Origin of the sequence: Pseudomonas yangonensis (assembly GCF_009932725.1) — a bacterium.
GTDB lineage: Bacteria > Pseudomonadota > Gammaproteobacteria > Pseudomonadales > Pseudomonadaceae > Aquipseudomonas > Aquipseudomonas yangonensis.
Genome location: NZ_BLJU01000009.1, coordinates 55,919 through 169,401, shown reverse-complemented (window position 1 = coordinate 169,401; position 113,483 = coordinate 55,919). Strand labels below are relative to the sequence as shown.

The following is a 113,483-nucleotide window of genomic DNA, read 5'->3' as shown; positions in this document are numbered from 1 at the left end:
CGCTATCTGATGGTCTGGCGTGAACGCCAGGGCGCCGGGCGGCCGGGAGCGCTGCCCAGCGAAAGCCCGCGCATGCCGGTGCCGGGCAATCCCTTCAGCGGGCTGACGCGCATGCTCGGCTCGCGTTATCTGCTGGGCATCGGCGCGTTCATTCTGCTGCTGACCTCGGTCAGCACCTTCCTCTACTTCGAACAGGCGCGCCTGGTGGCCGAGTTGTTCCCGGAGCGCGCTGCGCAGGTGCGGGTGTTCGGCATCATCGACTTTGTCGTGCAGGCCGGCGCCCTGACGACTCAATTGTTCATCACCGGCCGGGTGGCGCAGAAGCTCGGCGTGCGCGTGTTGCTGTCGCTGGTGCCGGCACTGGTCTGCCTGGGCTTTATCGGCCTGGCGCTGGCACCGACCTTCGCCATGCTGGCGGGGTTGATGATCGTGCGGCGCATCGGCGAGTACGCCTTCGTCCGGCCGGGGCGGGAGATGCTGTTCGCCCCGCTGGATGCCGAGAGCAAGTACAAGGCGAAGAACTTCATCGACACCGTCGTCTATCGCGGCGGCGATGCCCTCAGTGGCTGGGCCAAGGCCGGGCTGGACATGCTCGGTCACGGCGCCTGGCTGGTGGCGATGGCCGGCGCGCTGTGCGCCGCACTATGGGGCGTGCTCGGCTGGTACCTGGGCGGGCGCGTCGATCGCCAAGTCCAGAGTTAGGAGGTGCTGTGCGCACCGCCATTGCACCGGAAGAATGGCCGGTGCGCATGGCGCGGCGCTCCCTAGGGGTTGGCCACTGCGACGATCTCCTCGATCAGCCATTGCAGCGCGGCATCGCGCTGACGTTGCGCCAGGCTGACCACTTCCAAATGGAAGGGGCCGAGGGCGAAGGGCAGGTCGAACAATTGCAGCGGCAGCAGCGTGGCGAAATGCCGGGCCAGGGCAGTGGGCAGCACGGCCGCCAGTTCGCTGCCGGCGACGATGTGCGCCGCCTGCAGGTAGTTCGGCGTGGTGTAGAAGATCTGCCGCGACAGGCCCTGTTCGCCCAGCCACTGATCGACCATGCCGCGGGTCTGCCCGCCGTGCACCCAGAGGTGACGCAGGCGCAGGAAGGTCTCCAGATCCAGGCTGCCCCGACGCAGCAGCGGATGCTCGCGGCGTACCGCCAGCTTGAGCGTCTCGCTCATCCAGTGACGGCGGGCGAAACGCGCCGGCATCTCGTCGAAGCGGCCCAGCACCAGGTCCAGCTCGCCCTTGTCCAGCGCCTCCATCGGCAGGCTGGGACTGAGGTGGCGAATATCGATGCCGATGCCCGGCGCCTTGCGGCTGAGGCGGTCGAGCAGGCGCGGCATGCACACCAGCTCGACGTAATCGGTGACGGCGATGCGAAAGCGCTGGCGGCTTTCGCCCGGCTCGAAGGCCTCGCCCGCGCTCAGGCTCTGCTCCAGTTGGCGCAGCGCGCTGCGGATCGGCGCCTCCAGCGCCAGGGCCCGCGGGGTAGGCTGCATGCGTCTGCCCACGCGCACCAGCAGCGGATCGTCGAGCAGCTCGCGCAGACGGCCCAGGGCATTGCTGACCGCCGGCTGGCTCAGCGCCAGGTGCTCGGCGGCGCGCGAGACGTTCTGCTCGCGCAGCAGGGCATCGAGCACGCGCAGCAGATTGAGGTCGAAGTTGGTGAAATTCATCTACTGAATACGTCGTATCACAAGACTAAATTTCAAAAATAGTAGCGGCTTGCTTATCGTGACCCAAGCTTCTGGGTGCCTTTAAAAACGTAGGCGAGGCAGTCAGCGCAAGGCGAAAACAGGCGAAAAAGCGGAGTTTACGGGTTGTAAATGAGCATTTTGAGCCTGTTTTTAACGCAGCGATGACAACGCAGGTAGTTTTTAAGGGTGCCCAGCCTGTTTGTGCACGAGAGGAATAACAATGAACAAAGTCGTCTCGCCGCTTCGCTGTGCCGCCGTGATCGGCGCCGGCACCATGGGCCGCGGCATCGTCATCAGCCTGGCCAATGCCGGCCTGCAGGTGCTGTGGCTGGACAACAATCCGCAGATGGTCGAGCAGGGCCTGGCAATGGCCGAGGAAACCTGGGCGCACAACGTCGCCAAGGGCCGCATCGATGAGGCCGAAGCCGCGGCGCGACGCGCCCGAACCCATGCGGTGGAAAGCTATGCGGCCCTGGCCGACGCCGACTTGGTGATCGAGGCGGTGTACGAGAATCTTGAGCTCAAGCAACGCATTTTCCGCGAGCTGGACGCGGTGATGAAGCCCGGCGCCATCCTCGCCAGCAATACCTCGGCGCTGGATATCGACGCCATCGCCGCCGTCACCGCGCGGCCGGAAGCCGTGCTGGGCCTGCACTTCTTCAGCCCGGCGCACATCATGAAGCTGCTGGAGATAGTCCGCGGCGGCAAGACCGCGCCGGCCGTGTTGCAGGCCGCACAGGAGCTGGGCGAGCGCATGGGCAAGGTGGCGGTGGTGGCCGGCAACTGCCACGGCTTTATCGGCAACCGCATGCTGCACACCTACGTGCGCGAGGCGCGCATGCTACTGCTCGAAGGCGCCTGGCCGCACCAGGTGGACGCGGCGCTGCAGGGCTTCGGCTTCGCCATGGGGCCGTTTCGCATGTACGACGTGGTCGGCATCGACCTGGAATGGCGCGCCCGCGAACTGGCAGGGGAGGGGCAGGATGATCCGGCGGTACAGGTGGACAACCGCCTGTGCGAGCTGGGCCGCTTCGGCCAGAAGAGCGGCAAGGGCTACTACCTCTATGCGCCCGGCAGTCGCCAGGCCGAGCATGACCCGGTCGTCGACGGCTTGGTGCAGATGCAGTCGGAGCGCCTGGGTTTCACCCGCCGCGATATCGGCAACGAGGAGATTCTCGAGCGCTGCCTGCTGGCGCTGGTCAACGAGGGGGCGAAGATTCTCGAGGAGAACATCGCCGCCAACAGCCACGACATCGACCTGGTCTATCTCAACGGCTACGGCTTTCCTGCCGAGCGCGGCGGCCCGATGGCCTGGGCCGATGGCGAGGGTGTCGCGGCGATCCATCGGCGCCTGTTGCAACTGACCGAGCGTTTCGGCGCGCACTGGCAGCCGGCGGCGCTGATCGAGCGCCTGGCTGCCGAGAACAAGCAGTTCAGCGACGTACAGGAGGGTCAGGTATGAGTTATCAGGCGCCATTGCGCGATATGCGCTTCGTGCTGCACGAACTGTTCGACGCTGCCGGCCACTGCGAGCGCCTGGGCAACGGCCTGGATCGCGAGCTCATCGACGGTGTGCTGGAGGAGGCGGCAGCCTTCGCCGCGGGTGAGATCGCCCCGCTCAATCGCAACAGCGACGAGGAGGGCTGCCGCCTGGAGAATGGTCAGGTCAGCACGCCCAAGGGCTTTGCCGAGGCCTACCGGCAATACGTGGACAACGGCTGGGCGAGCATGACCGGGCCGGTGGAGTACGGCGGCCAGGGCTTTCCGCAGCTGGTGGCCTTCGCCTTTCACGAGATGCTGATGGGCGCCTCGCTGTCCTTCCGCGTCTACTCCGGGCTGACCGAAGGCGCCGTATTGGCGCTGCACAAGCACGGCAGCGAAACGCTGAAACAGCAGTACCTCAGCAAGCTGGTCAGCGGCCAGTGGACCGGCACCATGTGCCTGACCGAGCCGCAGGCCGGCACCGACCTGGCCCTGCTGCGCACCCGCGCCGAGCCGCAGGCCGACGGCAGCTACAAGGTCAGCGGCAGCAAGATCTTCATCAGCGGCGGCGAGCAGGATTTCTCCGAGAACATCATCCACCTGGTGCTGGCGCGCCTGCCCGATGCACCGGCTGGCGTGAAGGGCATTTCGCTGCTGCTGGTGCCAAAATTTATCGCCGCCGCCGATGGTACGCCTGGCGAACGCAACAGCCTGTCGTGCGGGGCCATCGAGCACAAGATGGGCATCAAGGGCGCCTCCACCTGCGTGATGAACTTCGACGGCGCCACCGGTTGGCTGGTGGGCGAGGCCAACCAGGGTCTGGCCTGCATGTTCACAATGATGAACGACGCGCGCTTTCAGGTCGGCCTGCAGGGCCTCGGCATTGGCGAGGCGGCCTTCCAGGGTGCGCTGCGTTATGCCCGCGAGCGCCTGCAGTCGCGTGGCCTGGCGGGTGTGCAGGCGCCTGACAAGGCGGCCGATCCGATCATCGTTCACCCCGACGTGCGGCGCATGCTGCTCACGCAAAAGACCCTGGTCGAGGGCAGTCGCATGCTCGCTGCCTACACTGCACGCCAACTGGATCTGGAGCACGGCGCCGAGTCGGCCGATGCGCGCAAGGCGGCCGGCAAGCGCGCGGCGCTGCTGATCCCCATCGTCAAGGCGTTCTTCACCGACATGGGCCAGGAGGTGGCCAGTCATGGCGTGCAGGTCTACGGTGGGCACGGTTTCATCCGCGAATGGGGCATGGAGCAGCTGATGCGCGACAGCCGCATCACCCAGCTGTACGAAGGCACCAACGGCATCCAGGCGCTGGACTACATTCGCCGTAAGCTGCTGGGTGACGGCGGCGCCGAATTGAGCGCGCTGCAGGCAGAGTTCAGCGCGCTGTGCGATGCCCAGACCACGCGCCCGGCGCTAAAGGAAATGGCGACCGTCGTGCAGGCGCGTATTGGCGAATGGCGCGAGCTGAGCACGCAAGTGCTCGCCGCATGCCAGCGCGATACGCAGGAGATCGGTGCCACTTCGGTGGATTTTCTCCAGTACTCGGCCTACGTGCTGCTCGCCGGTTTCTGGCTGCAGGCCGCGGCGCGGGCGCAGGATGGGCTGGAAGCGGGCAGCGGCGAGGCCGCGTTCTACCAGGCCAAGCTGCACGGCGCCGAGTTCTATCTGCGCCGCGTGCTGCCGCGCGCCAGCGCGCACCGCGAAGCCCTGCTGGGCGGCGCGGATTGTTTGATGGCCATGGATGAGGGCAGTTTCGCCTTTTAGCGGAGATGTCTGTAGGAGCGGTGTAGCCCGGATGCAATCCGGGGAAATTTGCCTGACCGACCCCGGATAGCATCCGGGCTACAACAAGAGGAGCACCCCATGCATCCCTTCAGCTTCGCCACTACCGCGCAGATGCTCTGCGAATCCGGTGCCAGCCTGCGTCTGGCCGACCTATGCCGCGAGCGCGGCGCGCAGCGCGTGCTGATCGTCACCGATCCCGGCATCACCCGCCTCGGCCTGCTGGAGCCCCTGCTGCCGGGCTTCGCCCGCGCCGGTATGGGCGTGCAGGTATTCGACCAGGTGCTGGCCGATCCGCCCGAGGCCGTGGTGCTGGCCGCCGTGGCCCAGGCCCGCGAACTGCAGGCGGAGCTGGTAGTCGGTTTCGGCGGCGGCAGCTCGATGGACGTGGCCAAGCTGGTGGCCTTGCTGGCGCATCCCGACTGCGGCCAGGCGCTGAGCGAGATCTACGGCGTGGGCAATGCCCGCGGGCGGCGCCTGCCGCTGATCCAGGTGCCGACCACCGCCGGCACTGGCTCCGAGGTGACGCCAATCGCCATCGTCACCACCGGCGAGACCACCAAGATGGGCGTGGTTTCGCCGCTGCTGTTGCCGGATCTGGCCCTGCTCGATGCCGACCTGACCCTCGGCCTGCCGCCTGCGGTCACCGCCGCCACCGGCATCGACGCCATGGTGCATGCCATCGAGGCCTATACCAGCGCGCTGAAGAAGAACCCGCTTTCCGATTTGCTGGCGCGCGAAGCGCTGCGCCTGCTGGCGGCCAACCTCGATGAGGTGGTGCGCAACGGCGGCAACCGCGAGGCGCGCCAGGCCATGCTGCTCGGCGCCTGCCTGGCCGGGCAGGCCTTCGCCAACGCGCCGGTGGCAGCGGTACATGCGCTGGCCTACCCCCTGGGCGGGCATTTCCATATTCCCCACGGGCTGTCCAATGCTCTGGTGCTGCCGCAGGTGCTGGCCTTCAACGCGCCGGTGGCCGCGCCGCTGTACGCCGAGCTGGCGCCGCTGGTATTGGGCGAGCAGTTGCGGGCCGGCAATGCCGCAGCGCAGACCGAGCAACTGATCGAGGCGCTGGCAGCGTTCAGTCAGCGCAGCGGCCTGCCGACGCGGCTGCGCGACGCCGGAGTGAGCGAGGCCATGTTGCCCACCCTGGCGGCGGACGCCATGCTGCAGCAGCGCCTGCTGGTGAACAATCCGCGCGAGATGAACGAGCAGCAGGCGCTGGCCATTTATCAGGCTGCCTATTGATTCAGGTCGCGGTTAAAGCCCCTCCCACAGATCCGCGAGATTTGTGGGAGGGGCTTTAGCCGCGATACCAACCCAAGGATCATCATGAGCCAACCCCAACATCTGCGTGGCGACTACCGCCACTTCCAGCCGATCACCACGCGCTGGCACGACAACGACATCTACGGCCACGTCAACAACGTGACCTACTACAGCTACTTCGACAGCGCGGTGAATGCCTACCTGATCGCCGAGGGCGGGCTGGATATTCATGGCGGCGAAGTGGTCGGCTTCGTGGTCAGCTCCAGCTGCGACTACTTCGCCTCCATCGCTTTCCCTGACGCTATCGAGGTCGGTCTGCGCGTCGGCAAGCTGGGCAACAGTTCGGTGCAGTACGAGCTGGCGATCTTCAGGGCCGGTGAGGAGCAGGCCTGCGCCGCCGGGCGTTTCGTTCATGTGTTCGTCGATCGGGCGAGCAATCGTCCGGTGAGCATCCCCGAGCCGCTGCGCTCGGCGCTGGAGCGTCTGCTGGCCGCCTGAGGCGTGCTAGGCTGTGGCGATTCATGCCGCCGGGGAGTGCCCATGTCCGATCTGCAACGCGAGCAGGCGCAACGCCGTGCCGAGCGCATCGCTGCGTTCCGCGCCGAGCTGGCCGAGCTGCACCGCGAGCAGGTGTTGCAGCTGAGCACCGAGCAGGAGCAGGGCCTGACTGCCTATCACGAGCAGTTGCTGGCGCACTACCGACAAACTCTGGACATCGACGCCGATGCCCGCGCGCGCCAGCTGTCGCTGGGCATGCGCCTGGCCTCACTGGTCGGTGCGCTGGCCCTGGCAGCCGGGTTGTTCTTTCTCTTCTACCAGTTCTGGGGCCTGTTCGATGCCGGTGTGCAGGTCGCTGTGCTGCTCGGCAGCTCACTGGGCAGTCTGCTGCTGTGCTTCTGGTTGCAGGCGCGCGACGCCTCCGGTTACTACGCCAAGCTGGCCGCGGTGCTGGCATTCGTCTGCTTCGTGCTCAATCTGTCGATGCTCGGGCAGATCTTCAATATCACGCCCTCGGACAAAGCCCTGTTGCCCTGGGGTGCGCTGGCGCTATTGCTGGCCTATCAATGCCGTCAGCGCCTGCTGCTGGTCACGGCGTTGCTGTGCTTCGGCCTGTTCCTCGCTGCGCGGTTGAACGACTGGACGGGCTTGTACTGGTGGTCGCTGGATGACCACCCGGAGAACTTCCTGCCTGCCGCGCTGCTGTTCGTGCTGCCACAGTTCATCGATCAGACGCGACGGATCGGTTTCGCCGCCTGCTATCGGGTGGTCGGCTTGCTGTACCTGTTCGGGCCGGTCCTGATCCTCAGCTACTGGGGCCAGGGCAGCTACCTCGATTGGCCAGCGCGCTGGGTGGAGGCCTTCTACCAGACGCTGGGCTTCGTCCTGGCGGGGCTGGTGATCTGGCTGGGCGTACGCCGCGGCTGGGCCGAGGTGGTCAATACCGGGTTGGGCTTCGCCCTGGTGCTGCTGTTCAGCAAGCTGTTCGACTGGTGGTGGGAGCTGCTGCCACGCTACCTGTTCTTCCTCCTGCTCGGGCTGATCGCACTGTTGTTGCTGGTCATGCTGCAGCGCTGGCGCCGTGGAGGTGCAGCATGAATCGCCCACTTTGGCTCGGTATCGGGCTGATCCTGGCGAGCAATGCCGTGGCCCTCGCGGGCGTCTGGTACAACCGCAGCGGTGAGCCGCAGGCGCAACTGCAATTGAGCGAGCGGGAAATCCAGCTGCCCTACGACAGCTGGCTGCGCGGCGAAGAGAACAGCGGCCTGCGTCTGCAACTGGCCTGGCGCCAGGCGGATGCCGACTGGTCCTGGCTGGACGAGGCCAAGCTGCGGGAACTGGGTTTTGCGCCGAACGACCTGGGCCGCAGCGCGGAGCGGCCGCTGTGGCTGGTGCTGGAACTGGACGGGCCGAGCTATCGAAAGCAGGTCGAGCGGGCCAAGGCCGCACTGGCCAGTGCCCAGGCGGTGCTGGCCTTACGACCGCAAGACGAGAGCTTGCGCCAACAGCGCGATCAGCGCCGGCTCGAACTGCGGCACGAGCAGCAGCAGGCCACGCGTCTGATGCTGGTGGATGCCGGCCTGGACGCCGAAGCTCTGCGCCAGGCCTGGCCGGATCGTCAGCGCCAGGTCATTCTGGCTGGTCGCCTGACCCCCTATCGCTACGGCGACATGCCCAACTACAGTGCCAGCGTAGTGCTGGAGAGTGATCGCATCAGCGTGCCCAGACGCTACCGGGAGGCCTTCGCTCAATGGCGGCTGCGCGCCCATGACGAAAAAAGGCCCAAGGTGCAGGTCGAAGTTGCCTTCGGCCAGCGCCATGAGCCCTGGTTGATCGGCGTCGGTCAGTGACGGCGCCAGTGTTTGTGGTGCTTCTTGTGCTTCTTGCCGTGGTAGTGGCGACGCTTGTCACGACGGTCATCGTCGTAGCTGGCATTGCCCATGTAGTTGCCCAGCGCGCCACCAGCGCCGCCACCTACTGCGGCGCCAACCACGCCGCCGGTATTGCCGCCGACCTGCTGACCCACGACGTTGCCGCCTGCCGCGCCTAGCGCGCCGCCGATGGCGGCTTCGGTGCGGCTGCGGCGATCAGCGCCGACCATGCTGCCTGCCGCGCCGCCGAGGCCTGCGCCGACTGCAGCCCCGGTGTTGCCACCGACCTGCTGGCCAACCATCGCGCCCACCGCGCCACCGAGGGCGCCACCCAAACCCGCTTCGGTGCTGCCGGCAAAGGCGAAACCGCCGCTGCTCAGGCCAAGGGAAAGGAAGAGGAACTGTAGAGACTTCATAGGCTTCTCGATCACGGAGCCGCAGTGCGGCGGGAGTTGCTCCATTGACCCAAGCGGCTCGCCCGTGGTTCCCCACTGCGCAGCCGCCTGTCGGATTATGTGGTGTGATGCTCAGAGCAGGGGCTCGCGTCCCCACTGTTCCAGCGCCTGGGCCAATGGCAACACCTCACCGGGGCGGCTCAGGGCATAGCCGGGCAACTGAGCGATACGCGCCTGGAACTCCGGGTTCTGCAGCACTCGCAGCAGCGCGGCCATCGCCGGCAGCTCGAGGCTGTCCTCGCGGCACAGCAGGCAATAGTGCTCGCGCGCCATGGGGATGAAGTCCAGGCCGAACTGGCGCGCCGCCGCTTCCACGCCGAAGCCGACATCGGCCATGCCGCTGGCCACAAAGGCTGCCACTGCGGCGTGGGTGAATTCCTCGTTGTGGAAACCCTTGATGGTCGTGCTGTCCAGACCACCCTGCTGTAGCAGGTCCTGCAGCAGCAGGCGCGTCCCCGAACCTGGTTCGCGATTGACGAAGCGCAGCTCGCCGCGCGCCAGGTCCGCCAGGCCTTGCACGCCGTGCGGGTTACCTGGGGCGAGCATCAGCCCCTGGGTGCGCACGACGAAGGTGATCACCCGCTGATCGGGGCGCAGCCAGGGCTGGATGCGGCTCATGCTCAGCGCGCCGAGCGGCCCGGCCGGCACGTGCATGCCGGCCACCTCGCAATCGTGGCGCTGCAGGGCGACCATCGCCTCGCTGCCGCTGCGAAATTGCACCTCCCACTGCCAGCTGGGGTCGCGTTCCAGCCATTCGCGCAGTGCCGCCACGGCGAAACCATGGCTGGCATGGATGCGCAGGCCCGGGTTGCTGGCCTGAAGCACCCGGTTCAGTTCCAGCTCCAGCTCGCCGGCCAGGTTGTCCAGCTGCGGCGACAGCCGTGCGCGGATGCGCTGGTCGGCCCACAGCAGCTTTTCTCCCAGCGGTGCCAGTCGTGCGCCCTTGCCGCGCTCCAGCTCGATCAGGGGCCTGCCGAAGAATGCCTGCCATTTGCCCAGCAGGTTCCAGGCGTGGCGGTAGGAATAGCCGACGCGGGCGGCAGCCTCGGTCAGCTTGCCGGTGTCGTGCACGGCCTGCAGCAACTCCAGCCCCTGCGGATCGAGGCTGCTGCCGTCGCGTTGGTGGAAACGCCAGCGAGGTTGAATGTCGATGCTGATCATATGCTCAAGGCTTCATATTTGTTCGGCCGATTTCCCATGCTAATTTGCAGCACATGGGCGCTTTGCGACCCAGTATAAGAACTTTACTTCATATGTGGCGAGCCTTGCGGCTCCGCCTGGGATAAGCCGACCGGCAGCCGTGACTGGCCGGATTATCTCCTGACAGTACCGGTATAGCCGCCGGCTGGAGCATCGAACATGGCCCTTCTTCCCCAGCGCTTCGCCCCCGAGCAGTGCGAGGCCGTCGCCCGTGAGGTGCTTGCCGCCCACCGCGGCCAGCCCGGCGCCCTGCTACCCATCCTCCACGACATCCAGGACCGCCTCGGCGCCGTACCGCCCGAGCTGTTGCCGCTGATCGCCGAGGACCTCTGCCTGTCGCGTGCCGAGGTGCACGGGGTGGTCACCTTCTATCACGATTTTCGCGCCACGCCGCCCGGTCGCCAGGTGCTCAAGCTGTGTCAGGCCGAGGCCTGCCAGTCGATGGGCGTCAAGGCGCTGACCGCTGAACTGGAAAGCAAGCTCGGCCTGCCGCTGGGCGAGACCCGTGAGGACGGCAGCCTCAGTTTCGAGCCGGTGTACTGCCTGGGCAACTGCGCCTGCGCACCGAGCGTGATGCTCAATGGCGAACTGCACGGTCGTGTCGACGCCGAGGAAGTGCTGGCGCTGCTGGCGGAACAGGAGGCCCAGGCATGAGCGAGTCCATTACCATTTTCGTCCCGCGCGACGCCACCGCGCTCAGCCTCGGCGCCGACAAGGTAGCCAAGGCCATAGTCGGCGAGGCCGCGGCGCGCGGTATCGAAGTGAAGCTGGTGCGCAACGGCTCTCGCGGGCTGTTCTGGCTCGAGCCGCTGGTCGAGGTCGCCACGCCGGCCGGTCGTGTCGCCTATGGCCCGGTCAAGGCACGCGACGTTGCCGGCCTGTTCGACGCCGGTTTCCACGAGGGCAAGGCACATGCGCTGGGCCACGGCCTGACCGAGGAAATCGAATATCTCAAGCGCCAGGAGCGCCTGACCTTCGCCCGCGTCGGCATCACCGACCCGCTGTCGCTGGAGGACTACATCGCCCACGACGGCTACCGTGGCCTCAAGCGCGCCCTCGGCATGACGCCCGAGGCGATCGTCGCCGAGGTCACCGAATCCGGCCTGCGTGGTCGTGGTGGTGCGGCATTCCCCACCGGCATCAAGTGGCGCACCGTGCTTGGCTGCCAGGCCGAGCAGAAGTACATCGTCTGCAATGCCGACGAAGGCGACTCGGGCACCTTCTCCGACCGTATGGTGATGGAGGATGACCCCTATGTACTGATCGAGGGCATGACCATCGCCGGTCTCGCCGTCGGCGCCACCAAGGGCTACATCTACCTGCGTTCGGAATACCCGCACGCCGAGGCGGTACTGCTCGAAACCATTGCCCGCGCCACGGCCGCCGGCTATCTGGGTGACGACGTGCTCGGCAGCGGCAAGGCCTTCCACCTGGAGCTGCGCCGCGGCGCTGGCGCCTATATCTGCGGTGAGGAAACCGCGCTGCTCGAGAGTGTCGAGGGCAAGCGCGGCACCGTGCGGCCGAAGCCGCCGCTGCCAGCCATCGAGGGCCTGTTCGGCAAGCCGACGGTGATCAACAACGTGATCTCTCTGGCGTCGGTGCCGATCATCCTCGACAAGGGCGGCGCCTACTACAAGGACTACGGCATGGGCCGCTCGCTCGGCACCCTGCCGATCCAGCTGACCGGCAACATCGCCCGCGGCGGCCTGATCGAGAAGGCCTTCGGCATCACCCTGCGCGAGCTGCTGTATGAATACGGCGGCGGTTCGGCCAGTGGCCGGCCGATCCGTGCGGTGCAGGTCGGCGGCCCGCTCGGCGCCTACCTGCCCGAGTCGCAGTTCGACACACCGCTGGATTACGAGGCCTTCGCCGCCCTTGGCGCGGTGCTCGGCCACGGCGGCATCGTGGTATTTGACGACACCGTCGACATGGCCGACATGGCGCGCTATGCCATGGAGTTCTGCGCGGTGGAATCCTGCGGCAAGTGCACGCCCTGCCGGATTGGCTCGACCCGCGGCGAGGAGCTGCTGTCGCAGATCATCGTGGCCCGTTCCGAAGGCCCGCAGCCGGGGCGCATCGAGCTGCTCAAGAGCCTCTGCGACACCATGCTTGGCGCCTCGCTCTGCGCCCTTGGCGGCATGACACCCTATCCGGTGCTGAGCGCCATCAACCACTTTCCCGAGGACTTCGGCGTGTCGCAAGACAGCGCCGAAGCCCGCTGATCCGGAGGCGTCACCATGGCCCTGTATCGTGAACTCGACTATGGCACCCCTGCTCGCAGCGGTGCTCCGGTAACCCTGGAAATCGACGGCAACGCCATCACCGTGCCGGCCGGCACCTCGCTGATGCGTGCGGCTCAGGAGGCCGGTATCGCCGTGCCCAAGCTGTGCGCCAGCGACAGCCTGGAACCGTTCGGCTCGTGCCGCCTGTGCATGGTGGAAATCGAAGGCCGCCGCGGCTTCCCGGCGTCCTGCACCACCCCGGTGGAGCCGGGCATGGTGGTGCGCACGCAGAGCCCGAAACTGGCCGAACTGCGTCGCGGCACCATGGAGCTGTACATCTCCGACCACCCGCTGGACTGCCTGACCTGCTCGGCCAACGGCAACTGCGAGCTGCAGGACATGGCCGGTGTGGTCGGCCTGCGCGAGGTGCGCTACGACCCGGTGAAGACGCACCTGGCCGAGACCAAGGACGAGTCCAACCCCTATTTCAGCTACGACCCGTCCAAGTGCATCGTCTGCAACCGCTGCGTGCGCGCCTGCGAGGAAGTGCAGGGCACCTTCGCCCTGACCATCGACGGCCGCGGCTTCGATTCTCGCGTGGCTGCCGGCCAGGCCGAGGATTTCCTCGACTCCGAGTGCGTGTCCTGCGGCGCCTGCGTCAACGCCTGCCCGACCGCCACGCTGATGGAAAAGTCGGTGATCGAGCTGGGCCAGGCCGAGCGCAGCGTCACCACCACCTGCGCCTACTGCGGCGTCGGCTGCTCGTTCAACGCGGAGGTCAAAGGCAACACCGTGGTGCGCATGGTGCCGAACAAGAACGGCCACGCCAATCACGGCCACGCCTGCGTCAAGGGCCGCTTCGCCTGGGGCTACGCGACCCACCCGGACCGCATCAAGACGCCGATGATCCGCGACAGCATCCATGAGCCGTGGCGCTCGGTGAGCTGGGACGAGGCCATCGGCTACGCCGCCCGGCGCTTCAAGGAGATCCAGGCGCAATACGGCCGCAATGCGGTCGGCGGTCTGACCTCCTCGCGCTGCACCAACGAGGAAACCTACCTGGTGCAGAAGCTGGTGCGCGCCGCCTTCGGCAACAACAACGTCGATACCTGCGCCCGCGTCTGCCATTCGCCGACCGGCTACGGTCTGAAGGTGACCCTCGGCGAGTCCGCCGGTACCCAGGATTTCGACTCGGTGCTGTCCGCCGACGTGGTACTGGTGATCGGTGCCAACCCCACCGACGGCCACCCGGTGTTCGGCTCGCAGCTCAAGCGCCGCCTGCGCCAGGGCGCCAAGCTGATCGTCGCCGACCCGCGCGGCATCGACCTGGTGCGCAGCCCGCACATCCGCGCCGAGCATCACCTGCAACTGCGTCCTGGCAGCAACGTCGCCCTGCTCAACAGCCTGGGCCACGTGATCGTCACCGAGGGCCTGGTCAACGAAGCCTTCGTCGCCGAGCGCTGCGAGGCAGAAGGCTTCGAGCAATGGCGCACCTTCGTCAGCGAACAACGCAACAGCCCCGAGGCCATGGAGGCCCTGACCGGCGTGCCGGCCGCCTCGGTGCGCGCTGCTGCGCGGCTGTACGCTACCGGTGGCAACGCGGCGATCTACTACGGCCTGGGCGTCACCGAGCACAGCCAGGGCTCGTCCACCGTGATGGCGATCGCCAACCTGGCCATGGCCACCGGCAATATCGGCCGTCCGGGCGTCGGCGTGAACCCGCTGCGCGGACAGAACAACGTGCAGGGCTCCTGCGACATGGGCTCCTTCCCCCATGAGCTGCCGGGCTACCGCCACGTTTCCGATCCGGTAGCGCGGCCGCAGTTCGAGGCCGCCTGGGGCGTCAAGCTGCTCGACGAGCCGGGCCTGCGCATCCCCAACATGTTGGCTGCTGCGCATGCCGGCACCTTCAAGGGCATGTACATCCAGGGCGAGGACCCGGCGCAGTCCGACCCCGACACCCAGCACGTCACCGATGCACTCAAGGCCATGGAGTGCGTGGTGATCCAGGACCTGTTCCTCAACGAAACCGCCAAGTACGCCCACGTGTTCCTGCCTGGCGCTTCCTTCCTGGAGAAGAACGGCACCTTCACCAACGCCGAGCGACGCATCTCGCCGGTGCGCAAGGTGATGCCGGCGCTGGCCGGCAAGGAAGACTGGGAAGTGACCGTGGCGTTGTCCAACGCCCTCGGCTACCCGATGAACTACAAGCATCCGTCCGAGATCATGGACGAGATCGCCGCGCTGACGCCGACTTTCACCGGTGTCAGCTACGCCAAGCTCGACCACATGGGCAGCATCCAGTGGCCGTGCAATGACGAGGCCCCGGAAGGCACGCCGATCATGCACGAGGACGCCTTCGTGCGTGGCAAGGGTCGCTTCGTGGTCACCGAGTTCATCCCGACCGAGGAGCGCACCTCGCGCAAGCGGCCGCTGGTGCTGACCACCGGGCGCATCCTTTCGCAGTACAACGTCGGTGCGCAGACCCGGCGTACCGCCAACAAGGCCTGGCACGCCGAGGATATCCTCGAGCTACACCCTGTGGACGCCGAGGATCGCGGCATCAAGGATGGCGACTGGGTCGGCATCAACAGCCGTGCCGGCGAGACGGTGATGCGCGCCAAGGTCACCGAGCGCATGCAGCCGGGCGTGGTGTACACCACCTTCCACCACCCGGAATCCGGCGCCAACGTGATCACCACGGACAACTCCGACTGGGCCACCAACTGCCCGGAGTACAAGGTCACCGCGGTGCAGGTGCGCAAGGTCGAGACGCCGTCCGACTGGCAGCAGGAGTTCGATAGCTTCACCCGCGAGCAGGTCAGCCTGCTGCCGGTGGTGCAGCTATGATGCTGCAATCAACGCAGATGGCAGGGGGGCGCGGTGCGCGCCCCTGCCGCGCCAACCTGTTCCTTGCGGCTTGCCGAACAACCAGCGGAGCACAGCCATGGGCATGAACGCCACGCAACTGATCAAGATGGCCAACCAGATCGGTGCCTTTTTCGCCTCCCAGCCCGACCAGGAGCAGGCGCGTAGCGAGTACGCCCAGCATCTGCGTCGTCAGTGGGATCCGCAGATGCGCACGGCGCTTTACGCTCACCTGGACGCCAGCGGTGGCGAGGGGCTGAGCGATTTCGTGCTGCAGGTGCTGCGCGATTTGCGCGGGCAGATCGCGCCGCAGGCTGCTACTGTCTGAGTGCTGCAATCCGGCCGTTTCGCAGGGCGCCGTCAGGTACCCTGCGATCATCGCGAGGAATCCGCATCACATGACTCACCGTGCACCACGACCACTTGCCGATGAAATTGCCGCCAGCCCGGCAGCGGGCGGCTACGCCTATGCCGAGCTGGACGAGGCCGCCAGCCAGGGGCATGCGGTGCTGGCCGAGGAATGTGCGCTGGCCATCGCCTACAACGGCATCAGCCATGCGGTGATGATGGTGTCGCCCAGTGCACTGGAGGATTTCGTCGTCGGCTTCAGCCTGACGTCTGCAGTCGTGGCGGCGGCCGAGGACATCTACGACATCCAGCTCAAGCGCGCGGGAGAGGCATTCAGCGCCGACGTGGAGATTGCCAGTCGTGCCTTCTGGGCGCTCAAGCAGCAGCGGCGCAATCTGGCCGGTACCAGTGGCTGCGGCCTGTGCGGCGTCGAGGCACTGGAGCAGGCGCTGCCGCAACTCGACACTCTGAGCGTCAACCCGCTGCCACCGGCCGCGCACCTGGCCGACCTGCGTACGCGCATCGGTGAAGTGCAGAAGCTGGCGCGCCAAAGCGGCGCGCTGCACGCGGCGCTGTTCGTCGACGAGTCTGGTGAGATCGTCCTGTGCCGCGAAGACATTGGACGGCACAACGCGCTGGACAAGCTGATCGGCGCGCTAAACCGTGAAAACCGCGACGCCCGCCGCGGCTTTGCCGTGGTCACCAGTCGCTGCAGCCTGGAACTGATCCACAAGGCGGTGCGCGCCGGTTTCGCCAGCCTGGTCAGCCTGTCGGCACCGACCGAACTGTGCGTGCGCTGGGCGCGTCGGCACCGTCTCAACCTCATCCACCTGCCGCATCACAGCGCGCCGCGCGTCTACAGCCCGGCGCCCTAGGCTCCCGCTTGGTAGCCCGGATGCAATCCGGGGACGCTTTGCGCCTCGAGGCTATGCCCGGATTGCATCCGGGCTACAGGCCCTGCAGCAACTCCTGGTAATCCTCCACCGCGTCGAATTCTTCGGTGTCCTTGGGCCCGGCCTGGCTGTCCGGCTGACGCACGGCAAGCAGGTGGGCGACACCGAACTGTCCGGCGCTACGAAGAATCGGCAGGCTGTCGTCGATGAACAGGCTGCGCGCCGGATCGAAGCCGACGTCCTGGCGCAGGGAGAACCAGAACTGCTGGTTCTCCTTGGGAAAGCCGTAGTCGTGAGAGCTGATCAGGCGCTCGAACCAGGGCGCCAGTTCGACCCGTTCCATCTTCAACGACAGCGAATCGCGATGCGCGTTGGTGATCAGCACCACACGCTTGCCGGCCTCGCGCAGGGCGCGAAGGAACAGCTCGGCGTCCGGGCGCAGGGCGATCAGGTCGGCGACCTCACGCTTGAGTTCGCGGATCGACAGTTTCAGCTCGCGGCTCCAGAAGTCCGTGCAGTACCAGTTCAGCGTGCCGGCGTGCTGGCGAAACAGCGGCAGCAGCTCGGCCTCGGCCAGCGCCAGACTGATGCCATGGTGCTCGGCATAACGCTGCGGCAGGTGCTTGAGCCAGAAGTGGTTGTCGAAATGCAGATCGAGCAGGGTGCCGTCCATGTCCAGCAGGACGGTGTCGATCTGGTGCCAGGGTAGTGAAGACATGGGCGCGCCTGGTGATGAAAGTCGTGAATCTGCCGGCGCGCGTCGCGAACGCGCAATCTGCGCCGGGGATAATCGCAAAAGCCGCGGTATGATAACGCGCCAGGTCAGGCCAAGGAGTTTACCCCATGCGTCAGAAGCCCACGGTTCTCGCTCGTGAGATCGTCGCCAGCAGCCGCCTGTTCCGTGTCGAGGAGGTGCAGTTGCGCTTTTCCAACGGGACCGAGCGCACCTATGAGCGACTGGTCGGCAAGGGGGCCGGCTATGGCGCGGTGATGGTGGTGGCAATGCTCGACGCCGAGCATGCCGTATTGGTCGAGGAATACTGCGGCGGCACCGATGACTATCAGCTGTCATTGCCCAAGGGGCTGATCGAGCCGGGTGAAGACGTGCTGGTGGCGGCCAATCGCGAGCTCAAGGAGGAGGCGGGGTTCGGCGCACATGAGCTGGAGTACATCACCGAGCTGAGCCTGTCGCCCGGTTACATGAGCCAGAAGATCCAGGTGGTGCTGGCGCGCGATCTGTACGAGGAGAGCCTGCCTGGTGACGAGCCCGAGCCGATGCGGGTCGACCGCATCAGCCTGCGCGAGCTGTCCAGCCTGGCCCAGCACGAGCAGTTCAGCGAGGGCCGCGCCCTGGCCGCGCTTTATCTGGTACGCGACCTGCTCACCCAGCGTGGGGAGTATCGTCCGTGAGCCATCCCTATGTTCCCCTGGTAATCGAACTGGTACGCGCTGCAGGCGCTGCGACCCTGCCGTACTGGCGCAGCGATGTGGCGGTGACGGAGAAGGCCGATGCCTCTCCGGTCACTGCCGCCGACCTGGCCGCGCACCACATCCTGCTCGATGGCCTGCAGGCGCTGGCGCCGGATATTCCGGTGCTGTCGGAGGAGGCCGCCGATATTCCGCTGGCCGAGCGCGCAGCCTGGACGCGCTGGTGGCTGGTCGATCCGCTCGATGGCACCAAGGAGTTTATCGCCGGCTCCGAGGAGTTCACCGTCAACGTCGCGCTGATCGAGCGCGGCCGCGTGGTCTTCGGTGTGGTCGGCGTCCCGGCCAGCGGCCGTTGCTATTACGGCGGCGCCGGTCTGGGCGCCTGGCGCAGCGAAGCGCCGGGTGAAGAGCAGTCGATCAGCGTGCGTGTGGCACCAGCGCAGGGTTTCACTCTGGTGGCCAGCAAGCGCCATTCGAGCCCGGCGCAGGAAACCCTGCTCGCCGGCCTGGCTGAACGTTTCGGCGAGCCGGCGCTGGCCAATATCGGTAGTTCGCTGAAGTTCTGTCTGCTGGCTGAAGGCAATGCCGATTGCTACCCGCGCCTGGCACCCACCTCGCAGTGGGACACTGCTGCAGCGCAGGGCGTGCTGGAAGGGGCGGGCGGCGAAGTGCTGAATCTGGCCGGCGAAGTGCTGACCTACGAGGCGCGCGAATCCTTCCTCAACCCCTCGTTTCTGGCCTTGCCGGCCGCCGCCGGTTGGCGTGGCGAGCTGATCGAGCTGGCGCGCAATCTACAGCGTTGACGCTTTACCTGTAGGAGCGAGCTCTGCTCGCGAATCTTGGCGATCCAGAAGCTTCGCGAGCAGAGCTCGCTCCTACGGATTGGTGCGTCTTTGGCGCTTTGCTCAATCGAGCATGTCGCTGTAGCGCTCGTCCTTCCTGAACACCAGCGGCTGATCGAAGCCCGGCACCTTCACTTCTTCGGTGGTGATGGAGATCGCCTGGTCGTCGATCATGTCGTTGCCGAAGTTGTAGATGATGTCCAGCTTGCCCTGCAGCGCCTGCTGGTCGTAGGCGGCTGCGGCGGCGCGGGTGCCCTCGCGGCGGGCAAGGTAGGCATCGAAGGCGGCCTGGCCATGGCGCTTGCGCAGCATGCGCTCGACCACATGCGGGGCCAGCACCAGGGCGCTGGCGTTGTTGCCGCCAAAACCCTTGGAGTTGATGAAGGCCACGTCCAGCGCGTGCTCACCCACCTTACGGTCTTCGGTGGACAGGCTCAGGTGATCCTGATGCACGTCGCCAGCGACCGCGTCGATGGTCTTGATCCCCGGCACGATGCCGTACTTGAAGGCGCCGAGGGCGCCGATCACCTGGTCTCCGCTGGCGGTGGCCAGGGAGTGGCCGACGAAGGCTTTCACTGCCGTGACCGGCCACTGTTCGATGCCGAAGGCCGCCGCGACGCGGTCGAGAATCTCCGACTCGGTGACGCGGTTGGCCGGGGTGCTGGAGCCGTGGGCATGCACGAAGCTTCGGTTGCGCACGGCATCCAGGCCGAGCAGTTGCACGGCGCTGGCCACGGCCTTGGCCACGGTCAGGTAGTTGCCCGGGCCGGGCGCGGAAATGGATTTCTTGAAACCGTCGGCGTTGATGAACACGTCCGGCACGGCACCGTGGATATCGGCACCCAGCTCGAGGGCAAGCTCGTCGTCCATCAGCACCACGAACTGGCAGGCTTCGGCCAGGGTGAAGCCGCAGTTGTCGCCGAACGGGCGGCTGGCGCGGCGGAAGTCCACGTCCTGCTTGCCCTCGATCTGACGCAGGCCTTCTTCGGTAGCCAGCGCGCCCATGGCACCATAGCCCTCGATGCATTCCTGGTTGATCGGCGCCTCGCTGCTGCCGACTATGACCACGCGCGCCTTGCCTGCGGCGATCTGCTCGATGCCCTTCTGCAGGTTGTAGAGGAAGGTGGCGCAGGCACCGGTGATGCTGCCGGTGGTGCCGACGCTGCCGAGCACGTAGGCGTTGATGAAGTCCGCCGGCATGGTGTTCAGACCCAGGGCCAGCTGCTTGGCGGTGACGCGGCCGCCTTTCAGGCGCGACTGCATCATGCCGCCGAAACCGTTCTCGTCGAGCTGGCTCATGATGCAGCTGGCGAATACGGCGATCTCGTCCGGGGCCACGTGCTGGACGATGCGCTGCCAGTCGATGCCCACCGAGCGCAGGGCATCGGTGACGCCGACCACGGTCATGGCCAGGCCGCGTGGGTGAAAACGTGCGTTGTACAGCTCGCTGGGCTCGAAACCGGTGGGCAGCTGGCCGGCTGACTTAACCGCCAGCGGGCGATAGCTGTCGACCTTGAATTCGCAGCTGTCGTGCAGGGTGACACGCACCTCATTGCCTTCGAGCTCTTCGACCGACCAGTTGGCCGGCAATGGCTCGGGCAGTTGTTTGCGCTGGGTGATGAAGCTCAGGCTGGCGCCATCGGCGGGGGCGACGCCGATGCTCTTTTGCCAGTGGGCGGCGTCCGGGTCCAGATGCTGCTTCTCGATGCGGCGCACCAGTGTGCCTGCGAATATCTGCTTGGCGTAGCGGCTTTCGATGTCGGCCAGGCTCAGCGCCTGGCCGTCCTGATCCTGATACTGGCCATCGACCACGCGTACCAGCTTCATCATCTGCGCAAGCCCGGCCAGGGTTTCCTGGCGTGCCTGAGGCTCCAGCGACTCCTGCACGGTACGACGAAAACCATGGTGGAAGGAGCTGCGCCCGGCTGCGTTGTAACCCCCAAAACCCACGATCACAGGTAAGCGCGACATAACTCAAAAGCTCCTGAACAAGGCCAGCGCGACGCCAGGCCGGCGCCAGTGGGCGCGAGCGGGGTCATAGGGCGGTGGCATTTGGAAAATTTCGGCTGCCTAACCTGACGTGGATCATGACTGTCGAGTCACTCATTCGTCCAATGTCGTGGCAAGTGCGGCGCGTGTCGCGCTTGGGATGGGGCGTCATCAGGGGCGTAGGGTGCGCTTGGCGCACCCACGGACAACAAGCCCGCCAAGTGGCGGGCTCGAAGGACTCAGCCCTGGTAGCTGATATGTCCGTCGACCAGGGTGTAGCGCACCGCGCCGGGCAGGCAATGGCCGATGAACGGGCAGTTGCTGCCCTTGGAATACCACTGCTCACCGGCGACGGTGGAAGCCTGCGCATCGAACAGGACGATATCGGCGGCGGCGCCGACGCAGAGCGTGCCGGCCGGCAGGCGCAGTGCGGCTGCCGGGCCGCTGGACAGACGCGCCAGCAGTGTCGGCAGATCGAGCAGGCCGTCCTGCACCAGGCTCATGGCCAGCGGGAGCAGCAACTGCACGCTGCTGATGCCCGGCTCGGTGGCGGCGAAGGGCGCCAGCTTGGCGTCGCGCTCGTGCGGCTGGTGATGGCTGGCGATGGCCGAGATCACTCCGGCCTTCACCGCCTCGCGCAGGCCGTCGCGGTCGGCGCGCGAGCGCAGCGGCGGCTGCACGTGGTAGAGGCTGGAGAAATCGATCAGCGCCTCGTCGGTGAGAATCAGCTGGTACAGCGCCACATCGGCGGTCACCGGCAGGCCGCGGGCCTGAGCATTGGCGATCAGTTCGGCGCCACGGGCGCTGGTGATCTGGCTGAAGTGCGCGCGCACGCCGCTTTGTTCCACCAGCAGCAGGTCGCGGGCCAGGGCCACGGTCTCGGCGGTTTCCGGGATGCCGGCCAGGCCGAGGAAGCTGGCGGTCGGGCCTTCGTGCGCCAGGCCGCCTTCGGCCAGGTCGGCATCCTGCGAGTGGAAGATCACCTGCAGGTCGAAGGTGGCGGCATATTCCAGCGCGCGGCGCAGGGTGCGGCTGCTGCGGAAGTTGTCCAGGCCGTTGCCGAAGGCCACGCAGCCGGCATCGCGCAGGGCGACCAGCTCGGCCAGCTGCTCGCCGGCCAGGCCCTTGCTCAGCGCGCCGATGGGGAAGACCTTGGTGTGCCCGGCCTCGCGGGCGCGGTCGAGGATCAGCTCGGCCACCGCCGAGGTGTCCAGTACCGGTTTGGTGATCGGCGGGCAGCACAGGCTGGTGATGCCGCCAGCGGCCGCAGCCAGGGTTTCCGTGGCAATGCTGCCCTTGCGGCTGTAGCCCGGCTCACGCAGGGCCACGGACAGGTCGACCAGGCCGGGGGCGGCGATCAGGCCCTGGGCCTCGAGCGTCTTGTCGGCAGTGAAACCGGCCGGCGCCTGGCCGATGGCGGCCAGCTTGCCGCCGTCGATATAGAGGTCGGCGACCCGGTCCAGACCGCTGGCCGGGTCGATCACACGGGCGCCGAGGATTGCGGTACGCATCAGTTGGCCTCCTCGGCGTTGAGTTGACGTTGGGCGTTCTGCCCGCTCATGGCCATCGACAGCACGGCCATGCGGATGGCGATGCCATAGGTGACCTGGTTGAGGATCACCGACTGCGGGCCGTCGGCCACCGCCGACTCGATCTCCACGCCGCGGTTTATCGGGCCCGGGTGCATCACCAGGGCATCGGGCTTGGCCAGTTTCAGGCGCTGCTCGGTAAGGCCGAACAGGCGGTAAAACTCGCCCTCACTGGGCAGCAGGCCGCCCTGCATGCGCTCGCGCTGCAGGCGCAGCATGATCACCACGTCGACGTCCTTGAGGCCTTCGTTGGCGTCGCTGAATACGCGCACGCCGTAGCTTTCCTCGAGACCGATGGGCAACAGGGTCTTCGGCGCGATCACGCGGATGTCCGGGCAGCCCAGAGTCTTCAGCGCGAGCATGTTCGAGCGCGCCACCCGCGAGTGCAGGATATCGCCGACGATGGCCACCGAAAGATTCTCGAAGTCGCCCTTGTGGCGGCGGATGGTGAGCATGTCGAGCATGCCCTGAGTCGGGTGCGCGTGGCGGCCGTCGCCACCGTTGATGATCGCCAGGTTCGGGCACACGTGCTCGGCGATGAAGTGCGCGGCGCCGGAGTCGGCATGGCGCACGACGAAGATGTCGGCGGCCATGGCCTCGAGGTTGCGCAGGGTGTCGAACAGCGTCTCGCCCTTGCTGGTGGAGCTGGTCGACACGTTCAGGCTGATGACGTCGGCCGACAGGCGCTGGGCGGCCAGCTCGAAGGTGGTGCGGGTGCGCGTGGAGTTCTCGAAGAACACATTGCACACGGTCTTGCCGCGCAGCAGCGGGACTTTCTTCACCGCCCGCGCGCCGACTTCGAGGAAGGAGTCGGCGGTGTCGAGGATTTCGGTCAATAGCTCGCGGGGCAGGCCGTCGAGTGAGAGGAAGTGACGCAGCTGACCTTGGTCGTTCAGCTGCAGCGGGCGCTTGGCGGCGAGTGGCGTCATCGCGGGGAGTCTCAGTTGGCGAGCGTCTGGAGTTCGAGGGTCAGCGGCGTGGGGCCGGACAATTTTACCCGCTCGTTGGTCGCCAGCGACAGGGTGGCGCCGACCACATCCGGGCGGATCGGCAAATCGCGGGCGTTGAGGTCGAGCAGACTGACCAGGGTCACGCTGGCCGGGCGGCCATAGTCGAACAATTCGTTCAGCGCGGCGCGGATGGTGCGCCCGCTCATCAGTACGTCGTCGATCAGCACCAGATGCTGGCCCTCGATCTCGAACGGCAACTCGGACGGTTGAACCTGTGGGTGCAGACCGTTCTGGGTGAAGTCGTCACGGTAGAAGGAGACGTCGAGGATGCCAAGGGCGTCATCACGTCCCAGTGCCTGCAGCAGGGCCTGGGCGACCCAGACGCCGCCGGTGCGGATGCCGATGAAACGCGGATCCAGAATCTGGCGTTGGTTCAGATGCCGGGTCAGCGCATTGGCCATGGCCGGCAGCAGGTCGTTGGGGTTCGGTAGCATGGCGAAACTCCTTGGTGCGGGCCGAGTCGCTCAGCCCGTGCAGTTTTCCTCTAGCCAGCCCTGCAGTAGCAGAGCGGCGGCAATGGCATCGACCGGGCGCTCACGATAACCCCCGCTCTGGCCTTCGCGCAGGCGCTGGCCCTTGGCCTCGAAGGTGGTCAGGCGCTCGTCGTGGGTGTAGGCGGGCAGGTTGAAGCGGCCATTGAGGCGGCGGGCGAATTTCTCGGCGCGGGCGCTCATCTCGCTGGGCGTGCCGTCCATGTTCAGCGGCAGGCCGACTACCACGGCGTCCGGCTGCCACTCCTTGATCAGCGCTTCGACGCGGCTCCAGTCCGGCACGCCGTTCTGCGCCTTGAGCACGCACAGCTCACGGGCCTGGCCGGTGATCACCTGGCCGACGGCGACGCCGATCTGCTTGGTGCCATAGTCGAAGCCCAGCAACAGGCGCAGTGGCTTGTCGCTCATCAGGCGTGCCCGACCTGCGAGGTCAGCAGGCTGAGGTTGACCCCCAGGCGTGCTGCCGCGGCATCGAGGCGCTGGTCAAAGGGCAGGTCGAAAAGAATGCTGCTGTCGGCGGGGCAGGTCAGCCAGGCGTTGTCGGCCAGCTCCGCTTCCAGTTGCCCGGCTTCCCAGCCGGCGTAGCCGAGGGTGATCAGGTACTTGTCCGGGCCAGTGCCATCGGCGATGGCGAACAGCACGTCCTGCGAAGTGGACAGGCCCAGTTCACCCAGCTCCAGGGTTGCCTGGAACTGCGGGCCGGCCGGGTGCAGGACGAAGCCACGGTCGGTCTGCACCGGGCCGCCGGCGAAGATCGGCAGGCTGTGGCACAGCGCTGCGGGCTCTTCATCGGGGCGCAATTGTTCGAGCACTTCGGCCAGATTGAGGCCGTTGGGCTTGTTGATCACCAAGCCCATCGCGCCCTGCTCGTTGTGTTCGACCAGGTAGGTGACGGTCTGGGCAAAGTTCGGATCGGCCATGTGCGGCATGGCGATCAGAAAATGGTGCTTGAGCGAGATGTGGGCTGATTTCTTCATGACGCCTAGTTTCAGCTTTAAGGCGCCGGGCTTCAAGCTGTAGGGCAGTTCAGCTGCAGGGCAGGGACGACGTGCAGGTAGCCCGGATGGAATCCGGGGTGGTGGTGAGGTTCCCGGATTTCATCCGGGCTACGGATAGCGGCGCCGGACAGGCCGCGTGTACCTCGGGACTAGTTGCTCGACAGCCGATCACCGCGCTCGAAGCGCCAGGTGCGGATGATTTCCAGGCGGTCGATATCGGCCAGGTCGCCGGTGAAGGGCGCATAGGGTGCGGCCAGGCGCACGATGCGTTGCGCGGCCTGGTCCAGTACGGCCTGGCCCGAGGACTCCAGCACCTGCACTTCATACAGTGAGCCATCGCGGTTGATCGACACCAGCAGGCGCAGGCTGCCGTAGATGCGCTGGCGACGGGCGTCGTCCGGATAATTGAGGTTGCCGATGCGTTCGACCTTCTTGCGCCACTCGTCCTTGTACCAGGCGCCCTTGTCGCGCATGGTCGAGGCGGCGTTGAGGCGGTGGATCTTCGGGCGCTTGGCGTAGGCCTGAACTTCCTGCGCCAGTTCGGCTTCCAGGCTGGCGATTTCTGCCGAGAGCTGGGCAGAGTCGAATACCGGTGCCGGGCGCGTTTCCGGAACCGGTTTGGCTTCCTCGCGTTTGACCGGCGTCTTCTGTTGTTGTGGTGCGCGCGTGGCGACGGCGGCCTTGGGCGCTTCCTGCTTGGTGGCGGGTTGCTGCGGCGTCGCCGGCGGTGTGACCTTGCGCACCTCGCTGTCCTGGAACGGGGCCTGCTCGGTGGTCTTGGGCGCAGCGGCGTGTTCCAGCGTACCGCTGCCTTGCTGGTTGTCCTGGGCGAGAAAGTCCGCCTCCTTGGGCTTCTCTTCGCTCTTGAAGGTCGACAGGGTGATTTCCAGCGTCTTGCTGATTTCCGGCGGCGACTCCAGGGTGAAGCCGATGCCAAGAATCAGTGCCACATGCAGGGCAGCGGCGAGAAACAGGGTGAACCCCAGGCGATCCGCCGGGCGGACGGTAGCGGAAGAGGTGGAGGGCGGGGTAGCGGCTGCGTTCATCGCGTATCGGGTCTGCGTTCGAATGGGGCGCAGTCTGCCGGGTAGCGGTGGGCGCCTGCAAGTTGCAGGCGCCAGGCTGCCACCTGCGTCAAGCTTTTAGCCCGCGCTTGCTGGCAATGCAGTCCATCAGGCGCTCACCGATACGAGTATCGAAAGCGGCATCGATCTCGCGGATGCAGGTCGGACTGGTGACGTTGATTTCCGTCAGGTGCTCGCCGATGACGTCGAGTCCGACGAATATCAGCCCTTTTTCGCGCAGGGTCGGGCCGACTGCAGTGGCGATCTCGCGGTCGCGTTCGGTCAGCGGCCTGGCTTCGCCACGCCCGCCTGCAGCCAGGTTGCCGCGGGTTTCTCCGGCGGCCGGGATGCGCGCCAGGCAGTAGGGTACCGGTTCCCCGTCTATCATCAGGATGCGCTTGTCGCCGTCCTTGATGGCCGGCAGATAGGCCTGCACCATGATCTGCTGCTGGCCGTGCAGGGTCAGGGTTTCCAGAATCACCGAGAGGTTGGGGTCGCCTGCGCGGTGGCGAAAGATCTGCGATCCGCCCATGCCATCAAGGGGTTTGAGAATGATGTCACGGTGCTCATCGGCAAACTGGCGCACAATATCGGCGCGCCGACTGACCAGGGTCGGCGGCGTGTATTGGGGAAACTGGGTGGCGAAGAACTTTTCATTGCAGTCGCGCAGGCTCTGCGGCCGATTGACCACCAGTACGCCGTCGCGCTCCGCCTGCTCGAGCAGGTAGGTGGAGTAGACGAATTCGTTATCGAAGGGCGGGTCCTTGCGCATGAGAATCACATCCAGCTCGGCGAGCGGGGTGTCCTGTTCCATGCCCAAGGTGAACCAGCGCTGCGGGTCATTGAACACTTCCAGTGAGCGCAGGCGGGCACGAGCCTGACCGCGAACCTGGTAGAGATCCTGCTGCTCCATGTAGAACAGCGACCAGCCGCGTGCTTGAGCGGCCAGCAACATGGCCAGCGAGCTGTCCTTCTTGAAGGAGATGCTGGCAATCGGATCCATGACGATCCCGAGACGAAGGCTCATGGGGGGTAACTCTCCGCGAGATAAAGGTAGAGGCCGGGTTGGCCATGCCGTAAGAGGCTGTCAGGGTGGCGTCGGCCGGGGCCTTGGTCAAGGCCTGGCACTGTCCCGGCAGGCTTTATAGATTGCATCTGGAGAGTGTGCTAAAAAGGCCCGACGATTGGGTCAAGCCCCATCGGCGACTGGGCCTCAGGCATACTGATAACGCGAATATAACGACTCACCGAGGCGATGGTAGGGCGAACATGGAACAGCATTCCGAGGGTTTGAAAGTGATGGTGATCGACGACTCGAAAACGATTCGTCGCACCGCCGAAACTCTGCTGAAAAAAGTGGGTTGTGATGTCATCACCGCGGTCGATGGCTTCGATGCCCTGGCCAAGATTGCCGACACTCACCCGAGCATCATCTTTGTCGACATCATGATGCCGCGTCTCGATGGGTATCAGACCTGTGCCCTGATCAAGAACAACAGTGCCTTCAAATCCACCCCGGTGATCATGCTGTCCTCCAAGGATGGCCTGTTCGACAAGGCCAAGGGCCGCATCGTCGGCTCCGATCAGTACCTGACCAAGCCCTTCAGCAAGGAAGAGCTGCTCGGTGCGATCAAAGCCCACGTACCGGACTTCACCCCGGTGGAACAAGCCTCCTGACGCACCGGCCCCACGGCCCCTGCGTCTCTTCTGCATTGGGAAACACCATGGCTCGAATTCTGATTGTTGATGACTCCCCGACCGAGATGTACAAACTGACCGCCATGCTGGAAAAGCACGGCCATCAGGTACTGAAGGCGGAAAACGGCGCCGACGGCGTTGCCCTGGCCCGCCAGGAAAAGCCGGACGCGGTGCTGATGGATATCGTCATGCCCGGTCTCAACGGTTTCCAGGCGACCCGTCAGCTGACCAAGGACGCTGAAACCAGCCACATCCCGGTGATCATCGTCACCACCAAGGATCAGGAAACCGACAAGGTCTGGGGCAAGCGCCAGGGCGCCAAGGATTACCTGACCAAGCCGGTCGACGAAGACACCTTGCTGAAAACTCTCAATGCGGTACTGGCCGGCTGACGCCGTGCTGTCCGCTCATTGAATAAAAAGAAGGCCACGGCTGGCATGTCGGACGCGCAGACTCCTTACCAGATCCTCCTCGAGATCGACCAGCGTTGCCGGGCCCTGGCGGCTGGCCTGCCGTCGCAACAGGCGGCGGTGCAGACCTGGAGCGGTATCGGCTTTCGCATGGGCGAGCGGTTCTTCGTCGCGCCGATGGGGGAGGTGGGCGAGGTCCTGCACGAACCGCGCTACACCCTGCTGCCGGGTGTGAAGAGCTGGGTCAAAGGGGTGGCCAACGTGCGTGGCCGCCTGTTACCGATCATGGACCTGTGCGGGTTCTTCGGTCATGAACTGTCGCCGCTGCGCAAGCTGCGGCGAGTCCTGGTGGTCGATCACCAGGAAATTTTCGCCGGCCTGACGGTCGACGAAGTTTTCGGTATGCAGCATTTCCCGGTGGATGCCTTCTCAGAACAACTGCCGCCTCTCGAGGCGAGCATTGCGCCGTTCATCCACGGTGTTTTTCAACGGGAACAGCCCTGGTTGGTGTTCAGCCCTCACGCGCTGACGGCCGATCCGGGCTTTCTCGATGTGTCCTATCAATAGATTTTCGGTTGGGTCGGTTCTTCCGGCTCTTTGGCGTTACATGGGAACCCTAGTGCGGTCGGTCCAGGCGGGGGCCAGATAATGAAAAAACTCAATGCAGGCAATTTATTGGCGGGGGCACGCAGCAGTACGCTGATCGCAGCGCTGTTCGTCGTGCTTATCGTTTCCATCGTGCTGTTGTTCGCGAACTTCGCCTACATCAACACCCAGTCCAACTACGATACCGAGTACATCAGTCACTCCGGTGAGCTGCGCGTGCTGTCCCAGCGTATCGCCAAGAACGCCACGGAAGCGGCGGCGGGTACTGCCGAAGCCTTCGGTCTGTTGCGCGATGCACGCAACGACTTCCAGCAGCGCTGGGGCTACCTGACCGATGGTGACGCCAGCAGCGGTTTGCCGCCGGCGCCGGAGTCGGTGCAGGCGCAGATGGCGGCGGTACAGCAGGACTGGGATAATCTGCGGCAGAACACCGACGCCATTCTCGCCAGCGAGCAGACCGTACTGTCGCTGCACCAGGTAGCCGCCACCCTGGCGGAAACCATTCCGCAGCTGCAGGTCGAGTACGAGGAAGTGGTCGACATCCTGCTGGAAAGCGGTGCGCCGGCCGCCCAGGTTTCCGTGGCCCAGCGTCAGTCGCTGCTGGCTGAACGTATCCTCGGTTCGGTGAACAAGGTACTGGCCGGTGACGAAGACTCGGTACAGGCCGCCGACATGTTCGGTCGTGATGCCAGCCTGTTCGGTCGTGTACTGGCGGCGATGCTCGAAGGCAACGCGGCAATGGAAATCAGCCAGGTCACCGACGAGGAAGCCCTCGAACGTCTGGCCGAGATTTCCGAACTGTTCGAATTCGTATCCGGTTCGGTGGACGAGATTCTCGAGACCTCGCCGGAACTGTTCCAGGTGCGTGAATCGGCGAACTCGATCTTCACCGTGTCGCAGACCCTGCTGGACAAGGCGTCCGATCTGGCTGGGGGCTTCGAGGATCTGGCCGACGGCCGTGCGCTCAACACCCTGTTCGGCTATGTGCTGGGTGCTCTGGCGCTGGGTTCGATCATTCTCATCGGTCTGGTGATGGTGCGTGAAACCAACCGTCGTCTGGCCGAAACCGCCGAGAAGAACGAACGTAACCAGGCAGCGATTCTGCGTCTGCTCGATGAAATCGCCGACCTCGCCGACGGTGACCTGACCGTGGCTGCGACGGTAACCGAAGACTTCACCGGTGCCATTGCCGACTCCATCAACTACTCCATCGACCAGCTGCGCGACCTGGTGGCGACCATCAACCTGACCGCCGTTCAGGTAGCCGGTGCGGCCCAGGAAACCCAGGCCACGGCGATGCACCTGGCCGAAGCGTCCGAGCACCAGGCGCAGGAAATCGCCGGTGCCTCCGCGGCGATCAACGAGATGGCCGTGTCGATTGACCAGGTATCGGCGAACGCCTCGGAATCCTCCGCGGTAGCGGAACGTTCCGTAGCCATCGCCAACAAGGGCAACGAGGTCGTACACAACACCATCACCGGCATGGATAACATCCGTGAGCAGATCCAGGATACCTCGAAGCGGATCAAGCGCCTCGGTGAATCGTCCCAGGAGATCGGTGACATCGTAAGCCTGATTAACGACATTGCCGACCAGACCAACATCCTCGCACTGAACGCCGCGATCCAGGCGTCCATGGCCGGTGATGCGGGCCGCGGCTTCGCCGTGGTAGCGGACGAGGTACAACGCCTCGCAGAACGTTCCTCGGCGGCGACCAAGCAGATCGAGGCGCTGGTAAAAACCATTCAGACCGACACCAACGAAGCCGTTATCTCCATGGAGCAGACGACTTCCGAAGTGGTGCGCGGTGCCCGCCTGGCGCAGGACGCCGGTGTGGCACTGGAAGAGATCGAGAAGGTATCGAAGACCCTCGCGGCCCTCATCCAGAACATTTCCAACGCCGCCCGTCAGCAGGCCTCTTCGGCCGGCCACATTTCCAACACCATGAACGTGATCCAGGAGATCACCTCGCAGACGTCCTCGGGTACCACCGCCACCGCCAAGAGCATTGGTAACCTGGCCAAGATGGCCAGCGAGATGCGCAAGTCGGTGTCCGGCTTCACCCTGCCAGACGCCTGATAAAGGAGCGCGGAGGCTGGCTGCAGCCTCCGCATCACAGCCATGACCCAGGGCGAAGGTATGCAGTCAGCGGGCGTTTGGGCATTGCGCCCGGTGACCGATATGTCGCAAGCCGATTTCCACGACTGGCAGACGCTGCTTGAGGCGCGTACCGGTGTGGTGATCAGCGAGCAGCGGCGCGCATTCCTGCAGACCAACCTGAGTGCGCGCATGCGCGAACTGGGCGTCGAGGATTACGCCAGCTACTACCGTCAGGTTACCGACGGTCCGCGTGGCGCGGTGGAGTGGTCGACCCTGCTGGATCGACTGACCGTGCAGGAAACCCGTTTCTTCCGTCATCCGCCTTCCTTCGAGGTGCTCTCGCAGTACCTGCAGGAACGTCTGGCGGCAGGTCTGAGCAAACCCTGGGAGTTCTGGAGCGTGGGCTGCTCCAGTGGTGAGGAGCCTTATTCGCTGGCGATTCTGGCCGCCGAGGCCCTGCAGGGCAGCGAATTGCCCGAGCATTTCGCAGTGACCGGTACGGATATCAGTCAGGGAGCACTGAGCAAGGCGCGCGAGGCGTGCTATTCGGTGCGGCGTCTGGAGCAGGTGAATGACGAACTGCGCGAGCGCTACTTTCTTGCGCAGGCCGATGGACGTTTCAAGGTGGTACCGAGCCTGGCGGCGCGCGTGTGCTGCGCCCGGCTCAATGTGCTGGAACTGGCCAAGGCGCCGATGTCCGGCATGGACGTGATTTTCTGCCAGAACTTGCTGATCTATTTCCGCCGCTGGCGTCGCCGCGACATCCTCAACCGCCTGGCCGAGAGCCTGGCGCCGGGTGGCCTGCTGGTCGTGGGCGTGGGCGAAGTAGCCGGTTGGCAGCACCCGCAACTGGTGCCGGTGCCTGACGAGCGAGTTCTGGCGTTTACCCGCAAGGGATAAGGCCAAGTTTATGAGTGGAGTGGCTATGGGTGATCGGCATGATTATGTCGCCCTGGAGTGGGTCAAAGGCGAGATCGGGGAAACCCTGAAGCAGGCGCGGCAGGCCCTGGAGGCGTTCGTCGAGAACCCGCAGGACCCGACGCGCATGCGCTTCTGCCTGACCTACGTGCACCAGGTGCACGGCACCTTGCAGATGGTCGAGTTCTACGGCGCAGCGTTGCTCGCCGAGGAGATGGAGCAGCTGGCCAAGGCGCTGATGGAAGGTCGCGTGGCCAACCAGGGCGAAGCCCTGGAAGTGCTGATGCAGGCCATCCTGCAACTGCCGGTGTACCTCGACCGCATCCAGACCGCCCGTCGCGACCTGCCGATGGTCGTGCTGCCGCTGCTCAACGATCTGCGTGCCGCCCGTGGCGAGAAGCTGCTGTCGGAAACCAGCCTGTTCTCGCCGGACATGTCCGCGCGCCTGCCGGCACTGCCGGAAGGCAGCATGGCGCGTCTGCGTACTGCCGAACTGCCGGTGCTGCTGCGCAAACTGCGGCAGATGCTGCAGATGGCGCTGGTCGGGGTGATCCGCAATCAGGATCTGGCCACCAACCTCGGCTACATGGCGCGTGTTTTCGCTCGCCTGGAAAGCCTGTGCAAGGACGCCCCGTTGGGCGGCCTGTGGCAGATCGCCTCCGGCCTGGTCGAAGGCCTGGCCAATGGCAGCGTGGTTAACGGTACTTCCGTGCGCACGCTGCTGCGCCAGGTCGACAAGGAGCTCAAGCGCCTGGTCGAGCAGGGCGCCGATGGCATAAACCAGTCCGCGCCGGACGAACTGACCAAGAACCTGCTGTTCTACGTGGCCAAGGCGCCGGCGCAGTCACCGCGTATTCGTGCGCTGAAGGAACAGTACCGTCTCGACGAAGCGCTGCCCGACAACGAGGTGGTGGACGAAGAGCGTGCCCGTCTGGCGGGGCCCGACCGCGACGCCATGCGTTCGGTGGTCGCCGCGCTGTGCGAGGAGCTGGTGCGGGTCAAGGACAGCCTCGATCTGTTCGTGCGCAGCGATCGCAATCAGCCCGGCGAGCTGGACGCCTTGCTGGCGCCGCTCAAGCAGATCGCCGATACACTCGCGGTGCTGGGCTTCGGTCAGCCGCGCAAGGTGATTCTCGACCAGATCGACGTGGTCCACAGCCTGTCTCTCGGGCAGCGCGAACCCAATGACGCTGTACTGATGGACGTCGCTGGTGCGCTGCTCTACGTCGAGGCGACGCTGGCCGGCATGGTCGGTCCGAGTGACGACAGCCAGAACGAACAGAGCCATCTGCCGACCACCGACGTGGCGCAGATCCACCAGCTGGTGATCAAGGAAGCGCGCAATGGCCTGGAACAGGCCAAGGACGCGATCATCGAGTTCATCGCCTCGCAGTGGAACCACGAACACCTGGCCCGCGTGCCAGAGCTGCTGACCCAGGTCCGTGGCGGCCTGGCGATGATTCCGCTACAACGCGCCGCCGACCTGCTCAACGCCTGCAACCGCTACATTCAGGAGCAGCTGCTGGCACGCAAGGCCGTGCCCAATTGGCAGAGCCTGGATACCCTGGCCGATGCCATTACCAGCGTCGAGTACTACCTCGAGCGTCTGGCCGAGGACCATGGTACTCAGGGCGACCTGATTCTCGATGTCGCCGAGGAGAGCCTGGAGACCCTGGGTTACCCGCTCAAGGAAAAGCCTTCGATCCTCGACCGCGTCGAGCCGCAGCAAGAGAGCCTGGCGCCTCTGGCCGACCCGTTGCAGGAAATCGAACTGCTGGGCGCAGAGAGCGAGCAAATCGAAGAGCCGCTGGCAGAAATCGAGCCGCTGGAGTTCGAACTGGCTGAGCCTGACGACGAGGTTGCCGACCTGCAATTGCCCGACGTTGAGCCCGAGCTGCCGGCTGCGAGCGAGACGGCCGACACCTTCACTTTTGAACTGGAGGAGCTCGAAGAGCTGCCGTCGCTACAGAGCGAAGAGATCGTTGCCGCTCCTTTGCTCGATGCCGAGCCGGAGCCTGCGCTGGAGCCTGAAGAACTGAGCCTGGACCCACTGGCCGAGACGCCGCAGTGGGACGAGCTGGAACTGGCGGATCTGGAACTGCCGGAAGTCGAACTGCCCAGCCCACCTGAAATCGTTCCGGAGATCGAGACACCGGCAGCGGAGAAGCCGCTGTCGATGGCCGACGTGATGGCTGCGCCGGTGCAGGCGATCAACCCGCCTGCCGCCGATGTGCCGCCGAGCCTGCTGCCGCCGCCCGCCGATGAAGAACCGGTGGACGAGGAGCTGCTGGAAGTATTCATCGAGGAAGCCGGTGAGGTGCTGGAAACCATCGCCGAGTACCTGCCGCAGTGGCAGGCCGACACCGACAACAAGGACGCGCTGATCGAAGTGCGCCGCGCCTTCCACACCCTCAAGGGTAGCGGGCGCATGGTGCGTGCGCTGATCATCGGCGAACTGGCCTGGTCCATCGAGAACCTGCTCAACCGCGTACTGGATCGCAGCATCGAGCCGAGTGAGCCGGTGCAGCAGGTGGTGCTAGACGTCGTGGCGCTGATGCCGGCGCTGGTCGAGGAATTCGCCGCCAAGGCGCAGCGTCAGCGCGATGACGTAGACCTGTTGGCCGCCACCGCGCATGCCTTGGCCAAGGGGCTGACACCCCCAAAATCTGACGCCCCGGCCACCCCGCAGGTAGCCGAGCCGGTGGGCGTTGACCAAGCTACCGATGTCGCCGAGCCAATCGCTGTGCGCGACGACGAAGCGCTCGAAGGCGAGCCCCTCGATGGCGAGCCCCTCGACCCGCAGTTGCTGGAGATCTTCCGCAACGAGGCGGAGACCCATCTGGACACCTTGGTGGGCTTTCTCGCCGACTGCGCGCAGGAACTGCCGCAACCGGTGACCGACGACCTGCAGCGCGCCCTGCATACGCTCAAGGGCAGTGCCTACATGGCCGGCATCCTGCCGGTGGCGGAAATCGCCGCGCCGCTGGAAAAGCTGGTCAAGGAGTTCAAGACCAACCTGATTCAGGTGGATCTGGCTGCCGCCGAGCTGCTCAGCAGCGCCGAAGGCCTGTTCCGCACCGGTCTCGATAACCTGCAAAGCCAGCCGCTGGCGCCCATTCCCGGTGCCGAGGCGTTTCTGGCACGTGTTCAGGCGCTGCATCAGGAGCGTCTGGCCAATGCCGAAAACGAGCGTATGGCGCAAAGCGGCGAGAGCCGCGATCCGCAGCTGATCAGCATCTTCCTCGCCGAGGGTATGGACATCCTGCTGGACGCCGAAGACCTGCTGCGCAAATGGCGCGAGCATCCGTCCGAGCGTCAGGAACTCTCTGCCCTGTTGGAAGAGCTGACCACCCTTGGCCGTGGTGCCGAGATGGCCGAGCTGCCACAGATCGACGAACTGTGCGAGGCCCTGCTGGACCTTTACGGCGCCGTTGAAGAAGGCAGCCTGGCCGTCAGCGAGCGCTTCTTCGACGAAGCGGAAAAGGCTCACGAAGCGCTGATCGGCATGATGGATCAGGTCGCCGCCGCCTTGCAGGTCAGCCCGCAACCCGAGCGGGTGCAGGCGCTGCGCAACCTGCTCAGTGAAGCCATCGATCCGAATACCCTGGCCTTGCTGACGCCTGGCGCCGAGGGGCTGGAAATCACCGAACTCGATCAGGCCATGGTCGAGCTGGAGCAGGCTGATAGCGAGCCGCAGAGTCTGGATGAGCAGCTTGCCGAGGCGGAAGTCACCGAGGATGCGGTCGAAGCACCGCAGGCCGAAGCGCAGGTCGAAGACGACCCGAGCGAGGCCGACGCCGAACTCGACGAGGAAATGGTGGAGATCTTCCTCGAAGAGGCTGTGGACATTCTGGAGAGTGCCGGCCAGGCGCTGGAGCGCTGGCTCGGCGAGCCGGACAACACCCTGCCGTTGTCCTCGCTGCAGCGCGACCTGCATACCCTCAAGGGCGGCGCGCGCATGGCCGCGATTCGCCCGATCGGTGACTTGGGCCACGAGCTGGAGTCGCTCTACGAAGGCCTGGTCGACCGCCGTTACAACCACTCGCCGGAGTTGGGCAGCCTGCTGCAGCAAAGCCATGACCGTCTGGCACAGATGCTCGATCAGTTGCAGGCACGCCGTCCTCTGGTGTCAGGGGAAGACCTGATTCAGGCGATCCGTCAGTTCCGTCAGAGCGGCACGCCGCAGAGCCTGTCGGCCGCTGTCGCTCAAATCGAGCCTGAGCCGGACGACCAGCCCATCGAGGCAGCCGAAGCGCAAACCGAAAGCTTCGAGCTGCCACCGCTGGCCTTGGTCGAGGACGAGATTCTGCTCGATGAGCAGCCACAGGCCGAGTCCGAGGCTGAGTTGCCGCTGATCGATGAAGTCGAGTGGGTGCTGCCCGAAGAGCAGCCGCTGGCGCGCGAAGCTGTTGCCGAGCCCGAGCCCGAGCCCGAGCCCGAGCCCGAGTCGCAGAGCGCAACGCTGGCCAACTGGCACGATGAGCGTGATCCAGAACTGGTGGAAATCTTCCTCGAGGAAGGGTTCGACATCATCGACAGCGCGGGTGCCGCATTGCAGCGCTGGATGACCGATGTCGACAACAGCCTGGAGCTGGAGGCTCTGCAACGCGACCTGCATACCCTCAAGGGTGGTGCGCGCATGGCCGAGATTCGCGAGATCGGCGATCTGGCCCACGAACTGGAATTCCTCTACGAAGACCTCGGCAATGGCCGCCTGCGCGCCAGCCCCGAACTGTTCACCCTGCTGCAGGCCTGCCACGACCGTCTGGCCGAAATGCTCGAAGCCGTGCGTGGTCAGCGCGCGGTGCCGCAGGGCGATGCCCTGATCGAGACCATCAAGCGCTTCCGGGCCAACCCTGACGAGCAGCTCAGCATGCCGTCGTCGGTGCAGCTCAAGGCCGTGGTCGAGAGCGACGAAGGCGAAGATGCGGACAGTGACATCCTCGATATCTTTCTCGAGGAGGCCGACGACCTGCTCGAGGCGATGGAAACCGCCGTCGGGCGCTGGGAAGAACAGCGTGATGACGGCAACGCCATCGACGAGATGCTGCGTATCCTGCACACCCTCAAGGGCGGCGCACGTCTGGCCGGGCAGAAGCGCCTCGGCAATCTGAGCCACGACCTGGAGCAGCATCTGACCGAGGCCTTGCAACAGGGCGCGCCCTGGCCCGACAGCCTGTTGCTCGACGTGCAGTCCGGTTTCGAAGGGCTGCAGCAGGAGGTCGACCTGCTACGCCAGCGCCTCAGCGCCAGCCTTGCCGACGAGCCGCTAGTGGCGCCCGTGGTCGAGGCAGAGCCTGAATCGCCTACGGTCGCCACCCTGCGCAACCCCATCGTCGCGGCCAGTGAAACGCCGGCCCAGGTACAGGCACCCACGGTGCTGCCGTTCGTGCAGCGTGCCCAGGCGGCCGCTCAGGAAGCCGCCGCGCGCCGCGCGCCGCAGGAGCTGGTCAAGGTGCCGGCCGAGTTGCTCGAAGGCCTGGTCAACCTGGCCGGTGAAACCTCGATCTTCCGTGGCCGTGTGGAGCAACAGGTCAGCGATGTCAGCTTCACCCTGAGCGAGATGGAAGCGACCATCGACCGGGTGCGCGACCAGCTGCGTCGTCTCGATACCGAAACCCAGGCGCAGATTCTCAGCCGCTATCAGGCCGAGGCCGAGCGCGCCGGTTACGAAGACTTCGATCCGCTGGAAATGGACCGTCATTCGCAACTGCAGCAGCTGTCGCGCGCGCTGTTCGAATCGGCTTCCGACTTGCTCGATCTGAAGGAAACCCTGGCGGCGAAGAACCGCGACGCCGAGACCCTGCTTTTGCAACAGGCGCGGGTCAACACCGAGCTGCAGGAAGGCCTGATGCGCACCCGCATGGTGCCGTTCGATCGCCTGGTGCCGCGTCTGCGCCGTATCGTCCGCCAGGTGGCCGGCGAGCTGGGCAAGCAGGTCGAGTTCGTCGTCGGCAACGCCGAAGGGGAAATGGACCGCACCGTGCTCGAGCGCATCGTCGCGCCGCTGGAACACATGCTGCGCAACGCCGTCGACCATGGCATCGAACTGGCCGATGCGCGCCGCGCTGCCGGCAAGCCGGATACCGGCACCATTCGCCTCAATCTCGGCCGTGAGGGTGGCGATATCGTCCTGACCCTGGAAGATGACGGCGGCGGTATCCGTCTGGAGGCCGTGCGCCGCAAGGCCGTCGAACGTGGTCTGATGGACGCCGACAGCGACCTGAGCGATCACGAGGTGCTGCAGTTCATCCTCGAGGCCGGGTTCTCCACTGCCGAGAAGGTCACGCAGATTTCCGGGCGTGGCGTCGGTATGGACGTGGTGCACTCGGAGGTCAAGCAGCTCGGCGGCTCGATGAGCATCGACTCGACACTGGGCCAGGGCACGCGCTTCACCATTCGCCTGCCGTTCACCGTGTCGGTCAACCGCGCGCTGATGGTCTACTCCGGGGAAGATCTCTACGCCATTCCGCTGAATACCATCGAAGGTATCGTGCGCGTCTCGCCCTACGAGCTGGAGGCCTACTACGCCCCCGATGCTCCGCGTTTCGAGTACGCCGGGCAGGCTTACGAGCTGAAGTACCTGGGCGACCTGCTGAACAATGGTCAGCAACCCAAACTGGTGGGCCAGAGCCTGCCGCTGCCGGTGATTCTGGTACGCTCCAGCGAGCATGCCGTGGCGGTGCAGGTAGACAGCCTGGCCGGCTCGCGCGAGATCGTGGTGAAGAGCCTTGGCCCGCAGTTCGCCGGGGTGAACGGCATATCCGGGGCGACCATCCTCGGCGACGGTCGCGTGGTGGTGATTCTTGATCTGCTGGCGACCATTCGTGTGCTGCACGCGCATCTGCAGAGTCAGCTGATGCCGCGCCTGGCCTCGCGCCCGATCGCGGCCAACGAGGAGGTGGAAGTCGACCGTCCGACCCTGGTCATGGTGGTGGACGACTCGGTCACCGTGCGCAAGGTCACCAGCCGCCTGCTCGAACGCAACGGCATGAACGTGGTCACCGCCAAGGACGGGGTGGACGCCATCGCCCAACTGCAGGAGCACAAGCCCGACATCATGCTGCTGGACATCGAGATGCCGCGCATGGATGGCTTCGAGGTGGCCACCCTGGTGCGTCACGACGAGCGCCTGAAGGATCTGCCGATCATCATGATCACCTCGCGTACCGGCGAGAAGCACCGCGAGCGGGCCATGGCCATTGGCGTCAACCAGTACCTCGGCAAGCCCTATCAGGAGTCCTTGCTGCTCGACACCATTGCTCAGTTGGTGGATAGCCACCGGGTCAAACGGACATGACGGAAAAATCCTCCGCGCGTATCGCAGTAATCGCCGACACCTCGCTGCAGCGCCACGTGCTGCAGCAGGCATTGGCCGGTGGCGGCTATCAGGTGGTGCTCAACAGCGACCCGGCACGCCTTGACGAGCAGGCACTGGCAGCCTGCGACACCGACCTGTGGCTGGTAGACCTGGCGCAGTCGGAAGATTCGCCGCTGGTCGACAGCCTGCTGGAGCGCGCCAGCGCCCCGGTGCTGTTCGGCGAAGGCCACGCGCCCGAGCGTCATTCGGAAAACTACCCGCGTTGGGAGCGCAGCCTGTTCGGCAAACTCAAGCGTCTGGTCGGCGATCCGACCCAGGCGGTCGGGCCCAGCCTGCAGGCGCTGCTCGATGAGGCGCAGCGCCCTGCACGCCTGGAACTGCCGCAGGCGCTGGCCAACACCCCGCTGAAAGCCGGCGAGCCGGCACGTCAGGTATGGCTGCTGGCGGCCTCGCTGGGCGGCCCTGCGGCGGTCAAGGCCTTCCTCGATGCGCTGCCGGGCGGCCTGCCCATTGGGTTTATCTATGCCCAGCACATCGACGCCAGTTTCGAGGCGGCGTTGCCGCAGGCGGTCGGTCGCCACAGTCAGTGGCACGTCAACACGGCGCGCCAGGGCGATCCGGTGCGTTGCGGCGAGGTAGTGGTGGTACCGATCACCCGCGAGCTGGGCTTTGCCGACGACGGCGCGATGCAGATTGCCGAGCGCGGCTGGCCGGAGCCCTACAGCCCTTCCATCGATCAGATGATGCTCAACCTGGCACAGCAGTTCGGTGCCCAGTGCGGCGTCATCGCGTTCAGTGGCATGGGCAGCGATGGCAGTGCCGCCGCCGCCTACGTCAAACGCCAGGGCGGGGTGATCTGGACTCAGCGCGCCGACAGCTGCGCCAGCCCGAGCATGCCGGACAGCCTGCGCGAGGGCGGCTACAGCAGCTTCAGCGCCGACCCGCGCGAGCTGGCCGTGGCCCTGGTCAATCACCTCGCCGAACATTGCAGTTGAGGACGTTTCAATGAGCCAAGCCGTCGCCACCCAGAACACCGCCGCCGGTCTAACCGGCCTGCTGGTGCCTCTGGCCGACCGCACCCTGCTGCTGCCCAACGTGGCGGTGGCGGAACTGATTCCCTATCGTGCCCCGCAAGTCAGCGAGGGCACACCCGACTGGTTTCTCGGCCAGATTGCCTGGCGCGATCTGCGTTTGCCGCTACTGTCCTTCGAGGCTGCCAGCGGTGGCCAGGCGCAGGTCGCCAGCGGTGCCCGCGTGGCGGTGATCAACGCCCTGGGTGGTCGGCCCAAGGTCAAGTTCATCGCTCTGTTGGTGCAGGGTATTCCGCGTTCGCTGAAAGTCGGCAGTGACCTGCCGGCGGCCGATGTCGAACTGGCGCCGCTGGAGCTGGGCGCCGCACGCGTCGGTGACGATGTTGTGCGTATTCCGGATCTGGCGGCACTGGAGCAACTGCTCGCCGATGCCGGCCTGATCTGACGTAATCCTGCGCTCAGGCGAGCGCCCATGAAAAAGCCCCGGCATTGCCGGGGCTTTTTCGCTACTGCTGTCAGGCTATCAGCGCTGCGGTTGCTGCGCTTCGGTCTTGTTCGCAGTCAGGTTTTCTTCCGAGGTCCAGTAATCGGCATTGGTGATGCCGAGTTTCTCCGGATTGAACACCGGATCCTTGCCCTCGTCCAACTGCTGCTCGTAGTCCTTCAGGCACTTGTAGGCAACCTTGTGCATCAGCAGGATGGCGATGATGTTCAGCCAGGCCATCAGGCCCACACCCAGGTCGCCCAGATCCCAGGCGAAGGTTGCGGTGTGCACGGTGCCGTAGACTGTAGCCGCGATGATGCCGAACTTCAGCAGCAGGGTGAGGATGGGGCGCTTCACCTTGCGGTTGATGTAGGCAATGTTGGTCTCGGCGATGTAGTAGTACGCGAGGATGGTGGTGAAGGCGAAGAAGAACAGGGCGATGGCGACGAAGGCATTGCCGAAGCCGGGCATCATGTTTTCCATCGCAGTCTGTACGTAACCCGGGCCTGCGGCGACGCCGGCGATACCGGTGAACATCGCGCTGCCATCGGGTGCCTGGACGTTGTACTGACCGGTGATCAGCAGCATGAAGGCGGTGGCGGAGCAGACGAACAGGGTGTCGATGTAGACCGAGAAGCCCTGAACCAGGCCCTGCTTGGCCGGGTGGCTGACGGCGGCGGCGGACGAGGCGTGCGGACCGGTACCCTGACCGGCTTCGTTGGAGTACACGCCGCGCTTGACGCCCCACTGGATGGCCAGGCCGACGATGGCGCCGAAGCCGGCCTCAAGGCCGAAGGCGCTCTTGACGATCAGCATCACGACTTCCGGCAGCTGAGTGATGTTCAGCAGGATGATCACCAGCGCTACCAGGATGTAGCCCAGCGCCATGAACGGTACGACCACCTGAGTGAAGTGGGCGATACGCTTGACGCCACCGAAGATGATCAGGCCGATCAGCACGGCCAGCACGGCGGCGGTGACGTTCGGGTCGATGCCGAATGCGGTGTTGACGCTGGAGGCGATGGAATTGGCCTGTACGCCCGGCAGCAGCAGGCCGCAGGCGAATACGGTGACGATGGCGAACAGCCAGGCGTACCATTTCAGACCCAGGCCGCGCTCGATGTAGAAGGCCGGGCCGCCGCGGTACTCACCGTTGAGCTTTTCCTTGTACACCTGACCGAGGGTCGACTCGACGAACGCCGAGCTGGCGCCGAGGAAGGCGACCATCCACATCCAGAACACGGCACCCGGACCACCGAAGGTGATCGCGGTGGCCACACCGGCGATGTTGCCGGTACCGACACGACCGGCGAGGGTCATGGTCAGAGCCTGGAAGGAGGTGATGCCATGCTCGTCGGTCTTGCCGGTGAACATCAGGCGAATCATTTCTTTGAAGTGGCGAACCTGGAGGAAGCGGCCGCGCAGGGAGAAGTAGAGACCAACGCCGAGACATAGATAGATCAGCGCCGGGCTCCAGACCAGACCGTTTAGGGTCGAGACCAGTTCGTTCATGCAATGCTCCTGGGCATGCGGCCGCCTTTTGGGCGGTGCCGAGGCCCGTTGTTTGTTATTGGAAGAGAACGACGCTGCGGGGCGCCGGCCTCGGCCGCGCGCGGGTCGCTGGTGAGCGGGTCGCGCGTGCGGCGCGCAGAGCATGACAAAGACTGCCCGTCTTGCAATCTCTTGAGGTCACATTTAGTTACGCTAAGGCGACATTTTTCGCCTACAGGTCTCCCCAGAGCTGCTGAGCGACACTCAAAGCGACCACTGGAGCCGTTTCGGTGCGCAAAACGCGCGGTCCAAGGCGGGCGGCATGGAAGCCAGACTGCCTGGCCTGATCCACCTCTGCATCGCTCAAACCGCCTTCGGGGCCGATCAAAAACGCCAGTGAGCGCGGCGGGACATGGCCGACCCAGGGTTCGGCGACCGGGTGCAATACCAGTTTCAGGTCGGCTTCGATCTGCTGCAGCCAGGCGTTCAGTTCCAGCGGCGCGTGGATCACCGGCAGCACCGAACGGCCGCATTGCTCGCAGGCGCTGATCGCCACCTGACGCCAATGGGCCATGCGCTTGTCGGCGCGTTCGTCCTTCAGGCGCACCTCGCAGCGCGCGGAGACGATCGGGGTGATTTCGCTGGCCCCGAGCTCGGTGGCTTTCTGAATCGCCCAATCCATGCGCTCGCCGCGCGACAGGCCCTGGCCCAGATGGATACGCAGCGGCGATTCGCTCAGCCCGGCGATGGCTTCGCGCAGTTCGACGCGCACGCTCTTCTTGCCCACCTCGATCAGTTCGCCGAGGTATTCCTGGCCGCTGCCGTCGAACAGCTGTACGGCATCGCCCGCCGCATGGCGCAGCACGCGGCCGATGTAGTGGGCCTGGGCCTCGGGCAGTTCATGCTGGCCGAGGGACAGCGGGGCATCGATAAAGAAGCGGGATAGGCGCATGGGAAAAGGCTTCAGGCGGCAGGCTACAGGTGGGCGGAGTGTATCGCCTGTGGCCTGTAGCCTGAAGCCTGTGGCCGCTTTTAGCCCGGGTCGCGATGGTCCGGGTAGTGGCTGTTATCTACCGCCACGCTGACCGACTCACGGGTGGCGATATCGATGCCTTCGCTGGCCACCTCGGCGAGGAAATCGATTTCCTCGGGACTGATCACGTAGGGCGGCAGGAAGTACACCACGCTGCCAAGCGGGCGCAGCAGTGCGCCGCGTTCCAGTGCGTGCTGATACACACGCAGTCCGCGTCGTTCCTGCCAGGGGTAGGCGGTCCTGGCGGTTTTGTCCTGCACCATCTCGATGGCCAGGGCCATGCCGGTCTGGCGCACTTCGGCGACATGCGGGTGATCGGCCAGGTGCGCAGTGGCGCTGGCCATGCGTGCCGCCAAGGCCTTGTTGCGCTCGATCACATCGTCGTCACGGAAGATATCCAGGGTCGCCAGCGCGGCGGCGCAGGCCAGCGGGTTACCGGTGTAGGTGTGCGAATGAAGGAAGGCGCGCAGCGTCGCGTAGTCGTCATAGAAGGCGCCGTAAACGTCGTCGGTGGTCAGCACCGCGGCCATTGGCAGGTAGCCGCCGGTCAGCGCCTTGGACAGCACCAGAAAGTCAGGAGTGATGCCGGCCTGCTCGCAGGCGAACAGGGTGCCGGTGCGGCCGAAGCCGACAGCAATTTCGTCATGGATCAGGTGCACGCCATAGCGGTCGCAGGCCTCGCGCAACAGCTTGAGGTAGATCGGGTGGTACATGCGCATGCCGCCGGCGCCCTGGATCAGCGGTTCGACGATCACCGCGGCAACCTCATGGTGGTGCTCGGCCAGCGTCTGCTCCATATGGGCGAACATGACGCGCGAATGCTCCTCCCAGCTCACGCCGTCGGGGCGCAGGTAGCAGTCGGGGCTGGGCACCTTGATGGTGTCGAGCAGCAGCGCCTTGTAGGTGTCGGTGAACAGCGACACGTCGCCCACCGACATCGCCGCCACGGTTTCGCCGTGGTAGCTGTTGGTGAGGGTGACGAAGCGTTTCTTGCCGGCCTGGCCGTTGTTGAGCCAGTAGTGAAAGCTCATCTTCAGCGCTACCTCGATGCCCGACGAGCCGTTGTCGGCATAGAACACCTTGTTCAGCCCGGGCGGAGTGATCTGCACCAGGCGCTCGGACAGTTCGATGACTGGCTGATGGGTGAAGCCGGCGAGCATGACGTGCTCCAGGCTCTCCAGCTGCTCGCGGATACGCGCGTTGATGCGCGGGTTGGCGTGGCCGAAGACGTTCACCCACCAAGAGCTGACTGCGTCCAGGTAGCGCTTGCCTTCGAAGTCTTCCAGCCAGACACCGGAGGCCTTGCGGATCGCCACCAGGGGCAGGCGCTCATGGTCCTTCATCTGCGTGCAGGGGTGCCACAACACGTCAAGGTCGCGTTGCATCCAGTGGTCGTTCAGGCTCATGAAGAATCTCCCAGTATCCAGCGCCACAGCCTACCAGAAGGTGTCCGGGATACACGGCTGATCCGGCATGACCCGCTGTCCGTATCGCTGATGGGGCATTTTGCGCAGGCGGCGTGCGCTAAGCGGATGGCCTGAAAAAACTCGAAATGAGATATCGTTTTTATCGATCTTTCATAGCGAAATTTTCCGCTTTAAATCGATATATTTACCGTTAGTCTTGCTCGGAATCTGGATCAGGAAAGTCCCTCATGCAATGGCGCAACACCTCTGCTCGTTATGGTCTGGTCAGCGTGCTGCTGCACTGGCTGGTCGCGCTGGCCGTATTCGGTCTGTTCGGCCTTGGCTTCTGGATGGTGGGGCTCAGCTATTACGATCCGTGGCGCCAGAGTGCGCCCGACCTGCACAAGAGCATCGGTATTGTGCTGTTCGCAGTCATGCTGCTGCGCGTGCTTTGGCGTGTCCTCAACCCGGCGCCGGCGGCCCTGAGCAGCCATGGCCCGCTTACTCGCCTGGCCTCCAAGCTCGGGCATGGCGCGCTCTACCTCGGGCTGTTCGGCGTGATGATCTCCGGTTATCTGATCTCCACCGCCGATGGCCGTGGCATTGAGGTATTCGGGCTGTTCAGCGTGCCGGCAACCCTGACGGGTATTGCGCAGCAGGAAGATATCGCGGGTGCCGTCCATGAGTACCTGGCCTGGGGCCTGGTGATCTTCGCCGTTGTGCATGGGCTGGCCGCACTCAAACATCATTTCATCGACCGCGACAGCACTCTGCTGCGGATGTTCGGGCGCTGACGCATTTCATAACCCGGGCCAAGGCCCGACTAGATCGACAACCTCGCAAGGAGAACACCCCCATGTTGAAGAACGCCCTCGCTGCACTGGTTCTGGGCTCCGCTCTGATCGGCGGTCAGGCCATGGCAGCCGACTACGTTATCGACAAGCAAGGCCAGCACGCTTTCGTCAATTTCAAGATCAGCCATCTGGGCTACAGCTGGCTGTACGGCACCTTCAAGGACTTCGACGGCAAGTTCAGCTTTGACGCCGACAAGCCCGAGGCGAGCAAGGTCAGCGTGACCCTGAAGACCGCCAGCGTCGACACCAACCACGCCGAGCGTGACAAGCACATCCGCAGCGCCGATTTCCTCAACGCCAGCAAGCACGACACCGCGACCTTCGAGTCCACTTCGGTCAAGTCCACCGGTGAAGGCACTGCCGACGTTACCGGTAACCTGACCCTGAATGGCGTGACCAAGCCGGTCGTCATCGCCGCCAAGTTCATCGGTGAAGGCAAGGACCCGTGGGGCGGCTACCGCGCCGGCTTCGAAGGCACCACTACCCTGAAACTGAAGGATTTCGACATCGCCATGGACCTCGGCCCGGCTTCGGAAACCGTCGAGCTGATCATCTCGATCGAAGGTATTCGTCAGTAAAGAAAACGGCCGCTAGCGGCCATCTGATGACCCTCTCCCATTTATGGGGCGAAGAGGCGTGCTTTTGGAGGCACCGCCTCCTACGCCGATGAGCGCCTGATCGCTGGCGATCAGGCAGGGGCGCGGAGCGGGGTGCCCGTAGGGCGGGAGAGGGGTGGTTCTCCACTGGTCTCTCCCCCCTAAACAAAAACGCCGCCCATCGGGCGGCGTTTTCGTTTGCGCGTCAGCTTACTCGTCGCGGTTGCGCGTGAGCAGTGCCGGCTTCTCGCCACGCGGACGGGTGCTGTTGCTCAGCTCGTCGAGTTGCTCGGCGGTGGGGAAGCGATCCAGGCGCGAGCCCTTGTGCATGATGATCGGCTGCTTCTCGCGCGGATTGCGTACGGCCGCATCGGAGCGTGGCAGCTCGTCACGGTCGAGCGAGGTGATGCGACCATCATGGGCAGGACGAGCGCGGCCACGGTTGCCACCGTTACGGCCCTGACCGCCTTGGCCGGCCTGGCCGCCGCCCTGACGACGGCTCTTGCCCGCGCCATTGCTGCCGCCGTTGTTGTTGCGCGGACCTTTGCCGTTCTGCCGAGGCTGACCCTGCGCCGCAGCGTTGGCTGGCGCGCCACCGGAGCGGCGGCCACGGCCCTGCTGCTTGTTCTGGTTGGGGCTGACGTAGTCGACACGGTTACCGAAGTTGTCGATTTCATCGTCGAGAAACTCTTCCGGGTCGCGATCCGGTGGCAGCGGCGGGATCGCTGCGGCGGCCTGGGGCTGGCTTTCGTTGCGCGGTTTCTGACCGCGGCGCTTCTGGCCTTGCGGCTTGGCCTTCTGTTCCTTGCCGCTGTCCTTGCCCTTGTCCTTGCGACCGCTGGCGTGGCGCTCGCCCTTGGGCTTTTCGCCACCTTCGGCTTTCTGTTTCTTCTGCCCGGCGTTGCGCGGTTGGCGTGGCTCGCGCACTTCCGGGCGCTCCGCTTCCACGGCGCTGGCATCGAAGCCCATCAGATCGCCATCGGGGATCTTCTGCTTGGTCATGCGCTCGATGCTTTTCAGCAGCTTCTCTTCGTCCGGGGCGACCAGCGAGATCGCCTCACCGCTACGCCCGGCGCGACCGGTACGGCCGATGCGGTGGACGTAGTCCTCCTCGACATTGGGCAGTTCGAAGTTGACCACATGCGGCAGTTGATCGATGTCCAGACCGCGAGCAGCGATATCGGTGGCGACGAGGATGCGCACCTTGTTCGCCTTGAAGTCGGCCAGGGCCTTGGTGCGTGCGTTCTGGCTCTTGTTGCCGTGGATCGCGGCAGCCGGCAGGCCATGCTTTTCGAGATACTCGGCGAGGCGGTTGGCGCCATGCTTGGTGCGGGTGAATACCAGCACCTGCTCCCAGGCCCCCTGGGTGATCAGGTGGGCGAGCAGGGCGCGCTTGTGGCTGGCGGCCAGGCGGAATATACGCTGCTCGATACGCTCGACCGTGGTGTTCGGCGGGGTGACCTCGATGCGCTCCGGGTTGTGCAGCAGCTTGCCGGCCAGGTCGGTGATGTCCTTGGAGAAGGTCGCCGAGAACAGCAGGTTCTGGCGTTGCGCCGGCAGGCGGGCGAGGACCTTCTTCACGTCATGGATGAAGCCCATGTCGAGCATGCGGTCGGCTTCGTCCAGTACCAGGATTTCCACATGGGACAGATCGACGCTGCCCTGGCCGGCCAGGTCGAGCAGGCGGCCCGGGCAGGCGACGAGTACGTCGACGCCCTTGGCCAGTGCCTGGACCTGCGGGTTCATGCCGACGCCGCCGAAGATGCAGGCGCTGACGAATTTCAGGTCACGCGCATAGATCTTGAAGCTGTCGTGGACCTGGGCGGCCAGTTCGCGGGTGGGGGTCAGCACCAGCACGCGCGGCTGTTTCGGGCCGTGGCGCTGTTCGCGGTCCGGGTGGCCGGCAGGGAACAGACGCTCGAGAATCGGCAGGGCGAAGCCTGCGGTCTTGCCCGTGCCCGTCTGGGCCGCCACCATGAGATCGCGACCTTGCAACACGGCGGGAATGGCCCGCTGTTGCACCGGAGTGGGCTGGGTGTAGCCGGCGGATTCGATCGCACGGACTAGAGCCTCGGAGAGACCGAGGGAAGCAAAGGACATGGGCAATCCTGTACGTAGTGAGGGCGTGGCCCTATGGGGTGATATTGCCTGGCTTGAATCATGCGTGGGGCGCGTGATCCCGTCCGGTACTGCTGGCTTCTGGGAGCTAGCATCCGGGCGCAAGCCTGGCGGGAAGTCCCGAGTATAACAGAGCTTATGGCATGCGCAGCTACCAGCCCGTCGGTTGGTTCACGGTCTGAGGTTCTCGGGGATGGTGTAACGTCGCTGCAGTTCGGCGTAGGCCGGTTCACGCTTGAAGCGTCGCAACTCGCGGGCGAAGTCGGCGGCCAGACTCGCGAACGCCGGGTCCTTGCGCAATGCCAGATACAGGCGGTCATGGCCGATGGCCTTGCGGTTGTAGTCGATTTGTTCGAGCAGGCCCAGTTGTGCGCCCAGGTAAAGCCCGGCGCGACGATCGCTGACCACCAGGTCGACCCGGTGACGAATCAGTTTGCCCAGGTTGGCTTCATGGGTCGGCGCCTCCTCGCGGCTGAACAGGGTCGAGGTACGGAAGCTTTCATTGGCGTACCAATACCCGGGCGAGATGCCGACCACCAGATCGCGCAGGTCTTCCAGGCGTTCATAGGGATAGGGGCGACTGCGCGCGTGAAACAGCACGAATTCGACGTCGCTCAGTGGCTCTTCGACGAAGCGCATGCTCGCTTCACGTTCTGGCAGATGAAAAATGTCCAGAATGCCGTCGGCTAGCCCCTGCTCCAGTGCCAGCAGGCAGCGCTTCCAGGGCAGGAACTGCAGGTCGAACTCGATACCCAGGCGGCGCAGGACCTCGCGGGTGATCTCATAGTCGAGGCCGGCCGCCTGGCCATTTTCTTCATAGACATACGGCGCCCAGGCTTCCGTAACCAGGCGCAACGTTTCTCCGCGCGCGGAGAACGCGATGGAGCCTAGCAGCAAAATGGCGACGAGCTGGCGCTGGATAGATGGCATTGCGCCAGATTAGCGATTTTGCCCGCGCCCCGGAAGCCTGCTTATTGCTCAGTCCACTACCCGGTAGCAAGGCTCGTAGGCGCTGCCGCCTGGCAGCTTCATGCGATGCTGCTCGACGAACGCCTGCAGCAAGCGATCCAGCGGACGCATGATAGTGGTTTCGCCACGGATCTCGTACGGGCCATGTTCCTCGATCAGGCGGATGCCGTTCTCCTTGACGTTGCCGGCGACGATGCCGGAGAAGGCGCGGCGCAGGTTGGCGGCCAGGTGGTGCAGCGGCTGCTCGCGGGTCAGGTTGAGGCTGGCCATGGCTTCATGGGTCGGTTCGAACGGGTGCTGGAAGCTCTCGTCGATCTTCAGCAGCCAGTTGAAGTGGAAGGCGTCGTTGCGCTCGCGGCGGAACTGGCGCACGGCCTTGATGCCGACCGCCATTTCGCGGGCCACTTCGGCCGGGTCGTTGACGATCATGCGGTAGCGCTGCTGCGCCGCCTCGCCCAGGGTAGCGCCGATGAAGTCATGCAACTGCTGCAAGTAAGGGCCGGCGCTCTTCGGCCCGGTGAGGATGACCGGGAAGGGCAGATCCTGGTTGTCCGGGTGGGTGAGGATGCCCAGCAGGTAGAGGAATTCTTCGGCCGTGCCGGCGCCGCCCGGGAAGATGATGATGCCGTGGCCGACGCGAACGAAGGCCTCCAGGCGCTTCTCGATGTCCGGCAGGATCACCAGTTCGTTGACGATCGGGTTCGGCGCTTCGGCGGCGATGATGCCCGGCTCGGTCAGACCCAGGTAGCGGCCGGTGAGGTTGCGCTGCTTGGCGTGGCTGATGGTGGCGCCCTTCATCGGCCCCTTCATCACGCCCGGGCCGCAGCCGGTGCAGATGTCCAGGCCGCGCAGGCCCAGCTCGTGGCCGACCTTCTTGGTGTACTTGTATTCCTCGGTGCTGATCGAGTGGCCGCCCCAGCACACCACCATCCTCGGCTCGACGCCGCTGCGCAGGGTGTGGGCGTTGCGCAGCAGGTGGAAGACGTAATCGGTGATGCCTTCGGAGCTGTCCAGATCGATGCGTTTGTTCTCCAGCTCGCTCTGCGTGTAGACGATGTCGCGCAGGGCGCTGAACAGCATCTCGCGGGTGCTGGCGATCATCTCGCCGTCGACGAAGGCATCGGCCGGTGCGTTGATCAGTTCCAGGCGGATGCCGCGATCCTGCTGGTGAATCTTCACTTCGAAGTCCGGGTAGGCCTCGAGGATGGTCTTGGCGTTGTCGCTGTGCGAGCCGGTGTTGAGGATCGCCAGGGCGCACTGGCGGAACAGGCGGTAGACGCTGCCCGAGCCGGTTTCGCGCAATTGCTGCACTTCGCGCTGGGAGAGGGTTTCCAGGCTGCCCTTGGGGCTGACGGAAGCGTTTATCGTGGAGCGTTTGAGCATGAAGTGTGTTCCTGGTGGCAAGCTCGCGCCGAAAGCCGGCGCGGAGGGAATTCGAAATCGTTGTCGCAGCGGGTTTTGCGGTGTTCGGTTGATGAAGGTCAGCGTCTGGCCGCCGGTGTGTCGGTTGCGGGTTCGCTCGGGTTCAGCAGAAATACCACATAGCCGCGGAACCAGGGACTGCTTTGCAGGTAATCCGGCGCCTGCCATTCGCCGTTTTGTATCAGGCCGATGCGAAACGGCAACTGCAGGCGCGCGATGCTCGGCAGGTAGCGCTGATAACCGGCGATGCTGTGGCGGCCCTGGTAGGTCTGCATCACCACTTCATCGACAACCCCGGCGAGGCGGTTCAGCGCCGCCGGGTCGGCATTGCCGGCCCAGTCCAGCAGGCCGGTGATGCTCAGGCGATACTGCCGCGGCAGGCGCTGGCGCAGCTCTTCGAGGAAGGCGGCGTAACGATCCAGGCGCAGCGTTTGCGCATCGAAGTCGATCTGCACCCCGCTGACCCGGTTGCCGGAACGCTGCCAGCGCTGCAATTGGCTCAGCAGCAGGGCGAATACCTCGTCGTTCCAGTCCAGGGTATGCGCGCGATACACCACCCAGAGCTCGACGTCTTTCGACAGCCTGGGCGTGGCGGGGTTCTGTGCCCGCATGCGTGCCGCTGGATCGCCGGCGCGGCGCGGGCCGTCGATCTGCCCCTGCAGCACGTACAGGGTACGGGCTCGGGCCAGCACCGGCTGTGGCGTCACGCCCGCCCACAGCCAGAACGCGTTGTGCTCGGCGGCATCGACGCGCGCGGCCTGTGCCGGCAGGCCCGCTGCCAGCAGAAGCAGGCCTACCAGTAGTACTTGAGTCGCTGTGCCCACGGGGTGTCCGCGTAGCTGCGCTTGAGGGTCTGGAACCACTGCTTGCGTTGGTCCTTGCTGATGTCCTGACCGTCGCAGCTGTTGTAGCCGCTGGGCGCATAGCAGTTGATCGCGCGGAACAGGGCATAGGCCTTGTCCTCGCGGCTGACCTGGGGGGCAGCCAGCAGCATCTGGTAGGCGGCCAGGCGGGAAAAGGACGCGCCCTGGAACTGGCTCGGTGCGCTGCCCAGTTCGCCAGCGGCCGGCGGGCGGTTCAGCCAGTGATCGTCGAGGCCGTGGACGCGGATGAAGTCGCCCAGGCACAGCATGCCCTGGGCGTCCTCGGCATTGGCAGCGAGGCGTTCGGCGATCCTGACCAGGCTCGGGCAGGCATAGCCGGCATCGCTGCCGCCGGTCCAGGCGAACAGGCCTGGATCGAGGCGCTGCGCTGGCTGTGTCGGCTTGTACGGGAACTGCGCGAAATCGCTGAGAAAATCGGCGTAGCGACCGTAATCCAGATCGCGATAGAGCAGGGTGTACAGCGCGGTTGCGCGCTCGCCTGCCGGAGCCTGCTCGTTGCCGGCCTGCTGGCGCAGCAGTTCGGGGCCGGCGCCATAGGTCAGCAGGCGCTCGCGGATCGGCGCGGTGGTGATCGGCGAGTCGGCGGCGAACACCTTTTCCAGTTGGCCACTGCGCTCATGGTTCAAGGCCAGGGCGAGTTCCAGCTGGGCGCGCTGCAGCGGGTCTTGGCTGCGTGCCAGCAGCGCCTGCCAGTGCTGCAGCGCCGCGGCCTGCTCACCCTTGGCTTCCAGCGCCAGGCCGCGCAGGGTTTCCTGGCTGAAGGCGAGGGCGTTCATCGGCCCGGAACCGGCATCCGGCAGGGCAGCGAGAGTCTGCCTGGCATCGCCGTCGCGGTAGAAATGCCAGGCAGCGACCAGGTAGGCATGCAGGCCGGGCTGGCTGGCGAAGCGCGGTTGCTGCGCCTGCAGTTGTTCGAGGCTGAGGCGCGGTTCGCGGTTGCTGCCTGGATCGCGCAGCTGGATCAGGTCGACCATGGCCAGCAGCAGCGGGTCTTCGATGGCATCCGGGGCGAGGCTGGGCAGCAGCTTGCCGTCCAGCTCCTCGATCAGTGCGGGCATGTCGACCTGCTGCGCGCCTCGCTCGAATTGCCCGGCAAAGGCCTCGGCAAAACGCCGGGTGTCGCCGGCGAGCCAGTACACGCGGCGTTGCAGGCCGCGCGCCGAGTCGCTGTAGAGGCCCTGCGGATAGTGCGTCAGATACTGCTCGAAGGCCTTCGCGCTGGCCTCGAGGCTGGTTTTATCCACCTGCTCCGGGCTGAAGAACCCGTACTCGTCGAAGGCGTTCAGTTGCGCCTGGTTCAGGGCGACGCGACCGAGCAGGTATTGGGCGGTTTCGCGCAGCCAGGGCTGGTCACTGCCCGTGAGCTCGGCGAAACGCTCACGGGCCTGCTCGAAGTCGCCGCGATAGAAGGCGTCGGCGCCACGCAGGTAATTGCCGAAGGCCTGGGCAGCGGGGGATTGCAGTTGCGTCGGCGGCGGCAGGATGTCCTGCGCTTGCGGATCGCCCTCGCCGCACAGGCTCAGCAGGCTGCGCCGCGAACGAGCCAGCGCCTGCGCTTCGCTCGCGGCCAGGTCCGGCGTGGCGCTGAGGGCATCGACGAAGCCGCGCATGGCCTGCAGGTCGTTGCTGCGGCAGCGATTGCCTTCGCCTTCGGCGAAGCGGTGTATGGCGAAGGCATCCGCTTCGCTGTCGATGCCCAGGCGCTGCAGGGCCTGGGTCAGGTACGCCACATCCGGGTCGACGCCTTGCTCGTCTGCCTCGGCCGCCTCGCTACGAGCGCGGCTCGGGTCGAGCATGCCGAGGCTGAAGGGCACCAGGCCGTAGCCGTATTCGTAACCGTCGAGTGCCAGCGGTTCGCGCGTCAGCTTCAGGTGACCGGCATCGTCGAGCAACAGCTGCAGGTTCACCCGGCTGTCGTTGCCGGGGCTGAGAAAGGCCAGGTTGTTGCACCCCGAGAGCTGGTCCGAGATCAGCTTCCAGCTTGGTGTGCAGGTCATGTCGGAGCTGGCCAGGGCAGTGGCAGCGTGCAGCCCGGCGAGCAGGGCGAGGGGAAGGAGGCGCTTGAGTGTCATTGGCTCATCCTTGAGCGGGGGAGCCGCTGCGCGGCTCCCTGCCCGTCAGCGTTTGAGGTCGAGGTTGTTCCAGATGGCCAGGCTGGGACCAGCCAGGTTCATGCTGTAGAAGTGCAGGCCTGGCGCGCCACCTTGCAGCAGGCGTTCGCACATTTCGGTGATCACCTGCTCACCGAAGGCGCGAATGCTGTCGCTGTCGTCGCCATAGGCTTCCAGCTGCTTGCGCACCCAGCGCGGAATCTCGGCACCACAGGCATCGGAGAAACGTGCCAGCTTGCTGTAGTTGGTGATCGGCATGATGCCCGGCACCACCGGGATATCCACGCCCAGCTTGCGCACGCGCTCGACGAAGTAGAAGTAGCTGTCGGCGTTGAAGAAGTACTGGGTGATGGCGCTGTTGGCTCCGGCCTTGGCCTTGCGCACGAAGTTGGCGATGTCGCTCTCGAAGTTGCGCGCCTGCGGGTGCATCTCCGGATAGGCGGCCACTTCGATATGGAAGTGATCACCGGTTTCGGTGCGAATGAACTCGACCAGCTCGTTGGCGTAGCGCAGCTCACCGCTGGCCATGCCCATGCCCGACGGCAGGTCGCCGCGCAGGGCGACGATGCGCTTGATGCCGGCATTTTTGTACAGGTTGAGCAGTTCGAGCAGCTCGGCCTTGCTGTCGCCGACGCAGGACAGGTGCGGCGCGGTCGGCACCTTCACCTCGCCATCGAGTTGCAGCACGGTGTTGAGCGTGCGGTCGCGGGTGGAGCCACCGGCGCCATAGGTGCAGGAGAAGAAATCGGGCTTGTAGGCCGCCAGTTGGCGCGCCACGTCCATCAGTTTTTCATGCCCGGCTTCGGTCTTGGTGGGGAAGAACTCGAAGCTGTAGCGTTGTTCTTGGCTCATAGGTTTCTAGCCTTGGAGACGTAGGGTGGATGGCGTTTTTCCATCCACCTTGCGGGAAGTCGGCGGTGGATAAGCCCGAGGCTTATCCACCCTACGCATTAGTAGCGGTAGGTGTCCGGCTTGAACGGGCCGTCGACGGTCACGCCGATATAGTCGGCCTGCTGCTGGGTCAGCTGGGTGACGACCCCGCCGAAGCCCTTGACCATTTCCAGTGCGACTTCCTCGTCGAGCTTCTTCGGCAGCACTTCCACGGTCAGGCGCTGGGCCTTGTGCTCGGGCAGCATGTCGGCGAACTTCTGCTCGAACAGGAAGATCTGCGCCAGCACCTGGTTGGCGAAGGAACCGTCCATGATGCGGCTCGGGTGGCCGGTGGCGTTACCCAGGTTCACCAGGCGGCCTTCGGCGAGCAGGATCAGGTAGTCGTCGTTGGCCGGATCGAAGCTGCCGGCCCCGGTGCGGTGGATCTTGTGCACCTGCGGCTTGACCTCTTCCCATGCCCAGTTCTTGCGCATGAAGGCGGTGTCGATCTCGTTGTCGAAGTGACCGATGTTGCAGACCACGGCGCGCTTCTTCAGGGCCTTGAGCATGCCGGCATCGCAGACGTTGGCGTTGCCGGTGGTGGTGACGATCAGGTCGATCTTGCCCAGCAGCGCCTTGTCGATGCAGGCGTCGGTGCCGTCATTGCGGCCGTCAATGTACGGCGACACCAGCTCGTAGCCGTCCATGCAGGCCTGCATGGCGCAGATCGGGTCGATCTCGGAAACCTTGACGATCATGCCTTCCTGGCGCAGCGAAGCGGCCGAGCCCTTGCCCACGTCACCGTAGCCGATGACCAGCGCCTGCTTGCCCGACAGCAGGTGGTCGGTGCCGCGCTTGATGGCGTCGTTGAGGCTGTGACGGCAGCCGTACTTGTTGTCGTTCTTGCTCTTGGTGACCGCGTCGTTGACGTTGATCGCCGGGACTTTCAGGGTGCCGGCCTTGAGCATGTCGAGCAGGCGGTGCACACCGGTGGTGGTTTCTTCGGTGATGCCGTGGATGCGCTCGAGCATCTGCGGGTATTTCTTGTGCAGGATCTCGGTCAGGTCGCCGCCATCGTCCAGCACCATGTTGGCGTCCCACGGCTTGCCGTCCTTGAGGATGGTCTGCTCGATGCACCACTCGTACTCTTCTTCGGTCTCGCCCTTCCAGGCAAATACCGGGATGCCGGCGGCAGCGATGGCGGCAGCGGCCTGATCCTGGGTGGAGAAGATGTTGCAGCTCGACCAGCGCACTTCGGCGCCCAGGGCGGTCAGCGTCTCGATCAGTACGCCGGTCTGGATGGTCATGTGGATGCAGCCGAGAATCTTCGCGCCTTTCAGCGGCTGGCTGGCGGCGTACTTGCGGCGCAGGCCCATCAGCGCCGGCATCTCGGACTCGGCGATGGTCAGTTCCTTGCGGCCCCACTCGGCCAGGGAAATGTCGGCAACCTTGTAGTCGGTGAAACCGGCAGGCGTCATTACAGCGCTCATAGATGAGTTCTCCATTCGTTGTCTGCGAATGGGCGCCGTTGATGCGTTTGGTTAACGCCCCGGGCGAGCCTGACAGCCTGGAAGGCTGATTCGAATCTGCCGCGAGCATTGCTGGAATGCGGGCTTGGGGATTCGAAACAGATCTTTCAGGCTGCTGCAGCGCCCCTCGACCGGGTGGCGGGAGCGGCCGGAGCGGTGCCGGTCGCATGAAACTGGCTGATTATAGCTAGCCGGGCGGCTGTGCCCAAGGTTTTCCGTCGCCTGCATGTGGCGGGGTTGGCAGCTGTCCCCGGAGCATTGGCCGGATCGCCGTTCCTTATCCTCGTGCGGGTCATGGATCTTGCGCTGCCGAGCGCACAAGCTGCGTACTTTCCCCAATACATTGCGGAGCCTTCATGACCCTTGCCTACTGGTGCGTACTGATCGCCATCCTTCTGCCGTACCTGAGTACGGCGACTGCCAAATTTCTCGGCCCCGGCTACGGGCCGCGCGCCAATCAGGATCCGCGCGCATTCCTGAGTACCCTTGAGGGTTGGCGCAAACGGGCCAATAACGCCCAGCTCAACGGCTTCGAAGTGACGCCTGCGTTCGCCGCCGCAGTGATCATCGCTCACCAGGCCGGTGGCGCCGAGCAGGCCCTGCTCGATCAGTTGGCCGTGGCGTTCATCGGCAGCCGCCTGCTGTACTTCGTCTGCTACCTGGCCGACTGGGGGCCGGCACGCTCACTGGTCTGGTTCGTAGGTATGGGGCTGATCGTGGGGCTGTTCGTGGTATCCGCTAGCTGAACGCCAGCTGACAGCTATGCAGGCGAAGCCGCTGTTGTGACAAGCGGTCGCTTGGCCCGACCGGTGCGAGCCGCGATACTGGCGGCCCCTTGTACCCCGGAACTCGTGTCGATGGCCCCCAAGAAAATCCTCCTGCTCACCTGTCTCTGCCTGAGTCTGGCCGCCTGCGGCGGGGTCGACCCCAACTCGCCGTTGGGCAAGCGTCAGGCCTTGTTCAAGGAGATGCTCAAGGTCAGCGAGGATCTGGGTGGCATGCTGCGCAATCGCATTCCCTACGACGAGGCCGCCTTCATCAGTGGCGCCGCCGAGCTCGATAGACTGTCGCGCGAGCCCTGGCAGCATTTCCCCTCGGTGGCCGACGACGAGCGCAGCAAGGCCAGCCCGGAAGTCTGGCAGCGCCAGGAGCAGTTTCAGAAAATGGCGCGCGATCTGGAGCAGGCCACCGCTGCACTGGTGCAGGCGACGACCACGCCGCCGCTACGCCGCTCCGAGCTGGAGCCTGCGGTGCAGGCTGTGGAGGATAGCTGCGAAGCCTGCCACAAGGCGTTCCGCGCTTACTGATCGACGCTTGCTTCGGCTTCGGCCTGCTGCAGTTCGGCGCGTGCTTCGGCCAGCTTGGCCTGACGCTTGGCGATCTTTTCCTGGTCGCCGGTGCCCATGGCTTCGCGCAGATCCTTTTCGCGCTCCTGCACTTCCTCGCGCGCTTCCTTGACGCTGGCCAGGCGCTCCTCATGCAGCGAAGCGTCGTCGCAATGGGCGTCGACGTTACCCAGTGCGCGCCGGAGCCCATCCAGTTCCCTGCTGTTGCCGCTCTGCTGCGCGGCTTCGATCTTCTCCTGAAGCACCTGGCGTTTGACGGCGCAGCCGTCTTCACCGTCGGCGGCCAGCAGGGGGGTGACATTCAGGTTGGCGGCCAGCAGCAGGCCGAACAAAGCGGTTTGGCGAATCATGGTCTGTCCTCTTTAGGTCTCTTTCGAAGTGACCCTGGCGGTTGCGCGAGGTTCGACCGGATTGCGTCATTGGCTGATCTGGATCAACCGCGCGGTGCCTGTCGCGCTGTTTCGAAGCCGGCAACGCCGGCCCGCTGCAGCCGCTCGCCCAGGCGCTGGACTTCGGGGTGAGCGAAAAAAGCTTGCAGCCGCTCGGCGCTTTTGGGGCCCACCCCGGGTTGCTGCAGCCACTCCGTGTGGCTGCGAGATAGCAGGGCGGGCCAGTCATCTGCGTCGCGCAGCTGCAGGCCAGGTGGTGCTCCGAGTGCCTGCAACCATTGTTGCAGTGGCCGTTGCCGGGCCTGGTCGAAAGCCTGCTGCAGCTGTGCGGCGCGTCCTGGACCGATGCCGGGCAGTTGCTGCAGACGTGCGCTGTCGAACTCCAGCCAATCGAGCAGGCCATCCAGTTGCTCGCGGGCCAGCAGCGTATTCCAGGTGCCTGCTCCGATGCCGGGCAGATTCAGGCCCTGCTTGCCGGCGAGCCAGTTAAGACGTGCCAGAAACTGCTGCCGGCATTCGACACTCGGTCGCCAGCAGCTCAAGGCGTGGTATTGATCGGGGTCGGGCGCGCGCACCGCTGCACGCTCCGGGCTGCGCCAGATCACCTGATCGAGACGCGGGATGGTCAGGCCGGCCAGACGTATCGACACCTGATCGCCCGGGCGTATATCCAGTTTTTCCCAGGCTTGCAGCGAGCCGAGGGATACGCGGCTGATACGGCGTTCGTCGAGATCGACCGGCTGCAGGCGCAGGATCGGCGTGATGCGCCCGATGCGGCCAATGCTGAAATCCACCGTCTGTACCACTGCCAGCGCCTGGCTGGCCGGGTATTTCCAGGCGATCGCCCAATGTGGCGCTTCGGCCTGCCAGCGCTCGCCGGACGGGCGTGCGCCCTGGCGCAGCACCACCCCATCGCTGGCGAACGGCTGCGGCTGATCGAACCAGTGCTGGCGCCACTGCCTGGCTTGCTCGGCGCTGCGTATCGGCTTGCTGTAGTGCCGGCTGTCGCCGAAGCCCAGAGCCTGCAACCTGCTCAGGCGTTCGTCCATGCTCGCCGGCCCGTCCGGCCAGTCCCAGACGAACAGGCCGATGGCCCTGCTCTGCTGTTCGTCAAGCGACTGTCGTGCCATCAGTCCGGCCACCTTGCCGCGAGCCCCCTGGCTGCCATCGCGGCTTTGGACATGGTCATTCAGGCGCCAGTAAAGCTCGCCCTGCAGCACGGCGTCGAGCGGCTCGGGCAGTTGCGTCGGTACGCCTGGCAGCTGTCTGGCGCGGGCCGTCCAATCCTGCCCGAGGCGCCCGTCACCGCGGCTGATGGCCTGCTGCAGCATGCCGTTGCGGTAGACCAGGGTGACTGCGACGCCGTCGACCTTGGGCTGAATCCACAGGTCGTCGCGGCTGGCGATCCATTCGTTCACTGCGGCCTCGTGCAGTTTGCGCAGGCCGGTTTGAGTCACCGGATGAGCGAGCTTGCCGGTACTGCCAGTCAGCGGGTCAGGCAGGTTGTTCAGGGCGTTTGGAAAGCACCGATGCCACGACTGCAGACGCTCGCGAGCCTGATCGTAGATTTCGTCGGCGACCAGTGAACGGCCCTGGTTGTGGTAGGCGTCGTCCCATTGCGCGACTTGCCGGGAGAGTGCGCCCAGTTCCATCGCTGCGCGCGTATCGGCCCAGTCAGGGCAGGGCTCGGCCAGCGCGGTCAGCGGGAGCAGGAGGAGCAGGATCGGAGCGAGTTTCATTGCGGAGCTTCCTTGCCCAGAGTACCCGCTCAGCCTAGCAGGCCTGCATCGAGTGTTCGAACCGTCGATATGAACGGCTTCACGCGGCGACTCGGTTTCGCTTGTGGCTGTCTGGGGCGGGTGATAGATTGCCGCGCCTTTTCCCACCCCCAAACAAATGGATTTGCCCGGCGGGGGCGCATGGACAGCCGGGCCTCAACCCTTAGAGGTCTTCACAATGCGTATTGCTTCCGTTGCCTGTTTCGCCGTTCTGGCCTTCGCTTGCCTGTCTTCCCTCGCTGCCGAAGTCGATTCGCTCCAGGCCAAATGCCAGGAGCAGATGGCTGCCAATCAGGACGGTCTGGCTCAGCTCAAGCAGTTGGCAGCGCTGGCTGGCAACGACAAGGCCACTGAAAACCTGGCAGCGCTCGATGGCGGTTGCGAGCGCCTGGCCGCCGAGGCCGATGCCTCCAGTCAGGCTGCTACCCCCGACCAGCTCAGTGCTACCAAGGAGACGCTCAAGGGCCTGAGTTCGATGTTCGGCAAATAAGCCTTCCAGGCAGAAAAAAGCCCCGCCAGATCGCTCTAGCGGGGCTTTTTCGTTTTCAGGGACTTACAGGCCGGCAGCGGCGCGCAGGTCGGCAGCCTTGTCGGTGCGCTCCCAGGTGAAGGTGCTGAAGCTGTCGTTGCCGACGGTCTTGGACTGGGGCGTACGGCCGAAGTGGCCGTAGGCAGCGGTGTCCTGATACATCGGGTGCAGCAGGTCGAGCATCTTGGTGATGGCGTAGGGGCGCAGGTCGAACACTTCACGCACCAGCTGAATGATCTTGTCTTCGGCGATCTTGTGGGTGCCGAAGGTGTTGATCGAGATGGAGGTCGGCTGGGCCACGCCGATGGCGTAGGACACCTGGATCTCGCAGCGTTCGGCCAGGCCGGCACCGACGATGTTCTTGGCCACGTAGCGGCCGGCGTAGGCAGCGCTGCGGTCGACCTTGGACGGGTCCTTGCCGGAGAAGGCGCCGCCGCCGTGACGGGCCATGCCGCCGTAGCTGTCGACGATGATCTTGCGCCCGGTCAGGCCGCAGTCGCCCACCGGGCCGCCGATGATGAACTGGCCGGTCGGGTTGATGTGGAACTGGGTGTCCTTGTGCAGCAGCTCGGCCGGCAGCACGTGCTTGACGATCAGTTCCATCACGCCGTCGCGCAGGTCATCGTATTTCACTTCCGGGTTGTGCTGGGTGGACAGCACGACCGCGTCGATGGCCGCTACCTTGCCATTCTCGTAGCGGCAGGTGACCTGGCTCTTGGCATCCGGGCGCAGCCACGGCAGCAGACCGGACTTGCGCGCCTCGGCCTGACGCTCGACCAGGCGGTGCGAGAAGCAGATCGGCGCCGGCATCAGTACGTCGGTTTCGTTGCTGGCGTAACCGAACATCAGGCCCTGGTCGCCAGCGCCCTGGTCTTCCGGCTTGGCGCGGTCGACGCCCTGGTTGATGTCCGGGGACTGCTTGCCAATGATGTTGAGCACGCCGCAGGTGGCGCCGTCGAAGCCGACGTCGCTGCTGGTGTAGCCGATATCGCAGATCACGTCGCGGACGATCTGCTCCAGGTCGACCCAGGCGCTGGTGGTCACCTCGCCGGCAACGATGGCCACGCCGGTCTTGACCAGGGTTTCCACGGCCACGCGGGCGTGCTTGTCCTGGGCGATGATGGCGTCGAGCACCGCATCGGAGATCTGGTCGGCGATCTTGTCCGGATGCCCCTCGGACACGGACTCGGAGGTAAACAGGGAATATTCGCTCATCTATCGGTTCCTTTCTTGCCGGAGGCTGAAGGCGCTGTGCGCATCGGGTTTGGCAAAGTGCCGTAATTGAATCTGAAAGCCGTTTTTCAGGCCTATGTACAGGCTTTCGCCGGGCGTCAGGCCAGCGGCCGTCGCCCAGCGTGCCAGGTCTTCCTGTTCGAAGCCCAGCCACAGGTCGCCGCAGGCTTCGCGCGCCCAGCTCTGGTCATGGCTGCACAATTCGCTGAGCAACAGACTGCCGCCAGGGGCGACCAGCCCGGCCAGCTTGCGAAAGGCCTCGGCCGGCGTGGCGAAGTGGTGCAGCACCATGTTCAGCACCACGCAGTCTGCGGGCTGCTGTTCGTCCTGCAGCGCATCGGCCAGTTTCAGCTCGACGTTATGCAGGCCCTCGGCAGCGCAACGCTGGCTGGCCAGTTCGAGCATAGCCGGGCTGTTGTCCAGTGCCGTGACCTGGGCGAAACGCCGCGCCAGTTCGGGCAGGAAGGCGCCGTCGCCCGGGCCGATTTCCAGCGCCGTGGCGCCTGGCGCGAAATGCAGCGCATCGAGCAGGGCCAGCAGGCTGTCGCGGTACTGCGGCAGGCCTGCGATCAGGTCCTGCTGGGCCTGGAAACTGGTGGCCATGCGTGCGAAGAAGTCGCGGCTGACGGTGGCGCGCTGCTGATGCACGGTGGCGATGCGCGCTTGCACGTCGCCGGGCAGCGGCAGTTCGTCGATGTCGTCCAGCAGGGCAGCATGCAGGCGGCCATTGGGCAGGGCACGACGGTAGAAAATGGCATTGCCCTCGCGGCGCGTCGCCACCAGCCCGGCCTGGGCCAGCACCTTGAGGTGGTGGCTCATGCCCGACTGGCCAATGGCGAAGATCTGCGCCAGCTCCAGCACACCGAACGAGTCGTTGCTCAGCGCACGCAGCACGTTCAGGCGCAGCGCATCGCCACCGGCCTTGCACAGGGCGGCGAGCTCGTCGCAGGGGTCGAATTGCAGCTGGGGTGCGCGCAGGGTCATGGTGGCGCAGTCTAGTCGGTCATTTTTCATACAGCAACACCAATATCAAAAAGTTTTGATATTGGATCCGGCTTGCCCAGGAGTCTGGCTCAGTTCCAGGAAGGCGGCGGGCGCCGGGCTCAGGCCGGCGCCGAGGCGCCACAACACATGCAGGTCGCGCTCGATGTGCAGGTCCTGCACTGGCAGATGGCGTAATTCGCCGGTGGCCAGTTCGCGCTCTACCACGCGTTGCGACAACCAGGCGATGCCCAGATGGTCGGCCAGCAGGCGCTTGAGCGCCTCGGTGCTGCCGATGGCCATGCCGGCACGGGGCTCCAGGCCGTGTGCCAGATAGGCCTGCTCGATGCTGACGCGTGCGCCGGAGCCAGGCTCGCGCATGTACAGCGGATAGGCCTGGAGGCTTTCGGCTTTCAGTTCGCTGCTGCCGGCCAGCGGATGACGGGGCGATACCACTGGCAGCAGGGCGTCACGTGCCAGCAGGCGGTGCGCGTAGTCATCGCGTGCGAACGGCCCTTCGACGAAGCCCAGGCTGATGCGGCCCTCGTCCAGTTGCCTGGTCACGACATCGGTGTTGCTCACTTCCAGGCTGACGAATATCTGCGGATGCATGGCGCGAAAGCGGGTGAGCAGGGGTGGCAGCAGGTAGGCGCCGAGCGTGGCGCTGGCGCCCAGGTGCAGTTCGCCCTGCTCGAGTTGGGCGAAATCGCGCAGGTCGCGTTCGGCCGCGCGCTCCAGACTGAAGATGCGCTGGGCATAGTCGAGCAGGCGCAGGCCGCCCTCGGTCAGTTGCACGCCACGAGGCAGGCGGTCGAACAGGCGCAGGTCGAGGCTCGCTTCCAGGTCACGAATCTCGCGCGTCACCGCAGGCTGGCTGATATGCAGGCGCTCGGCGCCGGCGCTGATGCTGCCGGCTTCGGCGACCGCGAGAAAGACCTTGAGGTGGTGCAGGTTCATGGCCATGGCATAGATAAAAGGTATGAGAATGATGCTAAATATGTATTTTTAATATGGCAAGCCTGTTCTTAACCTTGCGCCGTCACTTGTCACGGGACCACCCGATTCATGCTGCGCCCTTTCACTCGTCTGCCCGAGCCTCAGGCTGTCATTCGTCACTTCACTCCCCACTGGTTCGCCATGATCATGGGTACCGGCGTGCTGGCGTTGGTAATCGCCCACCTGCCCTGGCGCATGCCGGAGCTGATGCTGCTCGCCGAAGGGCTGTGGTTCGTGGCTGCCGGGCTGTTCGCCCTGTTCAGCATCTTGTTCGTGCTGCGCCTGATGCTGTTTCGCGAAACCGTCTGGCCGATGCTGCTGCATCCGGTGCAGTCGATGTTTCTCGGGGCCATCCCCATGGGCTTGGCGGTGCTGATCAAGGGCCTGCTGCTGTTCGGCGTGCCGCGCTGGGGTGAGGGCGTCTATGCGCTGGCCCACCTTTTGTGGTGGCTGGATGCGGCATTGGCGCTGCTGGGGGCGCTGGTGGTGCCCTATTTGATGTTCACCCGACAGCATCACGCGCTGGAGAAACTTACCGCGGTCTGGCTGCTACCGATCGTCGCACCCGAGGTGTCTGCCAGCGCGGCGGGTACGCTGGCGCCACACCTGGCTGCCGAGGCTGCGCAGCAACTGCTGGTGGCCGGTTTCGTGCTGTGGGGAGTATCGCTGTCGCTGGCCTTCTCGCTGATCACTCTGGTGCTGCTGCGCCTGGCGCTGCACAAGCTGCCGGATACCGATTTCGCTGCCACCAGCTGGCTGCCGCTGGGGCCGCTGGCTACCGGCTGCCTCGGGCTGCTCAGCATGGGCCAGGCCGCGCCCGCGGCCTTCGCCGGCACGCCGCTGGTCAGCGCCGCCGAGTTGGCGCGGGATCTCGGCCTGATCGGCGGTTTGGCGCTGTGGGGCGCGGGTTTGTGGTGGCTGGTGATCGCCACGCTGTTCACCCGCCATTACATCCGCGACAACATGCCGTTCAACCTCGGTTGGTGGGGCTTCACCTTTCCGTTGGGGGTGTTTGCCCTGGCCACCTTCGAGTTGCAGGCGGTGACCGGGCTGAGCTTCTTCGCCTTCGTCGGCCTGGTGCTGGCGGTGCAATTGGCGGCGGTGTGGTCGCTGGTGTTCAGTCGCACCCTCGCCGGTATCTGGCATGGCGAGCTGTTTCAGGCACCTTGCCTGGGTGGGCCGGGCAGTCCGGCAGTGAGCGTTCTGAGCGAACAGGCGGGCTGATTTGCTCTCTACAGACCATCTGTCATTGCCCCGCGGGGGCCGGCTGGGCGAAAATGGGCGCCTTTTTCGCCCCCTTCATTCAGAAGCAGCCCCCGTAGGAGATTCAGCGATGCCCAGCCGTCGTGAGCGAGCCAATGCCATTCGTGCCCTCAGCATGGATGCTGTGCAGAAAGCCAACAGCGGCCACCCCGGTGCCCCCATGGGCATGGCGGACATCGCCGAAGTGCTGTGGCGCGATTACCTGAAGCACAACCCGGCCAACCCGAATTTTGCCGACCGTGACCGCTTCGTGCTGTCCAACGGCCACGGCTCGATGCTGATCTATTCGCTGCTGCACCTGACCGGCTACGACCTGTCGATCGACGACCTGAAGAACTTCCGCCAGCTGCACAGCAAGACCCCCGGGCACCCGGAGTTCGGTTATGCGCCAGGCGTCGAGACCACCACTGGCCCGCTCGGCCAGGGCATCGCCAACGCCGTGGGCTTCGCTCTGGCGGAAAAGATCATGGCAGCGCAGTTCAACCGCGACGGCCACAAGATCGTCGATCACCACACCTATGTGTTCCTCGGCGACGGCTGCATGATGGAAGGCATCAGTCATGAAGTCTGCTCGCTGGCCGGCACCCTGGGCCTGGGCAAGCTGATCGCCTTCTATGACGACAACGGCATCTCCATCGACGGTGAAGTACATGGCTGGTTCACCGATGACACCCCGGCACGCTTCGAAGCCTACGGCTGGCAGGTGATCCGCAACGTCGACGGCCACGATGCCGACGAAATCAAGATGGCTATCGACACCGCGCGCAAATCCGGCGACCGTCCGACGCTGATCTGCTGCAAGACCATCATCGGCTTCGGCTCGCCGAACAAGCAGGGCAAGGAAGAGTCCCACGGCGCCGCCCTGGGCCATGACGAAATCGCCCTGACCCGCGCGGCTCTGAATTGGCATCATGCGCCGTTCGAAATTCCTGCCGACATCTACGCCGAGTGGGATGCCAAGGAGGCCGGCCTGGCTGTCGAAGCCGACTGGGATCAGCGCTTCGCCGCCTACTCTGCCGCCTACCCTGAACTGGCCAACGAATTCATCCGCCGCATGGCGGGCGAGCTGCCGGCCGATTTCTCCGCCAAGGCCAGCGAGTTCATTCGCGCCGTGGCCGAGAAGGGCGAAACCATCGCCAGCCGCAAGGCCAGCCAGAACTGCCTGAACGCCTTCGGTCCGCTGCTGCCCGAGCTGCTTGGTGGTTCGGCCGACCTCGCCGGTTCCAACCTGACCCTGTGGAAGGGCTGCAAGCCGGTAGTCGCCGAGGATGCCTCGGGCAACTACATGTACTACGGCGTACGTGAATTCGGCATGAGCGCGATCATGAACGGCGTGGCCCTGCACGGCGGCCTGATCCCCTACGGCGCGACCTTCCTGATGTTCATGGAATACGCGCGCAACGCGGTGCGCATGTCGGCGCTGATGAAACAGCGCGTGCTCTACGTGTTCACCCACGATTCCATCGGCCTCGGTGAAGACGGCCCGACCCACCAGCCGGTGGAGCAGCTGACCAGCCTGCGCACCACGCCGAACCTGGACACCTGGCGCCCGGCGGATACCGTCGAAGCCGCGGTGGCCTGGAAGTGCGCGATCGAGCGCAAGGATGGCCCAAGCGCGCTGATCTTCTCCCGCCAGAACCTGCCGCATAACCTGCGCGATCACGAAACCGAAGCGGCCATCAGTCGTGGTGGTTATGTCCTCAAGGACTGCGCTGGCGAACCGGAGCTGATTCTGATCGCCACCGGTTCGGAAGTCGGCCTGGCCATCCAGGCCGCTGACAAGCTGAGCGAGCGGGGCCGCAAGGTGCGCGTCGTGTCGATGCCTTCGACCAACGTGTTCGACCAGCAGGACGCCGCCTACAAGCAGTCCGTGCTGCCGCTGCAGGTCACCGCGCGTATCGCCATCGAAGCCGCCCATGCCGACTTCTGGTACAAGTACGTGGGCCTCGAAGGTCGCATCATCGGCATGGACACCTACGGTGAGTCGGCCCCTGCCGGCCAGCTGTTCGAACACTTCGGTTTCACCGTCGACAACGTCGTCGGCACTGCCGAAGAGCTGCTCGACGCCTGAGCTAGAGCGACGCCGTAGGGCGGGTGACGCGTTTTTCACCCGCCGTTACACCGCCGGTGGATCGATGAAGCGCGATCCACCCTACGGTTCATACGAGACCGCCCATGTCCAATCGCCCTTACCGCGTCGCCCTCAACGGCTATGGCCGTATTGGCCGCTGTGTGCTGCGTGCGCTGCACGAGCGTGGCAACTCATCGAGCCTGGAAATCGTCGCGCTCAACGACCTGGCCGACCAGGCCAGCGTCGAATACCTGACCCGCTTCGACTCCACCCACGGCCGCTTCCCCGGTGAGGTGAAGGTCGATGGCGACTGCCTGCACATCAATGGTGACTGCGTGAAGGTGTTGCGTCAGAGCGAGCCGGAGGCCATCGACTGGGCGGCGCTGGATATCGACCTGCTGCTCGAATGCTCCGGGCAGTACACCACGCGTGCCGATGCCGAGCGTTTCCTCGATGCCGGTGCGCCGCGGGTCCTGCTGTCGCAGCCGATGGCGAGCGAGGCGGATATCGATGCCACCGTGGTCTTCGGCGTCAATCAGCAGTGCCTGAGCGGTGCCGAACGCCTGGTGTCGAACGCGTCCTGTACCACCAACTGCGGCGTGCCGTTGTTGAAACTTCTCGACGAGGTGGTGGGTCTGGAATACGTCTCCATTACCACCATTCACTCGGCGATGAACGACCAGCCCGTGATCGATGCCTATCACCACGAAGACCTGCGCCGCACGCGCTCGGCTTTTCAGTCCGTGATTCCGGTCTCCACCGGACTGGCCCGTGGTATCGAGCGGCTGCTGCCGGAGCTGGCCGGGCGCATTCAGGCCAAGGCCATTCGCGTGCCGACGGTCAACGTCTCCTGCCTGGACATCACGCTACAGACCGCCCGTGACACCTCGGCAGAAGAGATCAATCGCGTGCTGCGCCTGGCGGCGGAAAGCGGCCCGCTCAAGGGGCTGCTGGCCTACACCGAATTGCCGCATGCCAGCTGCGATTTCAACCACGACCCGCACTCGGCCATCGTCGACGGCAGCCAGACCCGCGTGTCCGGCCCGCGCCTAGTCAACCTGCTGGCCTGGTTCGACAACGAGTGGGGCTTCGCCAACCGCATGCTCGATGTCGCCGAACATTTTCTCGCTGTATCCACTTCCTCCGTACAACCAGCCTCCTTGAAGGACTGACCTATGACCGTTCTGAAGATGACCGACCTTGACCTCAATGGTAAGCGCGTGCTGATCCGCGAAGACCTCAACGTCCCGGTGAAGGACGGTGTGGTCAAGAGCGACGCGCGTATCCTCGCTTCGCTGCCGACCATCAAGCTGGCGCTGGAAAAAGGCGCAGCCGTGCTGGTTTGCTCGCATCTGGGGCGCCCGGAAGAGGGTGTCTACAGCGAGGAAGACAGCCTGGCTCCGGTCGCCGCCTACCTGAGCAAGGCCCTTGGCCGTGAAGTACCGCTGGTCAAGGACTACCTCGGCGGTGTCGAGGTCAAGGCCGGTGAGCTGGTGCTGCTGGAGAACGTGCGTTTCAACAAGGGCGAGAAGAAGAACAGCGACGAGTTGGCCCAGCAGTATGCTGCCCTGTGCGACGTCTTCGTGATGGACGCTTTCGGCACCGCCCACCGGGCTCAGGGGTCGACCCATGGCGTGGCCAAGTTCGCCAAGGTCGCCTGCGCCGGCCCGCTGCTGGCTGCCGAGCTGGACGCACTGGGCAAGGCGCTGGACAAGCCGGCCCGTCCGATGCTGGCCATCGTCGCCGGCTCCAAGGTGTCGACCAAGCTGGACGTGCTCAACTCGCTGGCGGACATCTGCGATTCGCTGATCGTCGGTGGCGGCATCGCCAACACCTTCCTCGCGGCTGCCGGCCTGCCGGTGGGCAAGTCGCTGTACGAAGCCGACCTGGTCGAGACTGCCAAGGCCATCGCAGCCAAGGTCAGCGTACCGCTGCCGGTCGATGTGGTGGTGGCCAAGGCCTTCGCCGAAGATGCCGAAGCCACCGTCAAGGCGGTCAAGGACGTGGCTGAAGACGACATGATCCTCGACATCGGCCCGCAGACGGCCAAGCAGTTCGCCGAAATGCTCAAGGCCTCGCAGACCATCCTGTGGAACGGCCCGGTCGGCGTGTTCGAGTTCGACCAGTTCGGCAACGGCACCAAGGCCCTGGCCCAGGCCATCGCCGAGAGCCCGGCGTTCTCCATCGCCGGCGGCGGCGACACCCTGGCGGCCATCGACAAGTACGGCGTGGCCGAGAAGATTTCCTATATTTCCACCGGTGGCGGTGCTTTCCTTGAGTTCGTCGAGGGCAAGGTACTGCCGGCCGTGGAAGTGCTGGAGCAGCGCGCACAATAACGGCGAGCCAGGGTGATGGGTGTCACCCAGCGCCCCGGCTGATTAAACCCTGACGCGAACGGGTGGTCTGTAGAAAACCGGATCATCGTACAAGGAGTCGTGTCATGGACAAGTTAGCCGCATTGAGCGTGATTGGTATGTTGCTGGCCGGTTGTGCCGGCGGTGGTCGGGAAGCGGCCTGCGAGGTATTCAGCCCGGCGCAGATCGAAACCCCGACCACTCAGGATGATCAGCGTGTCGAGGAAAGCACCGGCCAGCCTACTGGCCCGGCGCCGGAACAGCGCTGCTGACGAGGAGAGGTAATTGAGCGGGATCAAACTGGCGGGGCTCGCTGCCATCGCCCTGCTGCTGGCAGCCTGCAGCAACCAGCCGGCCGCGCCGGATCAGTGGAATCGCTGGGTATGCGACAGCCAGGCCGAAGTCCAGTGGCGCTTCGCCAATGGCAGCTTCGATCAGGTGGACGTGCGCCTGGGCGGGGACGATATCGTCTATCGCCTGACTCAGGAGCCGGCCGCCTCCGGCGCGCTTTACAGTGACGGGCGTCTGTCCTTCCATACCAAGGGGGAGGAAGGCCTAGTCTACTGGACGGCTACCGATGACCTGATAGGTCGCGGCTGCAAGGCTCCGTAATACCCTCGGCTTTGCCGAGACGAGAGCTGGGCTGAGCCCAGACTCGACGAAACTTGAACAACGCCTGCCCCTGCGGCAGGCTTGCACGATCAACGACCTCCAAACCGGGAGACAGAAACACCATGGCACTTATCAGCATGCGCCAGATGCTCGACCACGCCGCCGAATTCGGCTACGGCGTGCCGGCCTTCAACGTCAACAACCTCGAGCAGATGCGCGCCATCATGGAAGCCGCCGACAAGACCGATTCGCCGGTCATCGTCCAGGCCTCCGCTGGTGCCCGCAAGTACGCCGGTGCGCCGTTCCTGCGCCACCTGATCCTGGCTGCCATCGAAGAATTCCCGCACATTCCGGTGTGCATGCACCAGGACCACGGCACCAGCCCGGACGTGTGCCAGCGCTCGATCCAGCTGGGCTTTTCCTCGGTGATGATGGATGGTTCGCTGAAGGAAGACGGCAAGACCCCGGCCGATTACGAGTACAACGTCCGCGTAACCCAGCAGACCGTGGCCTTCGCTCACGCCTGCGGCGTTTCCGTGGAAGGTGAACTGGGTTGCCTGGGCAGCCTTGAAACCGGCATGGCTGGTGAAGAAGATGGCGTCGGCGCCGAGGGCGTGCTCGATCACAGCCAACTGCTGACCGATCCGGAAGAAGCCGCGGACTTCGTCAAGAAGACCCAGGTCGATGCCCTGGCCATCGCCATCGGCACCAGCCACGGCGCCTACAAGTTCACCAAGCCGCCAACCGGCGATGTGCTCTCCATTGAGCGCATCAAGGAAATCCACAAGCGCATCCCCAACACCCACCTGGTGATGCATGGGTCTTCGTCCGTTCCTCAGGAGTGGCTGAAGGTGATCAACGAGTTCGGCGGCGACATCAAGGAAACCTATGGTGTGCCGGTCGAGGAAATCGTCGAGGGCATCAAGCACGGCGTGCGCAAGGTCAACATCGACACCGACCTGCGCCTGGCCTCCACTGGTGCCATCCGCCGCATGATGGCCGAGCATCCGAGCGAGTTCGACCCGCGCAAGTTCTTCGCCAAGACCATCGTCGCCATGCGTGACATCTGCATCGCCCGCTACGAAGCCTTCGGCACCGCTGGCAATGCCTCCAAGATCAAGCCGATCTCCCTGGAAGGCATGTTCCAGCGCTACGCCAGCGGCGAGCTGAACGCCAAGGTCAACTAAGCCCGCGCGCTACACGGAAAACGCCGCGGCTCCTCACGGAGTCGCGGCGTTTTTTATGGCGTGCGTTCAGGTCGCGTCAGTTCGCTGCACCAACCAGCGAGCGGTGTTCGATCTTGAGCAGATCGAAGCGCGCGGCGCCGGCTTCGGTTTCATACCCGGTGTTGTCCTGGGTGTAGACCCCGGCCTTGAAGTACAGCGGTTTGACCGCCCAGGTCGGCTCCACTCGGGTGTTCCAGTTGATGCTGTTGAGGCTGACGGCCAGGGTGCCGTCCGGTTTCAGGTTGATCACGTAGCGAAACGGCTGGTTCAGACGGATGCCGCTGGCGATGTTCACCACCTGGATCTCCGAGGTTGGCGTCACACGGACCTTGGCGACGATATTGCCGTCGGCGGTCTTGGTCTTGTACTGGTACTCCAGCTTGAGCAGCGGCTCGGAACTCTTGAAGGCATGAATCTGGCCGATGACGATCTTGCCGGTGGACGGCACCTGGCTGACGCTCAGTGAAGCACGCAGGAAATTGTCCGACTCCGGATAGGTCCAGTTGCGCAGGCGACCGTCGGCGTAGGTTTCGCGCAGTTCGGTGCGGGGGTACTTCGCGCTCTCGGTCGTGGTGCCATTGACCGGTGCCCAGAAGAAGATGGCGCCCTCCTTGGACTGGAAATAGTGATCCTGGTAACCACCGGCCAGAACGCCGGTCTCGATGGTGGTCGCGGGGACGCCGACTGGAACGCTGAGATTCCACATGGCGAGTTCGATCATGTTCAAAAGCTCCTGAAAAAGGAAACTTCAGTCGGGGGCACATCTCATCCAGGAGTCAGTAACGGCTTACTTGGCGTTCCAGCCGGTGACGCGCGAGCTAGAAGGGTGGCAGGGCTGCCTTCACGAGCAGCGAGTGCGCTCGTGGCGCGCTTTATAACGGCAATCGGGGCGAAAGCGTGATAGCCGTTTGTCGGCTTATTGGCGTCAATTTAAAGTCATTATCATTGGCGCTTTCGATCCACTGCGCAGCCCCGAAAATGCGAGGAAAGAGGCGATGTCCGGCACAGGTAAAACCCTGTAAAACACCCGGAACATAACGGCCGGTAGGGTGCGCCATAATCCGGGCACTGTCGTTCCGGGAACTGTTCTCCATGTCCAGCAAGCCGCGCCTGTTGCTCGCTTTCGTCCTCGCCGTGTTGCTGGCTTCGCTGCTTGCCTCGATCTTCCAGACCCAGACCAACCTCGCCGCCCTGCAAGCGCTGGGCGCACCGATGCCGCTGGATGTACGCGTTGGCACCACTTGCCTCGACCTGCTCGGCTTCGCTCCCACCTTCATCCTGCTCAGTGCGCTGGGCTTTCTTGTCGCACTGCCGATGGCCGCCTGGTTCGCCCGGCGTATACCCACGCTGCGCTGGCTGATCTTTGTGCTGGCGGGCGCGGCGGCAATCTGGTCTGCGCTGGCGCTGGCCAACGCCTTAGCGCCAATGCCGACGCTGATCGCCGCTGATCGCAGCACGATCGGCACGCTAGGACTGATGGCCTGCGGCAGCGTCGGTGCGCTGCTGTTCGGCCTGCTCGGCCGGCGTGTGCGCTATCGGACGCAGCCGACTTCCTCCGACTCCCTGTGACAAGGCGTGGCCCATGTTGAGAAGTAAGCGCGCGCTATTGCTTGGCGCCCTGTTGGTCAGTACGCCTTCGCTGGCGCTGGATTACCGTATCGAAACCTTCAGCGAAGGTCTGGAGCACCCCTGGGCGATGGCTTTCCTGCCGGATGGCCGTCTGCTGGTCACCGAACGCGTCGGGCGCCTGCGCATCATCGAAGCCGATGGCAGTGTCGACCCGGAACCCGTCGCCGGCTTACCCGAAGCCTTTAGCGCTGCCCAGGCGGGGCTGATGGAAGTGGCGCTGGACCCGGATTACGCCGACAACCGCTGGCTGTACCTGACCTACGCGCACGGCACGCAGGAGGCCAACAACACGCGTCTGGCCCGTGCCCGCCTGGTGGACGACGAGCTGCACGACTTCGAGGTCCTGTTCACCGCCCAGCCGCTCAAGGAGGGTGCTTCGCACTACGGCGGGCGTATAGCCTTCCTGGCCGACAAGACCCTGGTGCTCACGTTGGGCGACGGCTTCGACTGGCGCGAGGAGGCGCAGAATCCGGCCAATCATCTCGGCAAGATCGTGCGGCTGAACCGCGACGGCAGCGTGCCGCCGGACAACCCGATGGTTGGGAAGCCCGGCGCCGCCGCCGAGATCTACAGTCTGGGTCATCGCAACGTGCAGGGCATCGTCTTCGATGCCGAGAGTGGCCGCCTGTACAGCCATGAACACGGCCCGCGTGGCGGCGACGAACTCAACCTGATCGAGGCTGGTAACAACTACGGCTGGCCGCTGGTGACCTTCGGTATCGATTACACCGGTGCGCGGGTCAGCCCCTACACCGAGTTGCCGGGGCTGACCGCCCCCCTGCTGCACTGGACGCCATCGGTGGCGCCGTCGAGCCTGACGCTGTATCGCGGCGAGCTGTTCCCCGACTGGCAGGGCGACCTGTTCGCCGCCACCCTGGCCGAACGCAGCGTACGCCGTATCCGTGTGCGCGACGGCATGCTGGCCGGTGAGGAGGTGCTGTTTGAAGAGCTGGACGAGCGCATTCGCGACGTGCGCAGCGGACCGGACGGCGCCCTCTACCTGCTCACCGACAACCCGCAGGGGCGCCTGTTGCGTGTGCTGCCCAGCGAGTAGGGCGCTATCCGTTACACTGGCGGTCCTGATGAACAAGGGACCTGAGCGGTGAAGTATCTACAGGGTTATCCGGTGGCCGTGCAGCAGCAGGTGCGCCAGTTGATTGCCGATGATCGGCTGGGTGATTACCTGGCCCAGCGCTATCCGGGTCGCCACGAGGTTCAGAGCGACAAGGCACTGTACGGCTACGTGATGGCCCTCAAGCAGGAGCACCTGAAGAACGCACCGGCGATCGACAAGGTGCTCTATGACGCCCGCCTCGATCTCACCCACAGGGCGCTGGGGCTGCATACGGCGATCTCGCGGGTGCACGGCGGCAGGCTCAAGGCCAAGAAGGAGATTCGCGTCGCCTCGCTGTTTCGCGACGCCGCGCCGGCCTTTCTGCAGATGATCGTGGTGCACGAGCTGGCGCACCTGAAGGAGGCCGAGCACAACAAGGCCTTCTACAAGCTTTGCGATCACATGTTGCCGGGCTATGCGCAGATCGAGTTCGACCTGCGCATGTACCTGACCTGGCGCGAGATGACGGCGGGCGGTTGAAGCGCAGGCGCGCCTGCCCGCTAGCAGGCCGTTGAAAAACGTAGGCGAGGCAGCCAATGCAATACCGATGGCGGCCCCGCAAAAACAGGCGAAAAAGCGGAGTTTACGAGCTGTAAATGAGCATTTTGATCGGACTCGCGCACGAGCCTGTTTTTAACGCAGCAGTGGCAACGCAGATAGTTTTTCAACAGCCTGCTAGCCGTGCAGGCGTACGTTGAGCTGGTCAACCACCGGCGCCCAGTCGGCGTCTTCGAGAATCTCGTCGCGCAGCAGCGCTGCCTGTGCCGGCGTCCAGAACGGGGCCTCGGACAGCTTGCATGCGTCCGGCAGAGGCGAATGGGTGCTGATGAAGGCGTTGATGCTGGCCGGATCGTCGGGCAGGCCAAGCTGCTTGAACAGGGCGGGCAGGCTGTGGACGGGGTTTTCCATGGCGGGCTCTCCAAACGTAGGGTTCATCGATAATTACCCAACCGAGGCTCGGATAGTTCCCTTCATTCGGCTGCCAGCACTTCGAATACCTGCTGCCTATTGCCCATGGGCAGGGTGATTTCGTCACCCGGACGTTTGCCGAGCAGCAGACGGCCCAGCGGCGCGGCATTGCCCAGTACCTGAACGCTCTGCCCGGCCTGCTGCAGCTTCATGCTGGCGCCCTGCGGGCCGAGAAACAGCCACTGCTCATGGCCGTCTTCGCTAGCCAGCTGAATCAGTGCACCCAGTTCGATGCCCTGCGCCTCGTCGAATGGCCGCGGGCGCAACTGGCGCCAGGTGATCAGGGTCTGGCGCAGTTCTTCGACCCGGCGTGCCTGGCCGCTGGCCAGATAAGCGGCCTCCAGGCCCAGGGTGTCGTATTTGTTTTCGGCGACGTTCTCCTCATGGGTGGCCGCTTCGTGAGCGGTGAGAGCGGCGAGGCTGGCCTGCTCGAGGTCGGCCTGCAGATGGGTGAGCACGTCGTGCAGCAGCAGATTTTTGTCCATGGTGCGCTATTTGGGCGGTGACGGGATGGGGCAGGCCCCCGTTCAGGGATGCGCGGTTGCCAGTTGCACGCGGTTGCGCCCGGCGGCCTTGGCTTGGTACATCGCGGCGTCGGCCAGGCGGATCAGCGTGGTGGCATCGTCGCCGCCGCGACTCAGGGCGATACCGATGCTGGCGCCGACACGCACGGCACGATTTTCCAGATACATCGGTGTGTCCAGCCCTTCCAGCAGGCGCTTGGCCAGGTCGTGGGCGTCTTCGGCCGATTGCACATTCTCGCAGACCACCACGAACTCGTCGCCGCCCAGGCGGGCCGGCAGGTCGGCATCGCGGATGTACTGACGTAGACGCTCGGCGATCTCGGCCAGTACCAGGTCGCCAAAGCCGTGGCCGTGCTGGTCGTTGATCGGTTTGAACCCGTCCAGGTCGATTAGCATCACCGCCAGCAGTTCGTTGCGACGCAGGCTGCGCGCCAGCGCCTGATCCAGATGCTGCTGCAGGGCAGTACGGTTGGCCAGGCCGGTCAAGGGGTCCTGCAACGCCAGTTCGCTGAGGCGCTGGTTGGCCTGCTCCAGCGCCAGGGTGCGTTCGGTGACGCGTTTGGCCAGGACCTGCTCGTTGAGCTGCAGCGCCGCCTCGCGCTGGCGCTTGAGTTCGTTGAAGCGCGCGGCCAGGGCGAAGGACAGCAGGATCATCTCGAGCCCCGAGCCGATCTGCATGGCGTACAGGGTGATGAAGTTCGACGGAATCAGGGCGAAGTTACGCAGCGCCAGCAGCACCGCACCCGTCAGCAACATCAGCCAGGCCAGGGCGAACAGGCGCGCACCGGGCACGCGGTAACCGACGCAGACGAAGCTGGTGACCAGCAGCGTCAGGGTGGCGATCAGGCCGGTCACCGACATCAGCTGCAAGGCGCGCTGCACCGGTAGCAGCAGCGTGGCCAATACAGCGGTGCCGATGGCCATGCACAACATCAGCAGGACCCGGTCCCAGCGCGGCAGCCACTGGCGGGTATCGAGGAAGCTGCGGGCGAAGATCACCGACAGCAGCGCCGCCGAGGTCAGGCTGACCGGCAACATGCGATTGCTCCAGGGCGCGGCGTCGGACCACAGGTACTGCGCGCCAAGGCCGTTGAGCGACAGTACGCTGAGGGCGAAGGCGAACATGAACAGCACGTAGTTGAGGAAGGGCCGTTCGCGCAGGGCGAGAAACAGCAGCAGGTTGTACAGGCCCAGCGCGATCAGCACGCCGAAGTAGATGGCGTGCACCAGATAGCCATTCTGACTGTGCTGCTCGAAATCGCGCGAAGACATCAGCGCACCGCTGAGGGTCATGCTGCCGCGCGAGTCGACGCGCAGGTACAGCGTGCGCTGCTCGCCAGGTTGCAGGGTGATCTCGAATACCGGGTAGCGATGGCCGACGGCGCGCTCGGCGTAGGGCACGGTATCGCCGCTGCGTGACTCGCGCACGCCATCGGCGCCGATATCGTACAGGCGTACCTCATCCAGTGAGGCGTAGTTCAGTTCCAGGCGCCAGATGCGCGTTTGCTGAGCGTCCGATTGCAGTTCCAGACGCAACCAGATCACCCCCGGCACGTAGCCGAAGCTCAGATCGCGACGTTTCAGTGAGGACTCAAATGGCGCGTCGGCGGCGCGCACGTCGTCCAGGCTCAGCGTGCCCTGTGGGTCGGCGAGAAAATCCACCAGGCCGTAGAGATCCTGTGGCGCGCTGACTTCGTTCAGGCGCGTGGCGGCGAAGGAGAGCTGGCTGGTTAGAAGCAGACAGCACACCAGCAGCAGACCCGGCAACGAGACCGGAAAGGCAGGGGCGGCGTGTCGGTTAGCTGGCATGGGCAAGGCCTGGGATATAGGCGTCCTTAAATAGTGGCAGAAAGCCGCATTGAGCTGCTAGTGGCGATCCTTCTGCAGGTGTGCCGCCAGGGTGCGCAGCGGTGCGAGCTGGCGGCAGATCAGCGCCAGCTGCGTCTGCACCAGGCGCTGCCGTTCATCGACGTCATCGGCGATCTGCTCCAGGCTCTGCGCCAGGGCCTGTTCCTCGTCGCTGTGAATGACCAGCGGCTGCTCGCCACGCAGGCCGGTGGCGATTTCATCGAGGCTGCTCGCCAGCGCTTCGGCCTGTGCCAGCAGTTGTGCCTGGACCGCCTGCGGTAACTGTTCCCCGCGGTGCGCGCCGAGCGCAGAGAGGTAGCTAAGCAGGGTGTGCGACAGCACCAGGAAGCGAAAGCCGAGGTCGGCATCCTTACGGAAGTGGCCCGGCTCCATCAGCATGTTGCCGAGGGTGGTGGACAGGGCCGCGTCGGCGTTGTGCGCGTTGCGCCGGGCCAGACGGTAGCCGAGGTCGTCACGTTTGCCGCGGGCGTACTGGGCGATGATCTGCCGCAGGTAGGCGCTGTTGCAGCTCAGCGTGCCGGCGAGCATGCGGCCCAGGCGCCGCCCCTGCCAGTCCGGCAGGATCAGGAATACCGCCAGCCCGGCGATCAGGCTGCCGAGCAGGGTGTCGACCAGGCGTGGCAGGAACAGGCCGTAGCCATCACCGACCTGGTTGAAGCAGAACAGCACCAGCAGGGTGATCGCCGCAGTGGCCAGGGTGTAGCGCGTGCTGCGCGTGGCGAAGAAGGCGACCCCGGCGACCACGGCGAACAGCGCCTGGACGCGCGGATCGGGGAACAGATCGAACAGCGCCCAGCCGAGCCCCAGACCGACCAGGGTACCGACGATACGCTGCACCAGCTTCAGGCGCGTGGCACCGTAGTTCGGCTGGCAGACGAACAGGGTGGTCAGCAGAATCCAGTAGCCCTGGGTCGGGTGAATCAGATGTAGCAGGCCGTAACCGGCGGCCAGGGCGATGGACAGGCGCAGAGCGTGGCGAAACAGCAGCGAGGTGGGCGTCAGTTGCTGGCCGATGCGCTCGGCCACTTCACGCAGTGAATGCGGCTCGCGATCGAGCAGGCTGCTGTCCTGTTCGTCGGCCAGGGCATCGGGGTTGCTGGCATTGCCCAGCAGCAGGTCGAGGCTGGCGAGGTTGCCGGCCAGTGCGCCGAGCGAGCGCAGCAGGCGGCGCCAGGCCGGGTTGCTCTGCAGATGCAGATGGTCCAGCGAGGCATGCAGATCTTCCAGCGCCTGGCTGCACAGCTCGCGGTATTCGAAGGGCTGGCGCAGTTCGATGGCGCTGCCCAGGCGTTCGCAGGCTTCGCCGTGCAGGCGCAGCAAGCGCTGGCAGCGAAACAGTACGTCGCTGTGGAAGAAGGCCTCGGCCAGTTCGTTGTAGGGGTAGTGCGAGGAGCTGGCGCGTTCGTGAATGTCCTGGGCGAGGAAGTACAGCTTCAGGTAGCGATTGACCTTGGGCCCGGGACGGCCATTGCCGACCCGGTGCAGGATGATCTCCTTGGCCGCGTTGAGCGCCGATACCACGCGTCCGTTCTGCTGCGCCAACTCCAGGCGGCGCTGCTCGACATCCAGCTGGCGCACGGGTTCGAACAGTGCCGCCTTGAGCTTGAGGTACTTGCCCAGCTCGCGAAACAGCCGGGCCAGGCTTTGCTGCACCGGCTGGTGGGTGAACAGGCCATGCCAGATCACCGACAGCAGGCCGTACCATGCGGCGCCGGCGACCAGCAGCAGGGGCTCCAGCCACAGGCCGGCGACGCCGCCGCGCTGCTCGACGCCGATCATGCTGTACACGGCGAGGATCAGCGTGCCGGAGCCGAGCGTGGCGAAACGCTCGCCCAGGGCGCCGAGCAGGGTCAGGCAAAAGGTCGACAGCGCCAGGGCGATGACGAACAGCCAGGGGTAGGGAAACAGAAACTCCACCGCGTAGGCCGCCGCGCTGAAGCAGGCCAGGGTCACCAGCACCGCACCGAGGCGACCCTGCCAGCTGTCATCGGTCTCGGTCAGGGCGCTGGCGATGATGCCGAGAAACAGGGGGATCAGTCCGTGCATCCAGCCTTGCCACCAACACAGCGCGAGGGCTCCGGTCAGGGCGATGAGCACCCGCAGGCTGGCGCTGAATTTGTCCAGCGCCCAGAGACGGCGCAGCGATTGGCGAAGGCGGGGACGGGGCATAAACGACCTGGTTGAAGTAGAGATGAGCAGCCTACCGGAACTGAATGACCGCTGGGTATCCATATGCACCCAATAGCCATGCCTGGCGCCTCGCTTCACCGCTCGTACATGCCCTGTAGCACATCCGGTTGCCCGGTCGAGGGAGTCGCAGGAGGCCTGGACTATGCTCAGTAAGGTCCCGCTGCCACATCTTCGGTACCACCGCGGGCCTGGGAGTCGAACGTGTCACCTGGCTGGTTGCGTCTGTGTCTGTGCGCTCTGATCCTCTGCGGATCGGTGGGGGTGAGTGCGGCGCCGGGCGCAGTGGTGCGCTTGCAGGTGGATGGCGTGATCGGCCCGGCCAGTGCCGATTATCTGGTGCGCGGCCTGGCCAGGGCGGTGGACGAAGGCGCCCAGCTGGTGGTGATCGAGATCGACACCCCCGGCGGCCTGGACAGCGCCATGCGCGCCATCATCAAGGCGATTCTCGCCAGCCCCGTTCCGGTCGCGACGCACGTCGCACCCGGAGGTGCGCGGGCGGCCAGCGCCGGCACCTACATCCTCTACGCCAGCCATGTGGCCGCCATGGCTCCGGGGACCAATCTCGGCGCCGCCACGCCAGTGGCCATCGGCATGCCGGGCTCGCCAGGCAAGCCCGAGGGCGACGGCAAGGGCGAGACGAACAAACCGACACAAGGCGAAAAGGGCTCGGACGACGCTATGACCGCCAAGCAGGTCAATGACGCCGCGGCCTACATCCGCGGGCTGGCCAATATGCGCGGACGCAACGCCGAATGGGCCGAACAGGCGGTGCGCGAAGCCGTCAGTCTGTCAGCCGAGGAGGCGCTGGAACGCCAGGTGATCGACTACCTGGCCGCTGATACCACCGACTTGTTGCGCCAGCTGGATGGCAAGACCCTGCAGGCGGCAGGCGTCGAGCAGACCCTGGCTACGGCTGGCGCGCCGCTGATCAGCCATGCACCGGACTGGCGCACCCGCCTGCTGGCGGTGATCACCAACCCCAGCGTGGCGCTGATCCTGATGATGATCGGCATCTACGGGCTGTTCTTCGAATTCGCCAACCCCGGCAGTGGCGTTGGCGGCGTGCTCGGTGGCATCAGCCTGCTGCTCGCGCTCTACGCCCTGCAATTGCTGCCGGTGAACTACGCCGGCGTGGCGCTGATTCTGCTCGGCATCGCCTTCATCACCGCCGAGGCCTTCCTGCCCAGTTTCGGCGTGCTCGGCATCGGCGGGGTGGTGGCGTTCGTGTTCGGCGGGCTGATCCTCATCGATACCGATGTGCCGGGTTTCGGTATTCCGCTGGCGCTGATCGTCACCCTGGCGCTGATCAGCGCTGCGCTGGTCCTGGCCATCGTCGGCATGGCGCTCAGGGCCAGGCGGTGCCAGCAGGTGGCCGGTGCCAGCGCTCTGGTGGGCAGCCTGGTAGCGGTCGCTGCGGTGCGTGACGACGATCCGCGCGCCGGTTGGGTAGCGCTGCAGGGCGAACGCTGGCAGGTGCGGGGCACCGCGCCATTGCGGCTTGGGCAGCGGGTACGTGTCACGGCGCGCGACGGCGTGCATCTGCAGGTCAGCGCGGTGGATGAACCACCGCCCCAAGGAGGTCACTGATGGGTTTCGAATTGAGCTTCATTTCACTGGCGATCATCGTTCTCGCGCTGCTCGTCTCATCCTTTCGCATCCTGCGGGAATACGAACGTGGCGTGGTGTTCCAGCTCGGCCGCTTCTGGCGGGTCAAGGGCCCGGGGCTGATCCTGATCATCCCCGGCCTGCAACAGATGGTGCGGGTGGACCTGCGCACCATCGTCCTCGACGTACCGCCGCAGGACGTGATCTCCCGCGACAACGTCTCGGTCAAGGTCAACGCGGTGATCTACTTCCGCGTGCTCGATCCGCAGAATGCGATCATCCAGGTCGAGGATTACATGGTCGCCACCAGCCAGCTGGCGCAGACCACGCTGCGCGCGGTGCTCGGCAAGCACGACCTGGACCAGATGCTCGCCGAGCGCGAACAGCTCAACTCCGACATCCAGCAGGTGCTGGATGCACAGACCGACGCCTGGGGCATCAAGGTGGCCAACGTCGAGATCAAGCACGTCGACATCAATGAATCGATGGTGCGCGCCATCGCCCGCCAGGCCGAAGCCGAACGCGAGCGGCGGGCCAAGGTGATCCACGCCGAAGGCGAGCTGCAGGCCTCGGAAAAGCTGATGCAGGCTGCCGAGATCCTCGGCCGGCAGAGCGGCGCCATGCAGCTGCGCTACATGCAGACGCTGAGCAATATCGCCAGCGACAAGAACTCGACCATCGTCTTCCCGCTGCCGGTGGAACTGCTGCGCGGCATCGTCGACCTCAAGGAGCCCAAGGCTTGAGTTTGGAACCGACTGGTTCTAAATTGCGTCCATGACGACACGTGGACGCCCCAAGAGCTTCTGCCCGGACCGGGCCTTGGAAAACGCCATGCAGCTGTTCTGGCAGCGCGGTTATGAGGCCGCATCGCTGCAGGACCTGCAGGCGGCCACCGGGCTGTCCAAGAGCAGCCTGTATCAGACCTACCCGAGCAAGCAGGCCTGGTTCGTCGCGGCGTTCAGCCGCTACGTAGCGCAGCGCCGAGCCTTGTTGCTGGAGCAGCTTGACGCCAACGCCTCGCCGCTGGCCTTCATCCGCGAGCGCCTGCTCAGCGTGCTTGAAGACGATGGTCCCGGTGGCGTGCCGCGTGGCTGCATGCTGGTCAACGTCGCCAATGAATTCTCCCTGTCGGAGCCCGCGCTGGTGCCGGTTTTGCAGCAGGCCACTGCGGGTGTCTGCCAGGTGTTCGAAGAGGCGCTGGCGCGGGCCGTGGCCTGCGGTGAACTGCGCAACGATCAGGACCTCGCGGCCCGGGCCGGCTACTTGCAGTGCGTGATGAGCGGGCTGCGCACGCAGGTGAAATCCGCGATGCCGGCGGACTCGATCCGTGCCACCGTGGCCGTGGTGATGACGAGCCTGGACTGCCAGTGAGCAATCCTACGCTGGTTTTTCTTCGCTTTATTCTGGACCGAATGGTCTTTAAGGAGGTGATATGCGGGAGTTGTTCGAACTGTGCGGCGCCGATCGCGAGCTGCTGTTCTCGCCCTACTGCTGGCGCGTACGCCTGGCCCTGGCGCACAAGGGGCTGGACTGGCAGAGCCGACCGATACGTTTCACCGACAAGGAACTGATCGCCTTTTCCGGGCAGAAGCTGGTGCCGGTGCTGAACGACGACGGCGAAACGGTGCACGACAGCCTGGCGATCTTCGCCTACCTGGATCGGCGTTATCCACAGCGCCCGTTGCTCGGCGAGGGCCTGGCGGCCGAGCGCGCCGGTCTGGTCGAGCGCCTGAGCTTTCACATGGTCCGCGTGCCGCTGTTGAAGATACTGATCCCGCGCGTCTGGCAGGTGATCGACCCGGCCGACCGCGAGTATTTCCGCAGCAGCCGCGAGCAGGCGCTGGGCATGAGCCTGGAGGACTTCGCCGATCCGCAGGGCGGCGAGCGGCTGTTTCGTGAAGGAGTAGCGCCGTTGGAAATATGGCTGCGTGATCAGCCCTTCCTCGAAGGTCAGGCCCCTGGCGGCTGCGACTACCTGCTGGCCGGCATGCTGCTCTGGGCCTGGTGCCTGGGGGCGCAGCCCTGGACCGACGATTCGGCCTTGGGCGCCTGGTTCGCGCGCATCCTGCAGGCTTACGAATCCATCCACGGTCCGGTCAAGCGGGCCAGGATCGAGATGGAGCAGAGCCAATGATCGACCTGTACTACTGGACCACGCCGAACGGCCACAAGATCAGCATCTTCCTCGAAGAGGCCGGGCTGGAGTACCGCATCGTCCCGGTGCATATCGGCAAGGGCGAGCAGTTCTCCCCTGCGTTTCTCAAGATCGCGCCGAACAACCGCATTCCCGCCATCGTCGATCATGCGCCGGCCGATGGCGGCGAGCCCATCGCCCTGTTCGAATCCGGGGCGATTCTCGAATACCTCGCCGACAAGGCCGGGCAATTCCTGCCGCGCGAGACACGCGCGCGTTTCGGCGTGCTGCAATGGCTGTACTGGCAGATGGGCGGCGTCGGGCCGATGGCCGGGCAGAACCATCATTTCCTGCGCTACGCGCCGGAGCCCATCCCCTATGCCATCGATCGCTATGTGAAGGAAACCGCCCGCCTCTACGGCGTGCTTGATCGCCAACTGGCCGGGCGCGAGTACGTCGCAGGCGACTATTCCATCGCCGACATGGCCATCTATCCCTGGGCCAGGGGCTGGCAAATGCAGCAGCAGAAGCTGGAGGACTTGCCCAATATGGCCGCCTGGCTAGAACGCATCGATGCCCGCCCGGCTGTACAGCGTGCCTACGCGCTGGTGGGGCAGGTGAACGCCGATCCACAGGCGCTGCTCACTGCCGAAGCGCGGCGACTGCTGTTCGGGCAGTGACGGGCGGACAGCTTTTCTGACGTTTTTCCCGGTGGGGCGCGTGACGCTTTTCTAGACTTCAGGGTGTTGATCCTGAACGCTGGGAGAGAACCATGCGAATCGGCGTACCCAAGGAAATCAAGAATCACGAGTACCGTGTCGGCCTCACACCGCAGTCCGTGGCTGAACTGACCGCGCTGGGGCACGAGGTGTGGATCGAGACCCAGGCCGGAGCCGCCATCGGTTTTGCCGACGAAGACTACCGCCAGGCCGGGGCGCAGATCGCCCAGGGCGCCGGCGAGGTGTTCCAGCAGGCGCAGTTGATCGTCAAGGTCAAGGAGCCGCTGGCGGTGGAACGGGCCAAATTGCGCGAGCAGCACACGCTGTTCACCTACCTGCACCTGGCACCGGACCGGCCGCAGTCCGACGAGCTGATGGCCAGCGGCGCCACCTGCATCGCCTACGAAACGGTGACCGATGCGCAGGGCCGCCTGCCGTTGCTGGCGCCGATGTCGGAAGTGGCCGGGCGCATGTCGATCCAGGCCGGTGCCGGCTGCCTGGAGAAGGCGCGTGGCGGTCGCGGTGTGCTGCTTGGCGGGGTGCCCGGGGTGGCGCCGGGCAAGGTGGTGATTCTCGGCGGCGGCGTGGTGGGCAGCCATGCCCTGGCCATGGCCGTCGGCCTCGGCGCCGATGTCACGGTGCTGGACAAGAGTGTCGATGCCCTGCGCCGGCTCGACGCGCAGTACGGCAACCGCATCACCACGCTGTATTCCACACGCGCTGCGGTGCAGGAACAGGTGCTGGCAGCCGATCTGGTCATCGGCGGCGTGCTGATTCCCGGGGCGGCTGCGCCCAAGCTCATCACTGCCGACATGGTGCGGCAGATGCAGGCCGGCGCGGTGCTGGTGGACGTGGCCATCGATCAGGGCGGCTGCGCCGAAACCTCGCATGCCACCACCCATGCCGAACCTACTTACGTGGTCGACGATGTGGTGCATTACTGCGTCGCCAACATGCCCGGCGCGGTGGCCCGTACTTCGACCCTGGCACTGAACAACGCTACCCTGCCCTTCGTCGTGGCGCTGGCGCAGAAGGGGACGCGCCGAGCGCTGGAAGAGGATCCGCATCTGCTGGCCGGTCTGAACATCGCGCGCGGCGCCATCACCTGTGCCAGCGTTGCCGAGGCCCACGGGCTGCGTTTCCAGCCACCTGCCAGCCTGCTCGAGCAGCTCTAGGCGGTGCACGGGGTTCGGCCGTTGCGCTCGATACCTACAGCGGCCAAACCCAAAGCAGCAGCGGCACGCTGATCAGCACCACGAGTATTTCCAGCGGCAGACCAAGGCGCCAGTAGTCGCCAAAGCGGAAGCCGCCGGGGCTGAGAATCAGCGTGTTGTTCTGGTGGCCAATGGGCGTCAAGAACGAACAGGAGGCGCCGATGGCCACTGCCATCAACAGCGCGTCCGGGCTGACACCAAGCTGGCTGGCGGCGCTCAGGGCGATAGGGCACATCACCGCCGCGGTCGCGGCGTTGTTCATGAAATCCGACAGCGTCATGGTCACCACCAGCAGCAGGGTCAGGGTGATGATGGCGTTGCCCTGCGCCAGGTTCTCCATCAGCAGGCGGGCCAGCAGGTCGGCGGCGCCGGTGGACGACATCGCTCCGGCCACCGGGATCAGCGCGCCGAGCAGCACGATCACCGGCCAGTCGATGGATTCGTAAACGGCACGCAGCGGTATCAGGCGCAGCAGCATGTAGGCCAGTACGCCACTGGCGAAGGCGATCGCGGCAGAGAGCAGGCCGAAAGCGGCAGCAGCGATGGCCAGTAGCATGATGCCGAGGGCAAGGTTGGCTTGGCGCGGATCGGGAATGTTGATGGCGCGCGCGGCCAGCGGCACGCAGTCGTAGTCGCTGGCGAACTCACCGATATCCTCGGCGCTGCCCTGCATCAGCAGCACGTCGCCGCTCTGGATCAGGGTCGAGCGCAGGCGCTTGATCGAGCGGTGGCTCTGCCTGGAGATGGCCAGCAGATTGATCGAGTAGCGGCTGCGCAAGCGCGTGCTGCTGGCGGAGCGGCCGATCAGCGACGAGTCGGGCTTGACCAGCAACTCCTGCAGTGCACGATCTTCGTTGTTGCTGGCCTTCTTTTCCGTTTCGCCTTCCTTATCCTCCTTCTGTTCGGCTTCCTGGGCCTCGCGTTCGGCTTCCAGCAGCAGATCCAGCTGGCCGAGCACTTCGCCCAGCTCCTGCGGGTCGGCCTCGATCACCAGCACATCATCGGCCTGCAGTACGCGCCGTGGGTTGGGTGCAGTCAGGCGCAACTTGTTGCGCACCATGGCTACTACCTGTGCGTCGGCTTCGTCGAGCAATTGCTCGATCTCGCGCAGGGTCTTGCCCTGTGCCTTGCCGCCTTCCTTGACCCGCGCTTCGGTGAGGTAATGGCCGGTATCGAAGCTGGCGGCGTTACCCACTTCGCGTCTGGGTACCAGGCGCCAGCCGAGCAGGGTGATGAACAGCACGCCAGCCAGCGCCACGGCGACGCCGACCGGGCTGAAGTCGAACATGGCGAAGGGACCGCCGCCATGCTGCGCGCGGAAGCTGGAGACGATCAGATTCGGCGGTGTACCAATCAGGGTGGTCATGCCGCCGAGGATGGTGCCGAAGGCCAGCGGCATCAGTACGCGCCCCGGTGGCAACTCCAGGCGTGCGGCAATCTGCAGGGCGATGGGCATCAGCAGGGCGAGGGCGCCGACGTTGTTCATGAATGCCGAGAGCAGAGCGCCAAGGCTGGTCAGGGCCGCAATCGAGAGCAGCACGCCGGCCCCGCTGGGTAGCAGGCGCTGCGCCAGCCGACTGACCGCGCCGGTGCGCTGCAGACCGTGACTGAGCACCAGCACGCAGGCAACGGTGATCACCGCAGGGTGACCGAAGCCGGTGAAGGCTTCGCGTTCGGGTACCAGGCCGGCGATGACGCAGGCCAGCAGGGCGCCGAGCGCCACCACGTCATGACGCCAGCGACCCCAGATGAACAAGCCCATGCTGGCAATGAGAATGACGAATATCTGGCCTTGTTCGAGCGTCATGTGGCGGTGCCGTCCCTGTTGTACGCAGCTTCACTGCTGCTGTTCATAGCAGAGTCTGCGCCGCGTCGGCAGTTCCCGCTGCGCCATCGAGTGGGGCGCAATATTCGTGGTCTCAGGCGTACTGCGCGGCCGCGTACCCCGAGGCCCAGGCCCACTGAAAATTGAAACCGCCCAGGTGGCCGGTCACGTCCAGTACTTCACCGATGAAGTACAGCCCCGGCACCTTGAGCGATTCGAGGGTTTTCGACGATACCTCGTCGGTGCTCACCCCACCCAGGGTCACCTCGGCGGTGCGATAGCCTTCGGTGCCGGCCGGCACCAGCTGCCAGTCCGACAGACGCTCGGCAATCGTCCTGAGCTCGCCCGGGGTGTACTGCTTCAGCGGTTTGTTGGTGAACCAGCTGTCCGCCAGCAGGGCCGCCATCTTCTTGGTGAACAGCTCGGCCAGCAGGGTTTTCAACTCGCTGTTGCCGCGTTCGCGCTGTTGGGTGGCCAGCCACTCGGGCAGGTCGATATGCGGCAGCAGGTCGATATGCAGGGTATCGCCCGGTTGCCAGTAGGAGGAAATCTGCAGGATCGCCGGGCCGGACAGGCCGCGGTGGGTGAACAGGATGTTCTCGACGAAGCTCTGGCCGTTGCAGCTGACCCGGCAGTCCTCCACCGAGGTGCCGGACAGTTCGGTGCACAGAGCCTTGAGCTGCGGGTCAGTGAGGGTGAAGGGCACCAGGCCGGCGCGGGTCGGCAGCAGTTCGTGGCCGAACTGCCTGGCCACCTGATAGCCGAAGCCGGTGGCGCCGAGGGTCGGGATCGACAGCCCGCCGGTGGCGATTACCAGCGACTGGCAAGCCACCTCGCCGAGGTCGCTGTGCACCAGGAAGCCGCCGTCGCGCTTCTCGATGCGTTGCACCGCCGTGTTCAGGCGAATCTCCGCACCGGCCTCGGCGCATTCGGCCAGCAGCAGCTCGAGGATGTCGCTGGACTTGTTGTCGCAGAACAGCTGACCGAGTTTCTTCTCGTGGTAGGGCACCCCATGCTTGGCCACCAGGCCGATGAAATCCCACTGGGTGAAGCGCGCCAGGGCGGACTTGCAGAAGTGCGGGTTGCCGGACAGGAAATTGCCCGGCTCGCAGTACAGATTGGTGAAGTTGCAGCGGCCGCCACCGGACATGAGGATCTTCTTGCCGGCCTTGTTGGCGTGGTCGAGCACCAGCACCCGGCGGCCACGGGCGGCGGCCGTGGCCGCACACATTAGACCGGCGGCGCCTGCGCCGATGATCAGTACGTCGGTTTGCAACACGAGATGTCCCCAGGTGGATCGCTGCCGCACAAAGGCTGCGTTAAAACCCGGGAAGTTTACCCGAAGCCGCTCTGTACCGCCGGTTTTGCCGGCATGCTGCTGGCGCCTGCGGCATGCTTCAGATGGCTGTTTCAGATTTGAGACAGTGACGAGTTGCGCTGCGCCTGCTATCACTACAACCAGGATTTCGGATGGATCGCCACCTCATGCCTGCAGTACGCGTCTGGCTATTGCTCCTTTTGCTGTCGCCAGCGCTGGCCTCGGCGGAGCGGTTGCGTCTGGTGGCGAATCCCTGGCCGCCTTTCAACGATCAGGAACTTCCCGGTAAGGGGCTGGCCAGCGACCTGGTGGAGCAGGCACTCAAGCGTGCCGGTTACAGCACCAGCTATGTGGAGGTGCCCTGGGAACGTGCGGTGCTGGGACTCAGGCGTGGTGATTACGATGTGCTGATCAACGCCTGGTACAGCGACGAACGCGCCGAGTACGGCTATTTTTCCCAGCCTTATCTGGTCAACCGCATCCGCCTGATACAGCGCAAGGGTGGCTCGATTCGCTTCGAAAAGCTGGCCGATCTCTACCCTCACAGCATCGCGGTGATCCGAGGGTACGCCTACTCCAGGGCGTTCGACAGCGACCCGCGTCTGCTCAAGGTCGGCGTCGGCAGCTTCGAGATTGCCGCGCGCATGTTGCATGCCGGGCGGGTGCAGCTTGCGCTGGAAGACGAGCTGGTGGCACGTCATGTTCTCGCACGAGAGTTGAGCTCTCTTCGTGATGAGCTGGAATTTCTGCCCTTACCGCTGAGCGAGAATGGCCTGCACATACTGGTGCGTCGCAGCCATCCTGATCACCGTGAGATCGCCAGGCGCTTCGATGCCGCTATCGATGCGATGAACGAGGACGGCAGCTATGCCGCGACGCTGCAGCTGCATGCTCCCTGATCAGGCCAGGACGGTACGCGCGCGGCCTTGTTGCTTGGCCCGATACAGGCGAATGTCGGCTTCGTGCAGCAGGCTTTCCAGATCTTCCGGTTCACCCTGGTAGAGCCCTGCACTGAACGACAGCGCTGGGGCGCCGACGGCGTAATGCAGCCCGGCGCACTGTCTGCGTAACCTGTCCAACGCCTGGGCCACGTGCTGCGCGCCATACAGGGTGAGCAGAGCGAATTCCTCGCCGCCCAGGCGGCCGAGCAGCATGTCGGGGAAGGCGTTGCTCATGGCCCGGGCGAACACCACCAGCGCGCTGTCGCCGCTGGCATGGCCGAAACCATCGTTGATCTGCTTGAAATGGTCGAGATCGAGCATCGCCACGCTGACTTCGCGGCCTTCCCGTTGCGCCTGCTGCAGCATCTGCAGGCCCTGTTCGTAGAAGGCGCGGCGGTTGTTCAAGCCGGTCAGGGCATCGAATTGAGCTGCTTTTTTCAGCGCACGCAGCAGGTCGCGACGCTCCAGCGTCGACATCACCCGGCAGTTCAGCTCTTCCGGACAGAACGGCTTGCGCAGGAAATCGTCGGCGCCATGCTTGATGAACTGGGCGCTCAGCGAACCTTTGGGGTCGGCGGAAACGCCAATGATGATCAGGTCGTTGAGGCGCAGTTTCTGCCGCAGCAGCTTGACCAGTTCGAAGCCGCTGACGCCGGGCATGGCATGGTCGAGCACCAGCAGGTCGAGGTCCGGGTGCTCGTTCAGCTGGCGCAGGGTCTCCTTGCCGTCGCTGGCTTCGATGATCTGGTAATGGTGGGCTTCGAGAATGTGGCGAATGTAATGGCGCTGCGCTGCCGAGTCGTCGGCGACGAGAATCTTGATATGGCTGTTGTGGTCGAGCCGGTGCAGCAGGCGGAAGGCGTACTCGTAGGAATGCTGGCTTTCCTTGAGCACGTAATCGACCACGCCTTTCATCAGCAGATCGTCACGCCGCTGCTCGTTGTAACTGCCGCTGAGCACGATGCAGGGCAGGTGGTAGCGCATGACCAGATCGACGCTTTCGCCGTCCGGCGCGTCCGGTAGGTGCAGGTCGACGATGGCGGCGAAGAACAGCGACGCGGATGTCTCCAGCATGACTTCGGCCTCGGCCAGCGAGGCGCAGAAGATCGGCTCCAGATCGGTTTCCTGGCGGAACAGATGCTCGAGGATCTTCAGGACCAGGGGGCTGTCTTCGATGACCAGAATATTGCGCATGGGTAACTCCGGCCCAGGTCGTTTGATCCTTTATATCAGCCTAGGAGGCTGTTCGCGATCTTGCGAGCCAGAGCCAGTGCGCTCGGTCACGAGCCGTCCTCACAATAAGCGCACGCGCAACGTTCTGCCCTTGATCTTGCCTTCGCTCAGGCGTTTCAGAGCCTGGCGCGCCACGTCACGCTGCACGGCAACCAGGGCCTGGTAGTCGAACAGGGCGATCTTGCCGACCTGGTCGCCCGGAATGCCGGCATCGCCGGTCAGGGCGCCGAGGATGTCGCCGGGGCGCAGTTTCTCCTTGCGTCCGGCGCCGATGCACAGGGTGTGCATCGGTGGCAGCAGCGGCTCACCGGTCGCCTTGGCTGCAGGCAGCGGATACCAGGCCAACTCCTTGCCTTGCAGGGCTTCGATGGCCTGAGCGCGACCAGCTTCGGCTGGCGCCACCAGGCTCAGTGCCAGGCCTTTGTCACCGGCGCGCCCGCTGCGGCCGATGCGGTGGATATGCACCTCGGCATCGCGCGACAGCTCGACGTTGATCACCATCTCCAGCCCGGCGATATCCAGGCCACGGGCAGCGACGTCGGTGGCCACCAGTACGCTCAGGCTGCGGTTGGCGAACAGGGCGAGAATCTGGTCGCGCTCGCGTTGCTCCAGATCGCCGTGCAGCGCTGCGGCGGAAATCTTCTCGGCCTCCAGTTGTGCCGCCAGCTCATCGCACTGCTGGCGGGTGGCGCAGAAGGCCACCACCGGCTGCTTGCGAAAATGCCGTAGCAGGGTACTGACCGCCTGCATGCGCTGGCCGGGGGCGATTTCGTAGAAGCGTTGCTCGATCTGATCATCGTCGTGCAGCGCCTCGACCTCGACCCGCTCGGGTGTGCGCAGAAAGCGCGCGGCGAGTTGCTCGATGCCTGCCGGATAGGTGGCGGAGAACAGCAGGGTCTGCCGGCGTGCCGGGGTCTGTTCGATGATCTCGCTGATGCTGTCGACGAAGCCCATGTCGAGCATGCGGTCGGCTTCGTCGAGCACCAGGGTGCTCAAGCCGTCGACCTTCAGCGTGCCCTTGCGCAGGTGCTCCTGCACCCGGCCCGGCGTGCCGACGATGACGTGGGCGCCATGCTCCAGCGAGCCGATCTGCGGGCCGAAGGGCACGCCGCCGCAAAGAGTGAGCACCTTGATGTTGTCCGCAGCGCGGGCCAGCCTGCGGATCTCCTTGGCCACCTGGTCGGCCAGCTCGCGTGTCGGGCATAGCACCAGCGCCTGGCAACCGAAGTAGCGCGGGTTGAGCGGGTGCAGCAGGCCGATGCCGAAGGCGGCGGTCTTGCCGCTGCCGGTCTTGGCCTGGGCGATCAGGTCGCGGCCCTTGAGAATCAGCGGCAGGCTGGCGGCCTGGATCGGCGTCATCTCGGCATAGCCGATAGCGGCGAGGTTGGCCTGCATGGCGGCGGAAAGGGGCAGGCTGGCGAAGGCATTGGCGGTCACGGCGGTGGCTCGGGCATGGAGAAACAGGCCGGCAGTGTAGCAGGCCCGCTCATTCGTCCGCTGAAACCTCGATAGTGCGCCCGCCTCGACCCTCCTTCGTATCCAGTTGCAGGAAGATCGCCGCTGCCAGCATCGATAGCAAACCCACGCACAGGTAGGTGGCCTGAAAGGCCGGTAGCACGTGCTCGCTGCCGCCCAGCTCACGGCTGAAGCCGCTGAGCAGCGCCGCCGCCGAGGCAACGCCAAGGCCCATCGCCAGTTGCACCACCACCGACAGCAGGCTGTTGCCGCTGCTGGCGTCGCGGTTGTCCAGATCGATCAGGGTCACGGTGTTCATTGAAGTGAACTGCAGCGAGTTGCAGGCACCGATCAGGCTCAGCTGGATGATCAGCTGCAGCGTCGAGGTGTCGCCGTCGACGAGCGCCAGGCTGGCGATCAGGGCACCGAGCAGCAGCGTGTTGCTGGTCAGGATGTTGCGGTAGCCGAGGCGTTCGATCAGCGGCCTGGCCAGCGGTTTGGCCGCCATGGCCGCCAGCGCCAGGGGGATCAGGCTCATGCCGGCCTGGGCGGGTGAGTAGCCCATCGCCAGTTGCAGCAGCAGCGGTGTGAGAAAGGGCAGCGCGCCGCTGCCGAGGCGGGCGAACAGGTTGCCGATGATGCCCACGGCGAAGCTACGGGTGTGGAACAGCCTGGGGGCGAACAGGGGGTGCTCGATGCGCCCGGCGCGCAGCCAGTAGGCAGCCAGGCAGGCCATGCCGCCGAGCAACAGCAGCACCACGCGCATGGTTGGCAGGTGCAGTTCGCCGAGACCTTCCAGAGCCACGGTGATCAGCAACATGGCGGCGCCGAACAGCAGAAAACCGGCGGTATCGAAGCGGCTGCGTTCCGGCCCGCGCAAGTCCGGCATATGCCGCAGCGCCGCCCAGCAGCCGAGCAGCCCCACTGGCAGGTTGATCAGGAAGATCCAGTGCCAGCTGGCTACCTCCACCAGCCAGCCGCCAAGCGTAGGGCCGATCAGCGGGCCGAGCAGGCCGGGCAGGGTGATGAAGCTCATGATCCGCACCAGTTCCGAGCGCGGATAGGCGCGCAGCACCACCAGCCGTCCGACCGGCATCATCAGCGCGCCGCCGAGTCCCTGGATGACCCGTGCAGCGATCAACATGCTCAGCGATTCCGACAGTGCACAGAGCAGCGAGCCGAGGCTGAACAGGGCGATGGCGCCGAAGAAGATGCGCCGCGTACCGAAGCGGTCGGCGATCCAGCCCGACGCGGGAATCAGCAGCGCCACGGTGAGCATGTAGGCGATCACCACCGACTGCATGCGCAGCGGATCTTCGTTGAGATCGCCGGCCATGGCCGGTAACGCAGTATTGAGGATGGTGCCGTCCAGCGTCTGCATGAAGAAGGCGATGGCCACTATCCAGGGCAGCAGGCGGGCGGTGCGTGGGTCGAGTTGGCTGAGCGTGGGTTGCATGAGGCGTCCGGCAGTCAGTGGCGGCGGTGGCCGCTTCGCCATTATCGCGGGGAGTGCTCCCGTTCGACGGCGCTGGCACGAATAAATTCGCTCCGGTATGCAAGGGCAGCACGGCCGGGCCCGATATGGTCGGGCATCGAATGGCAGGAGCGGATTTATCCGCGAAAGGCTTTGGCTACGGTGCAGGGTGGATCGCGAATGAATTCGCTTCTACAGGCGGGAGCGGCGGCTGGCACTGCGCAGGGCCGCCTGCGTTCGGTAGGAGCGGATTTATCCGCGAACGGGTTTGGCGCCGATGCAGCGAAGAGCGCGAATGAATTCGCTCCAGGGGAGAGCCTCGGTTGGCATGGTCTGGAGTTACCGCTGCATTGAGATGCGATTTGGTTGTAGGGCCCGGATAGGGGGCACGGGCCCTGCCAGTGTCAGGCTGCCGAGACTTCTCGCTGCGGTTGACCACGCACGGGTCGCTCGCCCGCGACGAAGTAGGGCGCGGTGCTGCGTGGCAGCGGCTGGCGCCCGCGGATCCGGTCGGCGATCTTCTCGGCCATCATGATGGTGGTGGCGTTGAGGTTGCCGGTGATGATCTCGGGCATGATCGAGGCGTCCACCACGCGCAGGCCCTGCACGCCGTGCACGCGGCCCTGGCCGTCGACCACCGCCATGTCGTCCTCCCCCATCCTGCACGAGCAGGACGGGTGGAAGGCGGTCTCCGCGTGCTCGCGGATAAAGGCGTCCAGTTCGGCATCGCTCTGGCAGTCGATGCCGGGGCTGATCTCGCGGCCGCGGTAGGGGTCGAGCGCAGGCTGCGCCATGATCTCGCGGGTGATGCGGATGGCATCGCGAAACTCCTGCCAGTCCTGCTCATGACTCATGTAGTTGAACAGGATGCTCGGATGCTGGCGCGGATCTTTCGACTTGAGCTGAATGCGCCCGCGGCTGGGCGAGCGCATGGAGCCGACGTGGGCCTGGAAGCCGTGCTCGTTCACCGCGTTGCTGCCGTTGTAGTTGATTGCTACCGGCAGGAAGTGGAACTGGATATTGGGCCAGGCGAACTCGGAGCGGGTGCGGATGAAGCCGCCGGCCTCGAACTGGTTGCTGGCGCCGATGCCGTTGCCGGTGAACAGCCACTGGGCGCCAATACCGGGCTGGTTGAGCAGCTTGAGCGCCGGGTACAGCGACACCGGTTGGGTGCAGGCGTACTGCAGGTACATCTCCAGGTGATCCTGCAGATTCTGGCCGACGCCGGGCAGCTCGTGCACCAGGGCGATGTCCAGCTCGCGCAGCAGGGCGGCGGGGCCGACCCCGGAGCGCTGCAGGATCTGCGGCGAGGCGATGGCGCCGGCGCACAGCAGCACTTCGCGGCGAGCACGGGCAATGGTGGGCTCGTTGGCGTTGCCGATCAGGTAGCTGACGCCGCTGGCGCGCTTGCCGTCGAACAGAATGCGGTCGGTGGTGGCATGGGTGACGATGGTCAGGTTGGGCCGCCCCCGCGCCTGATCCAGGTAACCACGGGCGGTGCTGGCGCGGCGGCCTTCGGGGGTCACGGTACGATCCATCGGGCCGAAGCCTTCCTGCTGATAGCCGTTGAGGTCGTCCGTGCGCGGATAGCCGGCCTGCACCCCGGCCTCGACCATGGCGTGGAACAGCGGATTGTTGCCGACCTTGGGCGTGGTCACGCTGACCGGACCGTCGCCGCCGTGGTAGTCGTTGGGGCCGATGTCACGGGTTTCCGCCTTGCGGAAGTAGGGCAGGCAGTCGTGGTAGGTCCAGTCTTCCAGGCCCTTGGCCTTGGCCCAGTTGTCGAAGTCCAGCGCGTTGCCGCGGATGTAGCACATGCCGTTGATCAGCGAGGACCCGCCCAGGCCCTTGCCGCGCCCGCACTCCATGCGGCGGTTGTTCATGTGCGGCTCGGGGTCGGTCTCGTAGGCCCAGTTGTAGCGTCGGCCCTGCAGCGGGAAGGCCAGGGCGGCGGGCATCTGGGTGCGGAAATCCAGGCGATAGTCGGGGCCGCCGGCTTCGAGCAGCAGCACGCTGACGTCTGCATCTTCGGTCAGGCGAGTGGCCAGGACGTTACCGGCCGAGCCGGCGCCGATGATGATGTAATCGAACTCTTGCGACATGGCTCCTCCTGCTGCCCGGTTGCGATCCGGGAAAACGCGGTGACGGTTCCCGGATTGCATCCGGGCTACGGGGCGACGATCTTCTTGTAGGAACGGCTTCAGCCGCGATGCTTTCGCGGAACAAACGGTGCGCCGCCCGGCCGCTCCTACATGGCGTGGCGTTGGCGCTCAGAACACCGAGGTGTAATCGCCCATTTCTAGCTGCACCGACTTGATGCGGGTGTAGTGGCCGAGGGTGACCAGGCCGTTCTCGCGGCCGACGCCGGACTGCTTGTAGCCGCCCACCGGCATCTCGGCCGGCGACTCGCCCCAGGTGTTGATCCAGCAGATACCGGCTTCCAGCTTGTGGATCACCCGGTGCGCACGGTTGAGGTCGCGGGTCACCACGCCGGCAGCCAGGCCGTAGTCGGTGTCGTTGGCGCGGCGGATCACTTCGTCTTCGTCGTCGTAGATGAGGATGCTCATCACCGGGCCGAAGATTTCCTCGCGCACGATGGTCATGTCGTCCCGGCAATCGGTGAACACGGTTGGCGCCACGTAGGCGCCCTTGGCGTAGTCGCCGTCGGTGACGCGCACGCCACCGATCAACAGGCGCGCGCCTTCGCTGCGGCCCTTGTCGATGTAGCCGAGCACGCTCTCCATGTGCGCGTAGCTGACCAGCGGGCCGAAGTTGGTGGCGTCATCCAGCGGATCGCCAAGGCGGATGCGCTTGACCCGATCCAGCACCTTGGCCTCGAAACGCGCCTGCAACATGCGCGGCACGAACACGCGGGTGCCGTTGGTGCACACCTGGCCGGAGCTGTAGAAGTTGGCCATTACCGCGATGTCGGCGGCGCGGTCGAGGTCGGCGTCTTCGAACACGATCAAGGGCGATTTGCCGCCCAGCTCCATGGTCACTTCCTTGAGGCTGGAGCTGGAGGCGCTGGCCATCACCTTCTTGCCGGTGACGGTACCGCCGGTGAAGGACACCTTCTCGATACCCGGATGCTCGGTCAGCCACTGGCCGACTTCGCGGCCGCTGCCGGTGAGCACGTTGAACACGCCCGCGGGCAGGCCGGCCTCGGTGTAGATCTCGGCCAGCTTCAGCGCGGTCAGCGAGGTCACTTCGCTGGGCTTGAAGATCATCGCGTTGCCGGCAGCCAGGGCCGGGGCGGATTTCCACAGGGCGATCTGGATCGGGTAGTTCCACGCGCCGATGCCGGCGACCACGCCGAGCGGTTCGCGGCGGGTGTAGACGAAAGACGTTTCGCGCAGCGGGATCTGCTCGCCTTCGATGGCCGGGATCAGGCCCGCGTAGTACTCCAGCACATCGGCGCCGGTGACGATGTCGACGTAGCGGGTTTCGGACAATGGCTTGCCGGTGTCGAGGGTTTCCAGCTCGGCCAGCTCATCGTTGCGCGCGCGCAGGATATCCACCGCCTTGCGCAGAATGCGCGAGCGCTGCATGGCAGTCATCGCCGCCCATAGCTTCTGCCCTTCGGCGGCGCTGGCCACGGCGCGATCGACGTCCGCCTGGCTGGCGCGCTGCACCTTGGCCAGCACCTCACCGGTAGCCGGGTTGATGCTGTCGAAGGTTTCTCCACTGCTGGCGGCGACGTACTGGCCGCCGATGTAGAGCTGCTGTTCGGCGAAGCGGGGCATGGGCTGTCCTCTGAGTTCGGTCAATCTGCTTAGAACCTATTCACGACCTGCTGCGCGTCGGCCCTACTGCGTTAAAAACAGGCTCGGCAAGCCGCTTGCGGCTAACGCACTTTAGTGCGGCCCCGGAGGGGCGAGCGAAGCGAGTACTGCTCATTTACAGCCGGTAACTTCCGCGTCCTCGCCTGTTTTTGCGGGGCCGCCATCGGTGTTGTATGGCTTCTAGCTCGCGAGATCGTGAAGAGGTTCTTGGATAACAGCCTATTTTATTTAAATTGAACGATCAATCAATAAAAACGACAGGGCGCAGCCAAACGCGACATATCAAGTGAGCAACGGGTACAGGTTCTCGGTCCTACGCGGCCTTAGGGTGGGCTTTGGCCCACCAGGGTTTTTGGAAGGCGCCGCCGGAAACTCCTAACGGGCCTTGGCCAGCTGCAGGTCGAGGTAGTCGTAGGCGATATGGCGCGCCTGCTCGGTATCGAAGGCTTCACCGGACAGCGCGCCACGCAGCCACAGACCATCGATCAGCGAGGCCAGACCGCGGGCGGCGAGGCGCGCCTGATCCTGCGGCAGGGCGCGATGGAACTGGCCGCACAGGTTGGAATAGAGGCGGTGATCGTTGACCCGCTGCAGGCGCCGCAGGGCCGGCTGGTGCATGCTGCTGGCCCAGAACGCCAGCCAGGTTTTCATCGCCGGGCCGCTGACCTGGCTGTCGTCGAAGTTGCCATCGATCATCGCCTTCAGGTGCGCGCGCGGGCTGTCGTCGTCCAACGCCTGGCGCCTCTGGGCGACGGCATCGCGCAACGCCTGCATGAGGTGGCGCATGGTGGCTTCGAGCAGGCCGTTCTTGTCCCTGAAGTAGTGGCTGATGATGCCGTTGGAAACGCCCGCCAGGCGGGCGATATAGGCAATGCTGGCATCGGCCATGCCAACCTGGTCAACGGCTTCCAGCGTGGCGGCGATCAGTTGCGAGCGGCGAATGGGCTGCATGCCGACCTTGGGCATGGGGCTCTCCGTGAGGGGCAGGGAGCCGAAGTCTAGGCAGTTTTTGACTGAGCGATCAATCAATGCGTGCTGCGGTGTCTGCAGTCAGCGGCCTGTAAGCAGAAGATGTGGCAGAAACAGGGCGATGCTCAGTCCCAGGCCCTGCGACAGGTGGCTGAAGAAGAGCCAGGTAACGCTACGTGCGTCCCCGACGTACAGCACAGCAGTCTGCGTGCGCTCGTTGCAGCGAATGGAATACAGGGCGACCGTCAGGCAAATGAACATGCCGAACGCGCCGGCGCCGGCCCCCCACAGGCTCCAGGAAGCGGGCGCAAGCCAGGCAGGAAGGTAGGGCAGAAGCATTAACTTATGGCCCTCGGGAAGGGCGGCAATGGTCTGTATCCAGCTCTCCAGACCATTGCGGGACGGCCGCCTGGGGAGATGGCGAGGCGTGCTCATGGGGCGTCGGTCACTGCTGCTGCGACTCTTCGACGGTATCCGAGTTCAGTGCGGTGCACTCGATCAGCGCGGCGGCATACAGCAGTCCGACTGCCATGACGGTATACAGATCGAAACCGAACAGGAGCTGGGTGATCAGTGCCGTAAGCAGCAGGACGGCGATAGCCGGGCCCGAGGTACCGGTCTTGCCGGCCGCAAGCAGAGCCGCCCCGAAGATGGCTGCGATCATCAGCCCGGCGCAGATGGCCAGATAGCGGTAGGTCTTTGCGTCCCAGATCAGGAAAATGTTGATCGAGCTGGTGTAGACGAACAGGAACGTCAGCAGGGTAAGGCAGCCAATAGTGGCGAAGACGACGGCGGTACTTTTCATTGCGTTCTCGGTCTGTTCGTTTTCGGGGGGCGAGAGTCTAGAGGGCATGCCGTCCATGTCCCAGTGGCGATGTCCGAAAACTTGAACTCGGACTCGGCAGAAACGACAAAGCGGGCCGAAGCCCGCTTTGTGGTGTTACAGGTGCGTGGCTTATTTCAGCCAGCTGTCGACGCGATCCGGGTTCTTGGCGATCCAGTCCTTGGCGGCCTGATCCGGCTTGGCGCCTTCACGAATGGCCAGCATCACCGAACCGACTTCTTCGCCGCTCCAGGAAATCTTGCCGAGGAAGGCAGCAGCGTCGGCAGCCTTGCCCTTGAGCTGCGGGTTGGCCACGGTGTCGACGCGCTCGTCGTCGCCGAAGACTTTCTTCGGATCTTCGAGGAAGCGCAGTTTCCACTTGGCGAACATCCAGTGCGGAATCCAGCCGGTGACCACGATCGGCTTCTGCGCCTTCTCGGCACGGGTCAGGGCGGTGGCCATGGCCGGGCCGGAGCTCGGCATCAGCTTGATGCTGGACAGGTTGTATTCCTTGATGGCGTCCTCGGTACGGCGCATCACTCCGGCACCAGCATCGATGCCGGTGATCTTGCCGTCGAAGTCCTTGGCGTATTTCTCCAGGTCTTCGATGGTCTTGGCCTCGACGTAGTCCGGCACGATCAGACCGATCTTGGCACCGGAGTAGTTGGTGCCGAGCACCTCAACCTTGTCCTTGAGCTTCTCGTAGTATTCGCCGTGGGTGGCTGGCAGCCAGGCGGAAAGCGTGGCGTCGAGGTCGCCGCGGGCGACGCCCTGCCACATGATCGCCGGCTCGACCGGCTTCAGCTCGACCGTGTAGCCGAGGCGGCTTTGCAGGATTTCACCGGCGACGTGGGTAACGGCAACGCTGTCGTCCCAGCCGTTGACGTAGCCGATCTTCAGGGTGGGTTTGTCGGCGGCCAGGGCACTGCCCATGCCGATGGCCAGGGCGGCAGCGCCGAGGCAGAGGTGTTTGAGTACGCGCATTGTGGTGTTGCTCCGTCAGTTGAGTGGCAGTTGCAAAGTCGTTGACTGGCTCGTTCTCATTGCGGGCCTTGCGAAACCGTGTTGCGCAGCAGATTGCCGGTTCGCGGGCAAAGCCTCGCCGTCACGGCCAAAATCGGCCGCTAGTATTCAGCGAGGAGGTTTCCAGGCTCGAACCCCCAGGTTCGAGCCCGAATCGGGTCGTGGCCTGTTACAGCCCGACGTGTTTCTTCACGGCGGCTACACCGTCCTGACCGTCGAAGGTGGTCACACCGCTCAGCCACTGGTCGAGGATCGCCGGATTGGCCTTGATCCACTCCTTGGCGACGTTCTGCGGGTTTTCCTTCTCCAGGACCTTTTCCATCAGCTGGCTTTCGATATCGACGGTGAACTGCAGGTTGTTCAGCAGTTTGCCGACGTTGGCGCAGCGCGCTTCGTAATCCGGCGGTACCACGGTGTAGACCTTGGCTGCGCCATAGTCAGGGCCGAACACGTCGTCACCACCGGACAGGTAGGTGATGTCGTGCTGGGTGTTCATCGGGTGCGGCGCCCAGCCGAGGAACACTACCGGCTCCTTCTTCTTGATGGCGCGTGACACCTGGACCAGCATGCCGGCTTCGCTGGACTCGACCATGCGGAAGTCGCCCAGGTCGAACTGGTTGTTCTTGATCATGCCGTCGATCAGCAGGTTGCCGTCGTTACCCGGCTCGATGCCGTAGATCTTGCCGCCCAGCTGGTCCTTGAACTTGGCGATGTCCTGAAAGCTCTTCAGCCCGGCTTCGGCCGCATAGGTCGGTACCGCCAGGGTGTACTTGGCGCCTTCGAGGTTGGCTTTCTCCAGCACCTTGACGCCGCCATCCTTGAGGAAGGGCTCGATTACCGAGTCCATCGAGGGCGCCCAGTAGCCGAGGAACACGTCGACCTGGCCGCTTTTCACACCGGTGAAGGCGATCGGTACCGAAGCCATGATCTTGCGTGGCTGATAGCCCAGGCCTTCGACCAGGGTCATGGCCACGCCGGTGGTGGCGGCAATGTCGGCCCAGCCGATCTCGGCGAAACGTACCTGCTTGCAGCTCGCCGGCTCCGCGGCCATGGCGCCCTGCATCAGTGCGCAGGACAAAAGGCCAATGGCGGCGGTGGTCTTGAACAATTTCATCTGCGGTTCCCTGTGAAGTGAAAAAGTATTTACTGGCGCTGCAGTTTGCCGCTGAACCAGGCGAACACGCCGCGCTTGGCGGTCTGTTTGGTGCCGAAGCTTTCGGTGATGCGGTCGAGGATGATCGCCAGCAACACCACGGCCATGCCGCTCTCGAAGCCTAGACCGATATCCAGGCGCTGGATACTCGCCAGCACGTCGTTACCCAGGCCGCCGGCACCGACCATCGAGGCGATGATCACCATCGACAGGGCCATCATGATGGTCTGGTTGACCCCGGCCATGATCGACGGCATGGCGTTGGGCAGCTGGACCTTGAACAGCAACTGGCGGCTGGTGCAGCCGAACGACTGGCCGGCCTCGACGATTTCCTTGTTCACCTGGCGAATGCCCAGGCTGGTCAGGCGCACCGCCGGCGGCATGGCGAAGATCACCGTGGCGATGATGCCGGGCACGCGACCCAGGCCGAAGAGCATGGCTGCCGGGATCAGGTAGACGAACGCCGGCATGGTCTGCATGAAGTCGAGAATCGGTCGAATGATGGTCGCCACGCGCTCGCTGCGTGCCGCCCAGATCCCCAGCGGGATGCCCAGCAGCAGGCTGATCAGCGTCGAGGAGAAGGTCAGGCCGAGGGTGACCACGGTCTGTTCCCAGAAGCCGGTCATGACGATGAGGACGAAGGCCACCGCAGTGAAGATTGCGAAGCGTACGCCGATGCGCCACAGACCGAGGCCGACGAAAATGGCAATGAGCAGCCAGGCCGGCGGCAGCATCAGCAGGTTCTCGATGCCCTCGGAGAAACCGCTGACCAGTTGACCGATGCTGTCGAACACACCGCTGTAGTTGTCCAGCAGGTGCTGGACGACGTCGTTGACCCAGCTGCCCAGGTCGAGCTTCTTGTCACTCATGGGATTCCCCCTGCAGGCGGGTCAGCAGACGGCCCTTGCTGATGGCGCCACAGTAATGGCCTTCGGCATCCACCACCGGGATCGGCCCTTCGTTGTCCACCAGGCGGCTGATGACGTCCTCCAGTGGCATGTCCTCGGGAACCGGGACCACCTGCTTGAGCGCATTGGTCTCCAGTGGTCGAGGCTCGTCGCCATCGACCATCAGGGCGATCTTCTCGAGGCTGATGGAACCCTGGAAGTTGTTCTGCTCATCGACGATGAAGGCGTAGTGCTTGTCCAGCGCCTGCAGCTCCTTGCAGATCTTCGCCGCGTCCGGTGCCTTGCCGTTGTACACGTAGGTCGGCACGCTGTCGGCCTTGAGCTGGCCGGCGGTGAGATAACGGCTGGTGTCGACCGTATCGAAGAAGTTGCGTACGTATTCGTTGGCCGGCTTCTCGATCAGCTCCTGCGGAGTGCCGACCTGAATCAGCTTGCCGCCTTCCATGATGCCGATGCGGGTACCGATGCGCATGGCTTCTTCGATGTCGTGGGAGACGAAGATGATGGTGCGGCGGTGGGTCTTCTGCAGCTCCAGCAGCACGTCCTGCATTTCGCGGCGCTTGAGCGGGTCGAGGGCCGAGAAGGCCTCGTCCATGATGATCATCGACGGGTTGACCGCGAGGGCTCGGGCCAGGCCTACGCGCTGCTGCATGCCGCCGGAGAGCTCGTTCGGGTACTTGTGGGCGAAGGTATCGAGACCCACCTGCTTGAGCACTTCCATCGCCCGTTGCTCGCGCTCCTTGCGTCCGACACCGGCCACTTCCAGGCCGAAGGCGGCATTGTCCAGCACGCTGCGCGAAGGCATCAGGGCGAAGGACTGGAAGACCATGCTCATGTCGCGGCGGCGCAGGTCGATCAGCTGCGATTGCGGCAGCTTGGCCACGTTCTGGCCGTCAATGTAGACATCGCCGGCGCTGGGTTCGACCAGGCGGTTGATCAGACGGATCAGGGTGGATTTACCGGAGCCGGACAGGCCCATGAGGACGAAGATCTCGCCTTCCTCGACGCTGAACGACACGTCGCTGACTCCGATTACTGCGCCTTTCTCGGCGAGGATTTTCTCTTTGCTCCAGCCTTCCTTGAGCAGGCCAATAGCCTCTTGTGGGTTAGAGCCGAAAACCTTGTACAGGTGTTCGACCACGATCTTTCCAGACTGCATGGGACGTTTCCCCTTCAATCGGCATCCAGGTGGCGCTGGCACGGCTGGGCACGCATCATCGAAGCGTAGAACGGCTGTGACAGACCTCTGATATTTGTGGGTGTTTTCTGAAAGTCGAGGTAGGCGAACGTTTCGCTGCGCTGCCGGGTGCCGGCACTCGGGCACGTTCAAGCGACACGCTGGCGGTTGCTGTGGCCCGTCGCGCCGTTAAATCGTGTAGATGAGTGATTGCTGCCTTGCCGTGCTGCAAACCGCTTTCCAAACCCTCTGGCAGTGTTTCGAAATCCAGTCCGTTGGGGGTTCATGTCCCTTCCTGGAACATGCGTACATCCGAAATTTCTTGTTGGGCTGGCGCCCGTGGTGGGCCAGCGCTTATCTGTTCTTCGGTCCGGGGTTGTGGGGCCCCGGTCTGCCGCCCCTCTGAAGGAGTCGGCAGCGACGTCATCGGCTGACTCAACGATATAGCCTTGCAGGCTGCGCAATTATCGGTTTGCGACTCTGACATATTGCGCGACGACATGGCGCTGTCCGCTGCGTGTTTACCGTTTTTCGCCGCTATCGAGCCGTCGATGTTGGGCGAGTCCAAAACTGTTTAATCCCCCCGGTTAGGTTCCAAATGAGCGGTGCGGCACACGCGTTAAAAACCTTAACAGACTTTTTTACCCCCGGGTCAACCATCAAAGCCACGTGTGGCGCGGTTCTTCATGCGCCGAAAGGGCTTCAGGCACCGTTTCACGGGGGCTGCGCATGTGTTGAAAAAAATTGACAGCGGCGAGGAGAAAAAGATCAATTTTGCCCCGCAAGGCCCTTTACAGACCCATGACTGCTCGCCGCGACCTCAGCAGCAGCGAAATCGGGAAAATGGCCACCTTCAAAGACGGATTTTATGAGCGGTGATTCGGCTATTTATCGGCATGAAAAGGGTTTTTAGCCGATTTTAACGCCGTTTTTAGGGTCTTCGGCTTACGCCCACCAGCCAGCCGTTGACCATTTCGGGATTCTTGTCCATCCACTGTTTGGCCACGCGCCGCCGGTTGGTATTGCCCTCGAGCACGCCGCTCATCAGCTGGTTCTCCGCTGCGATGGTAAAGACCATGTTGCGAAACAGCTGGGCCACGTTCGGGCACTCGCTGGCAAGGCCGCCACGCGTGACGGTATTGACCTGTGCCGCGCCATAGTTGGGGCCGAAATACTGGTCGCCGCCGGAAAGGTAGAACATGCGCAGCCGATCATTCATCGGGTGCGGCTCCCAGCCCAGGAACACTGCGGAGCGGCCCATCTGCTGAGCGCGTTCGACATGGTTGAGCATGCCCTTTTCACTGCTTTCCACCAAGGTGAAATCACGCAGACCGAAGACATTCTCGCGGATCATGGTCTTGACCATTTCGTTGCCTTCGTTGCCAGGTTCGATGCCGAAAATCTGGCCTCGCAATTCATCCTTGAAACGGTGGATATCGGCGAAGTCCTTCAGGCCCGCCTTATGCGCCGGCTCGAGCACGGCGAGGGTGTAGCGCACTGTGGGCAGGTTGGTTTGCAGTTTTTCGATGCGGCCGCTTTGCAGATGGGGCTCTACCAATTGGCTCTGCGCCGGCATCCAGCTGCCGAGAAAGACATCGACGTTGCCATCGGCGAGGGCCTGATAGGTTTCCGGAAGCGACAGCCGCTTCACCTGAGTGCGATAGCCCAGGTCAGACAGTATCAGGCGGGCGACGGCGGTGGTCATGGTGATATCGGTCCAGCCGACATCGGCGAGGGTGATCAACTCACAGCGTTCTGCCTCGGCAGCCTGCAGGGTGGAGCCATAAAGCAGGCCGAATGCGAGTAGCCAGTGAGCGAGTCGTTTCATGGATCACACCTGCCTGTTCAAAGAAATTGAGTTGCTGACTAGAAAGCAAATGGCGGGCCGTCTGCATCGTGAAAAACGACCTCCACTTACCCAGGGTTGCCGTTCCGTTGGTCTTGCCTATTTCCACCTGCGGAAGGTGTGAATGGCGTAGCGGGTGCGAGCTGATTATCGAACCGCTTGAGGGCGCTGTTTCCGGCTGTGAGTGGCCTAATGGCTGATGGCGAATCGCCTTTTTTTGGAAAAGCCGAATCATGAGCCGGGGTGGGGCGAGCGAAGCGATTTCCGCCAGCTTTTGGTGCGTGCCGGGCCTGCCTCGAGCGGCTGTTCGAAGAGCCTGTTACCGCCCATCCGTTACTGCCTCGACAAGTCTGTGTAGGGGGTATCCTCAGTAGTGCTACCGAAATGCACAGAGCCCTTGATATCGGGCTTTCTGGATCGTTTGCGGGTGCTGTGCCGAGGCTTGGAAAGCCCGGGTGGCGTGGACATGATTTTTTATTGAAGGCCTGATCAATTTCGGCATGGGCTTTGCCTGTTTTACATGACCAGCTGGTCTCGAACCAGCACCATAACAAAACTACGGTCCGCTACCGTCGGGCCGACACCGTGCTTAGCGTGAGGGTTTCATCGATGTCGCAGTCCAGCCAAGGGTCGCAATCCCAGAACCGTGCCCCCCAGTCCATCGGCTTCCTGCTCCTGGATAATTTCACACTGATTTCCCTGGCCTCGGCGGTGGAGCCCCTGCGCATGGCCAACCAGCTCTCCGGCAAGGAACTGTATCGCTGGCACACGCTTACGCTCGACGGCCTGCCCGTCAGCGCCAGCGATGGACTGCAGATCACCCCCGATACCTCCATACAGAATGCGCCGGCACTGGACGCGGTGATCGTCTGTGGCGGTGTCGACATCCAGCACAGCGTCAAGCGCGAGCATGTCAGCTGGTTGCAGCTGCAGGCACGCCAGGGCCGCCAGCTTGGCGCGGTATGCACCGGCAGCTGGGCGCTGGCCAAGGCCGGACTGCTCGATGGCTACGATTGCAGCGTGCACTGGGAATGTCTGGCCTCGATGCAGGAAGCCTTCCCGCGTGCGGCCATCACCACCCGCCTGTTCTCCATCGACCGCAATCGCAATACCTCGTCCGGCGGCACCGCGCCGATGGACATGATGCTGCACCTGATCGGTCAGCAGCACGGGCGTGAACTGGCGGCCGGCATTTCCGAGATGTTCATCTACGAGCGCATCCGCAACGAACAGGATCACCAGCGCGTACCGCTCAAGCACATGCTCGGCAGCAACCAGCCAAAGCTGCAGGAGATCGTCGCGCTGATGGAGGCTAACCTGGAGGAGCCGATCGACCTCGACGAGCTGGCCTGCTTCGTCGACATTTCCCGTCGTCAGCTCGAGCGTTTGTTCCAGAAGTACCTGCACTGCTCGCCGTCGCGCTACTACCTCAAGCTGCGTCTGATCCGTGCACGTCAGCTACTGAAGCAGACCAGCATGTCGATCATCGAAGTGGCTTCGGTGTGCGGCTTCGTTTCCACCCCGCACTTCTCCAAGTGCTACCGCGAGTATTTCGGCATTCCGCCGCGCGACGAGCGTGCTGGCCAGCAGGGTCACAACCTGGTGGCGCTACTGCCGATTCCCGAACATCATCAGGTCAACTCCAGTGCGGTACTGGCGCTGAGTCGTGCTCAGGGCGAGTCGACATTCGCCAGCGTACGGATCTGAGTCGGGCTGCGATGAAAAACGGGGCGCCACTGGCGCCCCGTTTTTTTTGAGCTTTGGTGCGTGCGTCGCAGCCTGCACCGCGCCGTTCGCTCAGGCCGGCTTTGGAACCAGCGCCGGCAGCAGATGACGACTGATGGCTTCGCGCACATTCGGCAGCAGGGTAGCGCTGCCGCCGAGCAGCTCTTCCACCAGGCGGCGCAGGGCCGCGGCACGCTCCGGACTGAGGCCGCTGACGGCCAGCTCGCAGGATTGCTCCGGCGTGGCGCCTGCAGGAATACTCAGGCCCAGTGCAACCAGGCGTTCGCGGAAATCTTCCTGGTCGATGAGGTCGGCGTGCATCATGGTCGTGACTCCTTGTGGCAAAGCAGGCGTTTAACAACGTAGACGAAGCGGCAAGGGCGATGCAGGCAGTATTTCAACCGCCTGCTAGCGCAGAACGCCTTCTTCGACCAGCAGGTTGAAGATAGCCTCCGCACCCTCCTGTGGCGAGACATCCTTGAGTATCTTGCCACCACCACCACTGGCTTTGGCCGTCGCGGCCTTCATGCGTTCTGCACCGGTCTTGGCTTTGATCACCTTCAGGCGTTTCGGTCGTGGTTTGGCCGGCTGCAGGCTGGCTTCGGCCAGCAGTGGGTCGTCTATCACGGTGACTTCATGAGCTTCGATCTGGCCACGGCGAGCCGGCCCGAAGGCACTCTGGCGCGCGACCGGGGCGGCATTGTCGACGCTGGCCACGCACGGCAGGCGTACCTTGAGGCGGCGACGCTGGCCACGTGGCAGTGCCTGCAGCACCTGCGCCACGCCGTTCTCGACCTTCTCCACTTCGGCCAGGCCAACCACCATCGGCCAGCCCAGGCGCTCGGCCAGCAGGAACGGCAACATGCCGGAGCCTTCGCCGGTTTCCGCCTGGCTGCCGGTGAGTACCAGCTGCGTGCGACTGCCTTGCAGGTAGTCGACCAGCAGCGGCAGGGCGTCGGCGCCTTCCGGCTGTTCAAGCACGTCGAGCTGTTCCAGGCCCATGCCCAGGTAGCCGCGCAGCGCTTCGGCCTGTGGGTCGCCGGCATGCAGCAATTGCAGGTTCTGTCCGGCCAGACGCAGGCCGAGTTCCACCGCGCGGGCATCCTGCTCGGCGCGACGGGCGCGGGCTGAGGTCGGGTGGGCGCCGACCGAGACCAGGGCGACGATATTCAGATCAGTCATTTGGGCAACCTCGAACCGTGGGAGCGGCTTTAGCCGCGATATGGCCATACGCGCGATCTGTCGCGGCTGAAGCCCCTCCCACGAGGGCGTATTGGTGAGGATCAGGCCGCTTCACGCTTGCCCTCCTGGCGCCAGGCGGCGACGCGCTCCATCAGCGCGCGAAGGATCGCCGCCGAGTCGCCGATCACCGAGAGATCGGCACGTTTGATCATGTCGCAGCCAGGATCCATGTTCACCGCGACGACCTTGTCGCAGGCGCCGATACCTTGCAGGTGCTGGATGGCGCCGGAAATACCCACCGCCAGGTAGACGCGGGCGGTGACCCAGGTGCCTGTGGCGCCGACCTGACGGTCACGCGGCATGAAGCCATCGTCCACCGCCACGCGCGAGGCGCCTTCGGTGGCACCGAGGGCGACGGCGGCCTGGTGGAACAGGTCCCAATCCTTCACGCCGTTGCCGCCGGAAAGAATGAACTCGGCCTCGGCCATGGGGATCTGCGCCGGGTCCACGGCTACCGGGCCGAGGTCCTCGATACGCGGCAGACTGTGGGCGACCTTTTCGGCCAGCTCCAGCGGACGGACCTCATGACGGGTTTCGCTGACCGGCTCGGCGCACTCGGCGGCAGCCAGGATCAGTCGAGGCAGCGCGCGCTGGATATCCTGCTGACCACTGCCGGCCCGCCCGGTGGCCTGCTCGCCTGCGACCTGCCAAACACGGGTGGCAGGACGCTCGCCGAGCTTGGCGGCCAGGCGCCGGCCCAGTTCACCGCCGCCGGTGCGGCTGTCGGGCAGCAGCCAGTGGCGCGGCGCCAGCTGGCTCTCCACAGCGCTCAGGGCCAGTACGCGGGCTTCCGGCGCGTAGCCGTCGAAGGTGTCACCGGCGATGCGCAGCAGGCGGTCGACGCCGGCCGTATCGAAGGCGCTTTCCTTGTCCTCGCCGAATATCACGGCAACCACAGCGCCGCTATCGCCAGCCAGCTTGCGGGCCAGGCCGAGCAGGTCCTTGTCATGGCTGGACAGACGGCCGCCGACCATGTCCGGTACCACGCAGATGTGGAAGGCCGGTTGCTCGATGACGTGCAGCGGCAGCTGCACCTCGACGCTGGCACTGCTGCGTTTGCCGGCGGTGCCCTGCTGAGCACCGCTGCGATCGATACGCTTGAGCCCCGCCGGGCCGATGAAACCGGCGGCGATGGCGTGCGGGTTCTTGCGGATGATGCCGTTGGGGCCCATCCAGCTGGTCTGATTCTGGCTCTGCATGGCCGCATGGAGCGGATGCAGGCGGTTACGGGCGATCCACTCGGCGCGAGGGTCGCGGCGGATGATGTCGCTCATGCCTGGGCCTCCTGAGTGCGCTGGGGTTGTCGTTTCATCACTGCACCTCCGCCAGTTCGCGCTTGGCGTTCGGTCGCTTGGCCGCCACCTCGGTAGCCTCGATCAACACTTCGGCCACCAGTTCGGCGATGTCCTTGATTTCCGGGCGCGGTGCGACCACGCCTTCGAGCATCGCGGTACATTGCGGGCAACCCACGGCTACCAGTTCGGCGCCGGTTTCCTTGATGTCGACCATGCGCATGTCGGGGATCCGCTGCTTGCCGGGGATATCGGTGATCGGCGCGCCGCCACCGCCACCGCAGCAGCGCGAGCGGAAGCCCGAACGTTCCATTTCCCTGACTTCGATACCGATGGCCTTGAGCACTGAGCGCGGAGCTTCGTACTCGCCGTTGTAACGGCCCAGGTAGCATGGATCGTGGTAGGTGACGCTGCCAGCCTTGCTCTGACCGAGGTTCAGCAGGCCGTCACGGACCAGTTGTTCGATATAGGTGGTGTGGTGCAGTACCTCGTAGTTGCCGCCGAGTGCGCCGTATTCGTTCTTCAACACGTGGAAGCTGTGCGGGTCGCAGCTGACGATACGCTTGAAGCGATACTTGCCCAGGGTGGCGATATTGCGCTTGGCCAGGTGCTGGAAGGTCGCTTCGTCGCCCAGGCGGCGAGCCACGTCGCCGCTGTCGCGTTCTTCCAGGCCCAGTACGGCGAAGTCGACGTCGGCAGCCTTGAGGATCTTGACGAAGGCGCGCAGGGTGCGCTGGTTGCGCATGTCGAAGGCGCCATCACCGACCCAGAACAGCACGTCGGTCTCTTGCTTGTCGGCAAGCAGCGGCAGGTTCAGGTCGGCGGCCCAGTTGAGGCGGCCGCCGGGATTGAAGCCGCCCGGGTTGTCGGTGGCGATCAGGTTGTCCAGCACCTCGGCACCCTTGTTCGGGGTGGCGCCCTTCTCGAGGGTGAGATGACGGCGCATATCGACGATGGCATCGACGTGCTCGATCATCATCGGGCACTCCTCGACGCAGGCGCGGCAAGTGGTGCACGACCAGAGGGTCTCGGCATCCACCAGCGCCTTGCCCTGCAGCGACACGATCGGCTGGTGCGGGCCGCCGCTATGTTCGCCCAGCGGCTTGCCGGGGTAGGGCGAACCGGCGAACTTGGCGTCATTGCCACCGGCCAGGCCGATGACCATATCCTGGATCAGCTTCTTCGGGTTCAGCGGCTGGCCAGCGGCGAAGGCCGGGCACATGGCCTCGCACTTGCCGCACTGCACGCAGGCGTCGAAGCCCAGTAGCTGGTTCCAGGTGAAGTCGGTGGGCTTTTCAACACCCAGCGGGGCTTTCGGGTTGTCCAGATCGAGGGCTTTGAGGCCGGTCGAACGACCGCCACCGAAGCGTTCGGCGCGGCGGTGCCAGGCCAGGTGCAGGGCACCGGCGAAGGCGTGTTTCATCGGCCCGCCCCAGGTCATGCCGAAGAACAGCTCGGACACACCCCAGGCCACGCCAACGGCGAGGATGACGGCCAACACCCAGCCACCGAAGTTCTCGGGCAGGATGCCCGCTACCGGCAGTGTGGCGATGAAGAAGCTGGCGGCGAACATCAGCAGGCTTTTCGGCAGGCGCATCCACGGGCCTTTCGACAGGCGCGCCGGCGGATCCAGGCGACGCTTGGCAACGAACAGGGCGCCGACGAACATCAGCACCGTGGCCGCCAGCAGGGCGAAGCCGAGGATACGGTTATGCAGGCCGAAACCGTGCACGACGATGGCCAGCAGCGCCGCGAGAACGAAGCCACCTGCAGTGGCCACGTGGGTCTTGGACATGTACTTGTCGCGTTCGACCACATGGTGCAGATCGACCAGGTAGCGGCGCGGCATCTTCAGCAGGCCGCCGATCCAGTCGACCTTCGACGGTCGGCCGCGACGCCACATGAAAAAGCGCTTGGCCGCGCCAATGACCGCAAGGGCCAGGGCGGCGAAGAGCAGGATTGGGAGAATGGTGTTCAACATCTTGTGGTCTCCTTCGCGGGACCGGAAAACAACACGGTTCAGTCCCCTCGCCCCTGCGGGGAGAGGGTTAGGCAGAGGGGGAGCAGGGACCGAAAGGCACTGCCCAACGGCCCCTCTCCCCCGACCCCTCTCCCGGCTTTCCGTAAAAGAAGCATGGGAGAGGGGAGACCAGCATCAGAAGTCCTTGCACAGGCGCAAGGCGTCGTAGATCGCCGCGTGGGTATTGCGCTGGGCCACGCAGTCGCCGATGCGGAACAGCAGGTAGCCACCGGTCTCGCTCAGGCAAGGCTGAGGCTTGATCGCGAACAGCGCTTCGACGTCGATCTGACCCTTGTTGCGCGAACCTTCCTTGAGGGCGTAGTACAGGCTTTCGTCCGGACGCACGCCGTTCTCCACGACCACCTGGTCGACAACGCGCTCTTCCTTGGCGCCGGTGTACTCGTTTTCGAGTACGGCAACCAGCTTGTCGCCCTCGCGGTAGACCTTCTCCAGCATCAGGTCGCCGGTCATGATGACTTCTTTCGGATACAGGCTGCGGTAGTAGGTGGGGAAGGTGGTCCCGCCCATGGCCACACCCGGCTTGATGTCGTCGGTGACGATCTCCACCTGCGAGCCCTTGTCGGCGAGGAAGTCGGCGACGGACATGCCGGTGAATTCGCAGATGGTGTCGTACACCAGCACGTTCTTGCCCGGTTCGACCTTGCCAGCCAGTACATCCCAGCTGCTGACGACCAGACCCTCGGCAGCGCCCCAGTGCTCGTTCTGCTCGATGAAGGAGTGGCCGCCGTTGGCCAGTACCACGATATCCGGACGCAGATCGAGGATGCTGGCTTCATCGGCTGCAGTGCCCAGACGCAGATCGACGCCCAGGCGAGCGAGCTCCAGCTGGTACCAGCGGGTGATACCGGCAATCTGGTCGCGTTGCGGCGCCTTGGCCGCCAGGGTGATCTGGCCGCCCAGTTGTTCCTGCTTTTCGAACAGGGTGATGTCATGGCCGCGTTCGGCTGCCACGCGGGCTGCCTCCATGCCGGCCGGGCCGCCACCGACGATCACCACCTTGCGCTTGGGCCCGGTGGATTTCTCGATGATATGCGGTACGCCCATGTATTCGCGGCTGGTGGCAGCGTTCTGGATGCACAGCACGTCCAGGCCCTGATACTGGCGATCGATGCAGTAGTTGGCACCGACGCACTGCTTGATCTGGTCGACCTGGCCCATCTTGATCTTGGCGATCAGGTGGGGGTCAGCCATGTGCGCGCGGGTCATGCCGACCATGTCGACGTAACCACCCTCGAGAATACGGGTGGCCTGGTTCGGGTCCTTGATGTTCTGCGCGTGCAGCACCGGCACCTTGACCACTTCCTTGATGCCGGCCGCCAGGTGCAGGAAAGGCTCCGGCGGAAAGCTCATGTTCGGGATGACGTTGGCCAGGGTGTTGTGGGTGTCGCAACCCGAGCCCACTACGCCGATGAAGTCGAGCATGCCGGTGGCGTCGTAGTAGGCCGCGATCTGCTTCATGTCCTCATGCGACAGACCATCGGGGTGGAATTCGTCACCGGTGATGCGCATGCCGACGCAGAAATCGTCGCCGACTTCGGCGCGTACGGCCTTGAGCACTTCCAGACCGAATTTCATCCGGCCTTCGAAGGTGCCGCCCCACTCGTCGGTACGCTTGTTCACGCGCGGCGACCAGAACTGGTCGATCAGGTGCTGGTGCACGGCGGACAGCTCGACGCCGTCCAGGCCGCCTTCCTTGGCCCGGCGTGCGGCCTGGGCGTAGTTACCGATGATGCGCCAGATTTCCTCGACCTCGATGGTCTTGCAAGTGGCGCGGTGTACGGGTTCGCGGATGCCGGACGGGGACATCAGGGTCGGCCAGTTGAAACCGTCCCAGCGCGAGCGACGACCCATGTGGGTAATCTGGATCATGATCTTGGCGCCGTGCTTGTGCATGGCGTCGGCAAGATTCTGGAAGTGGGGAATGATACGGTCGGTGGACAGGTTGACCGAGCTCCACCACTCCTGCGGGCTGTCGATGGCAACCACGGACGAGCCGCCGCAGATGGCCAGACCGATGCCGCCCTTGGCTTTCTCTTCGTAGTATTTGACGTAGCGCTCGGTCGTCATGCCGCCGTCGGTGGCGTAGACCTCGGCGTGTGCGGTGGAAAGCACACGGTTGCGGATGGTCAGTTTGCCGATCTGGATCGGCTGGAACATTGCTTCAAAAGCCATTGCGGCACCCTCACGGAAAAGCGGCCTGGGGTCTCTGGTCGGGAGGTGCTTCAGTGTGTGAAGCCCTCCCTCCTGTCTTTATTGTTTAGAGCGGTTTGACGCGGAACAGGCCGTGGTCGTGGCCTTCCTGCGAGGCGCCGTAGACCTGCTCGGCGAAGGTGCGGATGCTGCTGCCCTGAGCCTGCAGAATCTGATCCATGGCGCCGGCGAACCAGCCGGTGAACATGTAGTCGACCGGGCGCCCGCATTTGCCGTAGACGTAGACGAAGGCCGAGTGGTCCAGGCGCACTTCGCAGGTGCCGGCTTCGAGGTCGATCGACTGGATCTTGAACAGACCCCAGCCGCGCTGCGACAGGCGCTTCATGTAATGCTCGAATACCGCTACGCCGGACAGGCCATGGCACTCGGCTTCCTTCTCGCACCAGTGCCAGGCGGACTTGTAGCCGGCCTTGTAGAGAATCTCGGCGTACTTCTCGGCGCCGAGCACTTCCTCGATGCCGA

98 protein-coding genes and 1 riboswitch (2 of these 99 running past the window's edge) are annotated in these 113,483 nt (G+C 64.8%); of the genes, 45 read left to right on the top strand and 53 right to left on the bottom strand.

Annotation, left to right across the window (positions count from 1 at the left end; genetic code table 11):
* Positions 1 to 702 carry the 3' portion of an NTP/NDP exchange transporter gene (locus tag GYB81_RS13465; protein WP_161865754.1) on the top strand. The gene continues 582 nt to the left of window position 1, outside the view, so the window shows 702 of its 1,284 coding nt (coding positions 583–1,284); its start codon lies off the left edge, out of view; it ends in the stop codon at positions 700 to 702.
* Between the two features lie 62 nt (positions 703 to 764).
* On the opposite strand, the gene GYB81_RS13460 is transcribed toward GYB81_RS13465, so the two are convergent.
* Entirely contained in the window at positions 765 to 1,667 is a 903-nt protein-coding gene (locus GYB81_RS13460) for a LysR family transcriptional regulator (protein ID WP_161865755.1), read from the bottom strand.
* A 241-nt stretch (positions 1,668 to 1,908) separates the two neighbouring features.
* On the opposite strand from GYB81_RS13460, the gene GYB81_RS13455 reads away from it, so the two are divergent.
* From GYB81_RS13455 to GYB81_RS13430, 6 genes are all read left to right on the top strand, one after another.
* A complete protein-coding gene (locus GYB81_RS13455) occupies positions 1,909 to 3,150 on the top strand; it encodes a 3-hydroxyacyl-CoA dehydrogenase (protein WP_161865756.1) in 1,242 nt (413 codons plus the stop codon).
* Positions 3,147 to 4,937, top strand: coding sequence for an acyl-CoA dehydrogenase C-terminal domain-containing protein (locus GYB81_RS13450; protein ID WP_161865757.1), 1,791 nt, complete (start codon positions 3,147 to 3,149; stop codon positions 4,935 to 4,937). Before GYB81_RS13455 ends, GYB81_RS13450 begins: the two co-directional genes overlap by 4 nt.
* A gap of 99 nt (positions 4,938 to 5,036) precedes the next feature.
* A complete protein-coding gene (locus tag GYB81_RS13445; protein WP_161865758.1) occupies positions 5,037 to 6,200 on the top strand; it encodes an iron-containing alcohol dehydrogenase in 1,164 nt (387 codons plus the stop codon).
* An 84-nt stretch (positions 6,201 to 6,284) separates the two neighbouring features.
* Entirely contained in the window at positions 6,285 to 6,719 is a 435-nt protein-coding gene (locus GYB81_RS13440; RefSeq protein WP_090430043.1) for an acyl-CoA thioesterase, read from the top strand.
* A gap of 42 nt (positions 6,720 to 6,761) precedes the next feature.
* A complete protein-coding gene (locus tag GYB81_RS13435) occupies positions 6,762 to 7,817 on the top strand; it encodes a DUF2157 domain-containing protein (RefSeq protein WP_161865759.1) in 1,056 nt (351 codons plus the stop codon).
* A complete protein-coding gene (locus tag GYB81_RS13430) occupies positions 7,814 to 8,569 on the top strand; it encodes a DUF4824 family protein (protein ID WP_161865760.1) in 756 nt (251 codons plus the stop codon). The genes GYB81_RS13435 and GYB81_RS13430 overlap by 4 nt, the downstream gene beginning before the upstream one ends.
* On the opposite strand, the gene GYB81_RS13425 is transcribed toward GYB81_RS13430, so the two are convergent.
* Both GYB81_RS13425 and GYB81_RS13420 read right to left on the bottom strand, forming a co-directional pair.
* Positions 8,563 to 9,006 carry a glycine zipper domain-containing protein gene (locus tag GYB81_RS13425; protein ID WP_024306511.1) on the bottom strand — a complete coding sequence of 148 codons (444 nt, stop codon included), beginning with the start codon at positions 9,004 to 9,006 and terminating at the stop codon, positions 8,563 to 8,565. The genes GYB81_RS13430 and GYB81_RS13425 overlap by 7 nt on opposite strands.
* Positions 9,007 to 9,117: 111 nt before the next feature.
* Positions 9,118 to 10,206: a substrate-binding domain-containing protein gene (locus tag GYB81_RS13420; RefSeq protein WP_161897860.1), complete on the bottom strand. Its 1,089-nt coding sequence runs from the start codon at positions 10,204 to 10,206 to the stop codon at positions 9,118 to 9,120.
* 198 nt (positions 10,207 to 10,404) lie between these two features.
* On the opposite strand from GYB81_RS13420, the gene GYB81_RS13415 reads away from it, so the two are divergent.
* From GYB81_RS13415 to fdhD, 5 genes are all read left to right on the top strand, one after another.
* Complete coding sequence (locus GYB81_RS13415) at positions 10,405 to 10,899, top strand: formate dehydrogenase subunit gamma (protein WP_161865762.1); 495 nt, start codon at positions 10,405 to 10,407, stop codon at positions 10,897 to 10,899.
* A complete protein-coding gene (locus GYB81_RS13410; protein WP_161865763.1) occupies positions 10,896 to 12,467 on the top strand; it encodes a formate dehydrogenase beta subunit in 1,572 nt (523 codons plus the stop codon). Before GYB81_RS13415 ends, GYB81_RS13410 begins: the two co-directional genes overlap by 4 nt.
* 15 nt (positions 12,468 to 12,482) lie before the next feature.
* Complete coding sequence (fdhF, locus tag GYB81_RS13405) at positions 12,483 to 15,317, top strand: formate dehydrogenase subunit alpha (RefSeq protein ID WP_161865764.1); 2,835 nt, start codon at positions 12,483 to 12,485, stop codon at positions 15,315 to 15,317.
* Between the two features lie 97 nt (positions 15,318 to 15,414).
* Complete coding sequence (locus tag GYB81_RS13400) at positions 15,415 to 15,663, top strand: formate dehydrogenase subunit delta (protein WP_161865765.1); 249 nt, start codon at positions 15,415 to 15,417, stop codon at positions 15,661 to 15,663.
* Between the two features lie 70 nt (positions 15,664 to 15,733).
* Positions 15,734 to 16,558, top strand: a complete 825-nt coding sequence (gene fdhD, locus GYB81_RS13395) for a formate dehydrogenase accessory sulfurtransferase FdhD (RefSeq protein ID WP_161865766.1) — start codon at positions 15,734 to 15,736, stop codon at positions 16,556 to 16,558.
* Between the two features lie 73 nt (positions 16,559 to 16,631).
* On the opposite strand, the gene yrfG is transcribed toward fdhD, so the two are convergent.
* Positions 16,632 to 17,294, bottom strand: coding sequence for a GMP/IMP nucleotidase (gene yrfG, locus GYB81_RS13390; RefSeq protein WP_161865767.1), 663 nt, complete (start codon positions 17,292 to 17,294; stop codon positions 16,632 to 16,634).
* Between the two features lie 125 nt (positions 17,295 to 17,419).
* Between yrfG and nudE the strand changes: the two genes are divergently transcribed.
* Both nudE and cysQ read left to right on the top strand, forming a co-directional pair.
* Entirely contained in the window at positions 17,420 to 17,986 is a 567-nt protein-coding gene (gene nudE, locus GYB81_RS13385) for an ADP compounds hydrolase NudE (RefSeq protein WP_161865768.1), read from the top strand.
* Positions 17,983 to 18,807 (top strand): 3'(2'),5'-bisphosphate nucleotidase CysQ, encoded by an 825-nt coding sequence (cysQ, locus tag GYB81_RS13380; RefSeq protein ID WP_161865769.1) that lies wholly within the window; start codon positions 17,983 to 17,985, stop codon positions 18,805 to 18,807. The genes nudE and cysQ overlap by 4 nt, the downstream gene beginning before the upstream one ends.
* 102 nt (positions 18,808 to 18,909) lie before the next feature.
* Here the strand turns inward: cysQ and GYB81_RS13375 are convergent, their stop codons facing one another.
* From GYB81_RS13375 to gshB, 8 genes are all read right to left on the bottom strand, one after another.
* Positions 18,910 to 20,817, bottom strand: coding sequence for a beta-ketoacyl synthase (locus GYB81_RS13375; RefSeq protein WP_161865770.1), 1,908 nt, complete (start codon positions 20,815 to 20,817; stop codon positions 18,910 to 18,912).
* 257 nt (positions 20,818 to 21,074) lie between these two features.
* On the bottom strand, positions 21,075 to 22,346 hold the full coding sequence (locus GYB81_RS13370) for a dihydroorotase (protein ID WP_161865771.1): 1,272 nt from the start codon (positions 22,344 to 22,346) through the stop codon (positions 21,075 to 21,077).
* Positions 22,346 to 23,353, bottom strand: coding sequence for an aspartate carbamoyltransferase catalytic subunit (locus GYB81_RS13365; protein ID WP_011920651.1), 1,008 nt, complete (start codon positions 23,351 to 23,353; stop codon positions 22,346 to 22,348). Before GYB81_RS13365 ends, GYB81_RS13370 begins: the two co-directional genes overlap by 1 nt.
* An 11-nt stretch (positions 23,354 to 23,364) precedes the next feature.
* Positions 23,365 to 23,868 carry a bifunctional pyr operon transcriptional regulator/uracil phosphoribosyltransferase PyrR gene (gene pyrR, locus GYB81_RS13360; protein ID WP_161865772.1) on the bottom strand — a complete coding sequence of 168 codons (504 nt, stop codon included), beginning with the start codon at positions 23,866 to 23,868 and terminating at the stop codon, positions 23,365 to 23,367.
* Positions 23,869 to 23,898: 30 nt separating this feature from the next.
* A complete protein-coding gene (gene ruvX, locus GYB81_RS13355; RefSeq protein WP_099522898.1) occupies positions 23,899 to 24,336 on the bottom strand; it encodes a Holliday junction resolvase RuvX in 438 nt (145 codons plus the stop codon).
* On the bottom strand, positions 24,333 to 24,902 hold the full coding sequence (locus GYB81_RS13350) for a YqgE/AlgH family protein (protein WP_161865773.1): 570 nt from the start codon (positions 24,900 to 24,902) through the stop codon (positions 24,333 to 24,335). The genes ruvX and GYB81_RS13350 overlap by 4 nt, the downstream gene beginning before the upstream one ends.
* A 170-nt stretch (positions 24,903 to 25,072) precedes the next feature.
* Entirely contained in the window at positions 25,073 to 25,969 is an 897-nt protein-coding gene (locus tag GYB81_RS13345) for an energy transducer TonB (RefSeq protein WP_161865774.1), read from the bottom strand.
* An 88-nt stretch (positions 25,970 to 26,057) separates the two neighbouring features.
* A complete protein-coding gene (gene gshB / locus GYB81_RS13340; protein ID WP_161865775.1) occupies positions 26,058 to 27,014 on the bottom strand; it encodes a glutathione synthase in 957 nt (318 codons plus the stop codon).
* Positions 27,015 to 27,256: 242 nt separating this feature from the next.
* On the opposite strand from gshB, the gene pilG reads away from it, so the two are divergent.
* From pilG to GYB81_RS13300, 8 genes are all read left to right on the top strand, one after another.
* Positions 27,257 to 27,664: a twitching motility response regulator PilG gene (pilG, locus tag GYB81_RS13335; protein ID WP_003458788.1), complete on the top strand. Its 408-nt coding sequence runs from the start codon at positions 27,257 to 27,259 to the stop codon at positions 27,662 to 27,664.
* 47 nt (positions 27,665 to 27,711) lie between these two features.
* Positions 27,712 to 28,077 carry a twitching motility response regulator PilH gene (gene pilH / locus GYB81_RS13330; protein WP_013713612.1) on the top strand — a complete coding sequence of 122 codons (366 nt, stop codon included), beginning with the start codon at positions 27,712 to 27,714 and terminating at the stop codon, positions 28,075 to 28,077.
* 45 nt (positions 28,078 to 28,122) lie between these two features.
* Positions 28,123 to 28,662 carry a chemotaxis protein CheW gene (locus GYB81_RS13325; protein WP_161865776.1) on the top strand — a complete coding sequence of 180 codons (540 nt, stop codon included), beginning with the start codon at positions 28,123 to 28,125 and terminating at the stop codon, positions 28,660 to 28,662.
* Between the two features lie 81 nt (positions 28,663 to 28,743).
* Positions 28,744 to 30,780 carry a methyl-accepting chemotaxis protein gene (locus tag GYB81_RS13320; protein WP_161865777.1) on the top strand — a complete coding sequence of 679 codons (2,037 nt, stop codon included), beginning with the start codon at positions 28,744 to 28,746 and terminating at the stop codon, positions 30,778 to 30,780.
* A gap of 60 nt (positions 30,781 to 30,840) precedes the next feature.
* Complete coding sequence (locus tag GYB81_RS13315) at positions 30,841 to 31,701, top strand: protein-glutamate O-methyltransferase (protein WP_161865850.1); 861 nt, start codon at positions 30,841 to 30,843, stop codon at positions 31,699 to 31,701.
* Positions 31,702 to 31,726: 25 nt separating this feature from the next.
* Positions 31,727 to 39,019: an Hpt domain-containing protein gene (locus tag GYB81_RS13310; protein ID WP_161897859.1), complete on the top strand. Its 7,293-nt coding sequence runs from the start codon at positions 31,727 to 31,729 to the stop codon at positions 39,017 to 39,019.
* The gene (locus GYB81_RS13305) at positions 39,016 to 40,035 is read left to right on the top strand and encodes a chemotaxis protein CheB (protein ID WP_161865779.1); all 1,020 of its coding nucleotides are present in this window, start codon (positions 39,016 to 39,018) and stop codon (positions 40,033 to 40,035) included. Before GYB81_RS13310 ends, GYB81_RS13305 begins: the two co-directional genes overlap by 4 nt.
* Before the next feature lie 10 nt (positions 40,036 to 40,045).
* Entirely contained in the window at positions 40,046 to 40,516 is a 471-nt protein-coding gene (locus tag GYB81_RS13300; RefSeq protein ID WP_161865780.1) for a chemotaxis protein CheW, read from the top strand.
* Between the two features lie 78 nt (positions 40,517 to 40,594).
* Here the strand turns inward: GYB81_RS13300 and GYB81_RS13295 are convergent, their stop codons facing one another.
* From GYB81_RS13295 to GYB81_RS13285, 3 genes are all read right to left on the bottom strand, one after another.
* The gene (locus GYB81_RS13295) at positions 40,595 to 42,067 is read right to left on the bottom strand and encodes an alanine/glycine:cation symporter family protein (RefSeq protein ID WP_161865781.1); all 1,473 of its coding nucleotides are present in this window, start codon (positions 42,065 to 42,067) and stop codon (positions 40,595 to 40,597) included.
* A 211-nt stretch (positions 42,068 to 42,278) separates the two neighbouring features.
* Positions 42,279 to 42,998: a 16S rRNA (uracil(1498)-N(3))-methyltransferase gene (locus GYB81_RS13290; RefSeq protein WP_161865782.1), complete on the bottom strand. Its 720-nt coding sequence runs from the start codon at positions 42,996 to 42,998 to the stop codon at positions 42,279 to 42,281.
* A gap of 80 nt (positions 42,999 to 43,078) precedes the next feature.
* The gene (locus tag GYB81_RS13285) at positions 43,079 to 44,485 is read right to left on the bottom strand and encodes an adenosylmethionine--8-amino-7-oxononanoate transaminase (RefSeq protein ID WP_161865783.1); all 1,407 of its coding nucleotides are present in this window, start codon (positions 44,483 to 44,485) and stop codon (positions 43,079 to 43,081) included.
* 248 nt (positions 44,486 to 44,733) lie between these two features.
* Between GYB81_RS13285 and GYB81_RS13280 the strand changes: the two genes are divergently transcribed.
* Together GYB81_RS13280 and GYB81_RS13275 are read left to right on the top strand one after the other, a co-directional pair.
* A complete protein-coding gene (locus tag GYB81_RS13280; protein WP_161865784.1) occupies positions 44,734 to 45,279 on the top strand; it encodes a cytochrome b in 546 nt (181 codons plus the stop codon).
* 62 nt (positions 45,280 to 45,341) lie between these two features.
* On the top strand, positions 45,342 to 45,917 hold the full coding sequence (locus GYB81_RS13275; protein WP_161865785.1) for a YceI family protein: 576 nt from the start codon (positions 45,342 to 45,344) through the stop codon (positions 45,915 to 45,917).
* Positions 45,918 to 46,145: 228 nt separating this feature from the next.
* On the opposite strand, the gene rhlE2 is transcribed toward GYB81_RS13275, so the two are convergent.
* From rhlE2 to ahcY, 7 genes are all read right to left on the bottom strand, one after another.
* Complete coding sequence (gene rhlE2, locus GYB81_RS13270; protein ID WP_161865786.1) at positions 46,146 to 48,035, bottom strand: RNA helicase RhlE2; 1,890 nt, start codon at positions 48,033 to 48,035, stop codon at positions 46,146 to 46,148.
* A 189-nt stretch (positions 48,036 to 48,224) separates the two neighbouring features.
* Entirely contained in the window at positions 48,225 to 48,983 is a 759-nt protein-coding gene (locus GYB81_RS13265; protein ID WP_161865787.1) for a substrate-binding periplasmic protein, read from the bottom strand.
* Positions 48,984 to 49,031: 48 nt separating this feature from the next.
* Complete coding sequence (gene ppnN / locus GYB81_RS13260; RefSeq protein ID WP_161865788.1) at positions 49,032 to 50,405, bottom strand: nucleotide 5'-monophosphate nucleosidase PpnN; 1,374 nt, start codon at positions 50,403 to 50,405, stop codon at positions 49,032 to 49,034.
* A 98-nt stretch (positions 50,406 to 50,503) separates the two neighbouring features.
* Entirely contained in the window at positions 50,504 to 51,268 is a 765-nt protein-coding gene (locus GYB81_RS13255) for a DUF3142 domain-containing protein (protein ID WP_161865789.1), read from the bottom strand.
* On the bottom strand, positions 51,238 to 53,400 hold the full coding sequence (locus tag GYB81_RS13250) for a PA5441 family protein (protein ID WP_161897858.1): 2,163 nt from the start codon (positions 53,398 to 53,400) through the stop codon (positions 51,238 to 51,240). The genes GYB81_RS13255 and GYB81_RS13250 overlap by 31 nt, the downstream gene beginning before the upstream one ends.
* Positions 53,401 to 53,445: 45 nt before the next feature.
* Positions 53,446 to 54,291, bottom strand: coding sequence for a methylenetetrahydrofolate reductase [NAD(P)H] (metF, locus tag GYB81_RS13245; protein ID WP_161865791.1), 846 nt, complete (start codon positions 54,289 to 54,291; stop codon positions 53,446 to 53,448).
* Positions 54,292 to 54,389: 98 nt separating this feature from the next.
* Entirely contained in the window at positions 54,390 to 55,799 is a 1,410-nt protein-coding gene (gene ahcY / locus GYB81_RS13240) for an adenosylhomocysteinase (RefSeq protein WP_161865792.1), read from the bottom strand.
* Positions 55,800 to 55,822: 23 nt separating this feature from the next.
* Positions 55,823 to 55,973: riboswitch (S-adenosyl-L-homocysteine riboswitch) on the bottom strand.
* 221 nt (positions 55,974 to 56,194) lie between these two features.
* Between ahcY and GYB81_RS13235 the strand changes: the two genes are divergently transcribed.
* Entirely contained in the window at positions 56,195 to 56,584 is a 390-nt protein-coding gene (locus GYB81_RS13235; RefSeq protein ID WP_161865793.1) for an MAPEG family protein, read from the top strand.
* 111 nt (positions 56,585 to 56,695) lie between these two features.
* The gene (locus GYB81_RS13230; RefSeq protein WP_161865794.1) at positions 56,696 to 57,145 is read left to right on the top strand and encodes a c-type cytochrome; all 450 of its coding nucleotides are present in this window, start codon (positions 56,696 to 56,698) and stop codon (positions 57,143 to 57,145) included.
* Here GYB81_RS13230 and GYB81_RS13225 read toward each other — a convergent pair.
* Entirely contained in the window at positions 57,139 to 57,534 is a 396-nt protein-coding gene (locus GYB81_RS13225; protein ID WP_161865795.1) for a DUF1090 domain-containing protein, read from the bottom strand. The two genes, GYB81_RS13230 and GYB81_RS13225, sit on opposite strands and share 7 nt — an antisense overlap.
* 83 nt (positions 57,535 to 57,617) lie before the next feature.
* Positions 57,618 to 59,312, bottom strand: coding sequence for an NAD-dependent DNA ligase LigB (gene ligB / locus GYB81_RS13220; RefSeq protein ID WP_161865796.1), 1,695 nt, complete (start codon positions 59,310 to 59,312; stop codon positions 57,618 to 57,620).
* A gap of 217 nt (positions 59,313 to 59,529) precedes the next feature.
* Here ligB and GYB81_RS13215 point away from each other — a divergent pair, with 217 nt between their 5' ends.
* Positions 59,530 to 59,841: a hypothetical protein gene (locus GYB81_RS13215; RefSeq protein WP_161865797.1), complete on the top strand. Its 312-nt coding sequence runs from the start codon at positions 59,530 to 59,532 to the stop codon at positions 59,839 to 59,841.
* Between the two features lie 63 nt (positions 59,842 to 59,904).
* On the opposite strand, the gene metK is transcribed toward GYB81_RS13215, so the two are convergent.
* The 3 genes from metK to GYB81_RS13200 are packed head-to-tail and all read right to left on the bottom strand — an operon-like array spanning position 59,905 to position 63,051.
* Positions 59,905 to 61,095 (bottom strand): methionine adenosyltransferase, encoded by a 1,191-nt coding sequence (gene metK, locus GYB81_RS13210; protein ID WP_161865798.1) that lies wholly within the window; start codon positions 61,093 to 61,095, stop codon positions 59,905 to 59,907.
* Positions 61,096 to 62,097: an ArsR/SmtB family transcription factor gene (locus GYB81_RS13205; protein ID WP_161865851.1), complete on the bottom strand. Its 1,002-nt coding sequence runs from the start codon at positions 62,095 to 62,097 to the stop codon at positions 61,096 to 61,098.
* A 45-nt stretch (positions 62,098 to 62,142) separates the two neighbouring features.
* The gene (locus GYB81_RS13200; RefSeq protein WP_161865799.1) at positions 62,143 to 63,051 is read right to left on the bottom strand and encodes a LysR family transcriptional regulator; all 909 of its coding nucleotides are present in this window, start codon (positions 63,049 to 63,051) and stop codon (positions 62,143 to 62,145) included.
* Positions 63,052 to 63,159: 108 nt separating this feature from the next.
* Between GYB81_RS13200 and GYB81_RS13195 the strand changes: the two genes are divergently transcribed.
* The 7 genes from GYB81_RS13195 (at position 63,160) to fba (ending at position 70,577) form a co-directional block, all read left to right on the top strand.
* Positions 63,160 to 64,314: a TDT family transporter gene (locus GYB81_RS13195; protein ID WP_161865800.1), complete on the top strand. Its 1,155-nt coding sequence runs from the start codon at positions 63,160 to 63,162 to the stop codon at positions 64,312 to 64,314.
* Between the two features lie 109 nt (positions 64,315 to 64,423).
* Positions 64,424 to 66,424 carry a transketolase gene (tkt, locus tag GYB81_RS13190; RefSeq protein WP_161865801.1) on the top strand — a complete coding sequence of 667 codons (2,001 nt, stop codon included), beginning with the start codon at positions 64,424 to 64,426 and terminating at the stop codon, positions 66,422 to 66,424.
* 104 nt (positions 66,425 to 66,528) lie between these two features.
* Positions 66,529 to 67,596: an erythrose-4-phosphate dehydrogenase gene (gene epd, locus GYB81_RS13185; protein WP_161865802.1), complete on the top strand. Its 1,068-nt coding sequence runs from the start codon at positions 66,529 to 66,531 to the stop codon at positions 67,594 to 67,596.
* Between the two features lie 3 nt (positions 67,597 to 67,599).
* Positions 67,600 to 68,760 (top strand): phosphoglycerate kinase, encoded by a 1,161-nt coding sequence (locus GYB81_RS13180; protein ID WP_161865803.1) that lies wholly within the window; start codon positions 67,600 to 67,602, stop codon positions 68,758 to 68,760.
* Positions 68,761 to 68,864: 104 nt separating this feature from the next.
* Positions 68,865 to 69,050: a hypothetical protein gene (locus tag GYB81_RS13175; RefSeq protein WP_013713644.1), complete on the top strand. Its 186-nt coding sequence runs from the start codon at positions 68,865 to 68,867 to the stop codon at positions 69,048 to 69,050.
* A gap of 13 nt (positions 69,051 to 69,063) precedes the next feature.
* Positions 69,064 to 69,390, top strand: coding sequence for an MliC family protein (locus GYB81_RS13170; RefSeq protein WP_161865804.1), 327 nt, complete (start codon positions 69,064 to 69,066; stop codon positions 69,388 to 69,390).
* A 122-nt stretch (positions 69,391 to 69,512) separates the two neighbouring features.
* The gene (fba, locus tag GYB81_RS13165; protein WP_161865805.1) at positions 69,513 to 70,577 is read left to right on the top strand and encodes a class II fructose-bisphosphate aldolase; all 1,065 of its coding nucleotides are present in this window, start codon (positions 69,513 to 69,515) and stop codon (positions 70,575 to 70,577) included.
* A 76-nt stretch (positions 70,578 to 70,653) separates the two neighbouring features.
* On the opposite strand, the gene GYB81_RS13160 is transcribed toward fba, so the two are convergent.
* Entirely contained in the window at positions 70,654 to 71,337 is a 684-nt protein-coding gene (locus GYB81_RS13160; protein ID WP_161865806.1) for a polysaccharide lyase family 7 protein, read from the bottom strand.
* A gap of 371 nt (positions 71,338 to 71,708) precedes the next feature.
* On the opposite strand from GYB81_RS13160, the gene GYB81_RS13155 reads away from it, so the two are divergent.
* The 3 genes from GYB81_RS13155 to GYB81_RS13145 are packed head-to-tail and all read left to right on the top strand — an operon-like array spanning position 71,709 to position 73,839.
* On the top strand, positions 71,709 to 72,185 hold the full coding sequence (locus GYB81_RS13155; RefSeq protein WP_161865807.1) for a hypothetical protein: 477 nt from the start codon (positions 71,709 to 71,711) through the stop codon (positions 72,183 to 72,185).
* A 13-nt stretch (positions 72,186 to 72,198) separates the two neighbouring features.
* A complete protein-coding gene (locus GYB81_RS13150; protein ID WP_161865808.1) occupies positions 72,199 to 73,299 on the top strand; it encodes a PQQ-dependent sugar dehydrogenase in 1,101 nt (366 codons plus the stop codon).
* A 48-nt stretch (positions 73,300 to 73,347) separates the two neighbouring features.
* Positions 73,348 to 73,839 carry a YgjP-like metallopeptidase domain-containing protein gene (locus GYB81_RS13145; RefSeq protein WP_161865809.1) on the top strand — a complete coding sequence of 164 codons (492 nt, stop codon included), beginning with the start codon at positions 73,348 to 73,350 and terminating at the stop codon, positions 73,837 to 73,839.
* Between the two features lie 195 nt (positions 73,840 to 74,034).
* On the opposite strand, the gene GYB81_RS13140 is transcribed toward GYB81_RS13145, so the two are convergent.
* The 4 genes from GYB81_RS13140 to yccS all read right to left on the bottom strand — a co-directional run bounded on the left by GYB81_RS13140 (position 74,035) and on the right by yccS (position 78,890).
* Positions 74,035 to 74,268 (bottom strand): DUF2789 domain-containing protein, encoded by a 234-nt coding sequence (locus tag GYB81_RS13140; RefSeq protein ID WP_161865810.1) that lies wholly within the window; start codon positions 74,266 to 74,268, stop codon positions 74,035 to 74,037.
* A 62-nt stretch (positions 74,269 to 74,330) separates the two neighbouring features.
* Entirely contained in the window at positions 74,331 to 74,813 is a 483-nt protein-coding gene (locus GYB81_RS13135) for a GreA/GreB family elongation factor (protein ID WP_161865811.1), read from the bottom strand.
* Between the two features lie 42 nt (positions 74,814 to 74,855).
* Entirely contained in the window at positions 74,856 to 76,661 is a 1,806-nt protein-coding gene (locus tag GYB81_RS13130) for a diguanylate cyclase (protein WP_161865812.1), read from the bottom strand.
* Between the two features lie 57 nt (positions 76,662 to 76,718).
* On the bottom strand, positions 76,719 to 78,890 hold the full coding sequence (yccS, locus tag GYB81_RS13125; RefSeq protein ID WP_161865813.1) for a YccS family putative transporter: 2,172 nt from the start codon (positions 78,888 to 78,890) through the stop codon (positions 76,719 to 76,721).
* 222 nt (positions 78,891 to 79,112) lie between these two features.
* Between yccS and GYB81_RS13120 the strand changes: the two genes are divergently transcribed.
* From GYB81_RS13120 to ald, 6 genes are all read left to right on the top strand, one after another.
* A complete protein-coding gene (locus GYB81_RS13120; RefSeq protein WP_161865814.1) occupies positions 79,113 to 80,498 on the top strand; it encodes an NfeD family protein in 1,386 nt (461 codons plus the stop codon).
* A complete protein-coding gene (locus GYB81_RS13115) occupies positions 80,498 to 81,259 on the top strand; it encodes a slipin family protein (RefSeq protein ID WP_024306571.1) in 762 nt (253 codons plus the stop codon). The genes GYB81_RS13120 and GYB81_RS13115 overlap by 1 nt, the downstream gene beginning before the upstream one ends.
* Before the next feature lie 88 nt (positions 81,260 to 81,347).
* The gene (locus GYB81_RS13110; protein WP_161865815.1) at positions 81,348 to 81,887 is read left to right on the top strand and encodes a TetR/AcrR family transcriptional regulator; all 540 of its coding nucleotides are present in this window, start codon (positions 81,348 to 81,350) and stop codon (positions 81,885 to 81,887) included.
* A gap of 61 nt (positions 81,888 to 81,948) precedes the next feature.
* Positions 81,949 to 82,650, top strand: a complete 702-nt coding sequence (locus GYB81_RS13105) for a glutathione S-transferase family protein (protein ID WP_161865816.1) — start codon at positions 81,949 to 81,951, stop codon at positions 82,648 to 82,650.
* A complete protein-coding gene (locus tag GYB81_RS13100; RefSeq protein WP_161865817.1) occupies positions 82,647 to 83,330 on the top strand; it encodes a glutathione S-transferase N-terminal domain-containing protein in 684 nt (227 codons plus the stop codon). The genes GYB81_RS13105 and GYB81_RS13100 overlap by 4 nt, the downstream gene beginning before the upstream one ends.
* 92 nt (positions 83,331 to 83,422) lie before the next feature.
* Positions 83,423 to 84,544 carry an alanine dehydrogenase gene (gene ald / locus GYB81_RS13095; protein ID WP_161865818.1) on the top strand — a complete coding sequence of 374 codons (1,122 nt, stop codon included), beginning with the start codon at positions 83,423 to 83,425 and terminating at the stop codon, positions 84,542 to 84,544.
* A 34-nt stretch (positions 84,545 to 84,578) separates the two neighbouring features.
* On the opposite strand, the gene GYB81_RS13090 is transcribed toward ald, so the two are convergent.
* Positions 84,579 to 86,390, bottom strand: a complete 1,812-nt coding sequence (locus GYB81_RS13090) for an SLC13 family permease (RefSeq protein WP_161865819.1) — start codon at positions 86,388 to 86,390, stop codon at positions 84,579 to 84,581.
* Positions 86,391 to 86,502: 112 nt separating this feature from the next.
* Complete coding sequence (locus GYB81_RS13085; RefSeq protein ID WP_161865820.1) at positions 86,503 to 87,687, bottom strand: BaiN/RdsA family NAD(P)/FAD-dependent oxidoreductase; 1,185 nt, start codon at positions 87,685 to 87,687, stop codon at positions 86,503 to 86,505.
* A 206-nt stretch (positions 87,688 to 87,893) separates the two neighbouring features.
* Here GYB81_RS13085 and GYB81_RS13080 point away from each other — a divergent pair, with 206 nt between their 5' ends.
* Complete coding sequence (locus GYB81_RS13080) at positions 87,894 to 88,625, top strand: substrate-binding periplasmic protein (protein ID WP_161865852.1); 732 nt, start codon at positions 87,894 to 87,896, stop codon at positions 88,623 to 88,625.
* On the opposite strand, the gene GYB81_RS13075 is transcribed toward GYB81_RS13080, so the two are convergent.
* From GYB81_RS13075 to GYB81_RS13015, 13 genes are all read right to left on the bottom strand, one after another.
* A complete protein-coding gene (locus tag GYB81_RS13075; protein ID WP_161865821.1) occupies positions 88,626 to 89,861 on the bottom strand; it encodes a GGDEF domain-containing response regulator in 1,236 nt (411 codons plus the stop codon).
* Positions 89,862 to 89,960: 99 nt separating this feature from the next.
* On the bottom strand, positions 89,961 to 91,337 hold the full coding sequence (dbpA, locus tag GYB81_RS13070) for an ATP-dependent RNA helicase DbpA (RefSeq protein ID WP_161865822.1): 1,377 nt from the start codon (positions 91,335 to 91,337) through the stop codon (positions 89,961 to 89,963).
* Between the two features lie 49 nt (positions 91,338 to 91,386).
* The gene (gene mdtD, locus GYB81_RS13065) at positions 91,387 to 92,811 is read right to left on the bottom strand and encodes a multidrug transporter subunit MdtD (RefSeq protein WP_161865823.1); all 1,425 of its coding nucleotides are present in this window, start codon (positions 92,809 to 92,811) and stop codon (positions 91,387 to 91,389) included.
* 422 nt (positions 92,812 to 93,233) lie between these two features.
* Positions 93,234 to 94,931, bottom strand: a complete 1,698-nt coding sequence (gene betA / locus GYB81_RS13060; RefSeq protein ID WP_161865824.1) for a choline dehydrogenase — start codon at positions 94,929 to 94,931, stop codon at positions 93,234 to 93,236.
* Between the two features lie 168 nt (positions 94,932 to 95,099).
* The gene (betB, locus tag GYB81_RS13055) at positions 95,100 to 96,572 is read right to left on the bottom strand and encodes a betaine-aldehyde dehydrogenase (protein ID WP_161865825.1); all 1,473 of its coding nucleotides are present in this window, start codon (positions 96,570 to 96,572) and stop codon (positions 95,100 to 95,102) included.
* A 414-nt stretch (positions 96,573 to 96,986) separates the two neighbouring features.
* A complete protein-coding gene (gene betI / locus GYB81_RS13050) occupies positions 96,987 to 97,577 on the bottom strand; it encodes a transcriptional regulator BetI (RefSeq protein ID WP_161865826.1) in 591 nt (196 codons plus the stop codon).
* A gap of 84 nt (positions 97,578 to 97,661) precedes the next feature.
* The gene (locus GYB81_RS24470; protein ID WP_178101818.1) at positions 97,662 to 98,015 is read right to left on the bottom strand and encodes a hypothetical protein; all 354 of its coding nucleotides are present in this window, start codon (positions 98,013 to 98,015) and stop codon (positions 97,662 to 97,664) included.
* A gap of 10 nt (positions 98,016 to 98,025) precedes the next feature.
* Positions 98,026 to 98,385, bottom strand: a complete 360-nt coding sequence (locus GYB81_RS13040) for a hypothetical protein (protein WP_161865827.1) — start codon at positions 98,383 to 98,385, stop codon at positions 98,026 to 98,028.
* Between the two features lie 150 nt (positions 98,386 to 98,535).
* Positions 98,536 to 99,387, bottom strand: a complete 852-nt coding sequence (locus GYB81_RS13035) for a glycine betaine ABC transporter substrate-binding protein (RefSeq protein ID WP_161865828.1) — start codon at positions 99,385 to 99,387, stop codon at positions 98,536 to 98,538.
* Between the two features lie 208 nt (positions 99,388 to 99,595).
* Positions 99,596 to 100,540, bottom strand: coding sequence for a choline ABC transporter substrate-binding protein (locus GYB81_RS13030; RefSeq protein WP_161865829.1), 945 nt, complete (start codon positions 100,538 to 100,540; stop codon positions 99,596 to 99,598).
* 29 nt (positions 100,541 to 100,569) lie between these two features.
* Positions 100,570 to 101,448 (bottom strand): choline ABC transporter permease subunit, encoded by an 879-nt coding sequence (choW, locus tag GYB81_RS13025; protein ID WP_161865830.1) that lies wholly within the window; start codon positions 101,446 to 101,448, stop codon positions 100,570 to 100,572.
* A complete protein-coding gene (locus GYB81_RS13020; protein ID WP_161865831.1) occupies positions 101,441 to 102,646 on the bottom strand; it encodes a quaternary amine ABC transporter ATP-binding protein in 1,206 nt (401 codons plus the stop codon). Before GYB81_RS13020 ends, choW begins: the two co-directional genes overlap by 8 nt.
* Positions 102,647 to 103,595: 949 nt before the next feature.
* Positions 103,596 to 104,492: a glycine betaine ABC transporter substrate-binding protein gene (locus GYB81_RS13015; RefSeq protein ID WP_161865832.1), complete on the bottom strand. Its 897-nt coding sequence runs from the start codon at positions 104,490 to 104,492 to the stop codon at positions 103,596 to 103,598.
* A gap of 627 nt (positions 104,493 to 105,119) precedes the next feature.
* Between GYB81_RS13015 and gbdR the strand changes: the two genes are divergently transcribed.
* Entirely contained in the window at positions 105,120 to 106,217 is a 1,098-nt protein-coding gene (gbdR, locus tag GYB81_RS13010) for a choline metabolism transcriptional regulator GbdR (RefSeq protein WP_161865833.1), read from the top strand.
* 90 nt (positions 106,218 to 106,307) lie between these two features.
* Here the strand turns inward: gbdR and GYB81_RS13005 are convergent, their stop codons facing one another.
* The 6 genes from GYB81_RS13005 to GYB81_RS12980 form a co-directional block, all read right to left on the bottom strand.
* Positions 106,308 to 106,559, bottom strand: a complete 252-nt coding sequence (locus GYB81_RS13005) for a hypothetical protein (RefSeq protein ID WP_024306591.1) — start codon at positions 106,557 to 106,559, stop codon at positions 106,308 to 106,310.
* 84 nt (positions 106,560 to 106,643) lie between these two features.
* Entirely contained in the window at positions 106,644 to 107,417 is a 774-nt protein-coding gene (gene etfB / locus GYB81_RS13000) for an electron transfer flavoprotein subunit beta (RefSeq protein WP_161865834.1), read from the bottom strand.
* Between the two features lie 101 nt (positions 107,418 to 107,518).
* The gene (gene etfA / locus GYB81_RS12995; protein ID WP_161865835.1) at positions 107,519 to 108,751 is read right to left on the bottom strand and encodes an electron transfer flavoprotein subunit alpha; all 1,233 of its coding nucleotides are present in this window, start codon (positions 108,749 to 108,751) and stop codon (positions 107,519 to 107,521) included.
* A 37-nt stretch (positions 108,752 to 108,788) separates the two neighbouring features.
* Positions 108,789 to 110,750, bottom strand: a complete 1,962-nt coding sequence (gene dgcB / locus GYB81_RS12990) for a dimethylglycine demethylation protein DgcB (protein ID WP_161865836.1) — start codon at positions 110,748 to 110,750, stop codon at positions 108,789 to 108,791.
* A gap of 174 nt (positions 110,751 to 110,924) precedes the next feature.
* Complete coding sequence (dgcA, locus tag GYB81_RS12985) at positions 110,925 to 112,982, bottom strand: dimethylglycine demethylation protein DgcA (protein WP_161865837.1); 2,058 nt, start codon at positions 112,980 to 112,982, stop codon at positions 110,925 to 110,927.
* An 85-nt stretch (positions 112,983 to 113,067) separates the two neighbouring features.
* Positions 113,068 to 113,483, bottom strand: partial view of a 4-vinyl reductase gene (locus tag GYB81_RS12980; RefSeq protein WP_161865838.1) — the 3' portion only. 115 nt of this gene lie beyond the right edge of the window; the window shows 416 of its 531 coding nt (coding positions 116–531); the start codon falls outside the window, past its right edge; it ends in the stop codon at positions 113,068 to 113,070.

Excerpts from the sequence above, each read along its gene's own strand:
- GYB81_RS24470 (WP_178101818.1), bottom strand. The coding sequence starts at position 98,015 with ATGAGCACGCCTCGCCATCTCCCCAGGCGGCCGTCCCGCAATGGTCTG.
- GYB81_RS13280 (WP_161865784.1), top strand. The coding sequence starts at position 44,734 with ATGCAATGGCGCAACACCTCTGCTCGTTATGGTCTGGTCAGCGTGCTG.
- GYB81_RS13285 (WP_161865783.1), bottom strand. The coding sequence starts at position 44,485 with ATGAGCCTGAACGACCACTGGATGCAACGCGACCTTGACGTGTTGTGG.
- GYB81_RS13100 (WP_161865817.1), top strand. The coding sequence starts at position 82,647 with ATGATCGACCTGTACTACTGGACCACGCCGAACGGCCACAAGATCAGC.
- GYB81_RS13195 (WP_161865800.1), top strand. The coding sequence starts at position 63,160 with ATGCTGCGCCCTTTCACTCGTCTGCCCGAGCCTCAGGCTGTCATTCGT.
- GYB81_RS13345 (WP_161865774.1), bottom strand. The coding sequence starts at position 25,969 with ATGAACGCAGCCGCTACCCCGCCCTCCACCTCTTCCGCTACCGTCCGC.
- GYB81_RS13415 (WP_161865762.1), top strand. The coding sequence starts at position 10,405 with ATGGCCCTTCTTCCCCAGCGCTTCGCCCCCGAGCAGTGCGAGGCCGTC.
- dgcB (WP_161865836.1), bottom strand. The coding sequence starts at position 110,750 with ATGTTGAACACCATTCTCCCAATCCTGCTCTTCGCCGCCCTGGCCCTT.
- GYB81_RS13205 (WP_161865851.1), bottom strand. The coding sequence starts at position 62,097 with ATGACCCTGCGCGCACCCCAGCTGCAATTCGACCCCTGCGACGAGCTC.
- GYB81_RS13250 (WP_161897858.1), bottom strand. The coding sequence starts at position 53,400 with ATGACACTCAAGCGCCTCCTTCCCCTCGCCCTGCTCGCCGGGCTGCAC.
- GYB81_RS13180 (WP_161865803.1), top strand. The coding sequence starts at position 67,600 with ATGACCGTTCTGAAGATGACCGACCTTGACCTCAATGGTAAGCGCGTG.
- GYB81_RS13350 (WP_161865773.1), bottom strand. The coding sequence starts at position 24,902 with ATGAAGAAATCAGCCCACATCTCGCTCAAGCACCATTTTCTGATCGCC.
- GYB81_RS13325 (WP_161865776.1), top strand. The coding sequence starts at position 28,123 with ATGTCGGACGCGCAGACTCCTTACCAGATCCTCCTCGAGATCGACCAG.
- ppnN (WP_161865788.1), bottom strand. The coding sequence starts at position 50,405 with ATGCTCAAACGCTCCACGATAAACGCTTCCGTCAGCCCCAAGGGCAGC.
- betA (WP_161865824.1), bottom strand. The coding sequence starts at position 94,931 with ATGTCGCAAGAGTTCGATTACATCATCATCGGCGCCGGCTCGGCCGGT.
- GYB81_RS13130 (WP_161865812.1), bottom strand. The coding sequence starts at position 76,661 with ATGCCAGCTAACCGACACGCCGCCCCTGCCTTTCCGGTCTCGTTGCCG.
- tkt (WP_161865801.1), top strand. The coding sequence starts at position 64,424 with ATGCCCAGCCGTCGTGAGCGAGCCAATGCCATTCGTGCCCTCAGCATG.
- GYB81_RS13450 (WP_161865757.1), top strand. The coding sequence starts at position 3,147 with ATGAGTTATCAGGCGCCATTGCGCGATATGCGCTTCGTGCTGCACGAA.
- GYB81_RS13225 (WP_161865795.1), bottom strand. The coding sequence starts at position 57,534 with ATGATTCGCCAAACCGCTTTGTTCGGCCTGCTGCTGGCCGCCAACCTG.
- GYB81_RS13105 (WP_161865816.1), top strand. The coding sequence starts at position 81,949 with ATGCGGGAGTTGTTCGAACTGTGCGGCGCCGATCGCGAGCTGCTGTTC.
- GYB81_RS13090 (WP_161865819.1), bottom strand. The coding sequence starts at position 86,390 with ATGACGCTCGAACAAGGCCAGATATTCGTCATTCTCATTGCCAGCATG.
- epd (WP_161865802.1), top strand. The coding sequence starts at position 66,529 with ATGTCCAATCGCCCTTACCGCGTCGCCCTCAACGGCTATGGCCGTATT.
- yccS (WP_161865813.1), bottom strand. The coding sequence starts at position 78,890 with ATGCCCCGTCCCCGCCTTCGCCAATCGCTGCGCCGTCTCTGGGCGCTG.
- GYB81_RS13135 (WP_161865811.1), bottom strand. The coding sequence starts at position 74,813 with ATGGACAAAAATCTGCTGCTGCACGACGTGCTCACCCATCTGCAGGCC.
- GYB81_RS13155 (WP_161865807.1), top strand. The coding sequence starts at position 71,709 with ATGTCCAGCAAGCCGCGCCTGTTGCTCGCTTTCGTCCTCGCCGTGTTG.
- GYB81_RS13410 (WP_161865763.1), top strand. The coding sequence starts at position 10,896 with ATGAGCGAGTCCATTACCATTTTCGTCCCGCGCGACGCCACCGCGCTC.
- pilH (WP_013713612.1), top strand. The coding sequence starts at position 27,712 with ATGGCTCGAATTCTGATTGTTGATGACTCCCCGACCGAGATGTACAAA.
- GYB81_RS13425 (WP_024306511.1), bottom strand. The coding sequence starts at position 9,006 with ATGAAGTCTCTACAGTTCCTCTTCCTTTCCCTTGGCCTGAGCAGCGGC.
- GYB81_RS13140 (WP_161865810.1), bottom strand. The coding sequence starts at position 74,268 with ATGGAAAACCCCGTCCACAGCCTGCCCGCCCTGTTCAAGCAGCTTGGC.
- GYB81_RS13115 (WP_024306571.1), top strand. The coding sequence starts at position 80,498 with ATGGGTTTCGAATTGAGCTTCATTTCACTGGCGATCATCGTTCTCGCG.
- GYB81_RS13080 (WP_161865852.1), top strand. The coding sequence starts at position 87,894 with ATGCCTGCAGTACGCGTCTGGCTATTGCTCCTTTTGCTGTCGCCAGCG.
- GYB81_RS13110 (WP_161865815.1), top strand. The coding sequence starts at position 81,348 with ATGCAGCTGTTCTGGCAGCGCGGTTATGAGGCCGCATCGCTGCAGGAC.
- GYB81_RS13370 (WP_161865771.1), bottom strand. The coding sequence starts at position 22,346 with ATGCGTACCGCAATCCTCGGCGCCCGTGTGATCGACCCGGCCAGCGGT.
- yrfG (WP_161865767.1), bottom strand. The coding sequence starts at position 17,294 with ATGTCTTCACTACCCTGGCACCAGATCGACACCGTCCTGCTGGACATG.
- GYB81_RS13430 (WP_161865760.1), top strand. The coding sequence starts at position 7,814 with ATGAATCGCCCACTTTGGCTCGGTATCGGGCTGATCCTGGCGAGCAAT.
- GYB81_RS13005 (WP_024306591.1), bottom strand. The coding sequence starts at position 106,559 with ATGATGCACGCCGACCTCATCGACCAGGAAGATTTCCGCGAACGCCTG.
- GYB81_RS13275 (WP_161865785.1), top strand. The coding sequence starts at position 45,342 with ATGTTGAAGAACGCCCTCGCTGCACTGGTTCTGGGCTCCGCTCTGATC.
- GYB81_RS13230 (WP_161865794.1), top strand. The coding sequence starts at position 56,696 with ATGGCCCCCAAGAAAATCCTCCTGCTCACCTGTCTCTGCCTGAGTCTG.
- GYB81_RS13175 (WP_013713644.1), top strand. The coding sequence starts at position 68,865 with ATGGACAAGTTAGCCGCATTGAGCGTGATTGGTATGTTGCTGGCCGGT.
- GYB81_RS13015 (WP_161865832.1), bottom strand. The coding sequence starts at position 104,492 with ATGAAACGACTCGCTCACTGGCTACTCGCATTCGGCCTGCTTTATGGC.
- pyrR (WP_161865772.1), bottom strand. The coding sequence starts at position 23,868 with ATGCTACCGAACCCCAACGACCTGCTGCCGGCCATGGCCAATGCGCTG.
- metK (WP_161865798.1), bottom strand. The coding sequence starts at position 61,095 with ATGAGCGAATATTCCCTGTTTACCTCCGAGTCCGTGTCCGAGGGGCAT.
- GYB81_RS13440 (WP_090430043.1), top strand. The coding sequence starts at position 6,285 with ATGAGCCAACCCCAACATCTGCGTGGCGACTACCGCCACTTCCAGCCG.
- GYB81_RS13300 (WP_161865780.1), top strand. The coding sequence starts at position 40,046 with ATGAGCCAAGCCGTCGCCACCCAGAACACCGCCGCCGGTCTAACCGGC.
- GYB81_RS13365 (WP_011920651.1), bottom strand. The coding sequence starts at position 23,353 with ATGACGCCACTCGCCGCCAAGCGCCCGCTGCAGCTGAACGACCAAGGT.
- choW (WP_161865830.1), bottom strand. The coding sequence starts at position 101,448 with ATGAGTGACAAGAAGCTCGACCTGGGCAGCTGGGTCAACGACGTCGTC.
- GYB81_RS13150 (WP_161865808.1), top strand. The coding sequence starts at position 72,199 with ATGTTGAGAAGTAAGCGCGCGCTATTGCTTGGCGCCCTGTTGGTCAGT.
- GYB81_RS13290 (WP_161865782.1), bottom strand. The coding sequence starts at position 42,998 with ATGCGCCTATCCCGCTTCTTTATCGATGCCCCGCTGTCCCTCGGCCAG.
- GYB81_RS13375 (WP_161865770.1), bottom strand. The coding sequence starts at position 20,817 with ATGTCGCGCTTACCTGTGATCGTGGGTTTTGGGGGTTACAACGCAGCC.
- ligB (WP_161865796.1), bottom strand. The coding sequence starts at position 59,312 with ATGAAACTCGCTCCGATCCTGCTCCTCCTGCTCCCGCTGACCGCGCTG.
- GYB81_RS13200 (WP_161865799.1), bottom strand. The coding sequence starts at position 63,051 with ATGAACCTGCACCACCTCAAGGTCTTTCTCGCGGTCGCCGAAGCCGGC.
- etfB (WP_161865834.1), bottom strand. The coding sequence starts at position 107,417 with ATGACTGATCTGAATATCGTCGCCCTGGTCTCGGTCGGCGCCCACCCG.
- etfA (WP_161865835.1), bottom strand. The coding sequence starts at position 108,751 with ATGAGCGACATCATCCGCCGCGACCCTCGCGCCGAGTGGATCGCCCGT.
- fdhF (WP_161865764.1), top strand. The coding sequence starts at position 12,483 with ATGGCCCTGTATCGTGAACTCGACTATGGCACCCCTGCTCGCAGCGGT.
- GYB81_RS13305 (WP_161865779.1), top strand. The coding sequence starts at position 39,016 with ATGACGGAAAAATCCTCCGCGCGTATCGCAGTAATCGCCGACACCTCG.
- GYB81_RS13160 (WP_161865806.1), bottom strand. The coding sequence starts at position 71,337 with ATGATCGAACTCGCCATGTGGAATCTCAGCGTTCCAGTCGGCGTCCCC.
- GYB81_RS13020 (WP_161865831.1), bottom strand. The coding sequence starts at position 102,646 with ATGCAGTCTGGAAAGATCGTGGTCGAACACCTGTACAAGGTTTTCGGC.
- GYB81_RS13435 (WP_161865759.1), top strand. The coding sequence starts at position 6,762 with ATGTCCGATCTGCAACGCGAGCAGGCGCAACGCCGTGCCGAGCGCATC.
- betI (WP_161865826.1), bottom strand. The coding sequence starts at position 97,577 with ATGCCCAAGGTCGGCATGCAGCCCATTCGCCGCTCGCAACTGATCGCC.
- GYB81_RS13455 (WP_161865756.1), top strand. The coding sequence starts at position 1,909 with ATGAACAAAGTCGTCTCGCCGCTTCGCTGTGCCGCCGTGATCGGCGCC.
- gbdR (WP_161865833.1), top strand. The coding sequence starts at position 105,120 with ATGTCGCAGTCCAGCCAAGGGTCGCAATCCCAGAACCGTGCCCCCCAG.
- rhlE2 (WP_161865786.1), bottom strand. The coding sequence starts at position 48,035 with ATGTCCTTTGCTTCCCTCGGTCTCTCCGAGGCTCTAGTCCGTGCGATC.
- betB (WP_161865825.1), bottom strand. The coding sequence starts at position 96,572 with ATGCCCCGCTTCGCCGAACAGCAGCTCTACATCGGCGGCCAGTACGTC.
- GYB81_RS13445 (WP_161865758.1), top strand. The coding sequence starts at position 5,037 with ATGCATCCCTTCAGCTTCGCCACTACCGCGCAGATGCTCTGCGAATCC.
- metF (WP_161865791.1), bottom strand. The coding sequence starts at position 54,291 with ATGAGCCAAGAACAACGCTACAGCTTCGAGTTCTTCCCCACCAAGACC.
- pilG (WP_003458788.1), top strand. The coding sequence starts at position 27,257 with ATGGAACAGCATTCCGAGGGTTTGAAAGTGATGGTGATCGACGACTCG.
- GYB81_RS13315 (WP_161865850.1), top strand. The coding sequence starts at position 30,841 with ATGCAGTCAGCGGGCGTTTGGGCATTGCGCCCGGTGACCGATATGTCG.
- GYB81_RS13310 (WP_161897859.1), top strand. The coding sequence starts at position 31,727 with ATGGGTGATCGGCATGATTATGTCGCCCTGGAGTGGGTCAAAGGCGAG.
- GYB81_RS13075 (WP_161865821.1), bottom strand. The coding sequence starts at position 89,861 with ATGCGCAATATTCTGGTCATCGAAGACAGCCCCCTGGTCCTGAAGATC.
- ahcY (WP_161865792.1), bottom strand. The coding sequence starts at position 55,799 with ATGAGCGCTGTAATGACGCCTGCCGGTTTCACCGACTACAAGGTTGCC.
- GYB81_RS13265 (WP_161865787.1), bottom strand. The coding sequence starts at position 48,983 with ATGCCATCTATCCAGCGCCAGCTCGTCGCCATTTTGCTGCTAGGCTCC.
- GYB81_RS13215 (WP_161865797.1), top strand. The coding sequence starts at position 59,530 with ATGCGTATTGCTTCCGTTGCCTGTTTCGCCGTTCTGGCCTTCGCTTGC.
- GYB81_RS13030 (WP_161865829.1), bottom strand. The coding sequence starts at position 100,540 with ATGAAATTGTTCAAGACCACCGCCGCCATTGGCCTTTTGTCCTGCGCA.
- GYB81_RS13460 (WP_161865755.1), bottom strand. The coding sequence starts at position 1,667 with ATGAATTTCACCAACTTCGACCTCAATCTGCTGCGCGTGCTCGATGCC.
- GYB81_RS13295 (WP_161865781.1), bottom strand. The coding sequence starts at position 42,067 with ATGAACGAACTGGTCTCGACCCTAAACGGTCTGGTCTGGAGCCCGGCG.
- nudE (WP_161865768.1), top strand. The coding sequence starts at position 17,420 with ATGCGTCAGAAGCCCACGGTTCTCGCTCGTGAGATCGTCGCCAGCAGC.
- gshB (WP_161865775.1), bottom strand. The coding sequence starts at position 27,014 with ATGAGCCTTCGTCTCGGGATCGTCATGGATCCGATTGCCAGCATCTCC.
- GYB81_RS13235 (WP_161865793.1), top strand. The coding sequence starts at position 56,195 with ATGACCCTTGCCTACTGGTGCGTACTGATCGCCATCCTTCTGCCGTAC.
- dgcA (WP_161865837.1), bottom strand. The coding sequence starts at position 112,982 with ATGGCTTTTGAAGCAATGTTCCAGCCGATCCAGATCGGCAAACTGACC.
- GYB81_RS13035 (WP_161865828.1), bottom strand. The coding sequence starts at position 99,387 with ATGCGCGTACTCAAACACCTCTGCCTCGGCGCTGCCGCCCTGGCCATC.
- fba (WP_161865805.1), top strand. The coding sequence starts at position 69,513 with ATGGCACTTATCAGCATGCGCCAGATGCTCGACCACGCCGCCGAATTC.
- GYB81_RS13040 (WP_161865827.1), bottom strand. The coding sequence starts at position 98,385 with ATGAAAAGTACCGCCGTCGTCTTCGCCACTATTGGCTGCCTTACCCTG.
- mdtD (WP_161865823.1), bottom strand. The coding sequence starts at position 92,811 with ATGCAACCCACGCTCAGCCAACTCGACCCACGCACCGCCCGCCTGCTG.
- fdhD (WP_161865766.1), top strand. The coding sequence starts at position 15,734 with ATGACTCACCGTGCACCACGACCACTTGCCGATGAAATTGCCGCCAGC.
- GYB81_RS13320 (WP_161865777.1), top strand. The coding sequence starts at position 28,744 with ATGAAAAAACTCAATGCAGGCAATTTATTGGCGGGGGCACGCAGCAGT.
- ald (WP_161865818.1), top strand. The coding sequence starts at position 83,423 with ATGCGAATCGGCGTACCCAAGGAAATCAAGAATCACGAGTACCGTGTC.
- GYB81_RS13400 (WP_161865765.1), top strand. The coding sequence starts at position 15,415 with ATGGGCATGAACGCCACGCAACTGATCAAGATGGCCAACCAGATCGGT.
- GYB81_RS13420 (WP_161897860.1), bottom strand. The coding sequence starts at position 10,206 with ATGATCAGCATCGACATTCAACCTCGCTGGCGTTTCCACCAACGCGAC.